Below are 114,365 nucleotides of genomic sequence, written 5' to 3'. Positions count from 1 at the left end.
GGCCCCGGCTGGGCGCACGCTGTAGACGCAGCATTCAGCGCAACCGTGCCAGCCTGCGCTCCCCGTCACGGAAAGAGCTTCCCGCCGCCATGCGAGTGTCGCCGCTCCTTCTCCTGCTTTTCACGCTGCCGGTGATCGCGGCCCATGCCGGGCCCGATTCGAAGGCCGGTCCGGCGTCCGATCCCAAGGCCGAAATCGCGCGCGGCCCCGTCCAGCCGCAGGCACCCAATGCCGTGCACACGCTGCGCCAGATTCCCGAAGCGTGTGCGCGACTGGAAGGCATGTTCACCGGACAGGCCGACGACCCGTACACGTTCACCGTCGTGCGGATCTCGCCGCAGTGCCAGCCGCGTGCGCGTTTCGTCGACGCGGCGAAGGCGAAGCCGGCGCAGAACGGATGGCTGCTCAACGACGTGATCCGCGTGCCGAACGCCGCGTGCCCGTCGCAGCAGGCCGTCGTGCACGTGTGGCGCAAGCCGGTCGACAAGACCGCCAAGCTCGACGGCCAGGGCCAGCAGCGCATCTATCTGGAAGAGCAATCGCAGAAGGCGAAGGCCGGGCAGCTGGACGCCATCCCAATGTTCGCCGCGCAGATGACGGTGGAGGGCGCGGGCTGCACGCGCTGAGCCGCGAGGCGTGGTGAAACGAAAAGGGGCCCATGCGGGCCCCTTTCCTTTTCGCTCCAGGCGATCGGTTACTTCGCCAGCTTGAGCTTGTCCGACATCGACAGGAACGTCGCTTCGTCAGACGGGGACAGGTTCGGCCGACCAGCGACGATGCCCATGCCCAGCGAGCCGAGCACGTAGTAGGTCTCGCCGGCTTCGACCTCCATCGTCAGCACATCCTTCGTCTCGCCGTGCACGTTGTACTCGTGCTTGCCCGGCTCGACGTTGGCGACGAAATACTTGCCGCTACGCAGCTTGCCCAGCTCGGTATCGCCTTCGCGCACCTTGAAGCCGATGGCGCCCCCGACGAACTTGGATTCGCGGAAGAAGACGATCTGCGCCTTGTCCGCAGGTGCCGCATTGATGAGCGTGTTGGTGGAGGCGGCGGAAGCGCTCGCCGCAGCCGAGGTTGCCGAGGCGGCGTCGCCCTCGTTCGCGATGGCGAAGGCCGGAGCCAGCAGCAGCGAGAGAACAGCGGTGCGGGACAGCATGGAACGCATTGAATCTACTCCTTGATGGTGGACGCGTCGTGCGCGACTGTCGTGCGTGGGGTTTCCTGTGCCGGTGCGGCCGCTTGCGCGGGCGTCGGCGGCGTGGGTACGGCACGCGCGGGATCCAGGTCCTGCGCGAGCTTTGCGAATGCATGCGTGCCGGCGGGGATCTCGATTTCCCGGCCGTGCATGAACATCGCGAATGGGCCGGCCACGAACGAGGTGGCCAGTGCGGCACCTGTCTTGTCCTGGCCGCGCGCGGCGAGCTTCATCGCGCGCAAGGCCAGTGGGCCGTCGGGCAGTTCGAGGAAACGTGCGGCAAGCAGCAACTCGCCCGGCTTTCCTCCGCCGCGCGAGGTCTGGGCATGAACCACCTCGCCGATGCCTGGCGTTCCGGCCGGAAGGATCACCGTGCCATCGAGCGACAGCGCGGTGGCCAGTCGTAACTTGAAGCGGTCACCGATCTTGTGGCGATCGGAGCTGACGAACTCGGCGAGCTCCAGCTCGATCTGCTGCCCCGCGCATAACGCCTGGCAGGTCGGCGGCGTGGCCGTTGCCACCTGCGGGGGTGCATGGTCGGTATCTACCGGCGTCGTCGGTTCGTGCGTCTGCGCGAAAGCGCTGCCGGCGGCCATCGCGGCCACCAGCGTCAGTTGCCATCTCATCCTTGTCCCCTGTTCCGAAGTACCGCGCAGGGGAAGCTAACTGAACGGCGCTATTCCGCCAAGGGCGGCAGCTTCTTCTCGACAAGCGTCTGCTTCAGCGTCACGTACTTGGGCAGTCCATCGCGCCCGTACGGCGGTGGGGCTTCGCCTCGGATCAACGGTTCCAGGTAGCGCCGCGCCGCGGGCGTGATGCCGTAGCCGTCCTCGCGGATGAACTCCGGCGGCATCATTTTTTCGTGGTTGGCGATGTTCGACAGCGGTGCGGCTTCGATCTTCCAGCGATACGGGACATCGGACGTACGCACGATCACCGGCATCACCGAGTTCATGCCCTTGAGCGCGAACTCGACCGCCTTGCGGCCCACCGCCTGCGCCTGCGCGAGGTCGGTCTTCGACGCGAGATGGCGCGCCGAGCGCTGCAGGTAATCGGGCAGCGCCCAATGCACCTTGTAGCCCAGCGCGTCCTTCACTCGCCCGGCGAGGAACGACGCCACGCCGCCGAGCTGCGTATGCCCGAACGAATCCTTGCCGCCGCCGGCATCGGCGACGAACTTGCCGTCCGCGGTCTGGATGCCTTCGCTCGCGACGACGACGCAGTAGCCGACGCGCTCGACGGTGGCCTTCACCTTGGCGAAGAAATCGGCTTCGTCGAAGGGGCGCTCGGGGAAGAGGATCAGGTGCGGCGCGGCGTCCTCGCCTTGCCCGGCGAGGCCGGCGGCGGCGGCGATCCAGCCGGCGTGGCGACCCATCGCCTCGTAGACGAACACCTTCGTCGAGGTATCGGCCATCGCGGCCACGTCCAGCGCGCATTCGCGCACCGACACCGCGGTGAACTTGGCGACCGAACCGAAGCCCGGGCAGCAGTCGGTCACGGCCAGGTCGTTGTCGACCGTCTTCGGCACGCCGACGCAGGTCAGCGGATAGTCGTACTGCGCCGCAAGCTGCGAGACCTTCAGCGCGGTATCGGCCGAATCGTTGCCGCCGTTGTAGAGGAACCAGCGCACGTCGTGGGCGCGGAAGACCTCCAGCAGGCGCTCGTAGCGGGCGCGGTCCTGGTCGAGCGATTTCAGCTTCACGCGGCACGAGCCGAACGCGCCGCCGGGCGTGTGCGCGAGCGCGCCGATCACGCCCGCGGGCTCCTTCGAGGTGTCGATCAGTTCTTCCCGGAGCACGCCGAGGATGCCGTTGCGGCCGGCGAGCACGCGCACCTTGTGCGCGCGGGCGGTCTGAATCACGGCCGATGCGGTGGCATTGATGACGGCGGTGACACCGCCCGACTGCGCGTAAAGCAGGGTTCCGGAGGGCATGTGCGGTTCCAGTCCGTGAGCGGATCGGGTGAGGGGGGCAGGGCAGGATGCGGTAAAGTGACCGCGAATTTGCCCGCCGGGGCAGGCTGCTGCGAGTGTAGCGCCGGTCGGCGGGCGGCGAACCGGACCCCATCCGGCATGCGTCGGGCCCCAGCGGCCGCCCCATTTTTCCGTTCTAGGAGTGATGTTGATGCGATTGGTACTTCTGGGCGCGCCCGGCTCCGGCAAGGGCACGCAGGCCGCGCGACTCAAGGACCATCTGCAGGTCCCGCACATTTCCACCGGCGACCTGCTTCGCGCCGAAGTGGCCGCGGGCAGCAAGCTGGGGCTGGAGGCGAAGGAAATCATGGCGTCAGGCAACCTCGTCAGCGACGAGATCCTGCTGGGCATGCTGGAAGACCGTTTCTCGCGCGACGACACGAAGGGCGGCTTCATCCTCGACGGCTACCCGCGCAACCTCGCGCAGGCCGCCGCGCTGGACCAGCTGCTGCAGCGCATCGGCCAGCCGATGGATTACGCGGTGCAGCTCGAGGTCCCGACCGACATGCTCGTCGAGCGCATCGCCGGCCGCGCCAAGGCCGAAGGCCGCGCGGACGACAGCCCGGAATCGGTGCGCACGCGTCTGCAGATCTACAACGACCAGACCGCCCCGGTGGTGGACTTCTACCGCCAGCACGGCCAGCTGACCGTGGTGAACGGCGTGGGACCGCTGGACGACGTGTTCACGCGCATCGTCGAAGCGTTGTCGCCGGCTAAAGAGGTGGGGTGAAGCAGGCCGCTTGCGCGGCATTGCCGCGCGGCGTGCTGAACGCCCGGCCACGGAGGGTCCGGCAGGGCGCCCCGAAGCCGATCGCGTCCCGCCATGGATGGCCGCAGCCCTCCGTCTGAGGCACATTGCGCTTCGTGCAGCGATCGTTGAAGGATTCGCAATCTTGAAGATCCATATCCTGGGAATCGCCGGCACGTTCATGGGCGGCGTCGCCGCACTCGCGCGCGAACTCGGCCACGAGGTGGAAGGCAGCGACCACGCGGTGTATCCGCCGATGTCCACGCAGCTGGAACACCTCGGCATCGCGCTGAAGCAGGGCTACACGCCCGAACACATCAGCGCCGACTGCGAACAGATCGTCGTGGGCAATGCGCTGTCGCGCGGCAATGCGGCGGTGGAGCAGGTGCTCGACGACGGCTGGCGCTACACCTCCGGTGCGCAGTGGCTCAGCGAGAACCTGCTGCCGGGCCGCGACACGCTCGCCGTCGCCGGCACGCACGGCAAGACCACCACGACCACGATCCTCACCTACCTGCTGCAGGCGGCCGGGCGCGAACCGGGCTTCCTGATCGGTGGCGTCGCCGAGGATTTCGGCGTCTCCGCGCGCGTGGGGCAGGGCCGCGAGTTCGTGGTCGAAGCCGACGAATACGACACCGCGTTCTTCGACAAGCGAAGCAAGTTCGTCCATTACCGCCCGCTGGTCGCGATCCTCAACAACCTGGAATACGACCACGCCGACATCTTCCCGGACGTGGCCGCGATCCAGCGCCAGTTCCACCACCTGGTGCGCACCGTGCCGCGCCGTGGCCGTTTGATCGTCAACGGCGAAGACGCGCACCTCGCGCAGGTGCTGGCAATGGGTTGCTGGACGCCGGTCGAAACGTTCGGCCTGGACGCGAGCCAGATTCCCGCCGACGGCGAGGGCAGCCACGGCGACCGCGCCGACGATCGCACCGCCGCACGTGCAGCCTTCGATTGGACCGCGCGCCTGATCGAACCCGACGGCAGCCGTTTCGCCGTCGTGCATCGCGGCGCCGAACTGGGCGAGGTGACCTGGCCCCTGCTCGGCCGCCACAACGTGATGAACGCGCTGGCCGCGCTCGCCGCGGCGAATGCGGTCGGCGTCGACGTCGCCGGCGTGCTCGGATCGCTCGCGGAATTCCGCAGCGTAAAGCGCCGCCTGGAGGTCATCGGCGAGGCGCAGGGCATCACCATCTACGACGACTTCGCGCATCACCCGACCGCGATCGCCACCACGCTCGCGGGCCTGCGCGCGAAAGTCGGCGACGCGCGGATCGTCGTCGCGATGGAACCGCGCAGCAATTCGATGCGGCTGGGTGCGCATTCCGACGCACTCGCGCCGTCGCTCGACCTCGCCGACACGGTGGTGTTCCTGCATCGACCGGAACTCGCGTGGGACGCCGGCAAGGTCGTCTCGGCGCTGCGCAACGAGGGCGTCGCCGTGCCGGACGCCGACGCGCTGATCGCGGCGTTGCGCGAACGCGCGCGCGCTGGCGACCACGTCGTGTTCATGTCCAACGGCGGCTTCGACGGCGCGCCGCGCCGGTTCCTCGCCGCGCTTCGGGATGCGGCCGCGCGCTGACGCGCGACGCGCGGCCTTCGCATCGTCGGCACCCGTCCGGCACTAGACTGCCCGCGATGTCCGACGACGCCACGCTGCAACCGCTGGGGCTGTTTCCGCTGCATACCGTGCTGCTGCCCGGCGCGGCGCTCGGGCTGCGCGTGTTCGAGCCGCGCTATCTCGACCTGGTCCGCGAATGCAGCCGCAACGGCCGCGGCTTCGGCGTCTGCCTGATCATCAACGGCGAGGAAACCGGCGAGCCAGCGAGCGCGGCCGCGTACGGCACCGAGGCGGTGATCGAGGATTTCGGCCGCGGCGACGACGGCCTGCTCACGCTGCAGGTGCGTGGCACGCGCCGTTTCCATGCGCGGCGCGTGCGTGTGCGCGACAACGGCCTGCAGGTGGCCGAGGTGAGCTGGTGCGATCCCGATCCGGACGATCCGCTGCGGCCCGAACACGGGTTGCTGGGCACGCTGCTGGAGCAGATCGTGGAGAAGATCGGCGGCGAGCACGCCAAGGCGCCGCACTCGCGCTTCGACGATGCCGCGTGGGTCGGCTGGCGGCTGGCCGAACTGTTACCGCTGGAGAACGCGCAGCGCCAGGCGCTGCTGCAGACCGACGACCCGCACGCGCGGCTGGATCGCCTGCTCGCGCTACTTCCCTGACGCGCCGGCCTCCGGCAACGCGGTGCGCACGCGCAGCACCGGCGTGCCGCCGTGCGGATGCGGGCCTTCGGCGACGTCCAGATCCCCGAGCGCCTCGCGCACCATCGCGTGAGCGCGCCCGTCGTCGCTGACCGGCAACCACAGCGTGGCCACCGCCAGCGGCTTGTTCAGGCGCAGCGTCTGGCTCGTGCCGATCCACAGCGGCGTGCCGTCGTCCAGCCGGACCGGCGCGCGCCACAGGCGCAGCACGAATTCCTCGTCCTCGCTGGCACCCGGATGCACCATCAGCAGCGTTTCGGCCTGCGCATCCAGCGTGGCCGGGAGCACGGGCTGGGCGCTGGCTTCGGCGTCGTCGTCGAGCAGGCCCAGTGTCGCGATCCAGTCGGCCTGCGGCTGCACGTGCCAGCCGTGCGCTTCGAGCCGCTGTTGGAGCGGGGCCAGCGGTCCGGCGACCTGCAGGTCCAGCGGCCAGCGGCGACGCTGGTCGCGCTCGTTGCGCTGGGCGGGGAGTTCGCTCCAGCCGTTGCGCCACCAGTCCTCGGCATTCATCACCGACGTCGGCGTCGCCGCGGCGAAGCGCGCCAGCAGCGTGTCGGCCGTGCGCGGCGCGTGCCACAGCGCGGCGATGGCGAAGGTGCCGTAGAACAGCCATGCCAGCGGACGCATCCAGAACGAGCGCTGCACGTGCCGGCGATACGCGATGCCCAGCGCCAGCAGCCACAGCACGCCGAACAGCGTGCCGCCGACCAGGTCGCTGGGCCAGTGCGCGCCCAGGTACAGGCGGGCGAAGGCGACGATGGTGGTGATGACGCCGGCGAGCAGGTACGGCCACACGCGCGTGCGGCCGGGCAGTTCGCGCGCGATCAGCACCGCGAAGAAGCCGAACACGATGGTGGACATCGTCACGGCGACCGACGGGAAGCCGAAGCCCGCCGGCGCGGTCGGCGGACGCGGCATGTCGATCGCCGCTTCCAGCAGCGACGTGAACACCAGGCCGAACACGATCGCCGCCGCGAAATGCGCTGCGGCCATCCAGCGCTTGCGCCATAGCAGGTAGGCGAGCGCAACGAGCACCGCCGGGCCCAGCACGGAGGCGTCGCCGATGCACGCCAGCGCCGCCATCAGGCGATCGGCGAGCGGGTTGCGCAGGCTCCACATGAAATCGTGGATCGTGTGGTCCAGCGCGAGCGGCCCGCCACTGGCCAGCAGCGATGCGACGAGCGTGAACCACGCCCAGCTGATCGCCAGCAGGCACACGGCGAGCATCAGCAGCGACGGGGATTCGGGCCGGTTCGGGTCGATCAGCGCCGCCGCATACGGCCCCAGACGCGGGTGCTGGCGCGTCCAGCGCAGGGCGCGCGCGAGCAGCGTGTCGGCGTGATCGGCGAACCATCGCCACGTGTAGAGCACGACGGCCCACACCAGCGCGATGGCGACCACCAGCGCGCCGAGCACCAGCGCGAGGCGGTCCGCGACGGCGGCGACGGCGTCGTACGAGCGGCCCAGCACCCACCCCGGCGCGAGGAACAGCGCGGACCACGCGATGCAGGCGACCAGGCTCGGCAGGGCGTAGCGGCGCAGCGGCATATGCAGCATGCCGGCGATGGCCGGCACGAACGGGCGCACCGCGCCGACGAAGCGCGCGATGAAAATGCTCTTCACGCCATGGCGCCGGAACATCGCCTCGCCGCGGTCGAGCCACTGCGGGTAGCGCGAGAACGGCCATCGCGAACGCAGCTGTGGCCCCCATCGGTGGCCGACCCAGTAACTGAGCGCGTCGCCGATGAAGGCGCCGAGCGTCGCGCACACCAGGGCATAGGGCCCGCTGATGTGTCCCAGGCCGACCAGCGCGCCGACCGCGAACAGCAGCGGCAACGCCGGCACGACGATACCCAGCAGGACCACGGCATCGCAGAACGCGATGAGGAAGATGGCGGCGCCGGCGGCGACGGGGTGTTCCGCGATCCATGCGGTCGCGCTTTCGATCCAGGCCGGTTCCATCGGGCGATTATAGGCAGCGCGTCCATGACGGCGCGATGGCGTCGGTCATGGTGACCATCGGCGCGGCGCCCGATGTTCCCGTGCCGCCGGCAAATCACGATTCCGTACACTGGCGCGATGCCGCCATCCTCCGAAGCCGCCATCGAAGTCCAGGCGCTGAAAGCCGACAGCTTCGGCCGCATCGCACTGATGCGCGACGGGCGCGGCCTGTTCGTGCGCCGCGACCTGCGCCACGTGCCGCTGTGGCTGCGAATGCCGGCGTGGTGGCTCGCGCGACGCGAGGCGCTCGCGCTCCAGCAGGTCGATGGTCTCCCGGACATGCCGCAGCTGCTGCGCTGGGACGGGCGACGCCTCGACCGCAGCTACATGGCAGGCGCGGCGATGTACCAGCGCCCGCCGCACGGGGATCTGGCCTATTTCCGACGTGCACGGCGGCTGCTGCAGCAGCTGCATCGCCGGGGGCTCGCGCACAACGACCTGGCGAAGGAAGCCAACTGGCTCGTGCTCGAGGACGGCCGGCCCGGGATCATCGACTTCCAGCTCGCCACGCGCGGCAGCCCGCGTTCGCGGTGGATGCGATTGCTCGCGCGCGAGGACCTTCGCCACCTGCTCAAGCACAAGCGCACCTACTGCCCGCAGGCGCTGACGCCGGTGGAGCGTCGCGTGCTCAAGCGGCACTCGTGGCTGCGCGAGGCCTGGTTCGCCACGGGAAAACCGGTCTACCGCTTCGTAACGCGGCGATTGCTGAAATGGGAAGACAACGAAGGCCAGGGGCCCAAGCCCTGACGGTGGCCGGCCATAATCGCCGCCACTGGCGCGCCGCGACGGCGCGCCCCCTGTAGGAGACGCGCCATGCGCACCCTGTCCGGAAAGACGCTCTTCATCACCGGCGCCTCGCGCGGCATCGGCCGCGCCATCGCGCTGCGCGCCGCGCGCGACGGCGCCAACGTCGCGATCGTCGCCAAGTCGGCGGTGCCCAATCCCAAGCTGCCCGGCACGATCCACACCGTGGCGGAGGAAGTGATCGCCGCCGGCGGCAAGGCGCTGGCGATCAGGTGCGACATCCGCGAGGAAGACGAGGTGCGCTCGGCGGTGGCGGCGACGGTCGACGCGTTCGGCGGCATCGACATCCTGGTCAACAACGCCAGCGCGATCTGGCTGCGCGGCACGCTCGACACGCCGATGAAGCGCTACGACCTGATGCAGGAGGTCAACGCGCGCGGCACGTTCCTGTGTTCGCAGGCCTGCCTTCCGCACCTGCTGAAGGCCGCCGATCCGCACATCCTGTCGCTCGCGCCGCCGCTGAACCTCGACCCGAAGTGGTGGGCACCGCACACCGCCTACACGCTGGCGAAGATGGGCATGAGCTTCGTGACGCTCGGGCTGGCGGCCGAATTCGGTCCGCAGGGCGTCGCCGTCAATGCGCTGTGGCCGCGCACGGTCATCGCGACCGACGCCATCAACATGATTCCCGGCGTGCGCCCGGAGCTGTGCCGCACGCCGGAGATCGTCGCCGACGCGGCGCACATCGTGCTCTCGCGGCCGTCGGACGATTATTTCGGCCACTTCCTGATCGACGATGACGTGCTGTTCGCCGCCGGCATCACCGATTTCAGCGGCTACGCGGTCGATCCGCACGCGCACCACCTGTTGCCGGACCTGTTCCTTACCGAATCGCAGCTAGCGCGCCAGCCGCGCTGAGGTTCAACCGGTCGACGACGGCAACGCCGTGCCGCAATGACGGCAGAAGTGCGCGGCCGGGTCGTGGCCTTCCAGCCCGCAGGACGTGCACCCGCGGCGGTCGAGATGGCCGGTATCGCCGCTGGCCTCGCGCAGGCTGGTGGCGAGTTCCGCCGTGTAGATGCCGGTGGGCACGGCGATGATGCTGTAGCCGATCAGGATCAGCAGCGAGGTGATGAAACGCCCGAGCGTGGTCTGCGGCGCGATGTCGCCGAAGCCCACGGTCGCCATCGTCACCACCGCCCAGTACATGCTGGTGGGGATGCTCGCGAAACCGTGCTCGGGGCCTTCGACCACGTACATCAGCGCGCCGAAGATCACGGTGATGGTGAGCACCGCGCACACGAACACGAAGATCTTGCGCCGGCTGCGCCACAACGCGCCGACCAGCACGCCGCCTTCCTCGACGTAGTGCGTGAGCTTGAGGATGCGGAACAGCCGCAGCATGCGCAGGATCCGCAGCGCGAGAAGGCTCTGGCTTCCGGGCAGCAGCACGGACAGGTACGTCGGCAGGATCGAGGCGAGATCGACCAGTCCCCACAGGCTGATCGCATAACGCCACGGATGGCGCAGCACCGCCAGGCGCAGCACGTACTCGGCCGTGAACAGCAGCGTGAAACCCCACTCCAGCCCGTGCAGCACGTCGGCGTGGCGCGCGTGGATGCGCGCGACGCTGTCGAGCATGATCACGACGACGCTGACCAGGATCGCCGCGATCAGCACCAGGTCGAAGTTGCGCGAGCGCCGCGTGTCGTGCCGGAACACGATGTCGAACCAGCGGCGGCGCCAGCCGGTCTCGGTCGCCGGCTGGAGCTGCGGATCCATCAGCAGGGGCATGGACGTCCTCCTGCGCCCGATTGTGCGAAGGCGCTCGTGCAGGCCGCGCCAACCCCGCGAGGACGGTCCGGATCGGCGACAATGTCGTATTCCGCCCTCATTCGATCGCCATGACCGCCTCGTCGTCCGACCTGTTCTCGCTGTCCGAACGCTATTACCTGCCGGTCTACCGGCCGCGCCGGATCGTGCTCGACCATGGGCGCGGCGCACGCGTGTGGGATCGCGACGGTCGCGAATACGTCGACTTCGGTGCAGGCATCGCTGTGAACGCGCTCGGCCATGCGCATCCGCCGCTCGTCGCCGCGCTCACCGAACAGGCCGGCAAGCTCTGGCACACCAGCAACGTGTTCGTCAGCGAGCCGCCGCTGCGCCTGGCGGAGGAGCTCGTCACCGCCTCGCGTTTCGCGCAGCGGGTGTTCTTCTGCAATTCCGGCGCCGAAGCCAACGAAGCGGCGATCAAGCTCGCGCGCAAGTGGTCTGCATCCCAGGGGCGCGCGCCGGCGCAGCGGGGCATCCTTACCTTCCGCGGCAGCTTCCACGGGCGCACGCTCGCGGCCGTCACTGCCGGTGCGCAGCCAAAGTACCACGAGGGTTTCGAGCCGCTGCCGCCGGGCTTCGTCTACAGCGATTTCAACGACCTCGCCGCAGCCGAAGCCGCGATGGCCTCCGGCAACGTCTGCGCCGTGCTGGTCGAGCCGGTGCAGGGCGAGGGCGGCGTGACGCCGGCAACGGCGGAGTTCCTGCTGGGCCTGCGCGCGCTGTGCGATCGCTTCGGCGCATTGCTGATGCTCGATGAAATCCAGTGCGGCATGGGACGCACGGGGCATCTGTTCGCGTGCCACGCGTACGGCGTGACGCCCGACGTGGTGACGCTCGCGAAGGCACTGGGCAGCGGTTTCCCGATCGGCGCGATGCTGGTGGGCGAGAAAGCCGCCGAAACCATGCAGTTCGGCGCGCATGGCACGACCTTCGGCGGCAACCCGCTCGCCGCGGCCGTCGCGCGTGCGGCGCTGGCGGAATTGTCGTCGCCGCAACTGCTCGCGAACGTCACGCGCCAGTCGCTCGCCATCCGCGATGCGCTTGCGCAGATCGATGCGGAACTGGGCCTGTTTTCCGAAATCCGCGGCGCCGGCCTGATGCTCGGCGCGCAGCTGCGCGAGGCGCATGCCGGCAAGGCGGGCGCGATCCTCGACATCGCCTGCGATCACGGCCTGCTGCTGCTGCAGGCCGGACCGGACGTGTTGCGCTTCGTGCCGGCGTTGAACATCGACGACGCGGACATCGCCGACGGCCTGCAGCGCCTGCGCGTGGCGCTGCGTGCGTTCGTTGCGAACGCGGGCTGATCGGGACGTCGGCGCCTCAAGCAAAAATCCCCGCTTTCGCGGGGATTTTTGTATACGTCAGGCGATTTCCGCGAACGAGGCGCGTGCCGCTTCGACGGTGTGCGCGATTTCGGCCTCACCATGCGCGCTCGACAGGAAACCCGCCTCGAACGCCGACGGCGCAAGGTAGACGCCGCGACCCAGCATGGCGTGGAAGAAGCGGTTGAAGCGCGCGGTGTCGGACGCCTTCGCGTCTTCGAACGTTTCCACCGGACCCTCGCGGAAATACAGGCCGAACATGCCCGGTGCCCGCGTGGTGGTGAACGCGATGCCCGCATCGCGCGCCGCCGCTTCAAGGCCGTCGCACAGCACGTGCGTGCGACGCTCCAGCTCGGTGTGGAAGCCAGGCACCTGGATCAGGTCCAGCGTCGCCAGGCCCGCGGCCATCGCGACCGGATTGCCGCTGAGCGTGCCGGCCTGGTAGATCGGGCCGCTCGGCGCGACCTGTTCCATGAGGTCGCGACGGCCGCCGTACGCGCCCACCGGCATGCCGCCGCCGATGATCTTGCCGAAGGTCGACAGGTCCGGCGTGATGCCGTAGCGCGCCTGCGCGCCGCCGAGCGCGACGCGGAAACCGGTCATCACTTCGTCGAAGATCAGCAGCGCGCCGTGCTTCGTGCACAGCTCCCGCAGGTGCTGCAGGTAGCCGTCGCGCGGCAGGATGCAGTTCGCGTTGCCGACGATCGGCTCGATGATGAGGCCGGCGATCTCGCTGCCGACTTCATCGAACAGTTTGGTGGCCGCGTCGAAATCGTTGTACGCAATCGTCGAGGTCAGGTCGGCCAGTGCGCTGGGGACGCCGGGCGAATTGGGCAGGCCGAGCGTCATCACGCCGCTGCCGGCCTTCACCAGGAAGCTGTCGCCGTGGCCGTGGTAGCAGCCTTCGAACTTGACGATGCGGCTGCGGCCGGTGGCGCCGCGTGCGACGCGAATCGCCGACAGCGTGGCTTCGGTGCCGGAGTTCACCATGCGCACCATTTCGCAGCTCGGCACGATCTGCGCGATGCGCTCGGCCATCGTCACTTCCAGCGGATTGGGCACGCCGAAGCTGAGGCCATTGACCATGGTGTCGGTTACCGCAGCGAGCACCTGCGGGTGCGCGTGGCCGGCGATCATCGGGCCCCACGAGCCGACGTAGTCGACGTAACGGTTGCCGTCCACGTCGATGAGGTAGGCGCCTTCCGCGCGCTGCGCGAAGAACGGTTCGCCGCCGACCGACTTGAATGCGCGCACCGGCGAATTCACGCCGCCGGGGATGAGTTCGCGGGCGCGGGAAAACAGGGCGTGCGAGCGTTCTTGGTTCATGGCGTACGGGTGTCCTTCGTAAGGGAGGAATGCGCGGGGCGCGCATCGAAGCAGTCGAGGTAGGCGCGCACCGCGGCGGCCGGATCGGCCGCGTCGAACACGCCGGAAATCACGGCGAGCAGGTCGGCGCCCGCATCGACCAGGGGGCGCGCATTGTCCGGCGTGATGCCGCCGATCGCGACGCGCGGCACGCCCAACGCGGCGCTGTCGCGCAGCAGGTCGAGCGTCGCGCGCCGGGCATTGGGCTTGGTCGGCGAGGGAAAGAACGCGCCGAACGCGATGTAGCTGGCCCCGGCGGCAGCGGCCTGTCGCGCGAGGTCGAGGTCGTCGTAACAGGAGGCGCCGATGATCGCGGTCGCGCCCAGCGCCTCACGCGCCGCGGCGAGCTCGCCGTCGTCCTCTCCCAGATGCGCGCCGTCGGCGCCGATCGCCGCCGCGAGGCGCCAGTCGTCGTTGACGATCAGCGCAACGCCGTAGCGGCGGCACAGCGGAAGCAGCTCGCGCGCCTGCGCCTCGCGGAGGGAAGCATCGGCGGCCTTGTTGCGGTACTGGAGCCACGTCGTGCCGGCCGCCAGGACGGTTTCGACGCGCGCCATCAGGCGGCGCGTGTCGGAATCGTCGGGCGTGATGGCGTAGAGGCCGCGCGGCGGCCGGGGCGGATTCATGCGGGAAGCTTCCGTGTACGCGGACGCGGTGGGACAATGCGCGTTCCGCAAAGCACGCATTATCCGCCCATGTCCGAGACCGCCGCGACCACCACGTTCCGCACCTGGATGTGCGTCGTCTGCGGCTTCATCTATGACGAGGCGCAGGGGCTGCCGGAAGAGGGCATCGCCCCCGGAACCCGCTGGGAGGACGTGCCGGACACCTGGACGTGCCCGGATTGCGGCGTCACCAAGGACGATTTCGAGATGATGCCGCTCTGAAGCGCGGCATCGGCCGGCTCAGGGTTTCGTCAGGCCCGGGCTGAAGGTCAGTTCGGCCCCGTCCTGCAGTTTCAGCCGCGCCGCCTGGCCGGCGTTCAGTTCGAGCACGTAACGGGCCGGCGCATTGCTGGGATACGGCGGGCAGCGGTCGCCGAGCGAGCAGGGCGGCACGTCGCGCTGCTGCGACACCAGCTTCCGGCCTGAATCGAAGTAGAGGATGTCCAGCGGGATCTTCGTGTTCTTCATCCAGTAGGCGATCGGCTCCTCCCGGTCGTGGATGAAGAGCATCCCGCGATCGGCCGCCAGTTCGTCGCGGAACATCAGGCCCCGCTCGCGTTCGGCCTCGTCGTCGGCCACTTCCACCGCATAACGCTTGCCGCCGAGCTCCACCCACGCGTCGGCGCCGGTGGCGCAGCCCGACAGCGCGAGGCCACAACAGACGAACAACAGACGGAAGGCGGTCATACGAGGCTCCGGGACAACGTGAACAAGGGAAGAGGGAACATCCGGCAGGCCCCAACGCGAGTCAACAGAAAAAGTTCGAGCGACCCCCTTCACAAAGCCGCCACGCATGTGCACAATGCGCGCCCCGCCGAGGTGAATCACTGACGCGGGGCGCGGTTGAAGCGGCGGATTTCGAAGGGCGGTTGACGAACTTCGAAGGTGCTGTAAGATGCGCGGCCCGCTACCCGGGACGGCCTTGAAAGAGGCACTGAACGGCAGGCGGGGGCAGCGAAAAAGATCTCGACACGGTGTTGACGGAATCGAAATTCGCTGTATAGTAGTCGGCTCCCTCGGGCGCTTCGGTGCGACGGGGTGAGGCAAGAAAAGGGAAAGGCGCTGAGGCCGGCCCCGGGATCTTTGACAGTGTGCGCAGGTGACTTGTGCGGGCGTCTGGCGAGTGGATGGTTGTCCATAAGCAGACGTTCGTAACAGAGCAACAAGTCAATTCAAATGCATGCAAATGCAAGCGAGTAATTTGGTGCCTGGAACGGGCTCTGCACTCAAGATATTGAACCTTCGGGTTCTGCAATTTTAAGTGAAGAGTTTGATCCTGGCTCAGAGTGAACGCTGGCGGCAGGCCTAACACATGCAAGTCGAACGGCAGCACAGAGGAGCTTGCTCCTTGGGTGGCGAGTGGCGGACGGGTGAGGAATGCATCGGAATCTGCCTATTTGTGGGGGATAACGTAGGGAAACTTACGCTAATACCGCATACGTCCTACGGGAGAAAGTGGGGGACCTTCGGGCCTCACGCAGATAGATGAGCCGATGCCGGATTAGCTAGTTGGCGGGGTAAAGGCCCACCAAGGCGACGATCCGTAGCTGGTCTGAGAGGATGATCAGCCACACTGGAACTGAGACACGGTCCAGACTCCTACGGGAGGCAGCAGTGGGGAATATTGGACAATGGGCGCAAGCCTGATCCAGCCATGCCGCGTGTGTGAAGAAGGCCTTCGGGTTGTAAAGCACTTTTGTCCGGAAAGAAAAGCGCTCGATTAATACTCGGGTGTTATGACGGTACCGGAAGAATAAGCACCGGCTAACTTCGTGCCAGCAGCCGCGGTAATACGAAGGGTGCAAGCGTTACTCGGAATTACTGGGCGTAAAGCGTGCGTAGGTGGTTTGTTAAGTCTGATGTGAAAGCCCTGGGCTCAACCTGGGAACTGCATTGGATACTGGCTTACTAGAGTGCGGTAGAGGGGTGTGGAATTCCCGGTGTAGCAGTGAAATGCGTAGATATCGGGAGGAACATCTGTGGCGAAGGCGACACCCTGGACCAGCACTGACACTGAGGCACGAAAGCGTGGGGAGCAAACAGGATTAGATACCCTGGTAGTCCACGCCCTAAACGATGCGAACTGGATGTTGGGGGCAACTTGGCCCTCAGTATCGAAGCTAACGCGTTAAGTTCGCCGCCTGGGAAGTACGGTCGCAAGACTGAAACTCAAAGGAATTGACGGGGGCCCGCACAAGCGGTGGAGTATGTGGTTTAATTCGATGCAACGCGAAGAACCTTACCTGGCCTTGACATGCACGGAACTTTCCAGAGATGGATTGGTGCCTTCGGGAACCGTGACACAGGTGCTGCATGGCTGTCGTCAGCTCGTGTCGTGAGATGTTGGGTTAAGTCCCGCAACGAGCGCAACCCTTGTCCTTAGTTGCCAGCACGTAATGGTGGGAACTCTAAGGAGACCGCCGGTGACAAACCGGAGGAAGGTGGGGATGACGTCAAGTCATCATGGCCCTTACGGCCAGGGCTACACACGTACTACAATGGTAGGGACAGAGGGCTGCAAACCCGCGAGGGCAAGCCAATCCCAGAAACCCTATCTCAGTCCGGATTGGAGTCTGCAACTCGACTCCATGAAGTCGGAATCGCTAGTAATCGCAGATCAGCATTGCTGCGGTGAATACGTTCCCGGGCCTTGTACACACCGCCCGTCACACCATGGGAGTTTGTTGCACCAGAAGCAGGTAGCTTAACCTTCGGGAGGGCGCTTGCCACGGTGTGGCCGATGACTGGGGTGAAGTCGTAACAAGGTAGCCGTATCGGAAGGTGCGGCTGGATCACCTCCTTTAGAGACTAAAGACAGCTAATTGCTGGCCGGACGTCCGCACAAGTGACCTGCATCTAGTTCCGGAAACTCCCAAGGGGGAGTTTCGCGGGAGCGTCCCGTTCACTCGATTGAACATGGGGCTTTAGCTCAGCTGGGAGAGCACCTGCTTTGCAAGCAGGGGGTCGTCGGTTCGATCCCGACAAGCTCCACCAAGCTATGACGCGAATCCTTCGCAACAGCCCGCACATCCCTGTGCGGACCGTTCAAGGAAACACGCACGACTTTTGGGTCTGTAGCTCAGGTGGTTAGAGCGCACCCCTGATAAGGGTGAGGCCGGTGGTTCGAGTCCTCCCAGACCCACCACTCCCGAACGAAACTAGATTGCGCACACATCAAGAATTGAAGCGGTACGGCGTTGAGGCCGGATCGTGTTCTTTGAAAACTGGGAAAGTAGCGAGCGTTTTGAGACGAATGTCCATGACGTGTCGTGAGGCTAAGGCGGGTGCCGAAAGGCACCTTATAATTGAGTCGTTGAATTCGCGTTTGGGCTTTGTACCCCCGAACACAGACGACCCTGAGGCGACTTGGGGTTATATGGTCAAGCGAATAAGCGCACACGGTGGATGCCTTGGCGGTCAGAGGCGATGAAGGACGTGGCAGCCTGCGAAAAGTGCGGGGGAGCTGGCAACAAGCATTGATCCCGCAATGTCCGAATGGGGAAACCCACTGCGCAAGCAGTATCCTGCAGTGAATACATAGCTGCTGGAGGCAAACCCGGAGAACTGAAATATCTAAGTACCCGGAGGAAAAGAAATCAACCGAGATTCCCTAAGTAGTGACGAGCGAACGGGGACCAGCCCTTAAGTTGATTGAGTTCTAGCAAAACAACCTGGAAAGGTTGGCCATAGACGGTGACAGCCCGGTATGCGAAAGAGCTCTTTCGATGAAATCGAGTAAGGCGGGGCACGAGAAACCCTGTCTGAACATGGGGGGACCATCCTCCAAGGCTAAATACTCCTGACCGACCGATAGTGAACCAGTACCGTGAGGGAAAGGCGAAAAGAACCCCGGAGAGGGGAGTGAAATAGACCCTGAAACCGTGTGCGTACAAGCAGTCGGAGCCCGCAAGGGTGACGGCGTACCTTTTGTATAATGGGTCAGCGACTTACTGTTCGTGGCGAGCTTAACCGTATAGGGGAGGCGAAGGGAAACCGAGTCTGATAAGGGCGCATAGTCGCGGGCAGTAGACCCGAAACCGGGTGATCTAGTCATGCCCAGGGTGAAGGTTGAGTAACATCAACTGGAGGCCCGAACCCACTCCCGTTGCAAAGGTAGGGGATGAGGTGTGATTAGGAGTGAAAAGCTAATCGAACCCGGAGATAGCTGGTTCTCCTCGAAAGCTATTTAGGTAGCGCCTCATGTGAATCTTCCTGGGGGTAGAGCACTGTTATGGCTAGGGGGTCATTGCGACTTACCAAACCATGGCAAACTCCGAATACCAGGACAGACTGCATGGGAGACACACGGCGGGTGCTAACGTCCGTCGTGAAAAGGGAAACAACCCAGACCCACAGCTAAGGTCCCAAATTTCGTGCTAAGTGGAAAACGATGTGGAAAGGCACAGACAGCCAGGAGGTTGGCTTAGAAGCAGCCACCCTTTAAAGAAAGCGTAATAGCTCACTGGTCGAGTCGGTCTGCGCGGAAGATTTAACGGGGCTAAGCACGGAACCGAAGCTTGGGGTGCATACTTTGTATGCGCGGTAGAGGAGCGTTCCGTAAGCCGATGAAGGTGGATTGAGAAGTCCGCTGGAGGTATCGGAAGTGCGAATGCTGACATGAGTAACGATAATGCGGGTGAAAAGCCCGCACGCCGAAAGCCCAAGGTTTCCTTGCGCAACGTTAATCGACGCAGGGTGAGTCGGCCCCTAAGGCGAGGCAGAAATGCGTAGTCGATGGGAAGCTGGTTAATATTCCAGCACCTCGCGTAAGTGCGATGGAGGGACGGAGAAGGTTAGGCAGGCCGGGCGTTGGTTGTCCCGGTGAGAGAGTTGAGGCGGTCCCCTTAGGCAAATCCGGGGGGCAACGTTGAGACTAAGGACGAGTCCTTTAGGACTAAGCTGCCGATATCACGCTTCCAGGAAAAGCTCCTAAGCTTCAGCTTACGCAGACCGTACCGTAAACCGACACAGGTGGGCAGGATGAGAATTCTCAGGCGCTTGAGAGAACTCGGGTGAAGGAACTAGGCAAAATAGCACCGTAACTTCGGGAGAAGGTGCGCCCTTTTTGGTTCATAGCCGAGAAGGGCCGCAGTGACCAGGCCGCTGCGACTGTTTATCAAAAACACAGCACTCTGCAAACACGAAAGTGGACGTATAGGGTGTGACGCCTGCCCGGTGCCGGAAGGTTAATTGATGGGGTCAGCCGCAAGGCGAAGCTCTTGATCGAAGCCCCGGTAAACGGCGGCCGTAACTATAACGGTCCTAAGGTAGCGAAATTCCTTGTCGGGTAAGTTCCGACCTGCACGAATGGCGTAACGACAGCGGCGCTGTCTCCACCCGAGACTCAGTGAAATTGAAATCGCTGTGAAGATGCAGCGTTCCCGCGGCAAGACGGAAAGACCCCGTGAACCTTTACTATAGCTTTACACTGAACGTTGAGTTCGTCTGTGTAGGATAGGTGGGAGGCTATGAAGCGCAGGCGCTAGCTTGCGTGGAGCCATCCTTGAAATACCACCCTGATGTGCTTGACGTTCTAACCTAGGTCCGTAATCCGGATCGGGGACCGTGTATGGTGGGTAGTTTGACTGGGGCGGTCTCCTCCCAAAGTGTAACGGAGGAGCACGAAGGTACGCTCAGCGCGGTCGGACATCGCGCACTGTGTGCAAAGGCATAAGCGTGCTTGACTGCAAGATCGACGGATCAAGCAGGTACGAAAGTAGGTCTTAGTGATCCGGTGGTTCTGTATGGAAGGGCCATCGCTCAACGGATAAAAGGTACTCCGGGGATAACAGGCTGATACCGCCCAAGAGTTCATATCGACGGCGGTGTTTGGCACCTCGATGTCGGCTCATCACATCCTGGGGCTGTAGTCGGTCCCAAGGGTATGGCTGTTCGCCATTTAAAGTGGTACGCGAGCTGGGTTCAGAACGTCGTGAGACAGTTCGGTCCCTATCTGTCGTGGGCGTTGGAGATTTGAGAGGGGCTGCTCCTAGTACGAGAGGACCGGAGTGGACGAACCTCTGGTGTTCCGGTTGTCACGCCAGTGGCACTGCCGGGTAGCTATGTTCGGAAGCGATAACCGCTGAAAGCATCTAAGCGGGAAGCGCGCCTCAAGATGAGATCTCCCGGGAGCTTGACTCCCCTGAAGGAACCATCAAGACCAGGTGGTTGATAGGCTGGGTGTGTAAGTGCAGCAATGCATTGAGCTAACCAGTACTAATGATCCGTGTGGCTTGACCATATAACCTCAAGTGGCCTTGGACTTACGACAACGTCGTGACGTTCGGCTCACTCGCTACTTATCCCAACCTATCCGCGAAGGACGCCCTGCGTCCCGAGCAACCCAACGAGAGCGTGTGCGCGATCCAGTTCACCGGAACCCGCGACCCTCCACCCTCTCCCTGGTGACAATAGCTGTGTGGTCCCACCCGATCCCATTCCGAACTCGGAAGTGAAACGCACATGCGCCGATGGTAGTGTGGCTTAAGCCATGCAAGAGTAGGTCATCGCCAGGGGCTTTACCCAGAAGGCCGGTCCGACAGGACCGGCCTTCTTCTTTTGTGCGTTTGAAAATGCATCAACGCGCGTGTCGGGAAATGTGTCCGCAGACGGTGCATCTGCTCGTCCCCGCTACCAGCCGCCGCTCGGTTCACGCCTAACCACTATGCGTGGCAAATGAAAACGCCGACCCAGCGGCCGGCGTTCGGTTGCGTGCCCGAAGCGCGCGCGTGCGATCAGATACTGGCCCGGTGCCTGTGCCGCATAGAAACAACAATGCCGGCCCGCCAGGCCGGCATTTGTTTACGAGGCAAAAGGCTCCGCCGGACGCGCGGAACTCGCACCGCATCCCACCCGCTTTTCCTACGATTTAGAACAACGACCCCGTAGTCCCCGGCGCCTCCGGCTCGACGACCGGATTACGTGCCCAGCCGCCCACGCCGAACGGCTTCGTTGCAGCCCGAACCCGCTCCGGCTGCTCCCGTGCCTTCCGGTGCGCCTCCTCGGCCATTACCTTGAACTGGCGTTCGCGTTCGAGCCAAAGCTCCTCCGCGCTATCCGCAGGCTTGGTGCGTGCTCCCACGTCTTCTTCCAAACCGACCTCGGGAATGGTCGCGAAGGGAATGCGCATCGGCGCGGCATCCTGCTCCAGGGCTTCCTGCATCGCGCCGAAGTAGAGCGCGTTGTTGCCGTAACGGCGATTGATCGAGTCCAGCGTCGCGCTGATGGCCTTGGCGCGTCCGCGCGATTCCATCAGCTCCTGCGTGATGCTGCCCATCGGTTCCAACTGCGTGAGCGTTACGGCGACCGACAATGGCGGATGCCGTTTCACGTTCCAGCGCCGTCGAAGGATCGCGGTCTCCAGAGACGCGAGCTCGTCGCCTAGAAGCCTCAACAGCGTCGGCGTGTCATCCAGCGGCGCAAACGTCAGGTCGCGTTCGAATCGCTTGTCCATTCCGACGAAGCGCATGCGAATCGACAGCCCGCCCGCCAGATAGCGTTCGTGCCGCAGCCGCATCGCCGCCTTGGCGAGCAGTTTGAACAGCACGGCACGCGCGCCCTCGAAGGTGCGCAGTTCCGGGCCGAGCACATGCGAGTGCCCGAGCGATGCGCGACGCTCGGTGCGTCCGGGCAGTTCATGGCCGCGCAGCTGCAACCAGTAGCGCTCGCCCTCGATGCTGCCCCACGCAGCGCGCAACTGCGCGCGCGATGCAGCGCACAGCTGTTCCGATGTGTGGATGCCTGCACGCAGCAGTCGTTGCTCGACCGCCGGCCCGACCCCGCAGAAATCCCGCAGTTCCAGCGCATGCAGCGCATTCGGCAAGTCCGAGTCCTCCAGCACCGTCAGCCCGTCGGGCTTGCGCATGTCCGAGGCCGTCTTGGCCAGGAAGCGATTCGGCGCGATGCCGATCGAACACCGGATCGCCGGGCTGAAACCCTCATCGATCAGACGCTGCTTGATGCGGGACGCGATCGCTTCGGCATGGACGCGTTCACGTTCGCGGCCGATCAACCAGCACGGCACCTCGTCGATCGATTCCGCCTTGCCGAGCGGGATACACTCTTCGATCGCAGCCATCAGCCGGTGATGCATCGCGATGTAGCGGGCGGGGCGCGCCTCGCGCAGCACGATGTCAGGACACCGCTCCAGCGCTTCCCAGACCGGCGTGCCGGTCTTCACGCCGAACGCCTTGGCTTCGTAGCTCGCGGCGATGGCGCAGGTGGTGGCCGACATGACCGGCACGACCGCGACCGGCCGGCCGAGCAACGCCGGTTCGTCGTACTGCTCGACGGACGCGAAGTACGAGTTGAAGTCGACGAAGAGGCAGCGCAGGGTCATGGCGGGCCGGCGGGTGCACCGGAAAGAAGTCTCGCGCGGCGAAGTCGCCGGCCGATGTGCGACCCGATTGTCGATGGTGCCGGTCTCAAGCCGTGAGACCGGCCAACGGTGCTTGAGATCGTCCCGATCTCAGAGCACGAGCGGCGGCTCGCCGCCGACGATCACCACGTCCGCCGGGCGACGGGCGAACAGGCCCACGCTCACCACGCCCGGGATCTGGTTGATCGCCTGTTCCAGACCGACCGGGTCGACGATGGACAGCCCGTGGATGTCGAGGATCACGTTGCCGTTGTCGGTGATCACGCCGGCGCCGTCTGCGGTCTGGCGCCACACCGGTTGGGCGCGCGTCATGGCCTGGATCTCGCGCGCGACGAGGCTGCGCGCCATCGGGATCACTTCGACCGGCAGCGGGAACCTGCCCAGCACGTCGACGCGCTTGCTCGGGTCGACGATGCACACGAACTTCTGGCTGGCCTCGGCGATGATCTTCTCGCGTGTGAGCGCCGCGCCGCCGCCCTTGATGAGGCGCTTGTGCGGATCGCACTCGTCCGCGCCGTCGACGTACAGGGACAGCGGGCCGGTCGCGTTCAGATCCAGCACCTCGATGCCATGCTGCCGCAGGCGCGCGGTGCTCTGGTCGGAGCTCGACACGGCGCCCTTGATGCGGTCCTTCACGCGCGCGAGCGCATCGATGAAAAAGGCGACGGTCGAGCCGGTGCCGACGCCGACGATCATGCCGTCTTCGACGTACTCGATGGCTTTCTCGCCAGCCAGGCGCTTGGATTCGCTCATAGGGGATGCACGGGGTGTGGAGATTCGCGGAGCGCGACGGGATCACTCGAGCGACAACAGGTACTTCCACTGCGCCGCCGATACCGGCAGCACCGACAGGCGATTGCCGCGGCGAATCAGTGCGAAGTCCTCGCCGAGCTTGTCGGCATGCTGTTTGAGTTCGTCCAGCGTGATGGTGCGCTTGAGCTTGCGATCGAATGCGACATCGACGAGGAACCAGCGCGGTTCCTCGCGCGAGCTCTTCGGGTCGTAGTAGTCGGACTTCGGATTGAACTGCGTCTCGTCCGGGTATGCCTTGCTCGCCACCGTCGCCGTGCCGACGATGCCGGGCACGTCGGTGTTGGAGTGGTAGAACAGCACGCCGTCGCCGACCTGCATGCCGTCGCGCATGAAATTGCGCGCCTGATAGTTGCGTACGCCGTTCCACGGCTCGGTGCGCACGCGTTCGAGGTCGTCGATGGAGAAGGTGTCCGGTTCGGACTTCATCAGCCAGTAGCGGCGACGGGCGCTCATTCGGGGCTCCTGCAGTCGAGCGTGGACGATTGCGTGCACACCGCATCCAGCGCGACGTCCCAATCCGCGCGGTCGAGTGCGTCGACGCGCTGCTCGTCGAATGCGGCACCGACCAGCCACGGGGGCGCGGGGCGCTGGTGGCGGAATGCGAAACTGCGATCGTACCAGCCGCCTCCCATGCCGAGCCGGTGGCCGCGACCGTCGAAGCCCACCACCGGCGCCACCACGAGGTCCATCTGCTCGGCGTCGAGCATCGAGGTTTCGGCGATGTCGGGCTCGGGAATGCCATGCCGGTTGCTGACCAGCGCGTCGCCCGGACGCCAGGGCGCGAAGCGCAGGCGACCATCGTCGTTCAGCACGGGAAGGCAGTAGACGCAGTCGCGCGGAAGCCGCAGTTGCCACACATGCAGCGCGATCTCGCCGTCCATTGCCCAGTAGCCGGCGACGTATCCCGATGTCGGCGCGAAAGGAAGCGCCAGCAGCCGTTCGGAAAGACGCTCGGCAGCGGCGATGCGCTCGCCGGCGGCCAGTTCACGGCGGCGGTTGCGGAGTTCGCGGCGCAGCGCCGTGCGGTCGACCGTCATGCAGCGCAGGATCCTTGGAGGCGGCGGCGCGAGGGCGGCCGGTGGACGGAATCAACGAGGGTACAAAATCCGGGCGCGAGACCGCGCGCCGGAGCATAAAAATTCGGGCGCGAATCCGCGCCCGAATCGGGGTGCGGCATTTCTGCCGCGACCGTGAGATGGAAGTCCTCCGCCAATGGCGATGCTTGCGAAACGACCTTGAACCCGGGGTTCAAGTGGGGACGCTTGGATGCCTTCGGGCTTCCCGCTACGAGGCGGACCTGCACTCCGGGCGTCCGCCGCGCCCCCGTGGTCGTCATTAAGGGACAAGGCGAATGTTTGCGCACGCTGTCGCGCACAGCAGAGGACGAGGCGAAAGTATAGCGCGGCGACCCTTGCCTGCGTGCCCGCTCGTCGGTGCCGGCACGGGAACGATTCAGTGCACGAACACGCCGGATTCAGGGTGCCGATGGCGCGCCGACGCGATACCGCAATTCAGCGCGCCGGAACGTCGAACAGATCGTCGAGTCGGCGATGCAGCGTGTTGAGCGTGCGCTCGAGTTCGCGGTCGCGCGTGGCCAGTTCGTCGCGCATCTGCTGCAGGTCGTGTGCGAGGTTCAGCGCTGCGAGCACCGCGACGCGATCAAGCGCCGCCATGCGGTTGGTGCCGCGGATCTCGCGCATCTTCCCGTCCAGCAGCTTCGCGGCAGCCTGCAGGCTGTCGCGCTCGCCGGGCTCGCACCCGACGGTGTATTCGCGATCGAGCAGGCGGATGCTGACGACTTCGCTGGTCATTGCGATCTCACGTGTGCTGTTCCAGCGATTTCAGCCGCGCGATCATCGCCTCGACCCGCGTGCGCGCCTGTTCGTTCTTGGCGAGCAGGGCGGAGCGCTCGCCCATCAGCTGTTCCTGTTGCTGGCGCAGGCTGCGGTTCTCCTCGGCGAGGCGACGCGCGCGTTCGGCCAACTGCTCGACACGGTCGGCCAGCGACTGCATTTGTGCGAGGAGATGGGCCTGTTCCATGCCGGGCACGATAGCAGGGCGGGGTGACGGGTCAAGGGCGCGACCGGGCGGGGCGCCGCGCCCGTTCACGACGGCCGTCAGACCGTGCCGACCGTCCCACTGGCGACCGGCACCGAATGCGGCGTCCAGCCCCGGATGAAGGACAGGCAGGCCGCCGCTTCCAGCGGTCGCGCGAGCCAGTAGCCCTGGATCTCGTCGCACCCGCGGCCGCGCAGGAACTGCATCTGCGCCTCGGTCTCCACGCCTTCGGCGATGACCGTGAGACCCAGCGAATGCGCCATCGCGATGACCGTGGTGGTGATGGCCTCGTCATCCGCGTCGCGGGTGAGGTCGCCGATGAATTCCTTGTCGATCTTCAGCGTGTGGATCGGCAGGCGCTTGAGGTAGGCCAGCGACGAATACCCCGTGCCGAAATCGTCGATCGCCAGGCCCACGCCCAGCGAGCGCAACGCGTCCAGCGTCGCCGACGTCTGGCCGGCGTTGGCCATGATCACGCTCTCGGTCAGCTCCAGCTGCAGCATCTCCGGCGGCACGCCGCTTTCCACCAGCGCGCGCGCGACCTGCTTGGGCAGGTTGCCGCGCAACAGCTGCAGCGACGAGACGTTCACCGCCATCGTCAGCTGGTCCAGGCCCTTCATGCGCCAGCCCTTGAGCACGCTGCAGGCCTCGCGCAGCGCCCATTCGCCGATGTCGAGGATGAGTCCGCTTTCCTCGGCCAGCGGGATGAACTGCGCCGGCGAGATCGCGCCGAGTTCCGGGCTGGTCCAGCGCAGCAGCGCTTCCACGCCGGTGATGCGCGAATGGTCCAGCGAAAGCTTGGGCTGGAAAACCAGCCGCAGTTCGTTGCGGTCGAGCACGCCGCGCAGCGCGGCGGAGATCGTCGCGCGGCCGCGGATTTCCACGTCCATCGCCTCGGTGTAGCGCATGAACGTGCGCCGGCCCGCGGCCTTGGCCTGGTACATCGCGGTGTCGGCGTGCTTGAGCAGGTCCGTCGGCACGAGCGCGTGGTCGGGGTACAGGCTGATGCCGATGGAGGGCGAGATCACCACGTCGTGGCGCTGGTCGATGTCCAGCGGCGCTTCGAACGAAGCGAGCACGTCGCGCGCGACTTGCTCGGCGTGCTCGTTGCTTTCGAGGTTTTCCAGCAGGACCGTGAACTCATCGCCGCCCAGGCGAGCGACGGTATGCGTCGGCCCGACCGCGTGCTGCAGGCGATGCGCGGCCGCGCGCAGGATGCGGTCGCCGGCGGCATGGCCGAGCGAATCGTTGATGTCCTTGAAGCGGTCCAGGTCGAGGAACAGCATCGCGATTCGCGTGTTTCCGCGTCGCGCCTTCACGATCGCGCGCGACAGGCGCTCGGACAGCAGCGCGCGGTTGGGCAGGCTGGTGAGCGTGTCGTAGTTGGCGAGGTAGCGCAGTTCCTGCTCGGCGCGCTTCTGGTCGGTGATGTCGCCCAGCACGGCGACGTAATGCCCGTGCTGGCCGCCGGCGTCGAGCACTTCGCTGCCCTGGAACCAGCACAGGAATTCGTCGCCGTTCTTGCGCTGCTGCCAGATCTCGCCCGACCACCGGCCGTTGCGCCGCAACTCGCCGCGCACGTGCTGGTAGAACGCCGGATCGTGCTGGTCGCTGTCGAGCAGCCGTGTCGGGCGACCGATCACTTCCGCGTCGGAGTACCCGGTCATGCGGGTGAAGGCCGGATTGACCGAAACGAAGCGGAATTCGCGATCGAACACCGCCACCGCTTCCATCATGCTGTTGAGCACCTGGCCGGCGATGCGGCGGTCGCGCTCGGCGCTGCGGTTGGCGGTGATGTCGCGCGCCGTGCCGGCTACGCGCAGTGCACGGCCGGTGCCGTCGCGTTCGACCACGCGGCCGCGTGCGCGCATCCAGACCCACTTGCCGTCGGTCTCACGCACGCGGTGTTCGGACACGTACAGCGGCGTTTCGCCGCGCAGATGGCGACGAAGTTGCGCGATGGCCCGCGGCAGGTCGTCCGGATGGATCTGCAGGTTCGCATCGACCAGCGTCTGCACGCCGAGATCGGTCGTCAGCCCCGCCTGGTCGTCGGCACGCGTGCGACGCAGCACGCGGCGCTCCAGGTCGTAGTCCCAGAACTGCTCGCCCGACGCCCACAGCGCGAGCTTCAGGCGTTCGTCGCGTTCGCGGATCTGCGCGAAGTAGCCGCGTTCGCGACGGCGATCCTGCATTCGGCGCCAGGTCAGTCCACCGACCAGCGCAAGGAACGCCAACACGCCGGCCGCGATCACCAGCGGGTGGCGCCACAGCGGCGGCGCGACGTGCACGGGGATCTCCAGCGTCGCATCGTTCCACGCGCCGTGCCGGTTGGTCGCCTGCACGAGGAACGTGTAGTGGCCCGACGGCAGGCGCGAATAGGTGACGTCCTGCGCGGTGCCGTTGTCGATCCAGTCGTGGTCGAAGCCGTCCATGCGATAGCGGTAGCGCGTGGCGGCCGTCGGCGCGAAATCCAGCGCGCCGATGCGCAGGCGCAGCAGGCCGTCGCCTTCGTCCAGGTCGAGTTTCGGCGCCTGCCACAGCGAGCGCGGGTCGGCCTTGGCCTGGTTGCCCACCCACGCGCCCAGCAGCCGCAGCGGCGCGGTGTACGCCGATTCGCGCATGCGCGTCGGGTCGAACAGGTTCAGGCCTCGCACGCCGCCGAACGCGATGCGTCCGTCGCCCAGCTGCGCGACCGATCCGCCGTGGAATTCCAGATCCTGCAGGCCATCGGCGAGGCCGTAGCTGCGCGTGCGCTCGTCGCGGATGTCGTAGCTGATGATTCCGGCCTGCGTGCTCAGCCACAGCCGGCCGGCCGGTGCTTCGGCGATCGCGAACACCACCGGCACCAGGTCGCTGCTGAGCGTGCCGGTGAGCGGATGCGCGAAGTGCACGCTGCCGTCCTGCGCTTCGACGATGCGGCTCAGGCCGGCATGCGTGCCGACCCAGAGCGAGCCATCGCTGGCCAGGTGCAAGGCGCGCACGCGATTGCCCGGCAGGCTGCGTGCATCGCGGTTGGAGTGGCGGAAGTGACGCAGCCGACCGGTCGCCGGATCGAGCACGTCGAGGCCGTCGCCGGTGCCGAACCACACGTGGCCGTGCTTGTCTTCGACCATCGCGTGCACGACGGGATAGCTCAGCCCGCTCGGATCGTTCTCGCGATAGGCGAAATGGGTGAGCTGGCCGCTGTCGGGGCGATAGCGATACGCGCCGAATCCGTGGCTGCCGATCCACAGCGAGCCGTCGCGTCCCAGCATCAGCGTGCGCAGCGGCGTACGCCCGAGCTCCGGTACCGGCAGCGGTCGCGCGGTGCGACGCTGCGGATCCAGGCGGTACAGCCCGGCATCGGTGGCGACCCACAGATCGTCCGGGCTCGCCTTCGCGAAACCGGTGACGTGCGGCGCGCGGCCCTGGTCGGCGAGCAGCGGGCTCAGGTCTTCGAAACGATCGTCCTGCAGCGAATAGCGGAACAGCCGCGCGTTGTCGGTGCCCACCCACAGCGCGCCGTCCTGCCCCTGCACGATGGAGCGGATGCTGTCGGCGGAGGCCGGGCTGTCGGGGCGACGCGGGTTCTCCATGTTGAACACGTAGCGGAACCGTGTGCCGCGCGGATCGGTCACCGCGACGCCGCGGAACTGCCCGCCGATCCACAGCATCCCGCCGCGGTCGATCATCAGCGCGTTGATCGAATCGTCCGGCAGGCTCGCGTCGATGCCGGGCTCTTCGCGTACTTCCTCGACGTGGCCGGTGGCGGGATCCAGCCTGCGCAGGCCGTAGCCGTAGACCGAGAACCACAGCTGGCGGTCCGGCGCCTGCGCAATCGCGCGCACGATCGGCGCGGCGTCGTCGGGCATCGGCTGCTGCGGCCAGGCGCGCACGAGTTCGCGACCGTTGCTGTGCAGGCGGAACAGGCCGTCGCGGCGTCCCAGCCACAACTGGCCGGCGGTGTCCTGGAACAGCGTGGCGACGGCCTCGGCCGGGCCGATGCGCTCGGGCAGGCTGCCATCGAGCCGGTACAGCCCCTGCGGGCCGCCCCACCATGCCACGCCGTCCCGTGCGGCGAGCAGGCTCTGCCGTCCCGCGGTGCCGACGACCTGCGTCTCCAGCGGGACGACGGTCTGGCGCTTGCCGGTGGCGGGATCCAGGCGCTCCAGCCCGGCACCCGTGCCCACCCACACCTGTCCGCGCTGCGGCAGGATCGCCAGCACCTGGCGATGCGGGTGCGCGGTGCCCGACGCCATGAAGCGGCGGATCTGGCCGTCGGCGAGGTCCAGCCGGCTGAGGTATTCCGAATACGTGCCGACCCACAGTGCCTGATCCCCGTCCATCGCCAGCGCCGTGATGTGGCTGTCCGGCAGGCTCGCGGCGTCGCGCGGGTTGTGGCGGTAGGGCAGGTAGCGCTGGCCGTCGTAACGGTGCAGGCCGCCCTGCGTGGCGACCCAGACGTAGCCTTGCGTGTCCTGCGCGAACGCGGTGACGGTGTTCTGGACCAGGCCGCGTTCGCTGCCGGGGCGGTCGAAATAGAAGTCGCGCGTGGCGGCGCCGGCCGTCCCGGCCAGGGCCGCAGCGAGCACGAACGCCGCGCCGGCAAGCCGGGCGGCTGGCAAGAAGGACTGGCGGAACACGAACACCCCCGGCAACGACTCCAGCGTTGCTGGGTGCAGTGTAGGCAGGCGTTCGCGCCGGCAACAACCATCAGGTTGGTACACTGCCCGCCATTCCCCTGATTCCACGCACCGCGCGCCCGATCGTGTCCGAAATCGAACTGCCTTCCGTGTCCGCGATCGACGCCGAGAGCCGCCAGCTGGCGCTCGCTGCCTCGCCCTTCGAACTGCATGGCGGCCTGTGCGGCTGGCTGGCCGGCGGCGGCCCCTCGGTGCGCGAGTGGCCGGCGAAGGTGCTGGCCGACGACGCGCTTCCCGCGCCTGCCGCGGGCGGCGCGCTGGACGAACTGCGCCTGGCCAGCGCCGCGCAGCTGGCCGACCGCAGCTTCGATTTCGCGCTGCTGCTGCCCGACGCCGACGCCTCGCTCGCCGAGCGCAGCGGCGCGCTGTTCGAATGGTGCCGCGGCTTCCTCGGTGGTTTCGGACTGGCGACGGGCTCGCGTCCGAAGCTGTCGGACGAAGGCGCCGAGGCGCTGGGCGACCTGGCCAAACTCGCCGCGGCGCAGCCGCAAAGCGACGGCGACGAGGAAGACGAGGAAGCGCTGGTCGAAATCGAGGAGTTCGTGCGCGTGGCCGTACTGCTGCTGCACGGCGACTGCGTGCTGGCGGCGCAGCATCGGCAGAAGTTGAACTGACGTGATTCGTGATTCGGGATCGGGTATTCGCTAAAGCGCGCTCCTTCCGAATCACCCATCACACTTCACCAATCACGGCTCCATGCACAAACCCCTCCGCATCCCCGACAAGGCGTACGCGAAGCGGCGCAGGCAACTCATGCGCATGGCCGGCGACAACGCGATCGCGATCCTGCCCGCCGCGCCCGAACGGATCCGTAGCCGCGACACGCACTACCCATATCGCCAGGACTCCGACCTGCTGTACCTCACCGGATTCCCCGAGCCCGAAGCGGTGCTCGTGCTGGTGCCGGGCCGCAAGCACGGCGAGGTGATCCTGTTCTGCCGCGAGCGCGATCCCGAGCGCGAAGGCTGGGACGGTCCGCGCTTCGGTCCGGAAGGCGCGGTCGAGGCGTTCGGCCTGGACGACGCGTATCCGATCACCGACCTCGACGACATCCTGCCCGGCCTGCTCGAAGGCCGTTCGCGCGTGTACTACCACTTCGGGCGCGACCAGGAGTTCGACCTCAAGCTCATCGGCTGGTTGAACCGCGTGCGCGCGATGGTGCGGCAGGGCGCGCAGCCCCCGCACGAGTTCCTCGAACTCGGCCACCTGCTCGACGAGCTGCGCCTGTTCAAGGATCGCGACGAGGTGCGCCTGATGCAGCGCGCCGCGGACATCAGCGTGCTCGCGCACGAAACCGCGATGCTCGCCGCGCGCCCCGGCATCCACGAGTACCAGCTGCAGGCGGAAGTCGAACGCGTGTTCCGTTCGCACGATGCGGATCCGGCGTACAGCAGCATCGTCGGCGCCGGCGCCAATGCGTGCGTGCTGCATTACCGCGCGAACGCCGCGCAGGCGAAAGACGGCGACCTGGTGCTCATCGACGCCGGCGCCGAATACCGTGGCTACGCGGCGGACATCACGCGCACGTTTCCGGTCAACGGCCGCTTCACGAAGGAACAGCGCGCGCTGCACGACCTGGTCGGGCAGGCGCAGGCCGCCGCGCTCGCGCAGGCGCGTCCGGGTATTGCGTACGAAACCGGCCACGTCGCGGCGGTGGAAACGTTGACCGAAGGCTTGCTGCGGCTCGGCCTGCTCAAGGGCAAGCTGGAGAAGAACCTCGCCGACGGCAGCTACCGCCGCTTCTATCGCCACAAGACCGGGCACTGGCTCGGCCTGGACGTGCATGACGTCGGCGAATACCGGTTCGACGGCGAATCGCGGCTGCTCGAACCCGGCATGGTGTTCACCATCGAACCGGGCGTCTACGTCTCGCCCGACGACACGACGGTAGATGCGAAGTGGCGCGGTATCGGCATCCGCACCGAGGACGACGTGCTGGTCACGAGCGGCGAACCGCAGGTGCTCACCGATGCGCTCGCTCGCAGTGCCGACGAGATCGAGACGCTGATGGCGTCGCGCGGTTGAGGTAAGCGCTCCAGTTGGGCCCGCGCGCCTACTTCGCCAGGCCGTGCCCGCCCACCGGCGCGGTCTGGATGTAATCGCCGAAACCGGCGATCAGCGGCTTCGCTTTCGCGATCGCCGCCTGCACCGTCGGCAGTGACAGCGACGCCTTGTGGCTCGCCTCGCTGTCCCAGACTTCCGTAATCCAGATCGCGTTTTCGTCGCTGGTGTCGCGCGCGACGATGTAGCTCAGGCAGCCGGGCATGTTGTGGATGCCGTCGAGCAGGATGGCGATCAGCGCATCGCGTTGCCCGGGCGCGGCCATCATCCGGCCGATGAGTCCATGCATGGCGGCGTTCTCCGTCAAAGTGGATTGCGACCGGGACGTGCCGGGCAGCGCGACGGCGATCGCGCTGATTACGGCCGTGGTGAGGAAAAGGCGGCGGTCGTACGGCATGGCGTCGTCCCTGGCGATGGGCCGGTGACGATCCTAACCATGCGCGTGTCGCGCCGATGCAAACGCCGTCCCCGCGTTTGCAGCCTTCGTAGCCCGGGTACGCGAAGCGCACCCGGGGCGGCCCCGAATTCCAAACGTTACCGCCGCCCCTCCCGGGTGCGGCCTTCGGCCTTACCCGGGCTACAAGGGCGAGGGATCAGCCCGCTTCGGCGAACCCATCGCGCGTCAGATTCACCGGCGCGTCGTCCGTGCACACGACGTCGTCCTCGATGCGGATGCCGCCGTACGGCTTGAACGCGTCCACGCGCGCCCAGTCGACGCTGTCGGCGTGGCCGTTCTTCTTCACCTCGTCCAGCAGCATGTCGATGAAGTACAGGCCCGGTTCGATCGTCACCGCCATGCCCGGCTCGAGCACGCGCGTGAGGCGCAGGTGCGGATGGCCGTCGGGCTTGGCGATCGTGCCGCCCTCGTCGCTCGCGGCGAAGCCGGCGACGTCGTGCACCTGCAGGCCGATGCCGTGGCCGATGCCGTGCGGGAAGAACGCGCTGCTCACGCCGGTGGCGACGGCGGCTTCGGGCGAGACGTTGATGACCCCGAAATCCTTCAGCACGCCGGCCAGCGCGAGGTGCGCATCCAGGTGGATCTGCTTGTAGTCCACGCCGGCGCGCACCTGGTCGCACATCGTCAGCTGTGCGGCATCGACGGCGTCGATCATCGCCTGGAACTCGCTGCCCGCGTCGTACGCATAGGTGCGCGTGATGTCGCAGGCGTAGCCGTCGTGCGCGGCACCGGCGTCAATCAGGAAACTGCGCGGCGACTGCGGCGCGACGGTGTCGCGATCGGTGTAATGCAGCACCGCGCCGTGTTCGTTGATCGCGATGATGTTGCTGTACGGCAGGTCGTTCGCGTCCTGCGCGGCGGCCTGGCAGTAGACCAGGTGGATGCCGAACTCGCTCGCGCCCGCACGGAACGCACGCTCGGCCGCGCGATGCGCACGCACGCCGCGCTTGGTGGCCTGCCGCATCATCTCGACTTCGTACGGCGTCTTGAATGCGCGGTGGTACTCCAGGTAGTTCACGACCGGCGCCGGATTGTTCGGCGCGAAGTGGCCGACCGTGCTCTGCGGTTCGCCCAGGATCGCGCACCGCGCCGGATTCGCCGGCAGGTGCTGCAGCGCTTCCTCGGGCTTGCGGATGATGACGATGTCGAAATGCTCGACCCAGTAGCCGCTCGGCGCCGACGGCACGACGTGCCAGTAGTCGAACGGCTGCAGGAAGATCAGCTTGGGCTTCTGGCCCGGCGTGGCGACCAGCCAGCTGCCCGGCGCGCGCGTGAGCGGCAGCCAGGCCTTGAACTGCGGGTTCACCGCGTAGGGGTAATCGCGGTCGTCGAACACCTGGTAGTGCGAGGTGCCGCTGGGGATGACGAGGTGTTCGAAACCGCCCCGGGCGAGGGCCTGTTCGGTGCGGCGGTGCAGTTCGGCGATGTGGCTGGGATACAGCGCGGCGACTTGGCTCATTGCGGAGGCATTCGGAGGCGGGAAACCGTCCTATTGTGCCGCATGCCGGCCGCGTCGCCCGATTCAGCGACAGGGAACAGGGGCGCGAAACGAAACAGGGGAAACGGCAAAGTCGCCGGCTTTCCCCGTTTGTCTCGTCCGCGTTTGTCCGTCCTCGTTGTCGTTCCCGGCGTTACATCGCCCGCCCGTTCCCCGACTCCAGCCAATGCCGCAACTGTTGCAGCTCGCTTTCCAGCATGGTGATGAAGCGGAAGCCCGACCAGGTCTGCCCCGGCGTGCTGGTGCTGTCCTGCCAGAGCAGGTGCGCGCCGACTTCGATCGGCGATGACTGGTGCGGCGCGCCGCGCAGGTTGAAGCGCAGCTGGTACAGGCCGTCGTCGACCAGCGGCGCGTTGGCGATGAGCAGCATCCCGGTTTCGGACAGATTGCTGAGCTGGCCGATCACCGTGTCGGTCATGGTGTCGACCACCTGCACCGGCTCCTGGATCGCGCGGCGGCGGGCGCGGCGGAACTCTTCCATCATGCGTGCATCCTTCAGGCGTGCGCTTCGGAGTGGTTGTTGTGCCCGACCAGCTGGCCGAGCGCGCCCATGACCGCGCTCCATGCGCGATCGACCAGACGGCTCTTTTCCTCGGTGACCACGCGCGCGCGGCCGGACGCGACCTGACGCGCGAGGCTGTCCAGCGACTGCTCGCTCACGCGCTGGCCGCGCTGGTTCACGAACAGGGCGTTGTCGGTCACCGGGCTGAACCACGACAGGCGGCGGCGGACGACCTCGCCCGAATCGCCGACGTCGAACTCGAACCACGTGCCGAACGGAAGCGTGCGCAAGTGGCGCCAGCATTCCTGTTCCTTCGGCGAACGCTCGGCCGGCCTGGGCGCGGGCGCCTCGTCGGTGCCCAGCCGCGTGCGCGCCTTGAGCTTGAGCGCCAGTTCCGTGCGCGATGCCGCATCGTCGTTGGCGGCCGTGCCGGTGACGAGCTGGCGCGAGATCGCGCCGGCATCCTCGACGTGATAACCCACCTGCGTGAGCGCGGCCTCGATGTCCTCGCCCAATGCGTTCGACACCTGGCCGCGTTGTCCCGCCGCATTGGCCGCGACGATCTCGCGCGTGGCCTCGAGCTGGCGCTGCCATTCCTCCGAATCCTCGCCGCTGCGCAGCAAGGTCAGGGTCAGCACGTCGGTCCACGCCTGGCTGAGCAGCGTCTGCACGAAACGCGGCAGCTTGTGTTCGCTGACGATGTCGTCGATCGCCTCGCTCGCCTGGCGCTTGGCCAGCACGAGTTTCTCCTTGCCGCGCGCGGCCTCCACATGGCGGCGCTCGGCGACCTCGGCCTTGCGCGCCATCGAGCGCAGGTGTTCCTGCAATTGTCGGTTCGCGTTCTCGAACACGCCGTTGTCGCCGTCGTAGTTCTCCACGACGTGGTCGACCGCGCGACGCAGCTGGTCGTTGAGCTGCGGGTCGCTTTCGTCCTTCGGCACCCAGTGCGCGCCGGCTTCGGCGACGGCGTTGAGCAGCTGGCGCGCGGGGTGTTCGTTGCGGACGAAGAAGCCGCGGTCCTGCAGCGCGAGCCGCACCAGCGGCACCTGCAGGCGGTTGAGCAGCGTGCCGACGGCGGCATCGGAGCGCAGTTCGCGGCCGATCTCGCTGTAGAACAGGTCCAGCAGTTCGAACGTGTCGGCGTCGTCGCGCGAGAGGAACGTCGCCTCGCCACGCTGTTGGCGCGCCTGAGCGAGCAGCGTCTGCCGGACGTCGGTGAGGTTGCGCGGCGGCGCCTGGTGCAGCGGCACGTCCTGCAGCGTGGACAGCGCGTTGACCAGTTCCTCGCGGGTGAGCGTCGGCCGCGGCGCGCCGGCGTCGCTACCGCTGCCCGGACGCAACCGGCCCATCACGTCGCGTCGCGCGGCGAGCAACTGTTGCAACAGGTTGAAGGTTTCGCTTTCCAGCGCCGGACCGCCTGCGTTGCTGCCGTCGAGCTGGCCCGGCCACGCCGTCATCGGGCGCTGGCGTCGTGGCGTGCTGTCGGCGGCCTCGTTGGGTTCGACTACGCGCCGCTGGCCTTCCTGCCGCTGCGGCGAACGCGGACGGATCGGCACGAACGACAGGCTCGGCAGCACGTTCTCGCGCGCGAGCAGGGCGTTCATGGTTTCCACCAGCTGCGCGTAGCCGGTCATGACCTGGTGGTCGAAGACCTTGTAGAGGTGCATGCGCGCCTCGGGGCTGATCTGCAGCGCGTGCGCGGCGTCGGACAGGATCTTGCCCAGTGCGTACGGCCCGACCGGCAGGCGTTCGGCATCGAAGGCCGGCTGGCCGGCGAGCACGCCGAAGCGTTGGCCGAGCAGCAGCAGCGGAAGCCCGGCGCGCGACTCCTGCCGCGCGGCGATCGTGCGCAGCAGCAGCGATTCGTCGACTTCGCCGTGTTCGACCAGTTTGAGGTCGCGGAATGCCGGCGCGGCGCCGTCGCGTTCGACCGGTGCGCCGACCGGGTCGCGGATCGTCGTCAGCTCGCTTTCGACCAGCGCCAGATACCGCGGCACGAGGTCGGCGCGATTGAGGCGCGTGGTGCGCAGGGTTTCCAGGTGGCTGGCCTGCTGCGCGGGGTTGCGCGCGAGGTCGGCATGCTTGAACAGCTGCTGCTCGAATTCGCCGAGCATCGCTTCGAGCTGGCGCGACATTTCGTCGGACACCAGCGCGTACAGATGTTCGAGCACGCGGCGCACGCGCGGCGGCAACGCCGCCGACGCCAGGGTAGGGCGAGGGATCGAACTGCCTAGGGGTTCGAACGTGGCGGACATGGGATCACCGTCTCAGATCGGACGATCATGCATCGACCCATCCGTGCCCCGCCAGCCTTGTCGCCCAGCGTGGTCCCTCAGGGGGCGCACTCGAGGTAACGGATCGCGACCTAAACAGCGGCCAGCACGCCCTGCGCGCGTGCATTGTCCCGAGACAGGAGGCCGATGCGGCGGCGCTCAGTCGACCGTGTAGCCGGCCACTTCGTGCGGCACCGCCACACGGTTTTCGTCGTCCTCGCCGAGGAACAACTCGATGACGTCGTTGGTGAAACGGCGCCCGAGTTCGGTCGGACGGACGCGGTCGCCCTCGATGGCCAGCCATCCCTGCGCCTGCGCCTGACCCAGCGCGTCACCGATCGCCGCGCGCGGCAGGCCGGTCCGTGCTTCGAACGCGTCCAGCGAGAAGCCGTCGACCAGGCGCAGTGCATTGAGCATGTATTCGAACGGACGGCGCGCCGGCGCGATGCGGTCGTCGCCGCCGATCGCCTCGGCATGGCCCGCCGCGGCGAGATAGCGCGTGGGATGCTTGATCTTCCAGCGGCGCAGGATGTCCTGCTCCGCGCCGAGGGTGATCTTGCCGTGCGCGCCCGCGCCGATGCCGAGGTAGTCGCCGTATTGCCAGTAATTGACGTTGTGCAGGCACTGGCGGCCCGGGCGCGCGTAGGCGCTCACCTCGTACTGGGCGTAGCCGGCGGCGGCAAGCATCGCCTGGCAGTGCTCCTGCATGTCCCAGCTGGCATCGTCGTCCGGAATGTCGCGCGGCGGCCGCGCCGCGAACACCGTATTGGGCTCGAGCGTGAGCTGGTAATGGCTCATGTGCGTGGGCTGCAGCGCGAAGGCGCGCTCCAGGTCGCGTTCGGCCATCGCCAGCGTCTGGCCGGGCAGGGCGTACATCAGGTCGAGGTTGAAATTGTCGAAGCCGGCGTCCTGCGCGAGCTTTACCGCCGCCTCGGCCTCGCCGCTGTCGTGGATGCGGCCCAGCCGCCTGAGGGTTTCGTCGTCGAAGCTCTGGATGCCGAAGCTCAGCCGGTTCACGCCGGCGGCGCGGTAGAGCTCGAAGCGGCCGTGCTCGGCGGTGCCGGGGTTCGTCTCCAGCGTGATCTCGCAGCCGGGCGCGAAACGCAGCCGGCTGCTCGCGGCCTGCAGGAAGCGGTCGATGAACTCAGGCGGAAACAGGCTCGGCGTGCCGCCGCCGAAGAACACCGAGTGGATCGTGCGACCCCACACCAGCGGCAGGTCGAAGTCGAGGTCGGCCAGCAACGCGTCCACGTATGCGTCGAACGGCAGCGCCCCGCGCCCTTCGTGCGAATTGAAGTCGCAGTACGGGCACTTGCGTACGCACCAGGGGAGGTGGACGTAGAGGGACAGGGGCGGGGTGGTGAGCATCTGGGTGATTCTGGTCTTGGCGGGCTTAGGCCGTCGTCATGTCTCGAAGGGCCGTCATCCCGGCGCAGGCCGGGACCCAGGCTGATGGCGAGTCCGGTAAAGACGGCTTCAGAGCGACAACCGCCGCTTCAACTCCGCCAGCGCCAGCCCGCGGTGGCTGATGCGGTTCTTCAGGTCCTTGTCCAGCTCCGCCGCCGACAGTCCCTGTTGAATGTCGAGGAACACCGGGTCGTAACCGAAGCCGCCGTCGCCGCGACGTTCGTGCAGCACGCGGCCGCGCCACATGCCTTCGGCGATGATCGGCTGCGGATCGTCCGCGTGGCGCAGCAGCACGATCACCGCATGGAAATGCGCCGTGCGCTGCGCGTCGGGCACGTCGCGCAGTTCGTGCAGCAGCTTGTCGATGTTCGCGCCCGCGTTGCCGTGTTCGCCGGCATAACGCGCCGAATACAGCCCCGGCGCGCCGCCGAGCGCATCCACGCACAGGCCCGAATCGTCGCCCAGCGCGGGCAGCCCGGTTTCGCGCGACGCCTTGCGCGCCTTCAGCAGCGCGTTCTCGACGAAGGTCAGGCCGGTTTCGTCCGCGTCGGCCACGCCCAGCTCGCCTTGCGTGACGATCTCGATGCCCGTGTCGCCGAGCAGTTCGCGGATCTCGCGCAACTTGCCCTGGTTGCTGCTGGCGATGACCCAGCGCTCGCGCGCGCTCATGCCGTCGGCTCCAGCAGGTCCCAGCGATTGCCGTGCAGGTCCTCGAACACCGCGACGATGCCGTACGGCTCGTGGCGCGGCGCTTCGAGGAAGCGCACGCCGTGCGCGAGCATCGAAGCGTGATCGCGCGCGAAATCGTCCGTGTGCAGGAAGAAGCCCACGCGCCCCCCGGTTTGCCGGCCGATCGCCGCGCGCTGTTCGTCGTCGACCGCGCGTGCAAGCAGGATCGCCGTCTGTGCGCCACGCGGCGCGACGAGCACCCACCGCTTGCCACCGCCCATGTCGGTGTCTTCGCGCAGCTCGAAACCGAGCTTGCGCACGTAAAAGTCGATGGCTTCGTCGTAGTCGGCGACGACCAGCGCGAAACAGGCGATGTGTCGCTGCATGGCGAGCGTCAGAGGCCGAGCGCTTCGCGCTGCTTCGCGATGAGCTCGGCGATGCCGACTTCGGCCAGCGAGGTCAGCGCATCGAGCTCCTCGCGACGGAACGCGTGGCCTTCGGCCGTGCCCTGCAGTTCGATGAAGCCGCCGCCGTCGTTCATCACGACGTTCATGTCGGTGTCGCAGGCGCTGTCTTCGGCGTAATCCAGGTCGAGTACCGGCACGCCGCGATAGATGCCGACCGACACGGCCGCGACCGCGCCGAAGATCGGATCGCGCGCGATCTCGCGTCGCTTGAGCAGCCATTGCACGGCATCGACCAGCGCGACGTAGGCGCCGGTGATGGCCGCCGTGCGCGTGCCGCCGTCGGCCTGCAGGACGTCGCAATCGAGCGTGATGGTGCGCTCGCCCAACACCTTGCGGTCGACGCAGGCGCGCAGCGAGCGGCCGATGAGGCGCTGGATCTCCAGCGTGCGCCCGCCCTGCTTGCCGCGCGCGGCCTCGCGGTCGGAACGCGAATGCGTGGCGCGCGGGAGCATGCCGTACTCGGCCGTGACCCAGCCTTCACCCTTGCCTCGCAGGAACGGCGGCGCCTTGTTCTCGACGCTTGCGGTGCACAGCACGCGGGTTTCGCCGAAGCTCACCAGCACCGAACCCTCGGCGTGGCGGGTGTAGCCGCGTTCGATGCGGACTTCGCGCATCTGCGCGGGTGCGCGGCCGCTGGGGCGCGCGACGGCGGCCTGGAGGCCGGCGGAAGGGGCGACGGGCGTGCCGGACATGGCCTGAATACCTTGGTTTGTACCGTTCGGAGGCGCGCGAGTTTACCATTCGCTCCCGGTCGGCCCTGCCCGACGACGCTGGATTTGTCGATGATCCGCAGCATGACCGCCTTCGCCAGCGGCGAACGCGCCACTCCCTGGGGCACGCTGGGTTGCGAGCTGCGCTCGGTGAACCACCGCTTCCTCGAACTGGGCGTGCGCCTCCCGGACGAACTGCGCGCGCTGGAACCGGCGCTGCGCGAACGCGTCGCCGGCCGCGTGGCGCGCGGCAAGATCGACCTCACCCTGCGCCTGCGCTCGGCGGAAGGCGAGGGCGCGCTGCAGCTCAACGCCGCGCGCCTGCGCGAATTGAGCGAGCTGGCGATGGACCTCGACGCGCGCTTCCCGCGTCTTCGCACCGAGCTGACCGAACTGTTGCAGTTCCCCGGCGTGTTGCAGGCGCAGGCCGCCGATCCGGCCGAACTGCAGGCGCAGGCGCTGTCGTTGCTGGACGAGGTGCTCGACGAATTCGTGCGCGCCCGCGAACGCGAAGGCGGCAAGCTCGCCGCGGTGATCTCCGAACGCGTCGACGGCATCGCCGCGCTCGCCGCGCAGGTGCGCGCGATGATGCCGCAGATCCGCGCCGGCCAGCGCACCAAGCTGGAGACGCGCCTGGCCGATCTCGCCCAGCCGCTCGACAACGGCCGGCTGGAGCAGGAACTGGTGATGTGGCTGCAGAAACTCGACGTGGACGAGGAACTCGACCGCCTGGATTCGCACGTCGCCGAAGCGCGCCGCGTGCTGAAACTGAAGGAAGCCGTCGGCCGTCGCCTCGATTTCCTGCTGCAGGAATTCAACCGCGAAGCGAACACACTCGGTTCCAAGTCGGTGGACGCGCGCAGCTCCGCGGCCGCCGTCGAGCTGAAGGTGCTCATCGACCAGGTGCGCGAGCAGATACAGAACATCGAGTAGCCGGGAATGGGGAATCGAGAATGGGAAATCGTCCGAAGCGAAACCCCGTCGAGCCCCTTCCCGCTTTTCTCCCGATTCCCCATTACCGATTGCCGATTCCCGACCCAATGCGCGGAACCCTCTTCATCGTCGCGGCTCCCTCGGGCGCCGGAAAATCCAGCATCGTCAACGCCGTGCTGGCGCGCGATCCGAACATCTGCCTGTCGATCTCGTTCACCTCGCGCAAGCCGCGTCCGGGCGAGCGGCACGCGGAGCACTACCACTTCGTCAGCAAGGAAGAGTTCGAACGCATGGTCGCCGCCGGCGATTTCTTCGAACACGCCCTCGTGCACGGCGACTGGAAGGGCTCGGCGCGGCAGTCGGTGGAGCCGCAACTGGCGTCCGGCAAGGACGTGCTGCTCGAAATCGACTGGCAGGGCGCGCGCCAGGTGCGCGAGAAGGTGCCCGACGCGGTGAGCGTGTTCATCCTGCCGCCCTCGCGCCAGGCGCTGGAGCAGCGCATGCGCAACCGTGGCCAGGACACCGAGGAGGTCATCGCCCAGCGCCTGGCCGCCGCGCGCGAGGAGATGTCGCACTACGGCGAATTCGACTTCGTGATCGTCAACGAGGACTTCGAGACCGCGGTGGGCGAGATGTGCTCGATCTTCATCGCCAGCCGGGTCCGCAAGGACCAGCAGGTGGCCCGCCATTCGCGGCTGATCACGGCCCTGCTGGCGGACGATCCGGGCGCCTGAGTGGGGTTTTTGGACGGTCGAGCGCCCCGCGCGACGCTTCGGCTGTCCATAACCCACTGATTCATATAGGCAGGCTTGCCTGTGGACAACTCTATCGCTAGACTTCGCGGTCCCATCTAGTCGCATGACGGCCCGCCGGCCGCCAGGAGCCCCATGGCCCGCATCACCGTTGAAGATTGCCTGGAAGTGGTCAACAACCGCTTCGAACTCGTCATGATGGCCGCCAAGCGCGCGCGCCAGCTGGCCAATGGCGTGGATCCGCAGCTGGACAACAGCGAAGCCAACGACAAGCCGACCGTGCTGGCGCTGCGTGAGATCGCCGCGCGCCGCATCGACCCGGACTACATCGACGCCGTCGAGAAGGCCGAGCGCGAGCGCAAGGAGCGCGAGGCGCTGGAGTGGGCCGCCGCCGAAGTGGTCGCCGACGACGACCTGTCCAAGGGCGACGACTGATCCATCCGCCGCGGCCGGTTCACCGGCACGCTGCACGAACGGCCCCGCCATCGCGGGGCCGTTTTCGTTTGGGGCGCGCGCTGGCCGTCAGGCTCGATCGGGCGATGTGAAGGCGCGCGGTGCGCGACGCAGGTTCCACTTCCCGCAGGGCACCGCGCTCGCGGGCGCCAGCGGGGCGGGGGATGTACGCGCATGGGGCCGTTCCTACCCTTCATGCAGCGATAAACCGACCCTATTCAGCGCATTGATCCTCTCGCATTGCGCACTGGAAGCACGGCGCTTAGATTTCCTACATGACCCCCGCACAACCCGCGCCGACCGTTTCGCTCACGGTTCCGCCGTTCCACGACGACGCCGACGTTCCCGATTACGTCCGCGAACTGGAACAGGCGGCCGACTACCTGCCCGACGACCAGCGCGCCCAGCTGCGCCGGGCGTGGGCGGTCGGCGCCGCCGCGCACGTGGGCCAGACGCGCAAGTCGGGCGAGCCGTACATCACGCATCCGGTCGCGGTAGCCAAGGTGCTGGCCGACCAGGGCCTGGATGTCGAGACGCTGATCGCCGCGATCCTGCACGACACCATCGAGGACACGCCGCTCACCTACGACGGCCTGGTGAGCGAATTCGGCGAAACCGTGGCCGAGCTGGTCGACGGCGTCACCAAGCTGGACAAGATCCAGTTCCGCGATCGGCAGGAGGCGGCGGCCGAGAGCTTCCGCAAGATGCTGCTGGCGATGTCGCGCGACCTGCGCGTGATCCTGATCAAGCTCGCCGACCGCCTGCACAACATGCGCACGCTCGGCGCGCAGAGCATGGAAGCGCGGCACCGCATCGCGCGCGAAACGCTGGAGATCTACGCGCCCATCGCCCAGCGCCTGGGCATGAACCTGATCAAGGCCGAGCTGCAGGACCTGGGCTTCCGCGCGCTGCATCCGTGGCGCCATGCGGTGATCGAAAAACGCCTGCGCACGCAGCCGGTGGTGCGCCGCGAATCGCTGGTGCAGATCGAGGCGCAACTCGCGCAGCGCCTGGCGAAGGAGAAACTCGCGCACCGCCTCGTGAGCCGCGTGAAGTCGCCGTGGAGCATCTACACCAAGATGCGCGCCGAGCACAAAACCTTCGCGCAGGTGATGGACGTATTCGGCTTCCGCATCGTCGTCCGCTCGGTGCCGGATTGTTATCACGCGCTCGGCGTCGTGCATGCGGCGTACAAGCCGCTGGATTCGCGTTTCCGCGACTTCATCGCGATCCCCAAGGCCAACGGTTACCAGTCGCTGCACACGGTGTTGTTCGGCCCGTACGGCTCGCCGATCGAAGTGCAGATCCGCACCGAGGAAATGGACCTGATCGCCGAGCGTGGCATCGCGGCGCACTGGTCGTACAAGCACGGCGGCGATGGCCCCAACAGCGCGCAGACGCGCGCGCACAGCTGGATCGCCAATCTCGTCGAATCGCAGCGCGCCACCGGTTCGTCGCTGGAATTCCTCGAGAACGTGAAGGTAGACCTCTTCCCCGACGAGGTGTACCTGTTCACGCCCAAGGGCGACATCATGGCGCTGCCGCGCAACTCGACCGCGCTGGATTTCGCCTACGCGGTGCATACCGACGTGGGCAACCGCGCGGTCGCGGCGCGCGTCGACGGGCGGCTGGTGCCGCTGCGCACCAAGCTGGCGAGCGGCCAGCGCGTGGAGATCGTCACCGCCAAGTCCTCCACGCCCAAGCCGCAATGGCTGGAGTTCGTCGTCTCCGGCAAGGCGCGCACGTCGATCCGGCAACAGCTCAAGCAGCTCGAACACGAAGACGCGGTGCAGCTGGGCCATCGCATGCTCGATCGCGCGCTGGAGGCGCTCGGCATTTCGCTCGACCGCGTGCCGGCCGTGCGCATGGACGCGTACCTCAACGAATTCCGCTATCCGCGCCTCGAGGCGCTGCTGGCCGACATCGCGCTGGGCAACCGCATGCCGCAGCAGGTCGCGATGGTCCTCGCGCGCGAAGCGCCGGGCAAGCCGCTGCGCACGACGGGCGGCGACATGCTGCCGATGTCGCAGGACAAGATCCTGATCACCGGCGCCGAACGCGGCGTGATCAGTTTCGCCAACTGCTGCCTGCCGATTCCCGGCGACGAGATCATGGGCTACCACACGGCCGGCAAGGGCATCGTGGTGCATCGGCTGGATTGCCCGAACATCGCCGACTACCGCAAGTCGCCCGACCGCTGGGTGCCCATCGGCTGGGACCGTCAGGTGGCCGGCGATTTCTCCGCGGCGCTGCGCATCGAAGTGGACAACCGCCCCGGTTCGCTCGCGCAGGTCGCAGCGGCGATCGCCGAAGCCGAATCGAACATCGATCGCGTCGAATACCTCGAGCGCGACGCGAACATCGCGGTGATGCGTTTCGCCATCGAGGTGAGCGATCGCCGGCACCTCGCCGACGTCATGCGTCGCGTGCGACGGCTCGCGGTGGTGCTGGGCGTGCAGCGGATGTGAGGGCTTCGGTCTCTTCGACAGGCGCATCGCGTCGCTTCTGCGCTAACCTCGCGCTTTCGCCATCAGGAACCCGTCCATGTCCCGCCAGATCATCCAGACCGACAAGGCGCCGGCCGCGATCGGCCCCTATTCGCAGGCCGTGCGCGCCGGCGACACCGTGTACCTCTCCGGCCAGATTCCGCTGGATCCCGGCACCGGCCTGCTGGTGGAAGGCGACATCACCGCGCAGGCGCGCCGTTCGTTCGAGAACCTCAAGGCGGTGTGCGAAGCGGCCGGCGGCTCGCTCGGCGACATCGTGCGTCTGGGCCTGTACCTCACGGACCTGGACAACTTCGCCGCCGTGAATGCGGTGATGAGCGAGTTCTTCCAGGCGCCGTATCCGGCGCGCTCCACCGTCGAAGTCGCCGGCCTGCCGCGCGGCGCGCGTTTCGAAGTCGACGCGGTGATGGTGCTGGACTGATCGTCCGGGCCCGTTGATAGGACTTGCTCCATAACCCGGGTACGCGAAGCGCGCCCGGGTTTTGTCATTCCAGGGCTCGGTTGCGCGTCGCTTGCCCGGGCTGCAAACGCTCAAATTGCGTGGCGAAACATTCGCCACGCCCACACGCCTAGCGCCGCGAGTGCGATCGCCCAGATCGCGACGATCGCCACGGCCATCGCGCGACTGACGGGCCGTTCCGACGCCGCATCGGCCTTCGCCCGCGAGTCGGCGACCACCTCCTCCGGGACCAGGCGCAGCACCAGCCACACGCCGAGCGGCACGAGGATCACGTCGTCCAGGTAGCCCAGCACCGGGATGAAATCCGGGATCAGGTCGATCGGGCTCAGCGCGTACGCGGCGACGGCGAGCGCGAGCAGGCGCGGAAACAGCGGCGTACGCGGATCGCGCGCGGCGAACCACACGACCAGCGCCTGCCGTTTCAACGCACGGGCCCAGCTGCGCAGGCGCGACATGGCTGTGATCAGGTGCTGCTTCGCGCGTCGACCGGTTCGATCGTGAGCGCGTCCGGCTTCTCGCCCATGCGCATCTCGCGCGGCGCTACGCCCGTCCAGCGCTTGAACGCGCGTCGGAACTCGCGCGCATCCTTGAATCCCACGGCCGCACCGACGTGCGCGATGCTTACGCGCGCGTCGGCGAGCAACGCGAGCGCCGACTCGCTGCGCACGCGATCGTGCAGTTCGCTGAAGCTGGTGTGCGCGGCGTGCAGCTGGCGACGCAACGTGCGTTCGGTGAGGTGCAGTTCGGCCGCGATCTCGACCTCGCGCGGGTTGTCGGCCACGCGCTGGCGCAGCAGGCGTTCGACAACGGCCACGATCTCGCTGCGTGGTTGGCCGGCAGGCATCTGCTCCTCGCACAGCGTGATGATCTGCTGCGCGCTGGCGGTGTTGTTCGCCGGCATCGCCGCCTGCAGCCAGCGCGGGTCGATCACCACGCGATTGCGCGGCGCGTCGAAGCGCACCTCGCACGCGAACAGGTGCACGTAATCGGAAGCGTAGGACGGCGCCGGATAGGTGAGTTCCAGCACGCGCGGGCGGAATTCGGCGCCGAGCAGGCCGCGGCACAGCATCAGCGAACTGGCGAACAGTTCCTCGCACAGGAACGGTTCCAGTTCCGGCTCGGTCGACAACATGCGCGCGACGACACTCATCGCGCCGTCGTCGTGCTCGTCCAGTTGCAGTTCCATCATCGCGCCGGTGATCGGCGCGTAGCGGATGCCGAGTTGCAGAGCCTGTTCGAACTTCGGCGCCGTCAGCATCGCCAGTCCGAGCAGGCCGAAATGCCCGATGCCCTGGCGCTGTCCGAGCACGAGTCCCGGGCCGTGCACTGGCAGGCTGCGCATTGCGCGACGCACGATCTGGCACGCCTGGCGGTAGGACAGGTACACCGGCGCTTCGCCGTCGAACGCGGCCGGGCCGAGCCGCAGGCCGGAGAACCAGCCCTCGCAAGCCACGCCATGCTCGCGCGCCATCGCGACCAGGCTGGCAACGATGCCGCTCTTGATCGTGGCGGTGTTCAATCGGGGATCGTCGCGGTGCTGGCTCGGCATACGCTGGCGTAGCTTGTCCGGTTTTCCCCCCTGAGTATGCCGGCTTTGCCCTCCACCGGGATCGCCGGATCGTCACAGACTTCCCGGAAGGGGCCGGGGAGGGCCACGCCACAGGGTTGGCGTGGCTGTTTTCGCGGCGGGGCATTCGCGGCGCACTGCGCTGCAGCAAGGGACGGAGTCGGATGAAGCGCATCGTGCTCGGCGTGGCGATCACCATGGGACTGGCGGCATTGGCCGCCTGCCAGCAGCAACCGCAACCCGCCGCGCCGGCGGCCAGCACGGACTTCCAGAAAGTGCTGATCGAGCGCCTGCTCGACGCCAAGCCCGGCGACGTCATCGAGATTCCCGCCGGCCGCCACGCCTTCGACCGCAGCCTGACGCTGCGCGTGAACGGCGTGACCATCCGCGGCGCGGGCATGGACAAGACCATCCTCAGCTTCAAGGACCAGAAGGCCGGCGCCGAAGGCCTGCTGGTCAACGCGGGCGATTTCACCCTGGAAAACCTCGCCATCGAGGACGCGAAGGGCGACGGGCTGAAGATCAACGAAGGCGCCAACATCACCATCCGCGGCGTGCGCGTGGAATGGACGGGCGGCCCGAAGACCAGCAACGGCGCATACGGCATCTATCCGGTGCAGACGACCAACGTGCTCATCGAGGATTCGGTCGCGATCGGCGCGTCGGACGCGGGCATCTACGTCGGCCAGTCGAAGAACGTCGTCGTGCGCCGCAACCGCGCCGAGCGCAACGTCGCCGGCATCGAGATCGAGAACACCATCGGCGCCGACGTCTACGAGAACACCGCCACGCAGAACACCGGCGGCATCCTCGTGTTCAACATGCCGAACCTGCCGCAGCCGGGCCACACCACGCGCGTCTACCGGAACAAGGTGTTCGAGAACAACACCGACAACTTCGCCGCGAAGGGCGCGGCGGTGGCGAGCGTGCCGGCGGGCTCGGGCATCGTCATCAACTCCAACGACCAGGTGGAGATCTTCGACAACGACATCGCCGACAACCAGACCGCGAACGTCATCGTGTCGAGCTATTTCTCCACCGGCTACATGACCGACAAGGGCGTGGCGAAGACCTTCGATCCGTACCCGGAGGAAATCGCCATCCACGGCAATCGCTTCAAGGGCGGCGGCGACAGGCCGGACGGGTTCGACCTCAAGGCGCTGAAGGTCGCGATGTTCGGCCTCAACGGACGCCTGCCGGACGTGCTGTGGGACGGCTACGTCAATGCGCAGCGCGCCGGCGGCCCGCAGGTGTGCATCGACAACGGCCAGGCGCAGACGCTCAACGCCGATGGCCCGAACAAGTACAAGAACCCGAGCGTGGTCACCGACAAGGTGCGCTGCACGCTGCCGCCGCTTCCGGTGGTGACGCTGCCCAGCGAAGCCGCGGCGACGACCGCGAAGGCAGCCCCGTCGGCATGAAGCGGTTCGTGATCTGCGCGGCCATCGTGGCGGCCGCGATGTCCTTCATCGGTTGCCAGCGCAGCCAAGCGCCGGTGCTGTTCCATCCGCAAGGCCAGCCGCAGACGCTGGGCGAATGGCATGTGCTGTCCTCCGACGGAACGCGCCTGACGCTCAACCAGGGCGTCGAGCCGTATGCGCTGAACACGGCGCTGTTCAGCGATTACGCGCACAAGCTGCGCACGATCTGGATGCCGCCCGGCACGAAGGCGAAGTACGACGCGAACGACGCGTTCGATTTCCCGGTCGGCACCATCATCAGCAAGACGTTCTACTACCCGCGCGCCGAAGGCGGCGCCGTGCTGCGCGTGGCCGAGCAGAAGGGCGAATCGGCGAACGGGCTGGATCTGTCTAAAGTGCGTCTCATCGAAACGCGGCTGCTCGTGCGTCGCCAGACCGGCTGGACCGCGCTGCCGTACGTGTGGAACGAGGCGCAGACCGAAGCCACGCTCGCGCGCGCCGGCGACACCGTGCCGCTCACGATGCACAAGCCCGACGGCAGCGCGAAGACCGATTTCGCCTACCAGGTGCCCGACGAGAACCAGTGCGCCGGTTGCCATTCCACCAACAACACCACGCGCGAGCTGCATCCCATCGGCCCGAAGGCGCGCCATCTCAATCGCGACGATCCGTGGCACCCGGGCGAAAACCAGCTGGCGCACATGGTGTCGCTGGGACGTCTGGAAGGGCTGCCGGGCGCGGGCGTTGCGCACAACGCGCGACTGGACGATGCGAGCGCGTCGGTCGAAAGCCGCGCGCGTGCGTACCTCGACGTGAACTGCGGCCACTGCCACAGCCAGGTCGGTCCGGCCGATACGTCGGGCCTGTGGCTCGACGCGGGCACCGACGACACGCGCCGCCTGGGCCTGTGCAAGCCGCCGGTCGCCGCGGGGCAGGGCACGGGCGACCACCTGTTCGACATCGTGCCGGGCAAGCCGGACGACTCCATCCTGGTCTACCGCATGAGCAGTCTCGATCCCGGCGCGATGATGCCCGAGGTCGGACGCGCCACCGTGCACGAGGAAGGCGTCGCCGTGGTTCGCCAGTGGATCGCCGACTGGCTGGGCAACTGCACCAGCGATGGTGCGCACGTCGCGATGCGGTAAGGTTCGTCCGTCGCGCGGGAAGGGGCCGCACGACGCGGCGCTGAACGTGTTTTCCAAGCAAGCCGCCACAAAAACAAGAAAGCCATTGGGAGGGGAGTTCCGATGTCGCCACGCAAGAGCAGGCTCGCGGTCGGTCTAGGCCGCGCGCTCTTTGGATGTATCGCCGTCGCGGCCTCGCCGCTGGCATTCGCGCAAGCCGCGTCCACCACGACGGACGCCACGCAGCTGGACACGATCACCGTCACCGCGCAGAGCCGCGAGCAGGAACTGCTCGACGTGCCGATCGCGTTGCAGGTGGTCACCGAACAACTGATCGACGACGTCGCCGCGGAGGATCTCGGCGACATCGACAGTTTCGTGCCGGGCCTGCGCGTCAACAGCCTCCAGCCGACGCAGCCGAGCTTCCAGCTGCGCGGCATCGAGACCGACGACTTCGGCATCGGTACCGATCCCGCGGTCGGCGTGTACGTCGACGGTGTGTACGCCGGACGCGGCGGCGGCGTGCTGCTGCCGTTCACCGACGTGCAGCGCATCGAAGTGCTGAAGGGCCCGCAGGGCACGCTCTTCGGCCGCAACACGGCGGCCGGTGCCATCTCGATCATCACGCACCGCCCCGACACCGACGGCAACCACGCGCGCGGCAAGCTGCGCCTGGGCAACGACAACAAGACCTACTTCGAAGGCATGGCGAACATCGCCGTGAGCGACACGTCGGCGTTCCGCTTCAACGGCATCTTCAACCATTCCGATGGCTGGGTACGCGACGCGGTCACTGGCGAGGACCTCGCGCCGGAAGACAACTGGGCCACGCGCGCCGCGTTCCAGACGCGCTTCGGCGACAACACGCGCGCCTGGATTTCGTGGGACCACGAAAGCCTAGACCAGCGCGGCCAGGCGACCACCGGCGTCGTGCCGATCCCCGCATTGCCCGCGCTGCCGACCGCGCCGGCGGACCCCGACTCGTTCCTCGATCCGGAACGCCAGCCGTACGCGACCGATGCGCCCGACGCGGAAACCCGCACGTTCGATGGCGTCACGCTGATCGTCGACCACAACTTCGGCGGGTTCAGCATGACCTCGACGAGCGCGTGGCACGACTACGATTCGCTCAACCGCGTCGAGGAAGACGGCACGAATCTGAGCTACCTGTACGTCGATTCGACCAACACCGAGAGCAACACGAACTTCTACCAGGAGTTCAAGTTCAACGGCTCGACCGATCGCATCGACTGGGTCGCCGGCCTGAGCTATTTCCAGGAAGACGCCGACCAGACCAGCGAGGTCAACGCGCTCACCGATTCGGTCGACACCATCGCCAACAACCTCGGCCTCGCGCCGGGCGGCCTGTACGGTCCGTTGACGCAGGCAGCCAATGCGTTCGGCATCCCGGTCGACCTCACCGGCCTGCCGTGGAACGAGAAGTTCGTGAACTCGCTCGACACCAAGGCGTACGCGGCGTTCGGCGACGTGATCTGGCACGTCAACGACAAGACCAACGTCACCGTGGGTTTGCGCTACACGCGCGACGAGAAGGACTTCACCTGGTTCAACGACCTGCGCAGCGCGCCGGAACTGGACGCGCAACTCGCGCTGCTCGACCGCATCGGCTTCCTCGATGCCGCGGGCATTCCGCTGGAAATGCTGGTGTTCGACATCGCCTTCATCGATCCGCCGGCGCTGGCGAACAAGGGCGTGCTCAACCGCGCGAAGAAGTCCTGGGACGACTGGAGCCCGCGCTTCGTCGTGGACTACCACTTCAACGACAACCTGATGGGCTTCGCCTCGCTCGCCAAGGGCTACAAGGCCGGCGGTTTCAACGCGCTGCAGATCGGCAGCGAGTTCGAGAACGAGGACGTCTGGAACTTCGAGACCGGCATCAAGCATGCGCTGCCGGACTACCGGCTGGCGTACAACGTGTCGGCGTTCTACTACGTCTACGACAACCGCCAGGCCGTCACGCTGGACATGACGACGGACATCCCGCGCTTCCTCGTCAACACCTCCGACCAGGAGGCGTACGGCGTCGACTTCGACCTGCGCTGGCAGGCCACCGACGGACTGGGCTTCGACTTCAACGCCGAATACCTGGATTCGACCTTCAAGACCTACGTGAATCCGCAGGGCCTGGACCTGGGCGGCCAGCCGACGGGCGCGCCGGAATGGTCCTTCGCTGCCGGCGCGAACTACGTGTGGCGTCTGGCCGACGCCGGCGACGTGCGCGCGTCGGCGCGTTACTCGTACGTGGGCAAGTGCCGCACCAACGACGAATCGGTGTCGGTGCTCGGTTGCGGTCGGTTCGGCCAGGCCGAGGCGGGCGAGGCGCAGGAACTGCTCGATGCACGCATCGGCTGGACGTCGGCGAGCGGACACTGGGGCGTCGCGGTGTACGGCAACAACCTGCTCGACAACCAGTACGTGAACTCGTTCGGCACCTACGGCATGACCGTGCTGGGCACCGTCGGCGCGCGCATGACGCAACCGCGCACGTACGGCGTGGAGCTGACGGCGAACTTCTGATTCGTCTTGAACCCCTCTCCCGACCGCGGGAGAGGGGTTGGCGCTGACGGTGTCACGACCGCGTCGGCATCTTCCGACAGCGGACCGCCGGCTTTCCCTCTTTCTCCCGCGGCGCCTTTCGCGGCATCCTTTCCGGATGCCGATTCGCAAGGGCGGGGCGTCCGTCGATCTCCAGCAGCAGCCGATCAGCGCCCTGAAGGGCGTCGGGCCGCGCGTGGCCGAGAAGCTCGCCGCGCGCGGGCTCGCCACGCTGCAGGACCTGTGGCTGCAGCTGCCGCGCCAGTACGAGGACCGCACCGCGCTGACGCCGATCCGGCTGCTGCAGCCCGGCGTGGCCGCGCAGGTCGAAGGGCGCGTGGAGGCGGTCGAGCGCGGTTTCCGCTATCGGCCGATGCTGCGCGTGGCCGTCGGCGACGACTCGCACGGCACGCTGGTGCTGCGCTTCTTTCATTTCCGCGCCGCGCAGGTGGCGCAGTTCCAGGTCGGCGCGCGCGTGCGCTGCTACGGCACGCCGCGACCCGGGCAGCACGGGCTCGAGATCGTGCACCCGAGCTACCGCATGATCGACGAGGCCGGCGACGACGCGCTCGGCACCAGCCTGGACCCGGTGTATCCGGCCATCGAGGGCCTCGGCCCGGTGTCGCTGCGCCGCCTCATCGGGCAGGCACTCGATCGCCTGCCGCCGGAAGACGCGCTCGAACTGCTGCCTCGCGAACTGCGCGACGGCTCGAACCTGCCTTCGCTGCGCGAGGCGCTGCTCACGGTGCATCGTCCGCCGCAGGACGCCGATGTCGCCGCGCTGCTTGCCGGCCGCCATCCGGCGCAGCGCCGTCTCGCGATCGAGGAACTGCTCGCGCACCACCTCAGCCTGCGCCGCCAGCGCATCGCGCAACAGGCGCACGCCGCGCCGGTGCTGCACAAGACCGCGCTGGCCGACACGTTGCGCAAGCGCCTGCCGTTCGCGCTGACCGGCGCGCAACAGCGCGTGTTCGAGCAGATCCGCGCCGACCTCGCGAAGTCGCATCCGATGCTCCGCCTCGTGCAGGGCGACGTCGGCAGCGGCAAGACGGTCGTCGCCGCGCTCGCCGCCATGTGCGCGGTGGAAGCCGGCCAGCAGGCCGCGCTGATGGCGCCGACGGAACTGCTCGCCGAGCAGCACCTCAACAACCTGCGCGGATGGCTCGAACCGCTGGGCGTTCGCGTCGCGTGGCTCGCCGGCAAGGTCACCGGCAAGGCGCGCGCGAAGGTGCTGGAAGAGGTCGCATCCGGGCAAGCGCAGGTGGTCGTCGGCACGCACGCGCTGATGCAGGAAGGCGTGGCCTTCCACGATCTCGCGCTGGCCATCGTCGACGAACAGCATCGCTTCGGCGTGCACCAGCGCCTGGCGCTGCGGGACAAGGGCAGCGGCGGCAGCGGCAACGGCGATGCCATCGTCCCGCACCAGCTGGTGATGACGGCCACCCCGATCCCGCGCACGCTCGCGATGGCCGCGTACGCGGACCTCGACGTGTCCGCGATCGACGAACTTCCGCCCGGTCGAACCCCGGTGCAGACCGTGGCGCTTAGCGCGGAACGCCGGCCGGAACTGGTCGAACGCATCCGCAAGGCCTGCGCCGAAGGCCGGCAGGCGTACTGGGTGTGCACGCTGATCGACGACAGCGACGAGGTCGTCGCGCAGGCCGCGCAATCCACGTACGAAGACCTGTGCAAACGCCTGCCCGAAGTCCGTGTCGGTCTGGTCCACGGCCGCATGAAGGCCGCCGAGAAGCAGGCGACGATGCGCGCGTTCAAGGACGGCGAGATCGGCCTGCTGGTGGCGACGACGGTCATCGAAGTCGGCGTCGACGTGCCCAACGCGTCGCTGATGATCATCGAGAACGCCGAGCGGCTCGGCCTCGCCCAGCTGCACCAGTTGCGCGGGCGCGTGGGACGCGGCAGCGCGGCGTCGAGCTGCGTGCTGCTCTACCAGGCGCCGCTGTCGCAGATGGCCCGCCAGCGCCTGGAAACCATGCGCGAGACCAACGACGGCTTCGTCATCGCGGAAAAGGACCTGGAACTGCGCGGCCCCGGCGAACTGCTCGGCACCCGCCAGACGGGCCTGGCGCAGTTCCGCGTCGCCGACCTCGCGCGCGATGCCGACCTGCTGCCGCAGGTGCACGACATGGGCGAGCGGCTCCTGCGCGAATCCCCCGAACTGGCCGAGCGCATCGTCGCGCGCTGGGTCGGCGGCGCCGTGCGGTTCGCGGCCGCATGAGGCCCGAATTCCGCGGAAACCCGAAGCGTGAAGGCCGATCCTGCAGCCGCCCGCCCGAGCGGGCATCATGAACCCCCGTCGCAGCCGTTGAACCCGCCGATCGTGATTTCCGCTCCAACCGAACATCCCGTCGGCCGGCACGGCTCCCAGCCGTTCATAGCGGCCGATGTCGGCGGCACCCACGCGCGGCTGGGCCTGGTCCACGTGCGTCCCGGCGGCAAGGTGGACGTGCTGGCGTACCACCGCTACGCGTGTGCCGAATTCCCCTCCCTCGCCGCGATCATCGACGACTTCGCCAAGACGCACGGCGCCGATCGCACGCATGTCGTGGTCGCCATCGCGGGCCGGCTCGAAGGCGACACGCTGATCAACGCGAACCTGCCGTGGCCGGTCTCGCTGGAGCGCACGCGCCGCGAGGCCGGCGTCGCGTATTTCGCGCTGCTCAACGATTTCGAAGCCGTGGCCTGCGCGATGCCCTACATCGACGTGGCCGCGATGACCCGCGTCTGCGGCCCGCTGCAGGCCGGCGACGGGCCGGCGCTGGTGCTCGGACCGGGCACCGGGTTCGGCGCCTCGCTGTGTCTGCCGCGCACGCTGCAGCAGGGCGTGCCGCTGCGCGTGCTGGCGAGCGAAGCGGGCCACGCCGCGCTCGCTGTCGGCACGCCGCGCGAAATCGCGCTGCTCGGCCGCCTGCTCCAGCGCTGGCCGCACGTGGACAACGAGCGCGTTCTCTCCGGGCCTGGCCTGGTGAACACCTACACCGCGCTGTGCGAACTCGATGGCGTCGCCCCCAGGCTCGACTCGCCCGAGTCCATCGCCGCCGCCGCACAGGCCGGCAGCGACGTACAGGCGCTGGAATCGCTGCGCCTGTTCTGCAGCCTGCTGGGCAGCCTGGCCGGCGACCTCGCGGTGACGTTCGGCGCCGACGCGGTGTATCTGGCCGGCGGCATCCCGGCGCAGATCCGTCCCTTCCTGCTCGAGAGCGATTTCGCGGCCCGTTTCCGCAACAAGGGCGTGCTCGGCGAAGTGCTGGCCCGCGTGCCGGTGTGGCTGGTCGATCACGGCCAGCTCGGCCTCGTCGGCGCCGCGGCCTGGTATTACGAGCGCCATTCCGGTTTCTGATCCGGTACGGCCCGACCCCACTTTCCGGGAATTCCTGATGGGCAATCGCCGACAATTCCTGCAGGCCTCGCTGCTCGCGGCAGGTGCCGCCGTTCTTCCGCGCGGCGAAGGCGCACCGGTCGCCAGCGGCGCGCGCATCGTATCGACGTGGGATTTCGGCGTTGGCGCCAACGCCGCCGCGTGGCCGGTGCTCGCGCGCGGCGGCAGCGCGCTGGATGCCGTGGAAGCCGGCGCGCGCTGGGCAGAGGCGGACCTGTGCAATCCGACGGTCGGCCGCTGCGGCAATCCCGATCGCGACGGCGTGCTGACCCTCGACGCCAGCATCATGGACGGCGACGGACGTTGCGGCTCGGTCGCGGCGCTGGAAGACATCGCGCATCCGGTTTCGGTCGCGCGCGCGGTGATGGAAAAGACACCGCACGTCATGCTGGTCGGCGCCGGTGCACAGCAGTTCGCCATCGCGCAGGGTTTCGAGAAGACGCCGCTGCTCACCGACACGGCGCGCGAAGCGTGGCGCCAATGGCTGAAGACGTCGAAGTACGCGCCGCAGATCAACGCCGAACGCCAGTCGCGACCCGGCGACAAGACCAACCACGACACGCTCGGCATCCTCGCGCGCGACGCGAAGGGAAACCTCGCCGGCGCGTGCACGACCAGCGGCATGGCGTGGAAACTGCACGGCCGCGTCGGCGACAGCCCGATCATCGGGGCCGGCCTGTACGTCGATAACGAAGTCGGCGCGGCGACGGCGTCGGGCGTGGGCGAGGAAATGATCCGCAATGCAGCCAGCTTCCTCGTCGTCGAACTGATGCGCCAGGGGCGCTCGCCGGCGGATGCGTGCCGCGAGGCGATCGATCGCGTCGTGCGCAAGCGCCCGGAGGCCAGCAAGACGCTGCAGGTGTGCTTCCTCGCGATGAACAAGGCCGGCGACGTCGGCGCGTTCGCACTGCACAAGGGCTTCGTCTACGCGGTGCAGGACGCATCGCCGGGGCCGCACGATCGCCTGCACGACGCGGCGTCGGTGTACCGGACCGAACAGAAGTGAGCGCGCGCCCCGAACGCGTGCGGTTGGAGATCGCCGCGAATTCGCTCGCCTCGGCGCTGGCAGCGCAGGAAGGTGGCGCGGACCGTGTCGAGCTGTGCGAGAACCTCGGCGAGGGCGGTTGCACGCCGTCGTACGGCACGCTCGCGATGGCGCGCGAACGCCTGCGTATCCCGCTGTACGTGCTGATCCGCCCGCGCGCCGGCGATTTCCTGTACGACACGCTGGAACGCGACACGATGCTGCGCGACATCGAAATGTGCGTGCGCCTGGGCTGCGACGGCGTGGTCGTCGGCGCGCTCGATGCGCACGGCGATGTGGACGCCGTGCTGTGTCGCGATCTGCTCGCTGCGGCCGGCTCGCTGGGCGTGACGTTCCATCGCGCCATCGACGTGGCGCGCGATCCGTTCGCCGCATTGGACGCGGCGATCGCGCTGGGCTGCGAACGCGTGCTGACCTCCGGCGCGCACGCCGCTGCCCCGGAAGGATCGCGGACGATCGCTTCGTTCGTGGAGCGCGCAGCCGGACGGATCGGCGTGATGGCGGGTGCGGGTGTCACGCCCGGCAATGTCCGCGATCTCGTCCAGCAGGCGGGTGTTCGCGAGGTGCATGCGTCGGCCAAACAGGCCGTCGACTCCCCGATGCACCTGACGCGTCGCCTTCCCGGGCTGGACGCGCCGTGGTCGCGGACCGACGCCGGGATCGTGCGGGCCCTGCGCGATGCGCTGGCATCGTGAAAGGCGCGCGACACGCGGGCCGGTGATAATCGGCGAATGGACAAGATTCCCCTTCTGATCGACACCGACCCGGGCGTGGACGACGCGCTCGCCCTGCTGATGGCCTTCAACGATCCGCGGCACGAGGTCGTCGGTCTCACCATCGCCGCCGGCAACGTCGGCCTCAAACACACCGTCGCCAACGCGCTCAAGCTGTGCGAAATCGCCGGCATCGACGCGCCGGTGTTCGCCGGTTGCCCAGGCCCGCTGCTGCATCCCGCGCCGGACGCCGGCTACGTGCACGGCGAGGACGGCTTCGGCGATGTCGGCTACGACGCCGCGCGCCGCACCGCCGAACGCGAACACGCCGCGCAGGCCATCCTTCGCCTGTCGCACGAGCATGCCGGCCGGCTGCTGCTGGTCGCGCTCGGCCCGCTGACCAACGTCGCGCTCGCGCTCAAGCTCGACCCGACGCTGCCCGAGCGCGTGGCACGCATCGTCGTGATGGGCGGCGCGGTAACCGGCCACGGCAACATCACGCCGGCCGCGGAATTCAACGTCTACTTCGATCCCGAAGCTGCGCACATCGTGTTCGAGGCGTTCCCGCGGATCGACCTCGCCGACTGGGAAGGCACCATCGCGCACGGCCTGCTGCACGACCGCGTGGTCGAGTGGCTCGCGGCGGATTCGCCGCGTGCGCGTTTCTACGAGCGCATTTCGAAGAAGACGCGCGAGTGGTCGGCCGATCGCCGCGGCGAGTACTGGCATTCGGCCGACGCGCTGGCGATGGCCTACGCGCTGGAGCCGGACGGCGCGGCGGAACTGGTCGAGCGCCCGGTCGTCGTCGAACTGGGCCAGGGCCACGCGCGCGGCATGACCGTGGTCGACTGGAACCGCCAGACGGGGCTGGCGGACCGCTTCCGGATCCTGATGCGCTACGACCAGGGCAGGTTCGAGGGGCTGATCCGAGCGGCGCTGGCGGCCGGCTGATGTCGCATCGTCGGGCGGCTTGCGCAAAGGGGAAGGTGGCCGCTATACTGCCGCGCTTTCCCCGAATGATTTGGTGAGTGCCATGAAGGCCGGCATCCATCCCGACTACCGCGACGTCGTTTTCCAGGACGTCACGACCGACTACCAGTTCCTGACGCGTTCGACCCTTGGCAGCAAGGAGACGATCAAGTGGGAAGACGGTAACGAGTACCCGCTGATCAAGGTCGATATCAGCTCGGCTTCGCATCCGTTCTATACGGGCAAGCACAAGATCGTCGACACCAGCGGTCGCGTCGACAAGTTCCGCAAGCGTTACGGCGCGCAGAAGTAATCCGCGGTCCGCGCCTCGACGGCGCGACCCACGGGACTTCGCACGACGACTCGCCGGCCTCGCGGTTGCCCGCGGCGTCCCGGATTGCGACGTAGCTTTGCGATGAGATTTACCGACGGCTGCCGGAAGGCGGCCGTCGGTTTTTTCGTGTCCGCGGGAAACGCTCGCGCCTGTTGCCCTGCTGCGCCCGGTTCGAGCGGCGCCGCATGCGGCCTGTGCGGCAGCGGCCATACCGGCCTATCGGGCGCTGATGCGTAGGAGCACGGACTACGCCACGTGATCCGCAGCAATCGCGCACCGGGAGGGTCCGACACGGGCGCGCCAGGTCGCTCGCTGCTCGCGACGCATTCCTGTCTTTTTTCGCCATCTGGCCGCTTTCTGCGCCCATTCCCGCGCAACGGGCGCGAACCCGCCAGAACGGCGTCCCGACCGGGTTGCCACCAAAGTCCGAGTCAGCGCTCCAAGGGCGTTGTGCGATAATTCACGGATCGCGGCGCCGATCTGTGCCGTGACCCCCGTCCCCGCTCCGTGCCGCGCCTCCCGGCGGCATGCAGACTTGAGGAGTGTTTCGTGTCCGATTCCAAGAAATCCGGTTTCGATCAGGTCTCCCTGACCGCCGGCGACAAGACCGTGACCCTGCCGGTCCATCACCCCGTCCTCGGCCAGCCGTGCATCGACATCGGCAAGCTGCCCAAGGAAACCGGTGCCTTCACCTACGACAACGGCTTCACGGCGACCGCCAGCTGCAAGTCGGCCGTGACCTACATCGACGGCGATGCCGGCGTGCTGCTGTACCGCGGCTACCCGATCGAACAGCTCGCCGAGAAGTCGAGCTTCCTCGAAGTCGCGTACCTGCTGATGAACGGCGAACTGCCGAGCAAGGGCGAGTTCGATTCGTTCGAACACGAGGTCACGCATCACACGATGATGCACGAGGCCTTCCGCACCTTCCTGTACGGCTTCCGCCACGACGCGCATCCGATGGCGATGCTGGTCGGCATGCTCGGTTCGATGGCGAGCTTCTACCACAACGATCTCGACCTGGAAGATCCGGAACAGCGCCGCCTGGCCGCGATCCGCCTGATCGCGAAGGTGCCGACGATCGCCGCCGCCTGCCATCGTTATTCGATCGGCTGGCCGATGCGCTATCCGAAGAACAACCTCGAGTACACCACGCGCTTCCTGCACATGATGAAGGAAGTGCCGAGCGAGCCGCTGGAGCTCAACCCGGTCGCCGCCAAGGCGCTGGACCTGCTCTTCATCCTGCATGCCGATCACGAGCAGAACGCGTCGACCTCGACCGTGCGCCTGGTCGGTTCCACCGGCGCTAACCCGTATGCGTGCGTTGCCGCCGGCGTCGCCGCGCTGTGGGGCCCGGCGCACGGCGGTGCGAACGAAGCGGTGCTGAAGATGCTGGAAGAGATCGGCCGTCCGGAGAACGTCGGTTCCGCCGTCGCGAAGGCGAAGGACAAGGAATCGGGCTTCCGCCTGATGGGCTTCGGCCACCGCGTCTACAAGAACTTCGACCCGCGCGCCAAGATCATCCGCGAGATGACCCACAAGGTGCTCGGCGAGCTCGGCATCAACGATCCGCTGCTCGAAGTGGCGATGAAGCTGGAAGAGGCCGCGCTGAAGGACGAGTACTTCGTGCAGCGCAAGCTCTACCCGAACGTCGATTTCTACTCCGGCATCATCTACAAGGCGCTCGGCATCCCGGTGGAGATGTTCACCGTGATGTTCGCCATCGCGCGCACCGCCGGCTGGGTCTCGCACTGGCTGGAGCAGCAGAACGATCCGGAAAACAAGATCGGCCGCCCGCGCCAGATCTACATCGGTTCGCCGCAGCGCGATTACACCGACCTCGGCAAGCGCTGAGGTCCGGTGGTTGGCGTCCGCGCCAACGTAGCCACGAAGCCGCGGCCCAGCCGCGGCTTCGTCGTTTTCAAATGGGTCATCTACGCGCTGCTCGCCGGCGACGTCGTCCTCTACTCGCTGTACGGCCGCCTGACGGAACTGATCGACACCGCGGCGTGGCTCGTTCTGTTGATGCTGTTCGAGTGGGAAACCGGCGGCTGGCCGCTTCGCGCGCGCTGGATTCCGGTGCTCCACGGCGTCCGCATGCTGGCGAGCATCGCCGTCGTTGTCGCGGTGGTCGGCTACGCACTCGAATGCGTGTGGCTGGACTTCTTCAACGAAGTGACCTGGCTGGGCGTGATCGCATTGCTGGAGCTGGAAGTGCGCCTTCCGCCTGACGCCCTGCGTTTGCATCGCATGCGACGCGCGACCGCCGCCGTGCTGTACCTCGCGCTCGTGGGTTTCCTGCTGACGTGGGCGGTGATGGGCTTCGGCGAGGACAACCCACAAGCCGCGTGGCTGGACACGTGGGATGCGCTGCTGTGGCTGGTCGCGTTCGTGGTGATCGAGCTCAACGTGTTCGGCGTGCGCGATGCCGGCATGCCGTCGCGTCGCGCGCGACAGCCCGAAGCGTCGGGATAGCGGCGATCAGCCGCCCGTGTAACCGGCGATCTCTTCTTCGGTGAGCAGCTGCCGGAGTTGCGCCACGCTCGCGCGCTTCATGGGCTTCTCGTCGACGCTCGACAACGGCGCCTGGCGCAGGCCGTCGAGCGGAAGCACGGTCAGATCGAACGCGATGTCTTCGGCGGTGAACACCCAGACCGGCACGTCGGCGATGCGTTCGCGATCCAGCCGCACGCGACGGCTGCGCGATTCGGCGGGAATGCCGTGTTGCTCGAGGAAGCGCGGCGGCGCGTCGGGATCGTCGCTGAAAAGATGCAGCGCGACGGGGCTGCGCGTGTCGGCGGTGCCGTCGAGCACGGAGCCGACGAGGCGCGGCTGGAATTCGTCGAAGAACTCCATCGCGCGCAGCGCGGCTTCGCGCCGCTGACGCAGCGCAGGCACGTTCTCGCGCTGGAACAGGCGCTGGTATTCGCGCAACGCGTCTTCGATCTCGCGATTCCGAGGCAGCGATGCGTCGTCGAAGATGCCCAGCCGTTCGGCCGCCTTGAGCTTGGCCTGGTGGTAGTCGCGAATGCCGCCCTCGGCCATCAGTCGCGCGGCTTCGGTCGCAAGGCGGTGCCGCCGTTCGCGTGTGCGCGTGAGCGCGTGCTGATGGGCGTGCTGTCGAGCGTGGGGCATGAGGACCTCCGCAGCGGGCACCACGACGGCGGAATTCGCCGCGGCCGACAGCGCCGGCAGGGCGAAGCTAGCATGTTTCCTGGCGCTCGCACGTTACCGTCCGTGGCGTGTCGGTCCCGTGGACGCGATCGTCCGAGCATGAACGCAGGCCGTCCCGCAAAAGAAAAACGCCGGGACGAGCCCGGCGTTCTCATGCGCGTCATGACGGCAACGGTCAGAAGATGTCGAACGCTTCTTCCGCGGGTGCGGTTTCCTGCGGGCCGTAGTCGACGTAGCTCTGCATGCGGTCGAGGTCTTCGGCCTTGACCCATTCGATGATGCCGCCTTCGCCGCCCGGTATCAGTGCGCCGTTGCCGGCGACCGACACCTTCACCATGCCTTCCGGCGGCTCGTTCAAGGCGAGCGGCTGGTCCTTCAGCGCCACGCGCATGTAGTCGATCCAGATCGGCAGCGCGGCCTTGCCGCCGTACTCGCGGTAACCAAGCGACTTGTAGTTGTCGCGGCCGACCCAGACGGTGGTGACGTACGGGCCGCCCACGCCGGAGAACCACGCGTCGCGGTGATCGTTCGTCGAGCCGGTCTTGCCGCCGACGTCGTCGCGTTCGAGCACTTTCGCCGGCGTGCCCGTGCCGCGCTTCACCACGTCGCGCAGCATCGAGACGATCTGGTACGCGATGCGGCCATCGATGGCGCGCGGCGCGAGCACCATGTTGCTGGTGTCGATGGCCGGCTTCTTCGGTTCGTCCTTCGGCGCGTCGGGCGTCGCGGCGGGCGCGGCCGACCCGGCCGGGCCGAGGTTGAAGCCGTCGACGACGGTGGTGTTCTGCACGGCACGGCCTACCGTGCCGGGCACGCCGCATTCGGGGCAGGCCACGGCCGGCTTTTCCTTGAACACCACCGCGCCTTCGCGATCCTTCACTTCGTCGATGAACCACGGCGTGATGCGGAAGCCGCCGTTGGCGAACACGGCGAAACCGCGCGCCACCGACAGCGGCGTCAGCGACGCGGTGCCCAGCGACATCGACAGGTTCGGCGGCAGTTCCGCCTCCTCGAAGCCGAAGTGGCTGATGTACTTGCGCGCGTAATCCACGCCGATGGCGTCCAGCAGGCGCACCGACACCAGGTTGCGCGATTGCACCATCGCTTCGCGCAGGCGCATCGGGCCGGCGAAGTTGCCGCTGTCGTTCTGCGGGCGCCAGATGTGGCCGCGGCGATCCTTGAACACCACCGGCGCGTCGAGCACGACCGATGCCGGATTGAAGCCGCGTTCGAACGAGGCCGCATACACGAACGGCTTGAAGCTCGAACCCGGCTGGCGACGCGCCTGCGTGGCGCGGTTGAACTTGGCACCGGCGAAGCTGTAGCCGCCCGAGAGCGCGCGCAGCGCGCCGTTGGCCGGTTCCAGCGAGACCAGCGCGGCCTGCGCCTGCGGCACCTGGTCCAGGCGATAACGCGCCGGCGGCGGGACATCGCCCGGCTTCACTTCGGCGGTCGATTCGATGCGGCTGACGCGGACGAGGTCGCCGCGCTTGACCAGGCTTGCCGGCGCGCGATCGCCCCAGCCCTGGCCGCTGCCGAGTTCGACCTGCGTGCCGTCGCCGAGCACCAGCTGCACCTGGCTCCCGCTCACGCCGGTGACGATGGCCGGCTGCAGCGCGGCCTGCGGTGCGATGTTGCGAAGGCGCGCGCGCACCGCGGCGATGTCCTCGTTCGGCGCGAGGTCGAAATGCTGCTCCACGCCATGCCAGCCGTGGCGACGGTCGTACACGGCCAGGCCATCGCGCACGGCCTTGTCCGCCGAGGCCTGCAGCACCGGGTCGATGGTGGTGGTGACGTGGTAGCCCTTGGTCAGTGCCTCGTTGCCGAAGCGCGCGACCATTTCCTGGCGGACCATCTCGGCGACGTACGGCGCGTACACCTCGACCGGGCGCTCGTGCGGCGTGGCGTGCATCGGCACGGCCTTCGCCTGCGCGGCTTCGGCCGGGCTCACGAACTTCAGCTCCGCCATGCGATCGAGGATGTAGTCGCGACGCACCTTCGCGCGCTCGGGATTGGTCAGCGGATTGCCGCTGGACGGGAACTTCGGGATGCCGGCCAGCGAGGCCATTTCATCGAGCGAGAGTTCGTTGAGCTTCTTGCCGTAATAGAACTCCGCCGCGGCCGCCACGCCGTAGGCGCGGTTGCCGAAGAAGCTCTTGTTCAAGTACAGCTCGAAGATCTCGTCCTTGCTCAGCTCGCGCTCCATGCGCATGGCCGTGAGCATCTCGGCCAGCTTGCGCGTGTAGCTGTATTCGTTGCTGAGGAAGAACTGGCGCGCGACCTGCTGGGTAATCGTCGAACCGCCCGGTACGCGCTTTGCATCGGTGGTGGCGATGAGCCACACCGCGCGCGCGACGCCCTTGAAGTCGACGCCGTGGTGCTTGTAGAAGCGGGCGTCCTCGATGGCGAGGAAGGCCTGCTTCTGCCGCTCCGGCACGTCCTGGATGGACACCGGGTAGCGACGCGTCTCGCCGAACAGCGCCATCAGGCGTCCGTCCCTGGCGTAGACGTACATCGGCTCCTGCATTTCGACCGCGCGCAGGGTTTCGACGTCCGGCAGCTTGGGGGCCACGAGGTAGTACAAGGTGCCCAGCGCAATGGCGCCGAGCAGGGCCAGGCCGGCGAGCGCGAACAGCGCCCAGCGCAGCAGGCGGCGTAGACGGGGCATCAAGCAGATTCCGATTGCGGGTGTAGTGGGCGTGGAGTATAGAGGAGCGGGGAAGGGGGTTTTTTGAGCGCAGGCACACCGGCGAAACGCACGGCCCGCAAGGCCGGGCGGGCGCGGCGACCCAGGGGTGGGTCGACCCGGCCGGAGAGCGCCACGAGAGGTTGGAAAGTGACGCAGTAAGGCAATTCGGAAGGAAAAGGTTGCCAGCCTGTGCAAACTTGGTTATTTAAAGCGGGGTCACACAAGGCGCACGTAAGCGCCTGTGACAAGGGGAAAATATCGTGGGGATCGTCACAAAAAGCCAGCCGGCGGTCGTCGGCGTGGACATCAGTTCGACTGCCGTAAAGCTTTTGCAGCTCTCGCGGGCCGGCAATCGCTATCGCGTCGAGCATTACGCAGTCGAACCGCTGCCGCCGAACGCCGTCGTCGAGAAGAGCATCGTCGAGGTCGAGGCCGTGGGCGAAGCGATCCGTCGCGCCGTCGCGCGCTCGGGCACTCGCGCCAAGCACGCCGCGGCCGCGGTCGCCGGTTCGTCGGTCATCACCAAGGTCATCCCGATGCCGGGCGACCTGGACGAGGACGAGCTCGAGTCGCAGGTCGAACTGGAGGCGGTCAACTACGTCCCGTACCCGATCGAAGAGGTCAACCACGATTTCGAAGTGCTGGGCCCGATGCCCGGCAGCCCGGACATGCTGCAGGTGCTGCTCGCCGCGTCGCGTTCGGAAAACGTCGAAGTGCGCGCCTCGGCGCTGGAGATCGGCGGCCTCACCCCGAAGGTGATGGACGTTGAAGCCTTCGCGCTGGAGAACGCCTTCGCGCTGGTCGCCGACCAGCTGGGCGGTCCGCGCGACGGCCTGATCGCGCTGGTCGATTCGGGCGCGACGATGACCACGCTCAACGTGCTGCGCAACGGCCGCAGCCTGTATGCACGCGAGCAGGTCTTCGGCGGCAAGCAGCTCACCGACGAGGTGATGCGCCGCTACGGCCTGAGCTACGAGGAAGCCGGCCTGGCCAAGCGCCAGGGCGGGCTGCCGGAGAGCTACGAAGCCGAAGTGCTCGAACCTTTCAAGGAGGCGATGGTCCAGCAGATCAGCCGCCTGCTGCAGTTCTTCTACGCGGGCAGCGAGTTCAACCGCGTCGACCAGATCGTGCTCGCCGGTGGCTGCGCGTCCATCGCCGGCATTGCCGAGATGGTCGAGGAACAGCTCGGCGTGCCGACCACCATCGCCAACCCGCTCGCCCACATGACGCTCGGGCCGCGCGTGCAGGCGCATGCGCTGGCCCAGGACGCCCCGGCCCTGATGATCGCCTGCGGCCTGGCCCTGAGGAGTTTCGACTGATGGCACGCATCAACCTCCTCCCGTGGCGCGAAGAGCGCCGCAAGCAGCGGCAGAAGGAAACCGGCCTGATGCTCGGTGCGGCCGCCATCGGCGCGCTGCTGCTGTCGTTCGTCATCGTCAGCTACTACAACGGCCAGATCGACGGCCAGAACGAGCGCAACACGTTCGTGCAGGGCCAGATCGACGAGGTCAAGAAGAAGAACGAGGAAATCAAGGTCCTCGAAGAAAAGAAGGCCAAGCTGCTCGCCCGCAAGGAAGTGATCGAGAAGCTGCAGGCCAACCGCTCGCAGATGGTGCACCTGTTCGATTCGCTGGTGCGCACGATCCCGGACGGCGCGGTGCTGACCTCGATCAAGCAGGACAGCGAAACGCTCACGCTGGAAGGCCGCGCGCAGTCCAACGCCCGCGTCAGTACCTACATGCGCAACCTCGAAGGCTCGGGCTGGATGACCAATCCGGACCTGTCGATCATCGAGGCGAAGGGCGGCGACAAGGGCCTGCCGTACGAGTTCAAGCTGCAGGTCAAGCTCGCCAACCCGAACGCGCCGAAGGACGAGGACGGCGATGGCGTGCCGGACGCGCCGGCCGCGCAGATTGCCCAGTCGGGTGACGCCGCCGCCACCGCGGGCGCCGCGCCGGCAACTGCCGCGCCGGCAACGACCACGCCGGCCGCGCCGGCGGGTGCCGCCGCGCAGCCTGCCGCCGCGCCGGCCGCTCCGACCGCAACGCCTGCCACTGCGCCCTCGGCGCCGAACGCCACGCCGGCCCAGGGAGCGGCGTCATGAGCAAGAAGAAACCCATCAAGCTCAACGAGCTGGACTTCAACAACATCGGCGGCTGGCCGCAGCAGGCCAAGATCGGTCTTTGCGGCGTGATCGTCGTGGTGATCGTCGGCCTGGCCTGGTACCTGTTCGTCAGCGACAAGCGCAGCGAGCTGGAAAGCCTGGAAGCCAAGGAAACCACGCTGCGCGCCGAGTTCGAGACCGAACAGGGCAAGGCCGCGAACCTGGAGCCGCTCAAGCAGCAGCTCGCGCAGATGGAACAGCAGCTCCAGCAGATGCTGCGTCAGCTGCCCAGCAAGACCGAAATGCCCGACCTGATCGTCGACATCTCGCAGACCGCACTGGCCACCGGCATCACCAACGAGCTCTTCCAGCCCGGTCCGGAAGAACCCAAGGAGTTCTACGCCGAGAAGCCGATCTCGCTGCGCATGGTGGGCAGTTACCACCAGTTCGGCGGATTCGTCAGCGGCGTCGCCTCGCTGCCGCGCGTGGTCATCATGACCATGCACGACATCTCGCTGAAGCCGCGCGGCAAGGAAGGCGTGATCACGCCCAACAGCCCGCTGGAACTGGCCGGCACGGTGAAGACCTACCGCTACCTGGACGAAGAGGAAGTCCAGAAGCAGGAAGCCGCCGCTGCGGAAGCCGCAGGCGGCAAGAAGGAGGGGACCTGAGATGCGCGCACACCTGATTGAAGGCGCCGCACCGCTGCGTGCCCTGACGGCGATCGCGCTGGTACTCGGACTGGCCGCGTGTTCGCGCGGCGTCACGAGCACACCGGGCGATGCGCCCAACCTCGAAAAATGGATCGCCGAAGTGAAGGCGCGTCCGGCGCCGCCGCTGGATCCGCTGCCGGTGATGCAGCAGTTCGAGACGTTCGAATACAACGCATACGCACTGCGCGATCCGTTCAGCACGGCCTTCACCGACGAGGGCGGCGGCAACGGTCCGCGTCCTGATGCGGGCCGTCGCAAGCAGACGCTGGAACAGTTTCCGCTCGACAGCCTCGACATGGTCGGCACGCTCGGCAAGGGGAACGGCGTGGTCGCGCTGGTGATGGCACCGGACAAGGTGACCTACCGCGTGACGCCGGGGAACTACATGGGGCAAAGCGACGGTCGCGTGACCGGCGTGTTCGAAGACCGCATCGAGCTGGTGGAACTGGTGCCGGATGGCGCGGGTGGATGGTTGGAGCGTCCGGCCACGGTCGCGCTTGAAGATCAATGATTCTTGGGGGAATGCACGATGACCGTTTCTAAACCGGCCCGATTTGTACCGGGTAGCTTCAGCGCGCTCGCTGATCGTCGCCCCCTGCTGCGCAGCGGGTCCATCGGCCTGCTGATCGGCGCGATCGCCGCCGTCAGCGCCGTCCACGCCGCCACGCCGGCGCCGGTCGCACCGACGACCGTCGCGCCGCCGGCCAGCCTGGATCCGGCCAAGCAGCTGCCGGGTACCGTCGAGGTGTCCAACATCGACTTCAAGCGCGGCAGCGACGGCTCCGGTCGCCTGGTCGTGAAGTTCAGTGGCGATGGCGCCGCGCCGGACCTGCGAAACCAGGGCCAGAGCGTGGTGGTCAACGTCGGCAACGCCAAGCTGCCCGACGCGCTGCGCAAGCCGCTCAACGTGGTGGACTTCGCCACGCCGGTGCAGCGCATCGACGCACGCACCAGCGGTGCCGGCACGCAGCTCGTGCTCGACATGAGCGGCAACTTCGACTCGATGGCCTATCAGACCGGCCGCGAGTACATCGTCGAAATCGTGCCGCGCACCGGCGCTGCCACCGGCCGCGCGGTCGGCCAGGCGACGACGGGCAAGGCGCCGGCCACCGGCGCGCGCAGCTACAGCGGCCGCCCGGTCACGTTCAACTTCCAGGACGTGCCGGTGCGCACCGTGCTGCAGCTGATCGCCGAGGAGTCGGGCCTGAACGTGGTCGCCGCCGACACGGTGTCGGGCAACGTCACGCTGCGCCTGACCAACGTGCCGTGGGACCAGGCGCTGGACATCGTGTTGCAGGCCAAGGGCCTGGACAAGCGCCGCAGCGGCAACGTCGTGTGGGTCGCCCCGCAGGCCGAGATCGCCAAGTACGAGCAGGACAAGGAAGACGCGCGCATCGCGCTGGACAACCGCGTCGACCTGACCACCGAGTACGTGCAGATCAACTACCACAACGCCGCGCAGATCTTCAAAGCGCTGACCGAGGCCAAGGGCATCGGCGGTAATGCCGGCGGTGGCGGGCAGGGCCAGGGCAACACCGACAGCGGCTTCCTGTCGCCACGCGGCCGCCTGGTCGCCGACGAGCGCACCAACACGCTCATGATCAGCGACATCCCGAAGAAGGTCGCGGAGATGAAGCAGCTGATCCACGTGATCGACCGCCCGGTCGACCAGGTGCTGATCGAAGGCCGCGTCGTCATCGCACAGGACACCTTCGCCCGCGAGCTGGGTGCGCGCTTCGGCATCGCCGGCACGAAGGACGGCAAGTACTTCTTCAACGACACCATCGAGAACAACGACGCAACGCGCGGCTCGTTCGCCGAGGCCAGCCAGTCGGGGGAGCTGCCGACGCTGTTCAAGGGCCCGATGAGCAACCTGGGCGTGCTGAACCCCGCCGGCTCGGTGGCGCTGCAGATCCTCAACGCCGGCTACGCGCTCGACATCGAACTGTCGGCCATGCAGGAAGAGGGCCGCGGCGAAGTGATCTCCAACCCGCGCCTGGTGACCAGCAACCAGCGTGAGGCGGTGATCCGCCAGGGCCAGGAAGTGGGCTACGTGACGATCTCGCCGACGCAGGGCGGCACGACCATCCCGATCCCGAACGTGCAGTTCAAGGACGTGCTGCTGGAACTGAAGGTCACCCCGACCATCACCCACGACGGCCGCGTGTTCCTCAACATGAACGTCAAGAAGGACGAAGTCGAAGGGTACGTCGACACGTCGATCGGCCAGGTGCCGACCATCGCCAAGCGCGAGGTCAACACCGCGGTGCTGGTCGAGGACGGCCAGACCGTCGTCATCGGCGGCGTGTACGAGTTCCGCGACCGCAGCGACATCTCGAAGGTGCCGTTCCTGGGCGACATCCCGTTCCTGGGCAACCTCTTCAAGAAGAAGGGTCGCAGCAAGGACAAGGCCGAGCTGCTGATCATGGTCACCCCGAAGGTAATGAAGGTAGACCAGCGCGGGTGAGCGCCCGCGCTTGCGCGCCATGGCGCGCGCGGGCGCGAACGACCGGCCAGGATGGCCGGGCCGGGCGATCCGAAGTCCGTAACGCATCGCCATGGATGGCGGCGGTCACGATGCAGAATCCGGTGCCACGCGGCACTGCCGCGTGGCCTGCCGAACGACCGGCCATGGATGGTCGGGCCGGGCGATCCGAAGCCCGTAACGCATCGCCATGGATGGCAGCTTAGGAAATTAAAGAATCGGGATACGCGCCATGGCGCGCGCGGGCGCGAACGCCCGGCCAGGATGGCCGGGCCGGGCGATCCGAAGCCCGTAACGCATCGCCATGGACGGCGGCGATAGCGATCCAGAATCCGGTGCTACGCGGCACTGCCGCGTGGCCTGCCGAACGACCGGCCATGGATGGTCGGGCAGGGCGATCCGAAGCCCGAAGCGCATCGCCATGGATGGCAGCGTAGGAAACTAGCGAATTGGGATGCGCGCCATGGCGCGCGCGGGCGCGAACGACCGGCCAGGATGGTCGGGCCGGGCGATCCGAAGCCCGTAACGCATCGCCACACAGAAGGCAGCGCCGCGCCGACGATCGGGCCCGGCAGCTCGGCCCACACTCGCCGCACGAACGCAGAACAAGACCCAAAGGGCCCCACCGGGGCCCTTTCGCTTTGCATTGCTGAATGAATGACGCGATGCGTGAACTGCGCCGTCCGTCTTCGGTCAAACTGGCCCGGATTCCCGAACGAGACCGCCATGGACCGCCGCAGCGACGATCTTCCCCGCCTGCACGACGCCTTCCGCGCGCTGCGCGAGGCCCTATCGGCCGAGATCGTCGGCCAGGCGGCGTTGATCGACCGTCTGCTCATCGCGCTGCTGGCCGACGGCCACCTGCTGGTCGAAGGCGCGCCGGGCCTGGCGAAGACCAGCGCGATCCGCGCCCTGGCCGCGCGGCTGGAGGCCGATTTCGCCCGCGTCCAGTTCACCCCCGACCTGCTCCCGGCCGATCTCACCGGTACCGAGGTCTGGCGCCCGCAGGAGGGCCGTTTCGAATTCCAGCCCGGGCCGATCTTCCATCCCATCCTGCTCGCCGACGAGATCAACCGCGCTCCCGCCAAAGTGCAGTCCGCGCTGCTGGAAGCGATGGGCGAGCGCCAGGTCACCGTCGGCCGCGCGACCTACGCGCTGCCGGCGCTGTTCCTGGTGATGGCGACGCAGAACCCGATCGAGCAGGAAGGCACGTTCCCGCTGCCCGAAGCGCAGCTCGACCGCTTCCTGATGTACGTGCGCATCGGCTATCCGCAGGCGGCGGCGGAAACCGAAATCCTCCGCCTCGCGCGCGACCGCGCGCGCCACGCGACGCAGAGCGTGGCCGCTGCCATCGAACGGATGCCGCTGGACGATGTTTTCGCCGCGCGCAACGCCGTGCTCGACCTGCACCTCGCGCCGGCGGTGGAGCGTTACCTGATCGAACTGGTGCTCGCCTCGCGCGACGCCGCGCGTTACGACGCAACGCTCGCGCGCCGCATCGCGTGGGGTGCGAGCCCGCGCGGTTCCATCGCGCTGGAGCGTTGCGCGCGTGCGCATGCGTGGCTCGCCGGGCGCGATTTCGTGACGCCCGACGACGTGCGTGCGGTCGCCCCGGACGTCCTGCGCCATCGCATCCTGCCCAGCTACGAGGCCACGGCCGAAGGCTGGGACGGCGAGCGCCTCGTCGCCGAACTGCTGCAACGCGTGCCGCTGCCGTAAGCGCTTCGTCGTCGACGCGCGGCGCATCCTTCGCGACCACGACACGCCCTGATCCACCAAGCTCCCCACGCCGACGCCTGATCCGCACTCCTCGTTCCGAAACCGACCGTGCCCACGCCCACGCCCCCTCGCGATGAAACCACCGGCAACGGCGTCGTGCCGACGCTGCCGGAACTGGTCGCGTTGCGACAGGCCGTCGCCGGTCGACGCCCCGCACAGCGCGGGCGCTTCGGGGTGAGCGGGCATGCGCTGTCGCCGTTGCGTGGCCGCGGCATGGAGTACGCCGAATCGCGCGAATACGTGGCCGGCGACGACGCGCGCCACATCGACTGGCGACTCACCGCGCGCACCGGTCGCGCGCACACCAAGCTGTTCCAGGCCGAGCGCGAACGCCTGAGCCTGATCGTGGCCGACACCTCGCCGTCGCTGTATTTCGGTACGCGCGTGCGTTTCAAGTCGGTGCAGGCGGCGCGCGCCGGGGCGGTCGCCGCGTGGTCGGCCGTGCGCGATGGCGATCGCATCGCCGCGTTGCGCGGCAGCCAGCGCGAAGCCCCGATCGCGCCCGCGTCCGGCCCGCGCGGCGCGCTGCGCGTGCTAGATGCGCTCACGCGCTGGTACGCGCAGCCGCCGGAAGACGATGCCGGCCTTGGCGTCGCGCTCGACCACGCGCAGCGCCTGCTGCGTCCGGGCTCACGCCTGGTCGTGCTCGCCGATCCGGCGAGCGTCGCCGCCTTGCCGGCGCAGCGATGGCCCGCGCTGTCGCACCATCACGAAGTCATCGTGCTGCTGCTGACCGATCCGCTGGAGATCGCACCGCCGAAGGCGTCGCTGCCCTTCCTCGGGAACGGCGGCGAGCGCGACGTGCACCGCATCGACGTCGACCTCTCGGTCGCCGCGCAGCGGCAGGCGTGGCGCAATGAATTCGGGCGTCCGCTCGACGCCGCGCTGGCGCAGCTGCCTGCACGCGGCGTGCGCGTGCAGGCGTTGTCCACGGACGCGGAGAGCGCGTCGTGGCTGCCGCTGCTCGGCCGCAACCGGCCGCTGGTGGCGTGATGGCGGCGCCTGCTTCGCTCGTGTTGCGCGACATCCATGCCACGACGGCCCCGTCGTGGTGGCCGCCCGCGCCGGGCTGGTGGATCCTCGCCGGCGTCCTCGTCGCGGCCATCGTGCTGGTCGCCTGGTGGCGTGCGCGGGTGCGTCGTCGACGCGCCGCGGTCGTCGCGTTGTTCGATCGCGAAGTCGATGCCGCATCGACGCCGCCGCAGCAGGTCGCGGCGATGTCCGAACTGCTGCGTCGCGCGGCGCGCCGGCACGATGCGAACGCCGACACGTTGCAGGGCGAGCAGTGGCTGCGCCATCTCGACGCCGCCACGGCGACGAACAAGCGCAAGGCGCCCACACGCACAGACTTCTCCGAAGGTCCCGGCCGGTTGCTGCTGGACGGCGGCTTCCGCCGCGAGGTCGATCCCGCCGATGTCGCCGCACTTCGCGCGCTGGCACGCGAGCGTTTCCTGCGCTGGATGGGCGCCGGCCGGTGATCGACGCGCTGCTCGCTACGTTCCTGTCGCTGCACGAGCATTTCGCGTGGCCGTGGATGCTGCTCGCGCTTCCGCTGCCGTTCTTCGCGCGCTGGCTGTTGCCGCCAGCGCGACACGCGTCGTCCGCGGCCTTGCGTGCGCCGTTCGGCGAACGGCTCGACCGCGTCGCGCATGCCGGCGGCCGCACGGCGTTCGGCGCGCGCGGGGGCGCCCTCGTGTGGCTGGCGTGGATCGCGTTGTGCATCGCGGCGGCGCGTCCGCAGCAACTTGGCGACGCAGTGCAGCCGCCGCAGGTGGGGCGCGACCTGATGCTCGCGCTCGATCTGTCCGGCAGCATGCGCGAGCCCGACATGGACCTCGGCGGCCGCACCGTCGACCGCCTCACCGCCGCGAAAGCCGTGCTGGCCGACTTCCTCGACCGCCGCCACGGCGATCGCGTGGGCCTGATCGTCTTCGGCCGCCGCGCGTATGCGCTCACGCCGTTGACGCTCGACCTCGCGTCCGTGCGCCAGCAGCTGGAAGACAGCGTGATCGGCCTGGCCGGCCAGGAAACCGCGATCGGCGACACCATCGCGCTGGCGACCAAGCGCCTGCGCGGCCAGCCGGCGGAGCAACGCGTGCTCGTGCTGCTCACCGACGGCGTGAACACCGCGGGCCTGCTCGAACCGAAAAAGGCGGCCGAGATCGCGAAGGCCGAAGGCGTGCGCATCCACACCATCGCCTTCGGCGGCGAGGGCACGATGTCGCTGTTCGGCCTACCCGTGCCGATGCCGGGCGCCGGCGACGAGATCGACGAAGCGACCTTGCGCGAGATCGCGCGCAGCACGGGCGGCCGTTTCTTCCGTGCGCGCGATACCTCGCAGCTGGCCGGCATCTACGCCGAGATCGATCGTCTCGAACCGATCGAACGCCCCGGCCAGGCCGTGCGCCCGCGCATCGAGCGCTATCCGTGGCCGCTCGGCGCCGCCTTCGCGTGCGCGCTGCTCGCGTTCGCATGGCCGCGACGGAGGCACGCATGAACCCGTTCGCCGACCTCTCGCTCGCCTCGCTGCACCTGCTGCGCCCGCAGTGGTTGTGGGCGTTGCTCGCGTTGCCGTTGCTGTTCGGGTTGTGGCGCGTGCGGCGACGTCGCGCCAGCGTGTGGCGCGAGAACGTCGATGCGCATCTGCTGCCGCACCTGCTCGTCGAACGCGGGGGCGCGCGCGTGCGATGGGGCGCATGGCTCGCTTCGCTTGCCTACGTGCTGGCCGTGATCGCATTGGCGGGGCCGAGTTGGCGCCAGAGCCCGCAGCCGCTGTGGCAGAGCCGCACGCCGCTGGTGGTCGCGGTCGATCTGTCCGGCGCCGCGCTCGCGGCCGATCTTCCGCCCTCGCGCCTGGCGCAGTCGCGCGCGAAGCTGTCCACGCTGCTGCGCGAGCGCCAGGGCGGGCAGGTCGCGCTCGTCGCCTTCGCCGATGACGCGTTCACCGTCGCGCCGCTCACCGAGGACGCGGCGAACGTGGCGCTGTTCCTCGATGCGCTGTCGCCCGACGTGATGCCCGTCGATGGGCAACGCGCCGATCGCGCGATCGGGGGGGCGGTGCAGTTGTTGAAGCAATCCGGTTTCGATCGCGGGCGCATCCTGCTGATGACCGACCACGCCGGCGACGGCGCGAACGAGGCCGCATCCGCTGCAGCGAAGCAGGGCTTTCGCGTCGACGTGCTCGGCGTGGGCGCCGAAGCCGGTGCGCCGTATCGCCGCGGCGACGGCACGTTCGCGAACGCGCGCCTCGACGAGTCCTCGTTGCGTGGCCTCGCGTCAGCAGGCAACGGCCGCTATGCGCGCATCGCCGTCGACGATAGCGACCTGCGCGCGCTGGGCGTGCTCGATCCGACCGACACCGACGACGCCACGCGCGTGGACGGACAGCGCGGGCACGCGTGGCAGGACGAAGGCTACTGGCTGCTGCCGCCGCTGATGCTGCTGGCGTTGTTCGCATTCCGGCGTCGTACGGCGCTGGCGATGATCGCGATGTGCGTGCTGTGGACGCCGGTGAAGGCCGCCGACCTGTGGCGTCGCGCCGACCAGATCGAACACGCGCACGTCGCGCAGGGCAACGAGGCGTTCCGTCGCGGCGATTTCAACTCGGCGGCGCAGGCGTACCAGTCCGCCGACAGCGCCGATGCGCACTACAACCGCGGCAACGCGCTGGCGAAGGCGGGACAGTATCCGCAGGCGATCGCCGCGTACGACGAAGCGCTCAAGCGCCAGCCCGGCATGCCCGACGCGATCGCCAACAAGCGCGCGGTGCAGGCGGCGATGCAACGCAAGCCGCCGCAGGGCGGTGGGGGCGGGCAGTCGAAAGATCAGTCAAAGCAGGATCAGAAGCCCGACCAGAAGCCGCAGCCGGGGCAGGGGCAACCCAGGCCGCAGCCGCAGCAGGACAAGTCGCAGGCGCCGCAACCGACGCAAGACCCGCAACAGGACCAGCAGCCGCAATCCGAGCCGCAATCGGCCGACGCGCAGAAGCAGCGCGAGGCCGACGCTGCGCAGCGGCAGCGCATGCAGCAGGCGCTCCAGCAGCAGGGGCAGGCGAAACCGCAGCAGCCCGAGCCGTCGCGCAACGAAACCCCGCAGCAGCGCGAGCAGCGGCTGGCGAACGAGGCGTGGCTGCGTCGCGTGCCGGACGATCCGGGCGGCCTGCTGCGCGAGAAATTCCGCATCGAGCACGAGCGCCGCAGCCATGGCGGCGAGGGCAACGAATGAACGTCGCGAACCTGCTTCCGTCACGGACGCTTCCGTCCCGCCTGTTCGCGCGCGTGACGCTGTTGTTGCTGCTCGCGCTCGCCAGCCTCGAGGCGGCCGCGCAGGTGCGCGCGTGGCTCGATCGCGACCGCATCGGCATGGGCGAAACGGTCACGCTCAACATCGAAAGCACCGCGGCCACCACCTCGACCGAACCCGATTACGCGCCGCTGCTCACCGACTTCTTCGTCAGCGGGCGCACGAGCCGGCGCGAGTTCGTGATGGGCACCGGTGGCAGCACCGTGCGCACGCTGTACGCCGTCGCGCTGCGACCGCGCCGCGATGGTTTGGTCACCGTGCCCGCGCTCAACGTCGGCAGCCTGAGGACGCAGCCGATCGCGCTCACCGTCGCGCCCGCCGCGACGACGGCGCCGACACGCACCGAAGACGTGTTCATCGAAAGCGAAGCGGACGATCCCGACCCCTACGTGCAGCAATCCGTCGGCTGGGTCGTGCGGCTGTATTCGGCGACGCCGCTGATCTCCGGGCAGCTCGACCAGGACGCGCCCGACGGCGCATCGCTCCAGCGCGTCGGCGACGATGCGCAGTACCAGCGCGACATCGGCGGTCGTCGTTACCACGTGGTCGAACGCCGCTTCCTGCTGGTGCCCGAACGCAGCGGCGTGCTGACCGTGCCACCGGCGCGCTTCGAAGGTCGCGGCGCGGGCGGCTTCTTCGACGACCTGCTGGGCGGCGGACGCGGAGGCGCGCTCGAAGCGCAGGGCACGCCGCGCAAGCTCGACGTGCAACCGGCGCCGGCGAACGCGCCGCAACCGTGGTTGCCGCTGCAGAACCTGACGCTGCGCTATCAGTCCACGCCGCAGGAACTGCGCGTCGGCAACGCGGCGACGGTGACGGTGGAAGCGCTGGCCGACGGCGCCACCGCCGCGCAGATGCCGGAACTCCAGCTGCCGCCGATCGACGGCGTGCAGGTGTTCGCCGAACCCGTGCAGGCCGACGAGCGTTTCGTCGACGGCCGACCGCGCGTGAAGCTCACGCGTCGCTTCTCGCTCGTACCGGCCCGCGAGGGCAAGGCGGACATGGCCGGGCTGCAACTGCGCTGGTGGGATGTGCGCGCGGGCCAGGCGGAGACGTCGAGCCTGCCGCCGCTGTCGTGGACGGTGTTGCCGGGCACGACGCCGGGCGCGCCGAATGCCCCCGCCGCACCCGCATCGGCGACGGGCACGGACATCGCGACCCCGACCGGCGACGCGCACACCGCGCCGCCCATGGCGCGTTTCACCGACCTTGGCGGTGCTAACAAGGCCTGGGTGCTCGCCGCCGTGCTGTTCGCGGCGCTCTGGCTGTTCACGCTGCTGTGGGGCCTGAACCGCGGCGAGGGCGCCAAGGCCGCGACGAAGTCGCAGGGCGATGCACCCTCTCCGCCGCAGGGCGGGGGGCATGTCGACCTGAAACGCCTGATCGACCGCGGCGACCTGGGCGACGTCGCCGACGCGCTCTGCGCGATGGCGCATCCGCCGGCGCGCGACCTCGACGAAGCCCGCGCCCGTCTCGCCGACGCCGACCAGCGCGACGCGGTCGACGAACTCCAGCGCGCCCGCTGGGGCGGCGGCAGCGCGGTCACGGCGCGCGAAGCCTTGCGCCGGGCGTTCGCGAAGGGCCCGACGTGGCGATCCGTACCCGCCCGGACGGTCTCGCCGCTGCCGCCGCTGTATCCCGGCGGCGGGCCGGCACCGGGAAGCTGACCCGCGCGCTGGTGTAATCTCGCCGGCTGATTTGCCCGAGAGAAGCGCCGAATGAGCCACGTCAGCCTGCCCGAAGCCCGAATGCCGGCGAAGGGGATGCCCCTCCACATCAAGGTGTTGCTGGGCTTCATCGCAGGCGCGGTGCTCGGCCTGTTCGCGCATTTCATCGCGCCGGGTTCGCCCTTCGTGCTCGGTGCGGTGAGCTACGTCGCGCAGCCGATCGGCCAGATCTTCCTGGCGCTGCTCTTCATGCTGGTGCTGCCGCTGATGTTCTCGGCGCTGGTGCTGGGCGTGGCGGAACTCGGCGACGTCGCAAGCCTCGGCCGACTGGGCTGGCGCACGCTGATCTACACCGCGGTGGTCACGCTGATCGCGGTGGCCATCGGCCTGCTGATGGTGAACCTCATCGGCCCGGGCCACGGGCTGGATCGCGGCATGCTCGACCAGGCCATGGCGCAGGGCGCGCAGAAGGCGGGCGAGATCGCCGCCACCGGCCAGCAGCTGGACTTCATGAAGATGCTGCTGGGCATCGTGCCGAAGAACGTGCTCGCCGCCGCGGTCGACGACAAGCAGAAGCTGGGCGTGATGTTCTTCGCGCTGATGCTCGGCATCGGCCTGGTGATGACGCCCAGCCCGCACACGCAGGCGTTCAAGAACGCGGTGCAGGGCCTGTTCGAGATCTGCATGCGCCTGATCGGCATGATCATCAAGCTCGCCCCCTACGCGGTGGCGTGCCTGATGTTCGCGCTGTGCGCGCAGTTCGGCTGGGAACTGCTGCTGGTGCTGGGCAAGTTCGCGCTGACGGTCGTGCTCGCCATCGCCGTGCACATGTTCATCGTGCTGCCGCTGTGGGTGAAGTTCGCCGGCGGCATGAGCCCGCGCGCGTTCTTCCGCGGCAGCCAGGAAGCGCTGCTGACCGCGTTCGCCACCGCGTCCTCGACCGGCACGCTGCCGGTGACGCTGCGCGTGGCCGAGCAGAACCTCAAGCTGCCGCGCAAGGTCGCGCGCTTCGTGCTCACGGTCGGCGCGTCGGCGAACCACCACGGCACGGCGCTGTTCGAAGGCATCACGGTGCTGTTCCTCGCGCAGGCGTTCGGCGTGGAACTGACGCTGATGCACCAGGTGATGGTGCTGGGCCTGTGCCTGCTGGGCGGCATCGGCACGGCGGGCGTGCCGGCCGGCTCGCTGCCGGTGATCGCGATGATCTGCGCCGTGCTCGGCATTCCGGCCGAAGGCGTGGGCATCATCCTCGGTGTGGACCGCTTCCTCGATATGTGCCGCACCGCGCTCAATGTCACGGGCGATCTGGCCACCGCCGTCGTCGTGGCGAACCGCAGCGGCGACGTGGCCGAAAGCGACGTCGTCCTGCCGGCCGAAGTCGCGCCGGAAGCGGCGAGCTGACGCACACCGCCGCCGGCGCCGTCCGGCGGCATCCGACGCATGCGTGCGCGATCCATGCATCGCGCATGCGCAATTGGGCTCCACGCGCGAAGTGCGGGATGAAGACGCCCTCCACGCGCGTTTCTGCATCATGCTGAACTCCCGCCGCTGCGTGGAGTCCCGGGATGACGCCCGAACACGAACGCGACACCGCCCCTCCCGAGAACACGCGCCATGACGGCAAGCCCGGCATGCCGCTCCACTGGAAGATGGCGATCGGCTTCGCCGCCGGCCTGGTGCTCGGGCTGATCGTGCACTCGACCGTGGGCGCCGACGCGCCCTGGGTGCAGTGGGTTACCCGCAACGTCACCACGCCCGCCGGCACGCTGTTCCTGCGGCTGATCTTCATGCTCGTCATCCCGCTGCTGTTCTCGGCGCTGGTGATGGGCGTGGCGGAAATGGGCGACGTGCGATCGCTCGGCCGCATCGGCTGGCGCACGCTGGCCTACACGATCGTCGTGTCCGGCATCGCGGTGATCCTCGGCCTGGTGCTGGTCAACTGGCTGCAGCCGGGCGCGGGCGTCGATCCGGCGCGCGCGCAGGCGTTGCTCAACGAAGGCGCCGAGCGCGCGAACGCCATCGTCGGCAGCGCGAGCGGGCAACCCAAGGGCCTGGACATGCTGGTGTCCATCGTCCCCGACAACGTGGTGAAGGCCGCGGCCGAAAACACCATCCTCGCGGTGATGTTCTTCGCGTTGATGCTCGGCATCGGCCTGGTGCTCACGCGCACGAGGGCGACGGAGACGCTGCAGCGCGGCATCGAAGGCCTGTTCGACGTGTCGATGACGCTGATCGGCCTGGTGATCCGGCTCGCGCCGTACGCGGTGTTCTGCTTCATGTTCAACCTCGCCGCGCTGTTCGGCTGGGAGCTGCTGCGCAGCCTCGGCGCGTACGTGAGTGTGGTCGTGCTGGCGCTCGCGCTGCACCAGTTCGTCGTGTATTCGCTGGTGCTGAAGTTCGCCGCCGGTTACTCGCCCATGCGCTTTTTCCGCGGCGTGCAGGAAGCGATGGTGATGGCGTTCTCCACCGCGTCGTCGAATGCGACGCTGCCGACGTCGCTGCGCGTGGCCGACGAGAAACTCGGCCTGCCCAATCGCGTGTCGCGCTTCGTGCTGACCGTCGGCGCCACCGCCAACCAGAACGGCACGGCATTGTTCGAAGGCGTCACCGTGCTGTTCCTCGCGCAGTTCTTCGGCGTGGAACTCACGCTCGCGCAGCAGTTCACGGTGATGTTCGTATGCATCCTCGGCGGCATCGGCACCGCGGGCGTGCCGGCGGGTTCGCTGCCGGTGGTGGCGCTGATCTGCGGCATGGTCGGCGTACCGCCGGAGGGCATCGGCCTGATCCTTGGCGTCGACCGCTTCCTCGACATGTGCCGCACCACGCTCAACGTCACCGGCGACCTGATGCTGGCGACGGTGGTGTCGAAGGGGGAGCCGGATGGGCCGGGGGCAGCGCCCTGAGGCTCCCTTCCCTGCGAATGCAAGGAGCGTGAAGTCGGTGCGGTAGCGTTGAAAGCAACCAGCAGCGCTTCACATCACTGCCAGTTCACCCGTACCGCTCCGTTACCCCTCACCCCAACCCCTCTCCCGTGGGGAGAGGGGCTCAAAGCGGGCGACATCCCCGCCCCGGGGTGTGACAATGGGCGTCCGCCGGCCGGGCAGCGCGCCCGGAGCCCCGCGCGGCCTCCTCCCGCAGCCGAAGACCGCCCGACGCCATGACGACGCCCAGCCGCCGCGACCTCGCCAACGCCATCCGATTCCTCGCCATCGACGCGGTGCAGGCCGCCAATTCCGGCCACCCGGGCATGCCGATGGGCATGGCGGACATCGCCGAAGTGCTGTGGAACGACTACCTGCGCCACAACCCGGCCAATCCGGACTGGTTCAACCGCGACCACTTCGTGCTCTCCAACGGCCACGGTTCGATGCTGCAGTACGCGCTGCTGCACCTGGCCGGTTACGACCTGCCGATCGAGGAGCTGAAGAACTTCCGCCAGCTGCATTCGAAGACCCCGGGCCATCCGGAAAACTTCATGACGCCCGGCATCGAGACCACGACCGGTCCGCTCGGCCAGGGCTTCGCCAACTCGGTCGGCATGGCGCTGGCCGAGAAGCTCCTCGCCCAGCGCTTCAACAAGCCGGGCCACACCGTCGTCGACAGCCGCACGTGGGTGTTCATGGGCGATGGCTGCCTGATGGAAGGCATCTCGCACGAAGCCGCCTCGCTCGCCGGCACCTGGGGCCTGCACAAGCTGGTGGCCTTCTGGGACGACAACCACATCTCCATCGACGGCAACACCGACGGCTGGTTCACCGACGACACGCCGAAGCGTTTCGAGGCCTACGGCTGGAACGTGATCCGCGGCGTCGACGGCCATGACGCCGAGAAGATCAAGGCCGCCATCGAGCAGGCGCTGACGTCCACCGACAAGCCGACGCTCATCTGCTGCCGCACGACGATCGGCTTCGGTTCGCCGAACAAGGCCGGCAAGGAGTCCTCGCACGGCGCCGCGCTGGGCAAGGACGAAGTGGCCGCCACGCGCGCCGCGCTCAACTGGAACCACGGCGAGTTCGAGATCCCGCAGGACATCTACGACGGCTGGCGCAAGCGCGACCACGCCGCCGAAGAAAAGGCCTGGAACAAGGTGTTCGACGAGTACGCGAAGCAGTTCCCCGAACTGGCCGCCGAACTGACGCGTCGCTCGCGCGGGCAGCTGCCCGACGGCTTCGTCAAGGCGGCCGACGACTACATCGCCAAGCTGCAGGCCGACGGCCCGACCATCGCCTCGCGCAAGGCGTCGCAGATGGCGATCGAAACCTTCGCGCCGATGCTGCCGGAACTGATCGGCGGCTCGGCCGACCTCGCGCATTCCAACCTCACCCTGTGGAAGGGCAGCAAGTCGGTCGCCACCGATGATCCGAACGCGAACTACGTCTATTACGGCGTGCGCGAGTTCGGCATGACCGCGATCAGCAACGGCCTGGGCCTGCACGAGTGCTTCATTCCCTTCGACGCGACCTTCCTGGTGTTCAGCGACTACGCGCGCAACGCCGTGCGCATGAGCGCGCTGATGGGCGCGCACGCGATCCACGTCTACACGCACGATTCCATCGGCCTGGGCGAGGACGGCCCGACGCACCAGCCGATCGAGCACATCGCATCCCTGCGCTATATCCCGCACAACGACGTGTGGCGCCCGTGCGACGCGGTGGAATCGGCGGCCTGCTGGAAGGCCGCGATCCTGCGCAACGACGGCCCGAGCTGCCTGATCTTCTCGCGCCAGAACCTCGCCCACCAGCAGCGCAGCGCGCAGCAGGTGGCGGACATCGAGCGCGGTGGCTACGTGCTGAAGGATTCGGTCGGCGCGCCGGAGCTCATCCTCATCGCGACCGGTTCGGAAGTCGGCCTGGCGATGGATGCGGCGAAGCAGCTGGGCGACAAGGTGCGCGTGGTGTCGATGCCGTCGACGACGGTGTTTGATCGCCAGGATCCGGCGTACCGCGAATCCGTCCTGCCGAAGGCATGCCGCAAGCGCGTGGCGATCGAAGCGGGCGTGACCGACTTCTGGCGCAAGTACGTGGGCCTGGACGGCGCGGTGATCGGCATCGACGAGTTCGGCGCCTCGGCCCCGGCGGAGCAGCTGTTCCCGTACTTCGGCTTCACCGTAGAGAAGGTGGTGGAGGCGGCGCGTTCGCTGTAAGGCGGCGCGCTGTCGCGAATTGCATCGGTGATTGATGGGCTTCTCGCGATATCTGCGATTCGCACTAGATACGTAGCGAGGGATGGTTCGAAAGAAGCGGCTTCGGCCGCTTTTTTCGTTTGCCGGCGATGGACGTTGCAACTACAACCGCAACAGGAAAATGGGTTCCAGCTTTCGCTGGAATGACGGTGATGTGGTTTGCCGGAGACAGAGTGCCCGCACGCTGCGGGCGTGGATCCCGGCCTTCGCCGGGATGACGATCTTCTGGAGCTACGATCTTCCCGGGAGGGCGATGCTGCTCTCGATGATGCTGCTCTTGTAGCCCGGGTAAGCGCAGCGCACCCGGGGCGAAGACGCGGTCGCGTCCCCGGCAGCGCTGCGCTTGGGCGGGCTACGACCGCAGGGCTTGAACGCGCATCGGACAGCCAAACGTTGTCGAACACACTCGACGCTTCTCAGCCGCCCGTTTCAGCCAACGCCAGCGACACCAGCTTCGCCTCCAGCCGCTCGCCAAAGCCGCGCGGCGCATCAAGGTCCATCCGCGCCAGCGCCTCGGTGTCCATCGCGCGCGTACGCAATGCCCGCCACACCGTGCGCAGCTTCGCGCCGCGCGTGGCGGTGCTCGCCTTCAGCCATGCCAGCGCCTTCACCAGGCGCTGCTCGACCGGCGTGAAATCGCTGCCCAGCGGATAGTCCGGCAGCGCGCCGCTCGTGTGGAACGAGCGCAGCGCCGCGGCCAACCGTTCCGGCGTGTTACGCGAAGCGGACGGGGGCAGCGTGAAATCCGCACGCAACTTGCCCTCGCGCTTGGCGACGTCGATCAGCCCCTGCTGGAAGCGCGCATCGGCGATGCCGGCCAACGCGATCACGCAATCCTCGTCGGAGCGCCCACGGATGTCGGCGATGCCGTATTCGCTGATGTACACATCGCGCAGGTGGCGCGGGATCGTCGTGTGCCCGTAGTTCCACACGACGTTCGACGTGACCCGTCCGCCCGATTCGCGCGCGGCGCGCAGCATCAGCACCGAGCGCGCATCCGGCAGCGCGTGCGCCATCGCCACGAAGTTGTATTGCCCGCCGACGCCGGACACCACGCGGCCATCCTCCAGCGCGTCGGAGGTCGCCGCCCCCAGCGCGGTCGCCATCATGCAGGTGTTGAAGAAGCGCGCGTCGCGGCGCTGCAGGCGTTCCAGTTCGATGTCGCCGACCAGGTCGTTCACCTCGCCAACACGGCGCATGCCGATGGCGCGACGCGTGTCGGGCGGCAGGTCGCGCAGCCATTCGTAGAACTCGGGCGAGCCGAGATAGAACGCGCCGTGCAGGAATTCGCCCTGCTGTTCGAGCAATGCCAGGTCGTGCGCGCTTGGGCCGCCGCGTTCGATGCGCTGCATCGCGGCGAGGTCGTCCACCACGCGGCGCTTGATGACGCCGACTTCCACCAGCCGGCGGAAACCCTCATTGATCATCTCGCTGCAGCCGTACAGGCCGCGCTCGAACGGCGCAAGCGTCGCATCGTCGGCATGCGGCGAGCCGAGCGCACGCAATACGTCGCGATAGGCATCGTTGTCGACGTGACGCAGCACGAGCGCGTGGCACAGCGCGTCGGCGAGCGCGCCGATGCCGATCTGCAACGTGCCGCCATCGACGACCAGCGTGCTCGCGTGGAAGCCGATCGCGTAATCGGCGTCGGTCACGGGCTGGCGCGGCAGGCCGAACAGCTTCGGATACGGCCCCGGCGGCGTCACGACCGCATCGAAGAACTCCGGCGCCACCGTCGCGCTGCCGCCGAGCCACGGCAGGCGCGGATCGACTTCGGCGATCAGCAGCGGACGCGGAAGGCCGCGTGCGACGACGGCGTCCACGGAGTCGGCGGTGAGGTCGGTGTTGCACGACAGCGACAGCCGCGTGCCGTCGGGCGAGCGCGCGACCTTCTGCACGATCGCGTTGAGCCCGCGGTCGGCGAGCGCGCGCGCGACGTGCGTGTAGTTCAGGCTCGCGTAGCGCCGCTGCACCGGCACGGAGTTCAGCAGCGCGCCGGATTGCAGGTAAAACTCCTCGATCTCGACGTGCGCGGGCAGCGCATTGCGCTTGAGCGCCTGCACGTAGGCGAGGCGCGGGAAGTCGGCGCCGAAGTGGCGCTCGACGAACGGCGTCACGAAGCGCGCTTCCAGCCCCTTTCCGCCGCCGGGCGGATCCAGCGACAGCGCGGTGTACAGGTGCAGCGGCCGCGAGGCATCGTTTTCGACGCGCGCATACAACGCGTTGAGCAGCCGATGCGGCTTGCCCAGCCCGAGCGGCGCGCCAACGTGCAGCGGGCCGCGGATGCGCGAGAGGAGGAATTCGGCGGCAGCGTCGACCGAATCGAAGGCGAGGGGAGCGGGGCGGGGTTCCATGGCGGAAGCCTAACGGGTGCGGCGGCGTTGTGTGATGGGAAGATCCGTCGAGCGACGCGTGGCGCGACCGTAAGGTGCGGCAGCTCAGCGTCCGCTGCGCCTTTCCGCGGGCAGGGCGAATCGGGCCAACTGCGATCCGGCGAGCATCGCGACCACGAAGACGATCGCGTCCGCGCCGCCATGCGCGAGGTTCGCCAGCGCCGGACCCGGGCAATACCCCGCGATTCCCCAGCCGATGCCGAACAGCGCGCTGCCGATCAGAAGCCGGCGATCGATGCGTGTGCCCGGTGGCGCGGGCAACGCGCCGCCATCGAGCGTGCATCCTCGCCGGCGCAGCCAGGCGAAGCCGGGCGTGGCGACGGCGAGCGCGGCGCCCATCACGAGTGCGAGCGAAGGATCCCAGTCGCCGGCGACGTCGAGGAAATTCAGCACCTTCCCGGGACTCGTCATGCCGGACACCGCCAGGCCCAGGCCGAAGATCGCGCCGGCGACGACCGCATGTGCGATGCGCTTCACGACAGACCGCCCGCGACATGCCGCACGACGTACGTCGTGACGAACGCCGCGCCCATGAAGACCAGCACCGCCCACAGCGAGCGTCGCGAGAACCGGGCGAGGCCGCAGATGCCATGGCCGCTCGTGCAGCCGTTGCCCAGCCGCGTGCCGAAACCCACGAGTGCGCCGGCGAGCACCAGCCACGTCCATGGGAAGCCGGCGCGTGGGATCGCGCCCGACCACGCGAACCAGGCGCCTGCGGCGACCACCATGGCAACCAGGAACGCCACCCGCCAGCCGCGTTCGCCGCGCTGGTCGATCGCGGTGTTGAGGATGCCGCTGATACCCGCGATGCGGCCGACGGTGGCAAGCAGATAGGTCGCGGCCAGTCCGATCAGCGCGCCGCCAACCAGTGCGGAGATGGGAGTGAAGGACGTCGACATGGGAAGACTCAGAAGCGATCGATCGGAAGCTTGAGGTAGCGCACGCCATTGGACTCCGGCGGCGGCAGCGCGCCGGCACGGATGTTGGTCTGCACCGCCGGCAGGATCAGCGCGGGCATCGCGAGCGTGGCATCGCGCGCGGTGCGTTGCGCGACGTAGTCGTCCTCGCTCGCGCCGTCGCGCACGTGGATGTTGTCGCGGCGCTGCGAGGCGAGGGTGGTCTCGCAGGCGACTTCGCGCCCGCCGGGGCCGTAGTCGTGGCAGACGAACACGCGCGTGTCGCCGGGCAGCGATTCGAACAGCCGGCGGATCGACCGGAACAGCGTGCGCGCATCGCCGCCGGGGAAATCGCAGCGTGCCGTGCCGCCGTCGGGCATGAACAACGAATCGCCGGTGAACAGCGCATCGCCGATGAGGTAGGCGCAACTGTCGCTGGTATGGCCCGGCACCGCGATCACGCGCGCGTCGAGCGCGCCGATGCGGAACGTGTCGCCGTCGGCGAAGAGGCGATCGAACTGCGAGCCGTCGGCACGGAAATCGTCTTCGACGTTGAACAGCGGCGCGAACGCCTTCTGCACGTCGCGGATGCCTTCGCCGATGGCGACCTGCGCGCCGGGCCATTGCGACCTGAACCACTGCGCCGCGCTCAGGTGATCGGCGTGCGCGTGCGTTTCCAGGATCCATTGCACGTCGAGTCCGCGCTCGCGAGCGGCATCGGCCACTTTCCGTGCGGCGTTCGTCGACGTGCGCGCGGCCTTCGCGTCGAAGTCGAGCACCGGGTCGATGATGGCAGCCGCGGTGCCCGACGGGTCGCGGACGAGGTACGTCCACGTATTGCTGTCGGCGTGGAAGAACGGCTGGACGTCGGGCTTCATCGCGGTCTCCGTGCGGAGCCGCACGCCCCGCCGCGCCAATCTAGCGGATCGGCGCGCGGCTTGTGATCGCGCGGCGTTAAATCAGCGCGACAACGCGGCGTTGAGCGTGACCGCCAGTTCCGCGCCGCCGCGACGCAGCTGCTCCTCGGCCAGCGGTCGCCAGGTCTGCACGTAGGCGTCGCCGATGGTCGCCTTGGACGGATAGAAACCCGGGCGCAGCACGATGCGGCACGAGGCTTCCGCCCACTGCGCCGACGGCGGCGACAGCGGTTGCGGCGGAAGGTCCACGGCGAGCGGGATCGCGCGCAGGCGTTGCAGCCATTGGGCTTCTTCCAGATCGGCTGCCTTGAGCATGCCGCTGTCCCACAGCGAATGCAGGTTGGTGCCGCGACCGTCGAACTGGAGCTGGAAATCGTTGCCGCCCTTGTCGCGGCCGAATCCCGCGTGCAGCGGCTGGTGGACGTCGCCGACGAAGTGCACGACGAACTTCAGCGCCTGCAGGCGCTCGGCCTTGCTGCGTGACGCGTCGGCGAGGATCGCGGTCTGCGCGCGGATCGCTTCGACCACGCAGTCGCCGCCCTTGCAATGCGTCGCGGCGTCGTAATGGCAACCGTCCTCGGCGATGTTGACGTAGTGCCAGCGACCGGTGCGCTTGCCGAGGTCGGGATCGTGCTCACGCAGTTCGTCCGCCCAGCTGGCGATGCCCGGGAGCGTCGGGTCGGCTTCGCCTTCCAGCAGCATCGCGATCCGTGCGCGTGCCTGCGGGGTGAGGTCGTCCCACGCGAGCGCGGCGACCAGGCGATGGCCGAGGCGACCCCACGCGTGCGCGGGCTGCGGCACGAGAGAAAAGGCGAGGAGGAGGACGAAAAGAAAACGGGCCATGCCGGCATTTTAGCCGGCACGGCCGCTCGCGAGGATTGCCGTCCGAGCGCATTCGCGCGTCGGGCAAGCGCCCTGCGCGCTGTCAGAACTTCATGACGTACGCCGCGCCGTAGACGATCGGGTCGATGTTCACCGTGCCCACGTCCACACCGTTGAGCGACACGTCGGTGTCGATGTCGATCCAGCGTGCGTCGATGCGGATCGCGCTGCGCTCGCCCAGTGCGAAGTCGATGCCGGCGTGCGCCGCCAGGCCCCAGGAATCGTCGAGCTTGAGCCTGGAACCGGCGAGCGCGCCGCGCGTGTCCTCGCTGAAGAACGTGGTGTAGTTCACGCCCGCACCGAGGAACGGCGAGACCTTGCCGGCGCTGTTGAAGTGGTACTGCAGCGACACGGTCGGCGGCAGTTGCTTCGTGCTGCCGACGTTGCCCAGCCCGGCGACGCTGACGTCGTGTTCGAACGGCCAGGCGGCGATGACTTCCACGCCCAGGTTGTCGCGGACGAAGTATTCGAAGGTGAGCGTCGGCTTCACGTCGGTATCGACGCGCACCGGCAGGGTGCCGTCGACCAGCCGGCCGTTGCTGGACTTGGGATCGACCGCGTGGACGCCGACGCCGAGCGTCCAGTCGCCCTTGGACTGGGCGAGAACGGGCGTGGCGGCGCCGGCCAGGGACAGCGCCAGCGCGCAGGCGAGTAGGGGCTTTTGCATGGAAGTGCCTCGTGTGGGAACGCTTCCAGTCTCCGCGGCAGATCAAACGCCCGCTTGATCATGATCAATTCAGTTCCGCCCGCGTGCGTGGAGCCGGCGCGCAGGGTCGTGCCTGTTAGAATGGGCGCTCGCGGTTTTCCCCTCGTCCGGGACGGTTCGTCCGGGCTTCTACCGACCACCCGCCGCGCGCATCGCGGCCGCAGGAGCTTGCAACTCATGACCATCAAGGTTGGCATCAACGGCTTTGGCCGCATCGGGCGCAACGTGCTGCGCTCGGCCGTGCAGAACTTCGCTGGCGAGATCGAGATCGTCGCCATCAACGATCTGCTGGAGCCGGAGTACCTGGCCTACATGCTGCGTTACGACTCGGTGCACGGCCGCTTCAAGGGCGACGTGTCGGTCGAGGGCAACACGCTGATCGTCAACGGCAAGAAGATCCGCCTGACGCAGGAGAAGGATCCGGCCGCGCTGAAGTGGGACGAGGTCGGCGCCGACGTCGTCATCGAATCCACCGGCCTGTTCCTGACCAAGGAAACCTGCCAGAAGCACCTGGATGCCGGCGCGAAGAAGGTCATCCAGTCGGCCCCGTCCAAGGACGACACGCCGATGTTCGTCTACGGCGTGAACCACACCAAGTACAACGGCGAGGCGATCATCTCCAACGCCTCGTGCACCACCAACTGCCTCGCGCCGCTGGCGAAGGTGCTCAACGACAAGTGGGGCATCAAGCGCGGCCTGATGACCACCGTGCACGCCGCCACCGCGACGCAGAAGACCGTCGATGGTCCGTCGAACAAGGACTGGCGCGGCGGCCGCGGCATCCTGGAAAACATCATTCCGTCGAGCACCGGCGCGGCCAAGGCCGTCGGCGTGGTGATCCCGGAGCTCAACAAGAAGCTCACCGGCATGTCGTTCCGCGTGCCGACCTCCGACGTCTCGGTCGTCGACCTGACCGTCGAGCTGGAGAACGCCGCCACGTACGCGGAGATCTGCGCCGAAATGAAGGCGCAGTCGGAAGGCGCGCTGAAGGGCATCCTCGGTTACACCGAGGAGAAGGTCGTCGCCACCGATTTCCGCGGCGACGCGCGCACCTCGATCTTCGACGCCGAAGCCGGCATCGCGCTCGACGGCACCTTCGTCAAGCTCGTCAGCTGGTACGACAACGAGTGGGGCTACTCGAACAAGTGCCTGGAAATGGTCAAGGTCGTCGCGAAGTAAGTCGCGATCGACGCAAACCCTGGCAGGGCCGGCTGAATGCCGGCCCTTGCCGTTTCAGGGCCCGCATCCGCAGCAACGCCCTTGTTTTCGGGCACCTCGGCCGCACTACACCCCCATGAACGACACGCGCGAACTGTCCAGCCCGCCGGCCGACGACGCATTGACCGAGCGGCACCTGGCCGAACTGGTCGACCGTTTCTACGAACGCGTGCGCGCCGATCCCGAACTCGGTCCCGTCTTCAACGCCGCCATCGACGACTGGCCCGAACACAAGCGCATGCTGACGCAGTTCTGGTCGTCGGTCGCGCTGGGCACCCGAAGTTATCGCGGCAACCCGATGGCCGCGCATCGCCCGCATCCGATCCGAGCCGAGCACTTCGATCGCTGGCTTTCGTTGTGGCGCGAGACCGCGCGCGACGTGCTGCCGCCCGATCAGGTCGAGCGCGTGTATGCGTATGCGGAAAAGATCGGCTACAGCCTGCGTTACGGCCTCGGGCTGATGGAACGCAAGGGCGCGCTGCCGCTGGGCCTGCCGACGGTCTGACGCAGGCATTCTCTTATCGCGGCGCAGTTGCAATGCGCCGTCGATTCGCCGAGGCTGCGATCCCGAAGGGGACGGAACGACAGGACCGCCGACGGCGGCGACCGGCCCGGGGACATCGCATGGAAGGGTTGCTGGTTCTGGTCGCGCTCGCGGTGCTTGCCGTGCCGGTGTTGCTGATCGTCGCGCTGGTGTCGCTCAGTGGCGTGAAGGTGCGCGTCGCCGATCTCGAGCGGCAGCTCGATGCGATGCGTCGCGCCAGCGCGGTGCGCGAAGCCGCGAGCGCTCCGCCGCGCGAAATGCCCCTCGTCGCACCCGTGCCGCCTCCGATGCCCGCGGCCGCACCGCCGCCGGTGGTCCGGGAGGCGCCGATTCCGACACCGAAACCCAAGCCGGGCGAATTGCCCGAAGCCTGGCGCGCCGAGCAGCCCGCTCCTGAAGCGCCACGCACACCGCCGCCGCGCGCCCGCGTCGCGCCTGCGCGTCCGGACGCCATCACGATGGGCCTGCGCATGGTGCAGCGCTGGTTCATGACGGGGAACGTGCCGGTCAAGATCGGCATCCTCGTGCTGTTCGCCGGCGTCGCGTCGCTGCTGAAATACGCCAGCGACCAGGGCTGGATGCGCATGCCGATCGAACTGCGCCTGGCCGGCATCGCCGCCGCATCGCTCGCGGCGCTCGTCTTCGCATGGCGCAAGCGCGAGCACAACCGCGTCTTCGCGCTCAGCCTGCAGGGCGGGGCGATCGGCATCCTGCTGCTCACGGTCTTCGCGGCCTTCAAGCTCTACGGCCTGCTGGACGCCGGGCCCGAGTTCGCACTGAGCGTGCTGCTGGTCGCCGGTGCCGGCGCGCTCGCGGTGCTGCAGGACGCGAAGGCACTGGCGGTGTTCGCGCTGCTGGCCGGTTTCCTCGCGCCGATCTGGCTGTCGACCGGCAGCGGCAACCATGTTGCGCTGTTCTCCTACTACGCCGTGCTCAACCTCGCGGTTGCGGGCGTGGCGTGGTGGAAGTCGTGGCGACTGCTCAACGTACTCGGCTTCGCCTTCACCTTTGGCATCGGCGCGCTGTGGGGCGTTTCCGCGTACCAGCCGGAGAAGTTCGCGACCACCGAGCCGTTCCTGCTGCTGTTCTTCGCGATCTACCTCGCGATACCGCTGCTGCATGCGCGCAGGCAGCCGGAGGGGCGGCGCGGTTTCGTCGAAGGGTGCCTGATGTTCGGCACGCCGCTGGTGGCGTTCTCGATGCAGGCGGGGCTGCTCGAGGGCGATCGACTGCCGCTCGCGTTCAACGCGCTCGGGTTGGCGGCGATCTACGCGCTGCTCGCCGCATGGCTGCGCCGCCGCGAAGGCTATGGCGCGCTCACGCCGGTCTACGCGCTGCTCGCGGTCGGCTTCGCGACGCTCGCCGTGCCGTTGGCGCTGTCCGCGCGCGCGACGGCGAGCGTCTTCGCCCTGGAAGGCGCGGGGCTGGTGTGGCTCGGCCTTCGCCAGCAGCGACGTTGGCCGCAGTTGGGCGGCATGTTGCTGCAGTTCCTGGCGGCGTATGCCTTCGGCGTTGGCGCAGCGGTTCCGGTCGACGACGCCATCGCCAATCCGGTGTTCATGAGCGCGCTGCTCATCGCGCTGGCGGGATTCGCCATCGCGTGGAGTTACCGGAACCGGTCCGACCACGACGTGTTCGCGACGGCCTTCTACCTGTGGGGCCTGGTGTGGTGGCTGGGCAATGCGGTGAACGAAGTCGAGCGTTTCGTGATGCCGACGTCGCGTGCCGACGTGCTGCTTGCGGTGATCGTCGTGACGGGCTGGCTCGCGGCGGAAGTGCAACGACGTCGTCCCGCGACCGCGCTCGCGTGGACCACGCTGGGCGCGCTGGTCGCGGCTGCGCCGATCGCGTGGGTGCAGACGCAGGTGCACGGGCATCCCTTCGCCGGCCACGGCGGATGGAGCTGGCTCGTCTATGCGGTGCTGGGCGTGCGATCGCTCGTGTGCCTGCGCGCCAGCGCGCATGCCATCGCCGCGCGCGCGCAGTTCGTCTGGCTGCTCGTGTGGCCGCTGGCGATCTCGCTGTTGCTGGAATGGCTGAGCCACCGCTTCGCGCTCGCGGGCGGCTGGCGCGTGCTGGGGCTCGCGCTGCCGTGGTGCGCGCTCGCCGCGATGAGCCTGTTCCGCTGGTCGTGGCTGTCGGCGCCGCTGGGCGAACGTTTCGATTCGAGTCGCACCGCGCTGCAGGCCACGTGCTTCGCGGTGCTGGCCTTCGGATGGCTGCTTGCGCTGTTCAGTGCCCATGGTGGCGCGCCGCTGCCGTGGATTCCGCTGCTCAATCCGCTCGAACTCGCACAGCTCGCCGTGCTCGTGCTGCTGGCGCGCTGGCTCGTCACCGACGATGCGCCCGACGCGTTGCGTCGCCTGCGGCCGATCACGCTGTCGCTTGCCGGCTTCGCGCTGGTGACCGCGTGCGTGCTACGCACCGTGAACCACTGGGGCGGCGTGGCGTGGACCGAGGCGTTGCTCCACACCAGCCTCGCGCAGACGAGCCTGAGCGTCACCTGGAGCGTGCTGGGCGTGATCGGCTGGGTGCTCGGCTCGCGCCGCGGCCAGCGCGGGCTGTGGCTTGCCGGCGCGGTGCTGATGGGCGTGGTGCTGGCGAAGCTGCTGCTGGTCGATCGCGGCAACCTCGGCAACGGCCTGGGCATCGCGTCGTTCATCGCCTACGGCCTGCTGTGCACGGTGGTGGGTTACATCGCGCCGGTGCCGCCGCGCCATCCTTCGAACGCGGACCACGCGGAGACCGAACCTGCATGAAGAAGTGGCTGCTGATCTTGATGGTGCCAATCGCGGCGACTGCCGCGGCCGCCGCGAGCGACTACGCACGCGAATGGCCGCTGCAGCCGGGCGCGCCCGACGCCGGCGCGTATCGCGTCGTGCTCGACGCCTCCGTGTATCGGCAACTGCAATCGCCCGCGCTGTCCGACCTGGACGTGCTGGACGCGCGGGGCCAGCCGGCGCCTGCCGCGTTGCTCGATCCCTCGCGGCCTGCCACGCGCGCGCCGGCCACCGTTGGACTGCCGTGGTTCCCGTTGCCGCCGACGTTCCGCGGCAACGACGTGGCGTCGATCAGCGAGATCGACACCGACGGCCGCCTGCGCCGCGTCGAGCTGCGCGGCGGCGGCGGTCCGGTCGCAGGCAACGGATTCCTGCTCGATGCCAGCGCTGTCGAAGCTCCCATCCACGCATTGCGCGTGCAGTGGGCGCAAGGGCAGGCGCCGTTCGACCTTGGCGTGCGCGTGAGCGCTTCCGACGACCTGCGCCAGTGGCGAACCGTCGCCGACGAGGCGCATCTGGTCGAACTCACTAACGCCGGCCAACGCGTCGTGCGTGATCGCATCGAACTGTCGCCGGCGAAGGCGCGCTACCTGCGCGTGATGCCGCTGGATCCGCAGGCGCGGCCGCTGCAGCTGTCGGCGATCACCGCCGAACTGCAGGCGCCGGAGGTCGCGCCCGCATGGCAATGGAACGTGCTGGCAGGCAAGCGCGTCGACGAGCCGGGTGGCGCGGTGCACTACGAATACGAACTCGACGGCCGCTTCCCCGTCGCGCGTGCGGACATCGCGTTGCCCGGCAACAGCACGGGCCAGTGGCGGATCCAGGCACGCGACGATGCGACGCGCCCGTGGCGCGACGTCGCGACACCGTGGGTGGCCTTTCGCCTGGCGCGGGACGGCGCGAGCGACGCGTCGCCACCGCAGCCGCTGGACGGTGTGCATCGCGAACGCTTCTGGCGACTGACGCCCCTCGGCGGCGCGCGGTCGAGCGACGTGCCGCAGCTGCGGCTCGGCTATCGGCCGGAAGCGCTGGTCTTCGTCGCCAGCGGGCAGGCGCCGTTCGTGCTGGTGGCGGGCAGCGCGCGCTCGTCACGTGCCGACGCGCCGATCGGGCCGCTCGTCGATGCCGTGCGTGCCCAGCGCGGCGCGTCGTGGGAACCCGCGGTCGCGACCCTCGGCGAATCGCGCGAGCGTGGCGGCGCATCGGCGCTCACGCCCGCGCCGGCTCCGCGCGACTGGAAAACCTGGTTGCTGTGGGCATTGCTGATCGCCGGTGCCGCGCTCGTCGGCGGCTTCGCGATCAGCCTGATGCGCAAGCCCGCGCAGTGAACCCGGCCATGCCGGCGCCCGCGCGCCGGCATCCCGCATACGGCGATTACTTGATCGTGTAACCGGCCAGGCGCCAGTTGCCGTCGTCGTCGAAGTGGAGCGAAACCAGCTCCTCGGCGACCTGGTTGTTCGAGAACCGCGTCTGGAAGCGCGCGCTGACGTACGCACCGGCCGGCACGCTGTCGCCGGAGGCGACCATCTGCTTGGAAATGCTGGTCCATTCGCGCGCGACCGGCGCGCCCAGCGCTTTGCGCTTGCCCGTGATCTCGTCGACGAACTGCTTTTCGGTGGACGCGCCGCGGGCGACAGGCGACGCGCCCTGCCACACCTGCGCGACCTTGCCGTTGTCGATCAGTTCGATCACCACCAGCGCGGCCTGCATCACGTTGTTGGGCGCGACCGCTCCGATGGAGGCGGCAGGCGAGGCTGCGGATTGCGTTGCGGGCGCCGCCTGCGGTTTGGGCTGCGGCGTTGCGGGACGGGTCTGTGCGGAAACGGTTGCAGCCGCGCAGAACAGCAGCGCGATGGCCAGGGGCGTACGTGCGTTCATGGTCGAACTCCGGTGTCGAAAGCGCGCGGAGTGTAAGTCTGTCGCGCCCGCCGTAAACCGGACGCGACAGGTGACCTTGTCGCCTTGCCATTCGTCGGAAAGCGCGGACGCGTGCCGCGCCGTTCGTCAGAACGCCGCGTCGAACGCGACTTCGCCTTCCACGCCGACCTGGTACGCCGACACGCGGCGTTCGAAGAAGTTCGTCACTTCCTGCACGTCCTGCAGGTCCATGAAGGCGAACGGGTTGCTTGCGTTGAAATGTTTCGAAAGCCCCAGCTGCGCCAGGCGCTGGTCCGCGCAGTACTGCAGGTACTGGCGCATGTCCTTCGGCGACAGGCCCGCGACGCCACCCGACAGCACGTCCTGCGCGAACTGCATCTCGCACTCGACGGCTTCCTCCAGCATCCGCACGACCTGCGCCTTCAGCTGGTCGTCGAACAGTTCCGGCTCCTCGCTGCGCGCGGTGCGGATCACTTCGAACGCGAACGCCATGTGGCAGCTTTCGTCGCGGAACACCCAGTTGGTGCCCGACGCCAACCCGTGCAGCAGGCCGCGCGAACGCAGGTAATACACGTACGCGAACGCCGCGAAGAAGAACAGGCCTTCGATGCAGCACGCGAAGCAGATCAGGTTCAGCAGGAACTGCCGGCGTTCTTCGACGGTTTCGATGCGCTTCAGATCCTGGATCGAATCGATCCACTTGAAGCAGAACTCCGCCTTCGCGCGGATCGACGGGATGTTCTCCACCGCCGCGAACGCCTTCGCCCGCGCCACCGGATCGGGCAGGTAGGTGTCCAGCAGCGTGAGGTAGAACTGCACGTGCAGCGCCTCCTCGTAGAGCTGGCGCGAGAGGTACATGCGCGCTTCGGGCGCGTTGATGTGCTGGTAGAGGTTGAGCACGAGGTTGTTGGCGACGATCGAATCGCCCGTGGCGAAGAATGCGACCAGGCGCTCGATGAGGTGGCGTTCGGCCGGCCCGAGCTTGTGCTTGAGGTCGTTGACGTCGAGCGAGAAATCGACTTCCTCCACCGTCCACGTGTTGCGGATGGCGTCGCGGTACATCTCGTAGAACTGCGGATAGCGCATGGGCCGCAGGGTGAGGTCGAAGCCGGGGTCGAGCAGGCGTGCGTCGGTGCGTTCGGACATGTCGGGATCTCGCTGGATCCTGTCTCCAGCCGCGGCCGCCCCGATGCCGCTCAGGGGAGGGAGGCAGGCCGTGCAGGCGGCCGTCGGCTGAAGAAAGGAAGTCGGTGGTGTTGGTTGTGGTGGAGGGCTGCCCTCACCCCAACCCCTCTCCCGCAGGCGGGAGAGGGGCTTTGATGTCTGTCACGCCTTGCAGGTGAAAACCCTTCTCCCGCTTGCGGGAGAAGGTGCCCGGCAGGGCGGATGAGGGCAGCAGGTCGCCCTCACCCCAACCCCTCTCCCGCGTGCGGGGGAGGGGTTCAGATCATTGGCAGGCTTCGCACGACTCGGGGTTTTCCAGCGAACACGCGACGGCATCCGCCGGCGCGACTTCGGGCTTCGGCGCCTGCGCCGTGGTCGAACCGACCGTCGCCTTCGCGATCTTCGTCGCCGGTCGCGAGCGCAGGTAGTACGTCGTCTTGAGCCCCTTCTTCCACGCGTACATGTACATCGATGACAGCTGGCCGATGTTCGGGCTTTCGATGAACAGATTCAGCGACTGGCTCTGGTCGATGAAGGCGCCGCGGTCGGCGGCCATGTCGATGAGCGAACGCATCGGCAGTTCCCACGAGGTGCGATAGACCGCGCGCAGCGATTCGGGAATCGCGTCGATGCCCTGGATCGAACCTTCCGACATCTTGATCCGGTCGCGCAGTTCCGGTGTCCACAGGCCGAGCGATTTCAGTTCCTCGACGAGGTAACGGTTCACCACGAGGAAATCGCCCGACAGCGTTTCGCGCTTGAACAGGTTCGACACCTGCGGTTCGATGCATTCGTAGCAGCCGGCGATCGATGCGATCGTCGCCGTCGGCGCGATGGCGACCAGCAGCGAATTGCGCAGGCCGTGTTCGCGGATGCGGGCGCGTAGCCCGTCCCAGCGTTCGCCGTCCTCGGGCGTCACGCCCCATGCGTCGAACTGCAACTCGCCCTGCGCCGCGCGCGTGTCGTCGAATCCCGGATGGCGGCCGCGTTCCATCGCCAGTTCGTTCGAGGCCGACAGCGCGTGGAAGTAGATCGCTTCGGCGATGCGCGCCGACAGCGCGCGCGCCGCATCGGAATCGAACGGCAGGCGCAGCTTGAAGAACACGTCCTGCAGGCCCATCACGCCCAGGCCCACCGGGCGCCATTTCAGGTTCGCGCGACGTGCGGTTTCGATCGGGTAGAAGTTCAGGTCGATCACGCGATCGAGCTGGCGCACCGCAAGGCGCACGGTTTCGGCGAGCTTGTCGAAGTCGAAACGCCCGGCATCGCCATGCAGCGGGCCGTCGGCGAACACCTCGACGTGGTGCGACAGGTTGATCGAACCCAGGTTGCACACCGCGGTTTCGTCCTGCGAGGTGACTTCGAGGATTTCGGTGCACAGGTTCGACAGGTGCACGACGTTGCCGTCGCGAAGCGTCTGGTTGCACGCGCGGTTGGACTTGTCCTTGAAGTTCATCCAGCCGTTGCCGGTCTGCGCGAGCGTGCGCATCATCCGCGCGTACAGGTCGCGCGCCTTCACCTGCCGCGTCGCCAGGCCGGCCGCTTCGGCGGCGCGATACGCGCGTTCGAAGGCCTCGCCCCACAGGTCGGTGAGCTGCGGCACCTTCGCCGGGTCGAACAGCGACCATTCGCCATCGCCCTCCACGCGGCGCATGAATTCGTCGGGAATCCAGTTCGCCAGGTTGAGGTTGTGCGTGCGGCGCGCCTCGTCGCCGGTGTTGTCGCGCAGTTCGAGGAATTCCTCGACGTCCGCGTGCCACGGTTCCAGGTACACGCACGCCGCGCCCTTGCGCTTGCCGCCCTGGTTCACCGCGGCCACCGAGGCATCGAGCGTTTTCAGCCACGGCACGATGCCGTTGGACAGGCCATTGGTCGAACGGATCAGCGAGCCGCGCGAACGGATGCGCGTGTACGACAGGCCGATGCCGCCGCTGAACTTGGACAGCTTCGCCACGTCCATGTAGCGCTTGTAGATGCTTTCCAGCGAATCCTCCGGCGAATCGAGCAGGAAGCAGCTCGACAGCTGCTCGTGCGTGGTGCCGGAGTTGAACAGCGTCGGCGAGGACGGGATGTAATCCAGCTGCGCCATGCGGCGGTACAGCGCAAGCGCTTCGCCCACGTCCTCGCTCAGCGCGCAGGCGATGCGCAGGAAGAACTGCTGCGGCGTTTCGATCACCGTGCGCGCGGTCGGGTGGCGCAGCAGGTAGCGGTCGTACAGCGTGCGCAGGCCGAAGTAGTCGAAGCGCTGGTTGTGCGCGTTGTCGATCGCGTCGTTGAGCTTGCGCGCGTGCGCCTGCACGAAGGCGAGCAGCCGGTCGTTGATCAGCCCGAGCTCGTGACCGCGCTGCACCGATTGCGAGAACGCGTGGATCTCGCTGCCGGCGACTTCCTTCTCGATCACGCTGGCGAGCAGGCGCGCGGCGAGGCGGCCGTACTCGGGCTCCTCGGCGGTGAGCAGCGCGGCGGTGCGGATCGACAGTTCGTCCAGTTCGCGCGTGCTGGCGCCGTCGTACAGGCCGGAGATGGTGCGCGTGGCCACGCGCATCGGATCGATCGCGAACAGGCCTTCGCTCGCGCGCGTCACGGCGCGCACGATCTTGTTGAGGTCCACCGGCTCGCGACGGCCGCTGCGCTTGGTCACCGTCATGGTGAGGTTGGCGGCGGGCGGCGTCAGCGCGAAGCCCGGATCGAGGTCGCTCGCGCGGTCATCGGGCGTGCGCGCGGACTCGCGGGCCGGCGTGGCGGCAGCGGTTTGCGTAACGGTGTTCATCGGCGACTCCAGTGCGTGGGCGCACGTCTGGCCGTCCTTTCCCTCGAAGGACGACGCGGGCGCGGGAGTCGCAGCGTGAATGCGGGGTGTCGCGCAGCCCGAGACGGCGGGCGGGCGACGGCGCGAACCGTCGCGTGCAGCGACACCGACCGTCTTCCCTCCGAAGACTCCGTGGCCGGTCACCGCGCGGTGTGCAACGCGCGGCTGTCGGCAGGTCTTCGGACTTAGGACACGAAGCGGCGCGCTGCGCCGTCATCACCTACCGGTGGCCGCTTCCCAGGCGTGTCGCCCAGTGCCATGGCCACCTTCGTTTCCCATACCGCTGCGGGGCAGTGCTGGATTTCCACCAGCTTCCCGTTTTAAGCCGGCCTGCGAAGGCCGGCACCGACGGCCACAACATAGTGGGGGTGCGCGGATCCGTCAACGCTAAATCTTGTGGATAACCGCAGAATCGACACCGCGCGCGATTTGCCGGCACCGCCAGCGGCAGGGGACAATGCACGACTTCGCGGCCGCGTTCGCTCCGGCCGCCGCATCGTTCCACCACTCCCATCCCACCCTTCCACCGAAGGGCAGCAGAGGAAGCACCGATGTCCATCGTCCGCATGTCCGACCTCGACCTCCAAGGCAAGCGCGTGTTGATCCGCGAAGACCTGAACGTGCCCATCGAGGCCGGCCGCATCACGTCCGAACAGCGCATCACCGCGGCGCTGCCGACGATGAAGCTGGCGCTGGAGAAGGGCGCCGCCGTGATGGTGACCTCGCACCTGGGCCGCCCGAAGGAAGGCACGTGGACGCAGGAGGATTCGCTCGCCCCGGTAGCCAGGCGCCTGTCCGAGCTGCTCGGCATCGACGTGCCGCTGGTGAAGGACTGGGTCGATGGCGTGGACGTGAAGCCCGGCCAGCTCGTGCTGCTGGAGAACTGCCGCATGAACGTCGGCGAGGGCAAGGACGATGAAGCCCTGTCGAAGAAGTACGCCGCGCTGTGCGATGTGTACGTCATGGACGCGTTCGGCACGGCGCATCGCGCGCAGGCGTCCACGCACGGCGCCATCCGCTTCGCGAAGATCGCCGCCGGCGGCCCGCTGCTGATGGCCGAGCTGGACGCGCTCGCCAAGGCGCTCGATAACCCGGCGCGCCCGCTGCTGGCGATCGTTGCCGGCTCGAAGGTGTCGACCAAGCTCGAACTGCTGTCCTCGCTGGTGTCGAAGGTCGACCAGCTGATCGTCGGCGGCGGCATCGCCAACACGTTCATCGCGGCGATGGGCCACGGCGTGGGCAAGTCGCTGGTGGAAATGGACCTCGTCGACACGGCGAAGAAGATCATGAGCGATGCGAAGGCGCGCGGCGCCGACATCCCGGTGCCGGTCGACGTGGTTGTCGCGCCGAAGTTTGCCGCCGATGCACCGGCGACCGTGAAGGCTGTCGATGCGGTGGGCGAGGACGACATGATCCTCGACATCGGCCCGCAGACGGCGGCGCGTTACGCCGAACTGATCAGGAACGCCGGCACCGTGGTGTGGAACGGCCCGGTCGGCGTGTTCGAGTTCGATGCCTTCGGCCAAGGCACGCAAACGCTTGCGCGTGCGATCGCCGCGTCGAATGCGTTCTCGATCGCCGGCGGCGGCGACACGCTCGCGGCGGTGGACAAGTACGGCATCGAGGACGACGTGTCGTACATCTCCACCGGTGGCGGCGCGTTCCTGGAATTCCTGGAAGGCAAGGAGCTGCCGGCGGTGACGGCGCTGAAGGCGCGCGCCTCGTAACAGCTCAGAGTCCGTCGTCACCCCGGCGAAGGCCGGGGCCCAGGCCCTCACCGCTGAAATCCTGATGGCCTGGGTCCCGGCGTTCGCCGGGATGACGGCCTTGATTGAATACGTTCGGTGACACATGACCACGCTCTTCTTCGACATGGACGGCACGCTCATCGATTCGGCCGTCGGCATCACGCGTTGCGTCGAGCACGCGATGGTGCAGATGGGGCTGCCGGTTCCGCCGCACGAGGAACTGCGCCGCTGGATCGGCCCCGCGCTGCGCACCAGCTTCGGCCCGCTGCTCAACGACGATGCGAAGGTCGAACAGGCCGTGCTGCATTACCGCGACCGCTTCGAGACGCACGGCTGGGCCGAGCACGAGGTCTACGCCGGCATCGGCGAGACGATCGAAGCGCTGCACGCGGCCGGCCATCGCCTGGCCGTGGTCACCGCGAAGAACGAGCCGCACGCGCGCAAGATCGTCGACCACCTGCCGTTCGGGCACCGTTTCGACGATGTCGTCGGCGCCACGCTCGACGGCCGCATCAGCCACAAGGACCAGCTCATCGCCGAGGCGCTGCGCCGGTTCGAACTGGATGCGGACGCGTGCTGGATGATCGGCGACCGCCGCATGGACATCGAGGGCGCGCGCCACCACGGCATGCGCAACATCGGCGTGCTGTGGGGCTTCGGCGGCGAGGCCGAACTGCGCGAGGCCGGCGCGCTTCACCTGGCGTCCACACCGGACGAACTGCCGGCGCTGCTCGCGGCCTGACGCGCGCATCCCGCGCAACATCGGGCCCGCGACCGCGCCTACGCGGTCTCGCGGGCGTCGGTGGTCTGCTTTCGGGCGGGTTTTTTCAGACCACTTCGCCGCGTGCGATGCGGTATGGCGAAGGTGCGGAAGCGGTCGATCCGAAACTGCAGGCAGCTGTGCTAGCGTCGCTGGGTTCTCTGGACCCGCACTCGATGACGACCATCAAACGCCGCACCAAGATCCTCGCCACCCTCGGCCCGGCCACCGATCCGCCGGGCGTCCTCGACGCACTGCTGTCCGCCGGCGTCGACGTAGTCCGCCTCAATTTCTCGCATGGCGATCCGTCCTCGCAGATCGCCCGCGCGCAGGCCGTGCGCGACGCCGCGCAGCGCGTCGGCGTGGAAGTCGGCATCCTCGCCGACCTGCCCGGCCCGAAGATCCGCATCGAGCGCTTTGCCGAAGGCCGCGTGCTGCTCAAGACCGGCGACCGTTTCGACCTGGTCGCCAGCAGCGACGCCCCACCCGGCAACCTGCGCGAAGTCGGCGTGAGCTACCTCGGCCTGCCGGGCGACGTGCGTCCCGGCGACGTGCTGCTGCTCGACGACGGCCTGCTGCAGTTACGCGTGGGCGCCGTGGAAGGCGAGCGCATCGTCACCACCGTGCTCAACGACGGCGTGCTGTCGGACCGAAAGGGCCTGAACAAGCAGGGCGGCGGCCTGTCGCTGGGCGCGCTGACCGAGCGCGACAAGGAGCTGATCGCCGTCGCCGCCGAACTCGGCGCCGACTTCATCGCCGTGTCGTTCTGCCGCAACGCGCAGGACATGAACGATGCGCGCGAGATCGCACGCAGCCACGGCAGCGACGCCGCGCTGGTGTCGAAGATCGAACGCGCCGAAGCGATCGAGAACCTGACGGAAATCGTCGATGCCAGCGACGTGGTGATGGTCGCGCGCGGCGACCTGGGCGTGGAAATCGGCGATGCCGAGCTGCCCGGCCTGCAGAAGAAGATCATCCGCGAGGCGCTGGAGCGCAACAAGGTCGTCATCACGGCCACGCAGATGCTGCAGTCGATGGTCGACAGCCCGATCCCGACGCGCGCCGAAGTGCTCGACGTCGCCAACGCGGTGATCGACGGCACCGACGCGGTGATGCTGTCGCAGGAATCGGCCGCCGGCCGCTATCCGATCAAGGCGGTCGAGGCGATGGCGCGCATCTGCCTCGGCGCCGAACGCCAGTTCAACCACGACACCGATTTCGAAGCGGCGCCGCGCAACCTCGAACGCGCCGACCAGGCCATCGCCATGGCGGCGATGTTCCTGTCCGAACACATCGGCGTGCGCGCGATCATCGCGATGACCGAATCCGGCGGCACCGCGCGCTTCCTGTCGCGTTTCCGCTCGCAGGTGCCGATCTACGCGCTCACGCGCCATGCCGGTGCACGTCGTCGCATGGGTCTGATGCGCGATGTCACTCCGCATGACTTCGACAGCCGCGGCCTGACCTCGCGCGACGCCGCGCGCAAGGCGGTCAAGGAGCTGTTCGAGCGAAACCACCTCAGCGTCGGCGAGCGCGTGATGTTCACCAGCGGCGACCACATGGAGCAACTGGGCGCGACCAACACGCTGCGCCTGCTGCAGGTGGGCGAGGGCGGTTCGGCCGAAGGCCTGGGCGAGCTCTGATTCGGCCGCGTCGACGGTGTCGCACTGACACCGTTCGACAATGCCCGCGTGGCGCCCGTATGGCGTCACGCTGTCCGCACCCTCGATGCCACAGCGTTTCCCACGATGAATCCGTCGTGGGGGCGCGGTCATGGTCGGCAAGGCGGCAAGAGGGTTCTGGCTGTGCGCGCTGCTCGTCGCGCTGGCCGCATGCACGAGCGTCGGCACGCATACGCGCGAACGCCTCGCAATCGACTACGGTCCGCCGATGCCGTTGCGCGTGTGCGTGCTGCACACGCCGGATGTCGCGCCGCGGCGCATCGACGCGCTCATCGCCGCCGTCAACGAGGAATTCGCGTCCTACGGCATAACGGTCGTCGTGCCGTGGGTGCGCCCGTGGCAGCGCGCCGGGTTCACGCACGAGCGCCTGTTCGAGGACGTCGCGCAACGCCGGCTCGAAGTGCCGTGCGATCGCCTGGTCGCCTTCGTCGACCGCAATGCCGGCGATGCGCTGTGGGGGCTGCTGATGCCGGAAGTGCTCGGCATGGTGGACGAGGCGACGCACACGCGCGGTTACGTGGTCGCCACGCGCGCCTCGCTCAACCAGCTGTTCGTGCCGCCTTCGAAGGCGACGGTGCACGAGTTCTACCACCTGCTCGGTTGTCCGCACGCGGGTTCGATGGACGCCTGCTATCGCGCCATCGCCGCGCTGAAGCGCGCGCACGACGCAAGCGCGGACTTCGTGCCCGGCATCGATGCAGCGGGCGGGTTCGTGACCACGCGCGAGGACGCCAACCAGACCCTGCGCGATGCCCTCGCCGGACGCCCGGGCATGTAAACGCATACATCCCAAGTGGTATTGGATTCCGGGGTGTCCGGTCTGCAAGTGGTTGATTTTTCTTTGCGTTGACCGGCTCTTTGCACGCGTACCCGGCTATAATGTCGGGCTTCCCACCGCTTCCGCAGGACGACCATGAGCATCGAACAGCTTGCCGAAACCGCCCAGGCCATGATGGCACCGGGCAAGGGGATCATCGCCATCGACGAGTCCGGCGCCACCTGCGCCAAGCGTTTCGCCGGTGTCGGCATCGAGAACACCGAAGAGAACCGCCGTCGCTACCGCGAGCTGCTGCTCACCACGCCGAAGCTGAACGAGTACATCTCCGGCGCCATCCTGTTCGACGAAACCATCCGCCAGTCCACCAGCGACGGCGTGCCGTTCGCCAAGTACATGACCGACCACGGCATGATCCCGGGCATCAAGGTCGACAAGGGCACGCACAACCTCGCCGGCTTCCCGGGCGAAGTGGTGACCGAAGGCCTCGACGGCCTGCGCGCGCGCCTGGAGGAGTACTACAAGCTCGGCGCCCGCTTCGCCAAGTGGCGCGCGGTCATCAACATCGGCGACGACATCCCGTCGGGCACCTGCATCGACGCGAACGCCCATGCGCTGGCCCGCTACGCCGCGCTGTGCCAGGAGCAGGGCCTGGTGCCGATGGTCGAGCCGGAAGTGATCATGGACGGCAGCCACGACATCGAGACCTGCTACGAGGTCACCGAAGTCGCGCTGCGTTCGCTGTTCGCCTCGCTCTACGAGCACAGCGTCATGCTGGAAGGCACCATCCTCAAGGCTTCGATGGTCGTGCCGGGCAACACCTGCGCCGACCAGGCGTCGTTCGAGGAAGTCGCCGCCGCCACGCTGCAGTGCCTGAAGTCCACCGTGCCGGCGACGCTGCCGGGCATCGTGTTCCTGTCCGGCGGCCAGTCGGACGAAGCCGCCACCGCGCACCTCAACGCGATGAACCAGATGGGCCCGAACCCGTGGCCGCTGTCGTTCTCGTACGGCCGCGCCATGCAGGCCGCCGCGCTGAAGCTGTGGTCGCAGGACCTGGTGAACAACTTCGCCCGCGCGCAGCAGACCGTGTACGAGCGCGCCCGCGACAACGGCCTGGCCGCGCTGGGCCAGTGGAAGCAGGCCGCGTAAGCGCCGGCGCCATCGTCATGCAGTACGGGAAAGCCGGCCTCGCGCCGGCTTTTCTTTTTTGTGCACTGCAGCCGCGCGGTACAGTCGGGTTCGCGTCCACGTTCCCTATACGCGGCGTCCACGCCGCCCAGACGAGGATGCAGGCGGGCGGGGAATGGACGGCAATGGGTTGATCCGGATCAAGTTTCCGATCCGGCCTCGCCAGCAGACTCGACGTCAAGGACGCCGCGACCGGGTGTCCTTCGCGAAAGCGACAGACCGGAGCCGGCCATGGACCAGCCAGATGACAACGTCATCAAGCGAAGAGAACGCACGGCCTTCCTGCTGCTGACCGCAGTGGTGTTTCCGCTGCTCACCGTGATGATCGTGGCCAGCTACGGCTTCATCGTCTGGTTCTGGCAGATGTTCGTTTCCGGACCGCCGACGGGGCACTGACGTGGCGCGCGGTCCGGATCCCTCGCGACGCGCGTTGCTGTTCGGCCGCCGGGCCGCGGTGGCCCCTTTGCGCCCACCGTGGGCGCTGCACGAGAACGACTTCCTCGACGCCTGCACCGCGTGCGGCGCGTGCGTCGATCGCTGCCCGGAACGCGTGCTCGCGCGCGATGCGGGCGGGCGCCCGGTGTTCGATCCACGCCTGGGCGAATGCACCTTCTGCGGCGAGTGCGAACACGCCTGCACGCCGCGCGCGCTGGATCGCGCGTCGTCCGACGAACCCTGGACGCTGAAGGCGCTCGTCGCCGACAGCTGCCTGCCGCGCCGCGGCGTGGTGTGTTCGAGCTGCCGGGATGTCTGCCCCGAACGCGCCATCGCCTTTCCGCTCACGGCGCGCGTGCCGCTGCCCACCATCGACCCCGCGCGCTGCACCGGGTGCGGCGCGTGCGTGGGCGTGTGCCCGACGCAGGCCATCGCGTTGTCGGCATGCGCCGCGCACCCGGAACGCACGGAGACCGCATGACCCCCGACGACACCGCCATCGAACCCGCAGCGCCCGGCGACATCCACATCGCCAGCCTGGTCCTGCAGCACCGCATCGAGGCCGCGGAGGCGATCGACGCGCACATCGCCGCGCACGAGGACCTCGAACTCGCGCTGCGCCACGGCACGCGCAGCGTCGTGCTGTGCGAATGCGCCGACCAGTACGCGGTGCTCGACCGCATCGATGCGCTGCGCGCGCTGCCCGGCGTGCTCAACGTCGCGCTCGTCTACCACCATGCCGAACCGCGCGAGGCGCTCGACGCGCCGGTGCGGACGGCCAACGAGATCCAGGCTTCCGGAGTCGCCCCATGACCACGCGCCGCGAATTCATCCGCAACACCGCCGTCGCCACCGCCGCGGCCGCCGCCGGCATGCCGCTGCCGGGCGACACCACCAACATGCTCACCGAGGGCGATCTCACCGCGCTGAAGTGGGACAAGGCGCCGTGCCGTTTCTGCGGCACCGGCTGCGGCGTCAACGTCGCGGTGAAGGAAGGCCGCGTCGTCGCCACGCACGGCGACGTGCACGCCGAGGTCAATCGCGGCATCAACTGCGTCAAGGGTTACTTCCTGTCGAAGGTGATGTACGGCGCCGACCGCCTCAAACTCCCGCTGCTGCGCAAGAAGAACGGCGTCTACGCGAAGGACGGTGAGTTCACCGAAGTCGGCTGGGACGAGGCCTTCGACGTGATGGCCGCGCAGTTCAAGCGCGTGCTGAAGGAAAAGGGCGGCGACGGCATCGGCATGTTCGGTTCGGGCCAGTGGACGATCTGGGAGGGCTACGCCGCCAACAAGCTGATGAAGGCGGGCTTTCGCAGCAACCACATCGATCCCAACGCGCGCCATTGCATGGCCTCGGCGGCGTTCGGCTTCATGCGCACCTTCGGCATGGACGAACCGATGGGCGTCTACGACGACATCGAGGCGGCCGACGCATTCGTGCTGTGGGGCTCGAACATGGCCGAGATGCATCCGATCCTGTGGACGCGCGTGACCGACCGACGCCTGACGCATCCGCACGTGAAGGTCGCGGTGATGTCGACCTTCGAGCACCGCAGCTTCGAGCTGGCGGACATCCCGATCGTCTTCAAGCCGCAGACCGACCTGGTCATCCTCAACTACATCGCCAACCACATCATCAGCACCGGGCGGGTCAACAAGGATTTCGTCAGTCGCCACACCAGCTTCAAGCGCGGCAACGACGACATCGGCTACGGCCTGCGTCCGGACAATCCGCTGGAGATGAAGGCGAAGAACGCCAACGACGCCGGCGGCGGCGAGCCGATCGACTTCGAGCAGTTCGCCGCGTTCGTGAAGCCGTACACGCTCGACAAGGCGGTGGAGATGACCGGCGTGGAGCGCGGCTGGCTGGAGAAGCTCGCCGAGCTGTACGCCGATCCGAAGGTCAAGGTCATGTCGTTCTGGACCATGGGCTTCAACCAGCACACGCGCGGCGTGTGGGCCAACAACCTGATCTACAACATCCACCTGCTGACCGGAAAGATATCCACGCCCGGCAACAGTCCGTTCTCGCTGACCGGGCAGCCGTCGGCGTGCGGCACCGCGCGCGAAGTGGGCACCTTCAGCCATCGCCTGCCGGCCGACCTGATGGTGGCCAATCCCGAGCATCGCAAGCATGCCGAGGAAATCTGGAAGCTGCCGCACGGGCTGATCAATCCCAAGCCCGGCTACCACGCCGTGCAGCAGAACCGCATGCTCAAGGACGGCAAGCTCAACGCGTACTGGGTGCAGGTCAACAACAACATGCAGGCGGCGGCGAACCTCTACGAGGAAACGCTGCCGGGCTATCGCAATCCGAAGAACTTCATCGTCGTGTCCGATGCGTACCCGACCGTCACGGGGCAGGCGGCGGACCTGATCCTGCCCACCGCGATGTGGGTGGAAAAGGAAGGCGCATACGGCAACGCCGAACGCCGCACGCAGTTCTGGCACCAGCTGGTCAACGCGCCGGCGCAGGCGCGCTCGGACCTGTGGCAGCTGATGGAATTCTCCAAGCGCTTCACCACCGACGAATGCTGGCCGGCGGACATCCTCGCCGCCAATCCGTACTACAAGGGCAAGACGCTGTTCGACGTGCTGTTCAAAAACGGCAACGTCGACCGCTATCCGCTGTCGGACATCCAGGAAGGCTACGCGAACGACGAGTCCACGCACTTCGGCTTCTACGTGCAGAAGGGCCTGTTCGAGGAATACGCGACCTTCGGGCGCGGCCACGGCCACGACCTGGCGCCGTTCGACACCTACCACCAGGTGCGCGGCCTGCGCTGGCCGGTGGTCAACGGCAAGGAAACGCTGTGGCGTTACCGCGAAGGTTCCGACCCCTTCGTCACGCCCGGCGCGGGCTTCGAGTTCTACGGCAACAAGGACGGCCGCGCGGTGATCTGGGCGCTGCCGTACGAGCCGCCGGCCGAGTCGCCCGACGAGGAATTCGACCTGTGGCTGGTCACCGGCCGCGTGCTGGAACACTGGCATTCGGGTTCGATGACGATGCGCATCCCGGAACTGTTCCGTGCGTTCCCGACGGCGATGGTGTTCATGAATCCCGACGATGCGCGCAAGCGCGGCCTCAAGCGCGGCGACGACGTGCGCGTGGTGTCGCGGCGCGGCGAAATGCGCACGCGCGTGGAGACGCGCGGTCGCAACCGCATGCCCGAGGGCGTGGTGTTCGTGCCGTGGTTCGACGCGGGCCAGCTGATCAACAAGGTGACGCTGGACGCGACCGATCCGATTTCCAAGCAGACCGACTACAAGAAGTGCGCGGTCAAGATCCTGGGCGCATAGGAGGCGGCCATGAACAACGCATTCGCGCGAAATCGTCCGTTGTGGATCGCCGCCTCGCTCACCGTCGGGCTGCTGGTCCTGGTGTTCATCGCCGGCTGGCTGTTCGGCCGCGGCAGCGAGAAGAAGCACGAGGCGCAGCGCGAAGTCGCCGCGGCCCACAAGGCGCCCGTCACGCATCCGGATTCGGCGCTGGGCCGCACCGACCGTCGCCAGATCGATGCGCTGCGTCGTGGCATTCCCATCGACCAGGAAGCCGCGCCGCAGCCGCTGTGGCGCGTGCAGAACATGGACGTCAAGCGCGAGCGCGCCTACCCGATGCAGCCGCCGACGATTCCGCACGCCATCGACGGCTACCAGGTCGACAAGAACAGCAACCGCTGCATGCTCTGCCACGCGCGCGCGAACGCCGAGAAATTCCAGGCGCCGCCGGTGAGCGTCACGCACTACATGGATCGCGACGACCAGTTCCTCGCCACGATTTCCTCGCGTCGCTACTTCTGCAACCAGTGCCACGTCGTGCAGACCGATGCGCCGGTGCTGGTGAACAACACCTTCCAGACCATCGACGCGGTGCTCGCCGCGGCCGAGGCCGGCACGGCGACCGCCGAAGCGGCGCAGAGGACGCCATGATGCGCCGCCTGTGGGAACGCGCGTGGTCGTGGCTGCGACCGTACTGGCTGACGCTGCGGCGCCCGAGCGTGCATTACAGCCTGGGCTTCCTGGTGGCGGCGGGATTCCTTGCGGGCATCGTGTTCTGGGGCGGTTTCAACACCGCGCTGGAAGCGACCAACACCGAGGAGTTCTGCACCAGCTGCCATGAGATGCGCGACAACGTGTTCCAGGAGCTGAAGCCGACGATCCACTACAGCAACCGCTCCGGCGTGCGCGCGACGTGCCCGGACTGCCACGTCCCGCACAAGTGGACCGACAAGATCGCGCGCAAGATGCAGGCGTCGAAGGAAGTGTGGGGAAAGATTTTTGGCACGGTGAACACGCGCGAGAAGTTCCTCGACCACCGCCTCGAACTGGCGATGCACGAATGGGCGCGCCTGAAGGCGAACGATTCGCTGGAATGTCGCAACTGCCACAACTACGAGTCGATGGACCTCACGCGCCAGAGCGCGCGCGCCGCGCAGATCCACCAGCGCTGGCTGGTCACGCGCGAGAAGACGTGCATCGATTGCCACAAGGGCATCGCGCATCACCTGCCGGACATGGCGGGGATACCGCAAGGGTGAGCCCGCGCGCTTGCGAAGCACAGCTTCGCGCGCGGGCTCACGACCGGCCATGGATGGCCGGGCCGGGCGTTCCGAAGGCTATACGTTGCGCCATGGATGGCAGTTGCCTACCCAGCCGAAGCCGGTGCAAAGCGGCACTGCCGCGTGGCCTGCCGAACGACCGGCCATGGATGCCCGGGCAGGGCGTTCCGAAGGCTATACGTTGCGCCATGGATGGCAGCTGCCTACCCAGCCGAAGCCGGTGTAAAGCGGCACTGCCGCGTGGCCTGCCGAACGACCGGCCATGGATGGCCGGGCCGGGCGATCCGGAGGCTATACGTTGCGCCATGGATGGCAGCTGCCTACTCATCCGAGCGCCTCCCGATACAACGCCGCCATCTCCGCCCCGAAACACGCGAACACCACCCGCACCGGCGCGTCGTGCGCGCCCAGCCACGTGCGTACTTCGCGCACCGCGATCGGCACCGCGCGCTCCGGCGGATAGCCGTAGATGCCGCAGCTGATCGCCGGAAACGCCATCGAGGCCACGCGTTGCTCCATCGCCAGCCGCAGCGATTCGCGATAGCACGACGCCAGCAACGCGGCCTCGTCGTGACCGCCGCCGCGCCACACCGGACCGACCGTGTGGATCACGTGGCGTGCGCGCAGGCGATGCCCGCCGGTGATGCGCGCCTCGCCCGTCGGGCAGCGCACGCCGGGGCGCACCTGCGGCAACGCGCGGCACTCGTCGAGCAGGCCCGGCCCCGCCGCGCGATGGATCGCCCCGTCCACGCCGCCGCCGCCGAGCAACGACTCGTTCGCCGCGTTGACCAGGGCGTCGACGTCGAGCGTGGTGATGTCGGTCTGGAGGGCTTCGATGGGCATGGTGGTCGCTTAGCCGCATGCGTTCTCAGCGCGTCACCCCCGCAGGGGATACATCATCCGGGACGTCGACTTCGCTGGAAGAAAGGGCGTGACATCGGCGGTGCCGCATCGCGCGCCCCGACCCTCACCCCAACCCCTCTCCCGCAGGGAGAGGGGCTCAACGCTCGGGGAATCGACGGCGCCGCCTTACGGCAACCCCGCCAGCCACTCGTCGTCCGAGCCCTCGTTCACGCCTTCGAACAGGAACGTCGACAGGTACCGCTCGCCCGTGTCGGGCAGCATGGTGAGGATCACGGAGCCTTCCTCCGCGTTGCGCGCGACTTCCAGCGCGGCGGCGGCCGTCGCGCCGGCGGAGATGCCGACGAAGATGCCTTCCTCCTGCGCAAGGCGACGCGCCGTGTCGCGCGCGAGCACGTCGTCGATGGGCAGGATCGCGTCGGCGACGTCGCGATTGAGCACCTCGGGCACGAAGTCCGGCGTCCAGCCCTGGATCTTGTGCGGCTGCCATTCCTTGCCGGCCAGCAGCGACGCGCCCGCCGGCTCGCAGGTGGTCACACGCACCTCGGGCCGGGCGATCTTGAGCACCTCGCCCACGCCGGTAAGCGTGCCGCCCGTGCCCCAGCCGGTGACGAAGTGGTCGAGCCGCTGGCCGGCGAAATCGCGCAGGATTTCCGCCGCGGTCGTCTGCCGGTGGTACGCCGGATTGGCCGGGTTGGTGAACTGGCGCGCGAGGAACCAGCCGTGCTTTTCGGCCAGTTCGGCGGCGCGACGCACCATGCCGCTGCCGCGCTCGGCGGCGGGCGTGAGGATCAGCTTGGCGCCGTAGGCGCGCATGAGCTTGCGGCGTTCCATCGAGAACGAATCGCTCATCACCGCCACGAACTTGTAGCCGCGCGCGGCGCACACCATCGCCAGCGCGACGCCGGTGTTGCCCGAGGTCGCCTCGATCACCGTGTCGCCCGGCTTGAGCTGGCCGCGCGCTTCGGCGTCCAGGATGATCGCCAGCGCGAGGCGGTCCTTCACCGAGCCGCCGGGATTGAAGGCTTCCACCTTCGCGTACAGCGTCACGTGTTCCGGGGCGAGGCGGTGCAGGCGGACCACCGGGGTGCGGCCGATGGTGTCGAGGATGCTGTCGTGGATCATGGGGAACTCCTGGTCACGGGGCTTGAGCGCAAGGGGGCCTGAAGCGGGACGCGGGATGCCGGCCGGAGCGGCCATTGCGACGCGGAACACGACCGGTCGCGGCCGTCCACGAGACCGTCATCGGAGAGTGCCACAGTCGGGTGTCAGATCCCGTTCGCTGCCGTGGGGTGGCGTGGCCGCCGGTCGGAGGCCGCCTTGCGCGTTCTGGCGCCTGCGCCCGTTTGCGCAATGAGTTGTCAACCAATGGGCTACGCAGCCGTTGATCCTCGACGGCTAGAATCCTCCGGCTCTACGCGCCACACCCGTCAGTCCTTCCAGGCAGCCGCATGCGACCTTGTTCCAGATTCAGTTTTCGCGCCCTTCGTGCCGGCCTCGTGCTGGCCCTCGTCGGCGCGACCGTCGCATGCGGCAGCAACGGGGCCGAACAACGCAAGGACGGCGGCGGCGATCGTCCCATCCCGGTGACGACGCAGCAGGTCCGCATGCAGCCGTTCAGCGACACGCTGCTCGCGCTGGGCAACGTGAAGGCGCGCGAATCCATCACCGTCACCGCCAAGGTCAGCGAGACGGTGCAGCAGGTGCATTTCGAAAGCGGCGACGTGGTGGCCGCCGGCGCGCCGCTGGTCACGCTCACCGGGCGCCAGCAGCAGGCCGCGTTCGAACAGGCGCAGGCCACGGCGAACGAAGCCGACAAGCTCTACGAGCGCCAGAACGAACTCGCCGGCCAGCAGCTGATCTCGCGCTCGCAGCTCGACACGCAGCGTGCGATCCGCGACGCCGCGCGCGCCCGTGTCGCGCAGATGCGCGCCGACATCGGCGATCGCGTGATCCGCGCGCCGTTCGGCGGCGTGCTCGGCATCCGTCAGGTGAGCCCGGGCGCGCTGGTGACGCCGGGTACGGCGATCGCCACCCTCGACGACACCGCGCGCGTCTACGTCGATTTCCCGGTGCCGGAGGCGATGATCGCCACGCTCGGCGTCGGCCAGCAGGTCAGCGGCACGAGCACCGCGTATCCGGGCCGCAGGTTCGAAGGCCAGGTCAGCACGGTCGATGCGCGCGTGGACGAAGCCACGCGTTCGGTCGTGGTGCGCGGCGATTTCGCCAACCCCGACCGCGCGCTGCGCCCCGGCATGCTGCTGCAGGTGCGCCTGTCGCGACCGGAACGCCAGGCGCTGCTCGTGCCGGAAATCTCCATCGTGCAGGTCGGCACCGATTCGTTCGTGTACCGCGTGAAGCCCGATTCGTCGGTCGAACGCGTCGATGTGAAGATCGGCGCGCGCCGCGACGGCCTGGCCGAAGTCGCGCAGGGCCTGAACGTCGGCGACCGCATCGTCGTGGACGGCACCGGCAAGCTGCGCGTCGGCGCGCGCATCGTCGATGCGGCGGGCGACAAGGCGCCGGCCGGCGAAGTCGGCGCGGCCACCAAGAACAGCACGGCCAAGGCCGGCTGATCCGGGGCGAACGCCATGAACCTGTCCGACCTGTCGATCCGCCGTCCCGTCTTCGCCACGGTGATGAGCCTGCTCATCATCGTGCTCGGCGTGATGGCGTTCTCGCGCCTCACGTTGCGCGAACTGCCGGCCATCGACCCGCCCATCGTCTCGGTGCAGGTGAACTACCCCGGCGCCTCGGCGGCGGTGGTGGAAACGCGCATCACGCAGATCCTGGAAGACGCGCTCGCCGGCATCGAAGGCATCGAGTCCATCGAATCGCGCAGCGTCAACGGCCGCGCGTCGATCAGCATCGAGTTCACGCTCAACCGCGAGATCGAAGCGGCCGCCAACGACGTGCGCGACGCGGTGAGCCGCGTGCTCGACCGCATGCCGGACGAAGCCGATCCGCCGGAAGTGGAGAAGGTCGAATCCGACGCCGACCCGATCCTGTGGCTGAACATGAGCTCCACGCGCATGGACACGCTGCAGCTGTCGGACTACGCCGAGCGCTACGTCGTCGATCGCCTGTCCTCCGTCGACGGCGTCGCGCAGGTGCGCATCGGCGGGCAGCAGCGCTACGCGATGCGCATCTGGCTGGATCGCGACGCGCTCGCCGCGCGCGGCATCACCGTCAACGAAGTGGAGAACGCGCTGGAAGCCGAGAACGTCGAGCTTCCCGCCGGCCGCATCGAATCCAACGCGCGCGACTTCACCCTGCGCGTGGCGCGCAGCTACCAGAAGCCGGAAGACTTCGCGCAGATCCCGCTGGGCAAGGGCACCGACGGCTACGTCGTGCGCCTGGGCGATGTCTCGCGCATCGAGCTGGCCTCGGCCGAACGCCGCGCGTACTACCGCAGCAACGGCGAGCCGAACATTGGCCTGGGCATCGTCAAGACGTCCACCGCGAACAGCCTCGACGTCGCGCGCGCCGTGCGCGAGGAAGCCGAGAAGGTGCAGAAGACGCTGCCGGAAGGCACGAAGATCTTCGTCGCCTTCGACACCACGATCTTCATCGAGTCGGCCGTCGAGCGCGTGTACCACACGCTGATCGAGGCGATCGTGCTGGTGCTGGTGGTGATCTGGCTGTTCCTCGGCAGCTTCCGCGCCGCGCTGATCCCGGCAGTCACCGTGCCGGTATGCCTGATCGCCGCGTTCATCCCGCTCTACCTGTTCGGGTTCTCGATCAACCTGCTGACG

General features: G+C 68.0%; 97 protein-coding genes, 2 tRNA genes, 3 rRNA genes, 1 other RNA gene and 1 riboswitch (1 of these 104 running past the window's edge). Of the genes, 64 read left to right on the top strand and 39 right to left on the bottom strand.

The features are described 5' to 3' along the window. Positions 1-89 precede the first annotated feature (89 nt). Positions 90-626: a hypothetical protein gene (locus LA521A_RS16220; protein ID WP_425494535.1), complete on the top strand. Its 537-nt coding sequence runs from the start codon at positions 90-92 to the stop codon at positions 624-626. A gap of 68 nt (positions 627-694) precedes the next feature. On the opposite strand, the gene LA521A_RS16215 is transcribed toward LA521A_RS16220, so the two are convergent. The 3 genes from LA521A_RS16215 to LA521A_RS16205 all read right to left on the bottom strand — a co-directional run bounded on the left by LA521A_RS16215 (position 695) and on the right by LA521A_RS16205 (position 3,128). Next, a complete protein-coding gene (locus tag LA521A_RS16215; RefSeq protein ID WP_281779877.1) occupies positions 695-1,165 on the bottom strand; it encodes a DUF2846 domain-containing protein in 471 nt (156 codons plus the stop codon). Positions 1,166-1,170: 5 nt separating this feature from the next. Further along, positions 1,171-1,791, bottom strand: coding sequence for a hypothetical protein (locus tag LA521A_RS16210; protein ID WP_281779876.1), 621 nt, complete (start codon positions 1,789-1,791; stop codon positions 1,171-1,173). An 80-nt stretch (positions 1,792-1,871) separates the two neighbouring features. Continuing rightward, entirely contained in the window at positions 1,872-3,128 is a 1,257-nt protein-coding gene (locus LA521A_RS16205) for a 6-phosphofructokinase (protein ID WP_281779875.1), read from the bottom strand. Positions 3,129-3,318: 190 nt separating this feature from the next. Here LA521A_RS16205 and LA521A_RS16200 point away from each other — a divergent pair, with 190 nt between their 5' ends. The 3 genes from LA521A_RS16200 (at position 3,319) to LA521A_RS16190 (ending at position 6,144) form a co-directional block, all read left to right on the top strand. Beyond that, positions 3,319-3,897: an adenylate kinase gene (locus tag LA521A_RS16200; protein WP_281779874.1), complete on the top strand. Its 579-nt coding sequence runs from the start codon at positions 3,319-3,321 to the stop codon at positions 3,895-3,897. A 97-nt stretch (positions 3,898-3,994) separates the two neighbouring features. After that, positions 3,995-5,500, top strand: coding sequence for a Mur ligase family protein (locus LA521A_RS16195; RefSeq protein WP_425494534.1), 1,506 nt, complete (start codon positions 3,995-3,997; stop codon positions 5,498-5,500). Between the two features lie 56 nt (positions 5,501-5,556). Beyond that, positions 5,557-6,144 (top strand): LON peptidase substrate-binding domain-containing protein, encoded by a 588-nt coding sequence (locus tag LA521A_RS16190; RefSeq protein ID WP_281779873.1) that lies wholly within the window; start codon positions 5,557-5,559, stop codon positions 6,142-6,144. Here LA521A_RS16190 and LA521A_RS16185 read toward each other — a convergent pair. After that, the gene (locus LA521A_RS16185; protein ID WP_281779872.1) at positions 6,133-8,145 is read right to left on the bottom strand and encodes a bifunctional DedA family/phosphatase PAP2 family protein; all 2,013 of its coding nucleotides are present in this window, start codon (positions 8,143-8,145) and stop codon (positions 6,133-6,135) included. The genes LA521A_RS16190 and LA521A_RS16185 overlap by 12 nt on opposite strands. Positions 8,146-8,262: 117 nt before the next feature. Between LA521A_RS16185 and LA521A_RS16180 the strand changes: the two genes are divergently transcribed. Both LA521A_RS16180 and LA521A_RS16175 read left to right on the top strand, forming a co-directional pair. Next, entirely contained in the window at positions 8,263-8,931 is a 669-nt protein-coding gene (locus LA521A_RS16180; RefSeq protein WP_281779871.1) for a protein kinase family protein, read from the top strand. 66 nt (positions 8,932-8,997) lie between these two features. Further along, the gene (locus LA521A_RS16175) at positions 8,998-9,846 is read left to right on the top strand and encodes an SDR family oxidoreductase (RefSeq protein ID WP_281779870.1); all 849 of its coding nucleotides are present in this window, start codon (positions 8,998-9,000) and stop codon (positions 9,844-9,846) included. Positions 9,847-9,849: 3 nt separating this feature from the next. On the opposite strand, the gene LA521A_RS16170 is transcribed toward LA521A_RS16175, so the two are convergent. Then, positions 9,850-10,722, bottom strand: a complete 873-nt coding sequence (locus LA521A_RS16170) for an ion transporter (protein WP_281779869.1) — start codon at positions 10,720-10,722, stop codon at positions 9,850-9,852. Between the two features lie 110 nt (positions 10,723-10,832). Here LA521A_RS16170 and LA521A_RS16165 point away from each other — a divergent pair, with 110 nt between their 5' ends. Further along, positions 10,833-12,065, top strand: coding sequence for an acetylornithine/succinyldiaminopimelate transaminase (locus LA521A_RS16165; protein ID WP_281779868.1), 1,233 nt, complete (start codon positions 10,833-10,835; stop codon positions 12,063-12,065). A gap of 57 nt (positions 12,066-12,122) precedes the next feature. On the opposite strand, the gene hemL is transcribed toward LA521A_RS16165, so the two are convergent. Continuing rightward, a complete protein-coding gene (gene hemL / locus LA521A_RS16160; protein WP_281779867.1) occupies positions 12,123-13,409 on the bottom strand; it encodes a glutamate-1-semialdehyde 2,1-aminomutase in 1,287 nt (428 codons plus the stop codon). Continuing rightward, positions 13,406-14,074: a thiamine phosphate synthase gene (gene thiE / locus LA521A_RS16155; protein ID WP_281779866.1), complete on the bottom strand. Its 669-nt coding sequence runs from the start codon at positions 14,072-14,074 to the stop codon at positions 13,406-13,408. Before thiE ends, hemL begins: the two co-directional genes overlap by 4 nt. 69 nt (positions 14,075-14,143) lie before the next feature. Between thiE and LA521A_RS16150 the strand changes: the two genes are divergently transcribed. Next, a complete protein-coding gene (locus LA521A_RS16150) occupies positions 14,144-14,335 on the top strand; it encodes a rubredoxin (RefSeq protein WP_425494533.1) in 192 nt (63 codons plus the stop codon). Positions 14,336-14,353: 18 nt separating this feature from the next. Here LA521A_RS16150 and LA521A_RS16145 read toward each other — a convergent pair whose 3' ends face one another. Then, positions 14,354-14,800, bottom strand: a complete 447-nt coding sequence (locus tag LA521A_RS16145) for a DUF192 domain-containing protein (protein WP_281779864.1) — start codon at positions 14,798-14,800, stop codon at positions 14,354-14,356. Positions 14,801-15,371: 571 nt separating this feature from the next. Here LA521A_RS16145 and LA521A_RS16140 point away from each other — a divergent pair. The 5 genes from LA521A_RS16140 to rrf all read left to right on the top strand — a co-directional run bounded on the left by LA521A_RS16140 (position 15,372) and on the right by rrf (position 20,628). Then, positions 15,372-16,916: ribosomal RNA gene (locus tag LA521A_RS16140) — 16S ribosomal RNA — on the top strand. 115 nt (positions 16,917-17,031) lie between these two features. Further along, a tRNA-Ala gene (locus LA521A_RS16135) sits at positions 17,032-17,107 on the top strand. A gap of 74 nt (positions 17,108-17,181) precedes the next feature. After that, positions 17,182-17,258 (top strand) — tRNA-Ile (locus tag LA521A_RS16130). 233 nt (positions 17,259-17,491) lie between these two features. Then, positions 17,492-20,354: ribosomal RNA gene (locus tag LA521A_RS16125) — 23S ribosomal RNA — on the top strand. A gap of 159 nt (positions 20,355-20,513) precedes the next feature. Further along, positions 20,514-20,628: ribosomal RNA gene (gene rrf / locus LA521A_RS16120) — 5S ribosomal RNA — on the top strand. The 16S, 23S and 5S rRNA genes sit together here with 2 tRNA genes alongside, the layout of an rRNA operon. A gap of 353 nt (positions 20,629-20,981) precedes the next feature. On the opposite strand, the gene LA521A_RS16115 is transcribed toward rrf, so the two are convergent. From LA521A_RS16115 to LA521A_RS16080, 8 genes are all read right to left on the bottom strand, one after another. Continuing rightward, the gene (locus LA521A_RS16115) at positions 20,982-22,451 is read right to left on the bottom strand and encodes a DNA polymerase Y family protein (RefSeq protein ID WP_281779863.1); all 1,470 of its coding nucleotides are present in this window, start codon (positions 22,449-22,451) and stop codon (positions 20,982-20,984) included. A 129-nt stretch (positions 22,452-22,580) separates the two neighbouring features. After that, entirely contained in the window at positions 22,581-23,243 is a 663-nt protein-coding gene (gene rpiA, locus LA521A_RS16110; RefSeq protein ID WP_281779862.1) for a ribose-5-phosphate isomerase RpiA, read from the bottom strand. Positions 23,244-23,285: 42 nt separating this feature from the next. Next, positions 23,286-23,756: an EVE domain-containing protein gene (locus tag LA521A_RS16105; protein WP_281779861.1), complete on the bottom strand. Its 471-nt coding sequence runs from the start codon at positions 23,754-23,756 to the stop codon at positions 23,286-23,288. Next, positions 23,753-24,340 (bottom strand): 5-formyltetrahydrofolate cyclo-ligase, encoded by a 588-nt coding sequence (locus tag LA521A_RS16100; protein WP_281779860.1) that lies wholly within the window; start codon positions 24,338-24,340, stop codon positions 23,753-23,755. Before LA521A_RS16100 ends, LA521A_RS16105 begins: the two co-directional genes overlap by 4 nt. A 162-nt stretch (positions 24,341-24,502) precedes the next feature. Next, a non-coding RNA gene (gene ssrS / locus LA521A_RS16095) (6S RNA) lies at positions 24,503-24,689 on the bottom strand. 125 nt (positions 24,690-24,814) lie between these two features. Continuing rightward, positions 24,815-25,114, bottom strand: a complete 300-nt coding sequence (locus LA521A_RS16090) for a cell division protein ZapA (protein ID WP_115844112.1) — start codon at positions 25,112-25,114, stop codon at positions 24,815-24,817. 7 nt (positions 25,115-25,121) lie between these two features. Then, positions 25,122-25,343, bottom strand: coding sequence for a TIGR02449 family protein (locus tag LA521A_RS16085; RefSeq protein ID WP_206861792.1), 222 nt, complete (start codon positions 25,341-25,343; stop codon positions 25,122-25,124). A 77-nt stretch (positions 25,344-25,420) separates the two neighbouring features. Then, positions 25,421-29,932: an EAL domain-containing protein gene (locus LA521A_RS16080; RefSeq protein ID WP_281779859.1), complete on the bottom strand. Its 4,512-nt coding sequence runs from the start codon at positions 29,930-29,932 to the stop codon at positions 25,421-25,423. Positions 29,933-30,117: 185 nt separating this feature from the next. On the opposite strand from LA521A_RS16080, the gene LA521A_RS16075 reads away from it, so the two are divergent. Next, entirely contained in the window at positions 30,118-30,657 is a 540-nt protein-coding gene (locus LA521A_RS16075) for a UPF0149 family protein (protein ID WP_281782125.1), read from the top strand. Positions 30,658-30,739: 82 nt separating this feature from the next. Next, on the top strand, positions 30,740-32,068 hold the full coding sequence (locus LA521A_RS16070) for an aminopeptidase P N-terminal domain-containing protein (protein ID WP_281779858.1): 1,329 nt from the start codon (positions 30,740-30,742) through the stop codon (positions 32,066-32,068). Between the two features lie 28 nt (positions 32,069-32,096). Here LA521A_RS16070 and LA521A_RS16065 read toward each other — a convergent pair whose 3' ends face one another. Then, positions 32,097-32,393, bottom strand: coding sequence for a putative quinol monooxygenase (locus tag LA521A_RS16065; RefSeq protein WP_281779857.1), 297 nt, complete (start codon positions 32,391-32,393; stop codon positions 32,097-32,099). Between LA521A_RS16065 and LA521A_RS16060 the strand changes: the two genes are divergently transcribed. Continuing rightward, the gene (locus LA521A_RS16060) at positions 32,392-32,529 is read left to right on the top strand and encodes a hypothetical protein (RefSeq protein WP_281779856.1); all 138 of its coding nucleotides are present in this window, start codon (positions 32,392-32,394) and stop codon (positions 32,527-32,529) included. The genes LA521A_RS16065 and LA521A_RS16060 overlap by 2 nt on opposite strands. A gap of 168 nt (positions 32,530-32,697) precedes the next feature. On the opposite strand, the gene pepQ is transcribed toward LA521A_RS16060, so the two are convergent. The 7 genes from pepQ to rph form a co-directional block, all read right to left on the bottom strand. Further along, positions 32,698-34,020: a Xaa-Pro dipeptidase gene (pepQ, locus tag LA521A_RS16055; protein WP_281779855.1), complete on the bottom strand. Its 1,323-nt coding sequence runs from the start codon at positions 34,018-34,020 to the stop codon at positions 32,698-32,700. A 172-nt stretch (positions 34,021-34,192) separates the two neighbouring features. Beyond that, positions 34,193-34,543 (bottom strand): PilZ domain-containing protein, encoded by a 351-nt coding sequence (locus LA521A_RS16050; RefSeq protein WP_281779854.1) that lies wholly within the window; start codon positions 34,541-34,543, stop codon positions 34,193-34,195. 11 nt (positions 34,544-34,554) lie between these two features. Further along, positions 34,555-36,816, bottom strand: coding sequence for a DUF1631 domain-containing protein (locus tag LA521A_RS16045; RefSeq protein WP_281779853.1), 2,262 nt, complete (start codon positions 36,814-36,816; stop codon positions 34,555-34,557). 177 nt (positions 36,817-36,993) lie between these two features. Then, complete coding sequence (gene hemW / locus LA521A_RS16040; RefSeq protein WP_281779852.1) at positions 36,994-38,202, bottom strand: radical SAM family heme chaperone HemW; 1,209 nt, start codon at positions 38,200-38,202, stop codon at positions 36,994-36,996. A gap of 108 nt (positions 38,203-38,310) precedes the next feature. After that, entirely contained in the window at positions 38,311-38,910 is a 600-nt protein-coding gene (gene rdgB / locus LA521A_RS16035) for an RdgB/HAM1 family non-canonical purine NTP pyrophosphatase (protein ID WP_281779851.1), read from the bottom strand. Beyond that, positions 38,907-39,296: a VOC family protein gene (locus LA521A_RS16030; protein ID WP_281779850.1), complete on the bottom strand. Its 390-nt coding sequence runs from the start codon at positions 39,294-39,296 to the stop codon at positions 38,907-38,909. The genes rdgB and LA521A_RS16030 overlap by 4 nt, the downstream gene beginning before the upstream one ends. Before the next feature lie 8 nt (positions 39,297-39,304). Beyond that, positions 39,305-40,069 carry a ribonuclease PH gene (gene rph / locus LA521A_RS16025; protein WP_281779849.1) on the bottom strand — a complete coding sequence of 255 codons (765 nt, stop codon included), beginning with the start codon at positions 40,067-40,069 and terminating at the stop codon, positions 39,305-39,307. 90 nt (positions 40,070-40,159) lie between these two features. Here rph and LA521A_RS16020 point away from each other — a divergent pair, with 90 nt between their 5' ends. The 5 genes from LA521A_RS16020 (at position 40,160) to LA521A_RS16000 (ending at position 45,153) form a co-directional block, all read left to right on the top strand. Beyond that, entirely contained in the window at positions 40,160-41,020 is an 861-nt protein-coding gene (locus tag LA521A_RS16020) for a YicC/YloC family endoribonuclease (RefSeq protein WP_281779848.1), read from the top strand. A gap of 107 nt (positions 41,021-41,127) precedes the next feature. Beyond that, entirely contained in the window at positions 41,128-41,754 is a 627-nt protein-coding gene (gene gmk, locus LA521A_RS16015; protein ID WP_281779847.1) for a guanylate kinase, read from the top strand. A 153-nt stretch (positions 41,755-41,907) separates the two neighbouring features. Then, entirely contained in the window at positions 41,908-42,207 is a 300-nt protein-coding gene (gene rpoZ, locus LA521A_RS16010) for a DNA-directed RNA polymerase subunit omega (RefSeq protein WP_281779846.1), read from the top strand. A gap of 293 nt (positions 42,208-42,500) precedes the next feature. Next, on the top strand, positions 42,501-44,693 hold the full coding sequence (locus LA521A_RS16005) for a RelA/SpoT family protein (RefSeq protein WP_281779845.1): 2,193 nt from the start codon (positions 42,501-42,503) through the stop codon (positions 44,691-44,693). 76 nt (positions 44,694-44,769) lie between these two features. After that, the gene (locus LA521A_RS16000) at positions 44,770-45,153 is read left to right on the top strand and encodes a RidA family protein (RefSeq protein ID WP_281779844.1); all 384 of its coding nucleotides are present in this window, start codon (positions 44,770-44,772) and stop codon (positions 45,151-45,153) included. A 110-nt stretch (positions 45,154-45,263) separates the two neighbouring features. Here LA521A_RS16000 and LA521A_RS15995 read toward each other — a convergent pair whose 3' ends face one another. Both LA521A_RS15995 and LA521A_RS15990 read right to left on the bottom strand, forming a co-directional pair. Then, positions 45,264-45,647: a YkvA family protein gene (locus tag LA521A_RS15995; protein ID WP_281779843.1), complete on the bottom strand. Its 384-nt coding sequence runs from the start codon at positions 45,645-45,647 to the stop codon at positions 45,264-45,266. Between the two features lie 8 nt (positions 45,648-45,655). Next, the gene (locus LA521A_RS15990) at positions 45,656-46,711 is read right to left on the bottom strand and encodes an AraC family transcriptional regulator (protein ID WP_281779842.1); all 1,056 of its coding nucleotides are present in this window, start codon (positions 46,709-46,711) and stop codon (positions 45,656-45,658) included. A gap of 212 nt (positions 46,712-46,923) precedes the next feature. Here LA521A_RS15990 and LA521A_RS15985 point away from each other — a divergent pair, with 212 nt between their 5' ends. The 11 genes from LA521A_RS15985 (at position 46,924) to LA521A_RS15935 (ending at position 60,793) form a co-directional block, all read left to right on the top strand. Continuing rightward, positions 46,924-48,180, top strand: coding sequence for a parallel beta-helix domain-containing protein (locus LA521A_RS15985; protein WP_281779841.1), 1,257 nt, complete (start codon positions 46,924-46,926; stop codon positions 48,178-48,180). Then, positions 48,177-49,325: an SO2930 family diheme c-type cytochrome gene (locus tag LA521A_RS15980; protein WP_281779840.1), complete on the top strand. Its 1,149-nt coding sequence runs from the start codon at positions 48,177-48,179 to the stop codon at positions 49,323-49,325. Before LA521A_RS15985 ends, LA521A_RS15980 begins: the two co-directional genes overlap by 4 nt. Before the next feature lie 102 nt (positions 49,326-49,427). Further along, complete coding sequence (locus tag LA521A_RS15975) at positions 49,428-51,842, top strand: TonB-dependent receptor (protein WP_281779839.1); 2,415 nt, start codon at positions 49,428-49,430, stop codon at positions 51,840-51,842. 136 nt (positions 51,843-51,978) lie between these two features. Next, positions 51,979-54,096, top strand: a complete 2,118-nt coding sequence (gene recG, locus LA521A_RS15970; protein ID WP_281779838.1) for an ATP-dependent DNA helicase RecG — start codon at positions 51,979-51,981, stop codon at positions 54,094-54,096. Positions 54,097-54,183: 87 nt separating this feature from the next. After that, the gene (locus LA521A_RS15965; RefSeq protein WP_281779837.1) at positions 54,184-55,218 is read left to right on the top strand and encodes a glucokinase; all 1,035 of its coding nucleotides are present in this window, start codon (positions 54,184-54,186) and stop codon (positions 55,216-55,218) included. 37 nt (positions 55,219-55,255) lie between these two features. Beyond that, positions 55,256-56,263 carry a glycosylasparaginase gene (locus LA521A_RS15960; RefSeq protein ID WP_281779836.1) on the top strand — a complete coding sequence of 336 codons (1,008 nt, stop codon included), beginning with the start codon at positions 55,256-55,258 and terminating at the stop codon, positions 56,261-56,263. After that, the gene (locus tag LA521A_RS15955; RefSeq protein WP_281779835.1) at positions 56,260-56,997 is read left to right on the top strand and encodes a copper homeostasis protein CutC; all 738 of its coding nucleotides are present in this window, start codon (positions 56,260-56,262) and stop codon (positions 56,995-56,997) included. The genes LA521A_RS15960 and LA521A_RS15955 overlap by 4 nt, the downstream gene beginning before the upstream one ends. A 36-nt stretch (positions 56,998-57,033) precedes the next feature. Next, entirely contained in the window at positions 57,034-57,966 is a 933-nt protein-coding gene (locus tag LA521A_RS15950) for a nucleoside hydrolase (RefSeq protein WP_281779834.1), read from the top strand. Positions 57,967-58,048: 82 nt separating this feature from the next. Continuing rightward, positions 58,049-58,297, top strand: coding sequence for a type B 50S ribosomal protein L31 (locus LA521A_RS15945; protein WP_281782124.1), 249 nt, complete (start codon positions 58,049-58,051; stop codon positions 58,295-58,297). Between the two features lie 570 nt (positions 58,298-58,867). Beyond that, entirely contained in the window at positions 58,868-60,172 is a 1,305-nt protein-coding gene (locus tag LA521A_RS15940; protein ID WP_281779833.1) for a citrate synthase, read from the top strand. Between the two features lie 6 nt (positions 60,173-60,178). Continuing rightward, positions 60,179-60,793, top strand: coding sequence for a hypothetical protein (locus LA521A_RS15935; protein WP_281779832.1), 615 nt, complete (start codon positions 60,179-60,181; stop codon positions 60,791-60,793). Positions 60,794-60,799: 6 nt separating this feature from the next. Here LA521A_RS15935 and LA521A_RS15930 read toward each other — a convergent pair whose 3' ends face one another. Further along, positions 60,800-61,453: a hypothetical protein gene (locus LA521A_RS15930; protein WP_281779831.1), complete on the bottom strand. Its 654-nt coding sequence runs from the start codon at positions 61,451-61,453 to the stop codon at positions 60,800-60,802. Positions 61,454-61,667: 214 nt separating this feature from the next. Beyond that, positions 61,668-64,160, bottom strand: coding sequence for a penicillin-binding protein 1A (locus tag LA521A_RS15925; protein WP_281779830.1), 2,493 nt, complete (start codon positions 64,158-64,160; stop codon positions 61,668-61,670). 281 nt (positions 64,161-64,441) lie between these two features. On the opposite strand from LA521A_RS15925, the gene LA521A_RS15920 reads away from it, so the two are divergent. The 15 genes from LA521A_RS15920 (at position 64,442) to LA521A_RS15850 (ending at position 82,696) form a co-directional block, all read left to right on the top strand. Beyond that, positions 64,442-65,500, top strand: a complete 1,059-nt coding sequence (locus tag LA521A_RS15920; RefSeq protein WP_281779829.1) for a pilus assembly protein PilM — start codon at positions 64,442-64,444, stop codon at positions 65,498-65,500. Beyond that, positions 65,500-66,285, top strand: coding sequence for a PilN domain-containing protein (locus LA521A_RS15915; protein ID WP_281779828.1), 786 nt, complete (start codon positions 65,500-65,502; stop codon positions 66,283-66,285). Before LA521A_RS15920 ends, LA521A_RS15915 begins: the two co-directional genes overlap by 1 nt. Next, the gene (locus LA521A_RS15910) at positions 66,282-66,956 is read left to right on the top strand and encodes a type IV pilus inner membrane component PilO (protein WP_281779827.1); all 675 of its coding nucleotides are present in this window, start codon (positions 66,282-66,284) and stop codon (positions 66,954-66,956) included. The genes LA521A_RS15915 and LA521A_RS15910 overlap by 4 nt, the downstream gene beginning before the upstream one ends. Before the next feature lies 1 nt (position 66,957). Beyond that, positions 66,958-67,509: a pilus assembly protein PilP gene (locus LA521A_RS15905; protein WP_281779826.1), complete on the top strand. Its 552-nt coding sequence runs from the start codon at positions 66,958-66,960 to the stop codon at positions 67,507-67,509. Between the two features lie 18 nt (positions 67,510-67,527). After that, positions 67,528-69,465, top strand: a complete 1,938-nt coding sequence (locus LA521A_RS15900; RefSeq protein ID WP_281779825.1) for a type IV pilus secretin PilQ — start codon at positions 67,528-67,530, stop codon at positions 69,463-69,465. A gap of 744 nt (positions 69,466-70,209) precedes the next feature. Beyond that, complete coding sequence (locus LA521A_RS15895) at positions 70,210-71,202, top strand: AAA family ATPase (protein WP_281779824.1); 993 nt, start codon at positions 70,210-70,212, stop codon at positions 71,200-71,202. A 108-nt stretch (positions 71,203-71,310) separates the two neighbouring features. Then, positions 71,311-72,255 (top strand): DUF58 domain-containing protein, encoded by a 945-nt coding sequence (locus LA521A_RS15890; protein ID WP_281779823.1) that lies wholly within the window; start codon positions 71,311-71,313, stop codon positions 72,253-72,255. Continuing rightward, complete coding sequence (locus LA521A_RS15885) at positions 72,255-72,740, top strand: DUF4381 domain-containing protein (protein WP_281779822.1); 486 nt, start codon at positions 72,255-72,257, stop codon at positions 72,738-72,740. The genes LA521A_RS15890 and LA521A_RS15885 overlap by 1 nt, the downstream gene beginning before the upstream one ends. Before the next feature lie 56 nt (positions 72,741-72,796). Further along, a complete protein-coding gene (locus LA521A_RS15880) occupies positions 72,797-73,759 on the top strand; it encodes a vWA domain-containing protein (protein ID WP_281782123.1) in 963 nt (320 codons plus the stop codon). After that, entirely contained in the window at positions 73,756-75,486 is a 1,731-nt protein-coding gene (locus tag LA521A_RS15875; protein WP_281779821.1) for a VWA domain-containing protein, read from the top strand. The genes LA521A_RS15880 and LA521A_RS15875 overlap by 4 nt, the downstream gene beginning before the upstream one ends. Further along, positions 75,483-77,231, top strand: a complete 1,749-nt coding sequence (locus LA521A_RS15870; RefSeq protein ID WP_281779820.1) for a BatD family protein — start codon at positions 75,483-75,485, stop codon at positions 77,229-77,231. The genes LA521A_RS15875 and LA521A_RS15870 overlap by 4 nt, the downstream gene beginning before the upstream one ends. Before the next feature lie 51 nt (positions 77,232-77,282). Beyond that, complete coding sequence (locus tag LA521A_RS15865; RefSeq protein WP_281779819.1) at positions 77,283-78,632, top strand: dicarboxylate/amino acid:cation symporter; 1,350 nt, start codon at positions 77,283-77,285, stop codon at positions 78,630-78,632. A gap of 164 nt (positions 78,633-78,796) precedes the next feature. After that, positions 78,797-80,134 (top strand): dicarboxylate/amino acid:cation symporter, encoded by a 1,338-nt coding sequence (locus LA521A_RS15860; RefSeq protein ID WP_281779818.1) that lies wholly within the window; start codon positions 78,797-78,799, stop codon positions 80,132-80,134. Positions 80,135-80,388: 254 nt separating this feature from the next. After that, entirely contained in the window at positions 80,389-82,374 is a 1,986-nt protein-coding gene (gene tkt, locus LA521A_RS15855) for a transketolase (protein ID WP_281779817.1), read from the top strand. An 82-nt stretch (positions 82,375-82,456) separates the two neighbouring features. Continuing rightward, entirely contained in the window at positions 82,457-82,696 is a 240-nt protein-coding gene (locus tag LA521A_RS15850; RefSeq protein WP_281779816.1) for a hypothetical protein, read from the top strand. A 133-nt stretch (positions 82,697-82,829) separates the two neighbouring features. Here LA521A_RS15850 and LA521A_RS15845 read toward each other — a convergent pair whose 3' ends face one another. The 6 genes from LA521A_RS15845 to LA521A_RS15820 all read right to left on the bottom strand — a co-directional run bounded on the left by LA521A_RS15845 (position 82,830) and on the right by LA521A_RS15820 (position 88,168). Beyond that, positions 82,830-84,767, bottom strand: a complete 1,938-nt coding sequence (locus tag LA521A_RS15845; protein ID WP_281779815.1) for an acetyl-CoA hydrolase/transferase C-terminal domain-containing protein — start codon at positions 84,765-84,767, stop codon at positions 82,830-82,832. Positions 84,768-84,851: 84 nt separating this feature from the next. Then, a complete protein-coding gene (locus LA521A_RS15840) occupies positions 84,852-85,283 on the bottom strand; it encodes a DUF6691 family protein (protein WP_281779814.1) in 432 nt (143 codons plus the stop codon). After that, positions 85,280-85,705, bottom strand: coding sequence for a YeeE/YedE family protein (locus LA521A_RS15835; RefSeq protein ID WP_281779813.1), 426 nt, complete (start codon positions 85,703-85,705; stop codon positions 85,280-85,282). Before LA521A_RS15835 ends, LA521A_RS15840 begins: the two co-directional genes overlap by 4 nt. 8 nt (positions 85,706-85,713) lie before the next feature. Then, a complete protein-coding gene (locus LA521A_RS15830; RefSeq protein ID WP_281779812.1) occupies positions 85,714-86,580 on the bottom strand; it encodes an MBL fold metallo-hydrolase in 867 nt (288 codons plus the stop codon). 81 nt (positions 86,581-86,661) lie between these two features. Then, positions 86,662-87,462, bottom strand: a complete 801-nt coding sequence (locus tag LA521A_RS15825) for a S1/P1 nuclease (protein ID WP_281779811.1) — start codon at positions 87,460-87,462, stop codon at positions 86,662-86,664. Between the two features lie 82 nt (positions 87,463-87,544). Next, positions 87,545-88,168 carry an OmpW/AlkL family protein gene (locus LA521A_RS15820; protein ID WP_281779810.1) on the bottom strand — a complete coding sequence of 208 codons (624 nt, stop codon included), beginning with the start codon at positions 88,166-88,168 and terminating at the stop codon, positions 87,545-87,547. Between the two features lie 216 nt (positions 88,169-88,384). Here LA521A_RS15820 and gap point away from each other — a divergent pair, with 216 nt between their 5' ends. From gap to LA521A_RS15800, 4 genes are all read left to right on the top strand, one after another. Further along, positions 88,385-89,386: a type I glyceraldehyde-3-phosphate dehydrogenase gene (gene gap, locus LA521A_RS15815; protein WP_281779809.1), complete on the top strand. Its 1,002-nt coding sequence runs from the start codon at positions 88,385-88,387 to the stop codon at positions 89,384-89,386. A 115-nt stretch (positions 89,387-89,501) separates the two neighbouring features. Beyond that, a complete protein-coding gene (locus tag LA521A_RS15810) occupies positions 89,502-89,930 on the top strand; it encodes a group III truncated hemoglobin (RefSeq protein WP_281779808.1) in 429 nt (142 codons plus the stop codon). A gap of 119 nt (positions 89,931-90,049) precedes the next feature. Then, complete coding sequence (locus LA521A_RS15805; protein WP_281779807.1) at positions 90,050-92,728, top strand: DUF2339 domain-containing protein; 2,679 nt, start codon at positions 90,050-90,052, stop codon at positions 92,726-92,728. Continuing rightward, positions 92,725-94,077, top strand: coding sequence for a DUF3999 domain-containing protein (locus LA521A_RS15800; protein ID WP_281779806.1), 1,353 nt, complete (start codon positions 92,725-92,727; stop codon positions 94,075-94,077). The genes LA521A_RS15805 and LA521A_RS15800 overlap by 4 nt, the downstream gene beginning before the upstream one ends. 46 nt (positions 94,078-94,123) lie before the next feature. Here LA521A_RS15800 and LA521A_RS15795 read toward each other — a convergent pair whose 3' ends face one another. The 3 genes from LA521A_RS15795 to LA521A_RS15785 form a co-directional block, all read right to left on the bottom strand. Continuing rightward, positions 94,124-94,627, bottom strand: a complete 504-nt coding sequence (locus LA521A_RS15795) for a DUF4019 domain-containing protein (protein WP_281779805.1) — start codon at positions 94,625-94,627, stop codon at positions 94,124-94,126. Positions 94,628-94,753: 126 nt separating this feature from the next. Next, complete coding sequence (locus LA521A_RS15790) at positions 94,754-95,773, bottom strand: ribonucleotide-diphosphate reductase subunit beta (protein ID WP_281779804.1); 1,020 nt, start codon at positions 95,771-95,773, stop codon at positions 94,754-94,756. 301 nt (positions 95,774-96,074) lie between these two features. Continuing rightward, positions 96,075-98,438, bottom strand: coding sequence for a ribonucleoside-diphosphate reductase subunit alpha (locus LA521A_RS15785; protein WP_281782122.1), 2,364 nt, complete (start codon positions 98,436-98,438; stop codon positions 96,075-96,077). A 315-nt stretch (positions 98,439-98,753) separates the two neighbouring features. After that, a riboswitch (cobalamin riboswitch) is annotated at positions 98,754-98,965 on the bottom strand. Between the two features lie 186 nt (positions 98,966-99,151). On the opposite strand from LA521A_RS15785, the gene LA521A_RS15780 reads away from it, so the two are divergent. The 11 genes from LA521A_RS15780 to LA521A_RS15730 all read left to right on the top strand — a co-directional run bounded on the left by LA521A_RS15780 (position 99,152) and on the right by LA521A_RS15730 (position 109,728). Beyond that, on the top strand, positions 99,152-100,327 hold the full coding sequence (locus tag LA521A_RS15780; RefSeq protein ID WP_281779803.1) for a phosphoglycerate kinase: 1,176 nt from the start codon (positions 99,152-99,154) through the stop codon (positions 100,325-100,327). Between the two features lie 124 nt (positions 100,328-100,451). Continuing rightward, entirely contained in the window at positions 100,452-101,090 is a 639-nt protein-coding gene (locus tag LA521A_RS15775) for an HAD hydrolase-like protein (protein WP_281779802.1), read from the top strand. 194 nt (positions 101,091-101,284) lie between these two features. After that, on the top strand, positions 101,285-102,751 hold the full coding sequence (gene pyk, locus LA521A_RS15770) for a pyruvate kinase (RefSeq protein WP_281779801.1): 1,467 nt from the start codon (positions 101,285-101,287) through the stop codon (positions 102,749-102,751). 130 nt (positions 102,752-102,881) lie between these two features. Next, a complete protein-coding gene (locus LA521A_RS15765; protein ID WP_281779800.1) occupies positions 102,882-103,568 on the top strand; it encodes a hypothetical protein in 687 nt (228 codons plus the stop codon). A 135-nt stretch (positions 103,569-103,703) separates the two neighbouring features. Continuing rightward, complete coding sequence (locus LA521A_RS15760; RefSeq protein ID WP_281779799.1) at positions 103,704-104,714, top strand: class I fructose-bisphosphate aldolase; 1,011 nt, start codon at positions 103,704-103,706, stop codon at positions 104,712-104,714. 270 nt (positions 104,715-104,984) lie between these two features. Then, positions 104,985-105,149 carry a periplasmic nitrate reductase, NapE protein gene (locus tag LA521A_RS15755; RefSeq protein ID WP_281779798.1) on the top strand — a complete coding sequence of 55 codons (165 nt, stop codon included), beginning with the start codon at positions 104,985-104,987 and terminating at the stop codon, positions 105,147-105,149. Position 105,150: 1 nt separating this feature from the next. Next, complete coding sequence (locus tag LA521A_RS15750; RefSeq protein WP_281779797.1) at positions 105,151-105,669, top strand: ferredoxin-type protein NapF; 519 nt, start codon at positions 105,151-105,153, stop codon at positions 105,667-105,669. After that, complete coding sequence (locus LA521A_RS15745) at positions 105,666-106,001, top strand: chaperone NapD (RefSeq protein WP_281779796.1); 336 nt, start codon at positions 105,666-105,668, stop codon at positions 105,999-106,001. Before LA521A_RS15750 ends, LA521A_RS15745 begins: the two co-directional genes overlap by 4 nt. Then, positions 105,998-108,490, top strand: coding sequence for a periplasmic nitrate reductase subunit alpha (gene napA / locus LA521A_RS15740; RefSeq protein WP_281779795.1), 2,493 nt, complete (start codon positions 105,998-106,000; stop codon positions 108,488-108,490). Before LA521A_RS15745 ends, napA begins: the two co-directional genes overlap by 4 nt. 9 nt (positions 108,491-108,499) lie before the next feature. After that, positions 108,500-109,120, top strand: coding sequence for a nitrate reductase cytochrome c-type subunit (locus LA521A_RS15735; RefSeq protein WP_281779794.1), 621 nt, complete (start codon positions 108,500-108,502; stop codon positions 109,118-109,120). Beyond that, a complete protein-coding gene (locus tag LA521A_RS15730; protein ID WP_281779793.1) occupies positions 109,117-109,728 on the top strand; it encodes a cytochrome c3 family protein in 612 nt (203 codons plus the stop codon). Before LA521A_RS15735 ends, LA521A_RS15730 begins: the two co-directional genes overlap by 4 nt. Before the next feature lie 345 nt (positions 109,729-110,073). Here the strand turns inward: LA521A_RS15730 and LA521A_RS15725 are convergent, their stop codons facing one another. Beyond that, positions 110,074-110,592 (bottom strand): O-acetyl-ADP-ribose deacetylase, encoded by a 519-nt coding sequence (locus tag LA521A_RS15725; RefSeq protein WP_281779792.1) that lies wholly within the window; start codon positions 110,590-110,592, stop codon positions 110,074-110,076. Positions 110,593-110,778: 186 nt separating this feature from the next. Further along, positions 110,779-111,735 carry a cysteine synthase A gene (cysK, locus tag LA521A_RS15720; RefSeq protein WP_281779791.1) on the bottom strand — a complete coding sequence of 319 codons (957 nt, stop codon included), beginning with the start codon at positions 111,733-111,735 and terminating at the stop codon, positions 110,779-110,781. 326 nt (positions 111,736-112,061) lie between these two features. On the opposite strand from cysK, the gene LA521A_RS15715 reads away from it, so the two are divergent. Both LA521A_RS15715 and LA521A_RS15710 read left to right on the top strand, forming a co-directional pair. Next, entirely contained in the window at positions 112,062-113,186 is a 1,125-nt protein-coding gene (locus LA521A_RS15715; RefSeq protein WP_425494532.1) for an efflux RND transporter periplasmic adaptor subunit, read from the top strand. A 15-nt stretch (positions 113,187-113,201) separates the two neighbouring features. Next, positions 113,202-114,365, top strand: the 5' portion of a protein-coding gene (locus LA521A_RS15710; RefSeq protein ID WP_281779789.1) for an efflux RND transporter permease subunit. Its footprint extends 1,977 nt past the window's final position; the window shows 1,164 of its 3,141 coding nt (coding positions 1-1,164); its start codon is at positions 113,202-113,204; its stop codon lies beyond the right edge, outside the window.

It is taken from the genome of Lysobacter auxotrophicus, from assembly GCF_027924565.1.
GTDB lineage: Bacteria > Pseudomonadota > Gammaproteobacteria > Xanthomonadales > Xanthomonadaceae > Lysobacter_J > Lysobacter_J auxotrophicus.
This window is presented reverse-complemented; position numbering and strand designations above follow the sequence as displayed.

Bases quoted from the DNA above. Each gene is read 5' to 3' on its own strand.
- LA521A_RS15835 (WP_281779813.1), bottom strand. From the start codon at position 85,705: ATGTCGACGTCCTTCACTCCCATCTCCGCACTGGTTGGCGGCGCGCTG.
- LA521A_RS16175 (WP_281779870.1), top strand. From the start codon at position 8,998: ATGCGCACCCTGTCCGGAAAGACGCTCTTCATCACCGGCGCCTCGCGC.
- LA521A_RS15760 (WP_281779799.1), top strand. From the start codon at position 103,704: ATGAGCATCGAACAGCTTGCCGAAACCGCCCAGGCCATGATGGCACCG.
- LA521A_RS15845 (WP_281779815.1), bottom strand. From the start codon at position 84,767: ATGGAACCCCGCCCCGCTCCCCTCGCCTTCGATTCGGTCGACGCTGCC.
- LA521A_RS16020 (WP_281779848.1), top strand. From the start codon at position 40,160: ATGATCCGCAGCATGACCGCCTTCGCCAGCGGCGAACGCGCCACTCCC.
- LA521A_RS15765 (WP_281779800.1), top strand. From the start codon at position 102,882: ATGGTCGGCAAGGCGGCAAGAGGGTTCTGGCTGTGCGCGCTGCTCGTC.
- LA521A_RS15980 (WP_281779840.1), top strand. From the start codon at position 48,177: ATGAAGCGGTTCGTGATCTGCGCGGCCATCGTGGCGGCCGCGATGTCC.
- napA (WP_281779795.1), top strand. From the start codon at position 105,998: ATGACCACGCGCCGCGAATTCATCCGCAACACCGCCGTCGCCACCGCC.
- LA521A_RS15985 (WP_281779841.1), top strand. From the start codon at position 46,924: ATGAAGCGCATCGTGCTCGGCGTGGCGATCACCATGGGACTGGCGGCA.
- LA521A_RS16180 (WP_281779871.1), top strand. From the start codon at position 8,263: ATGCCGCCATCCTCCGAAGCCGCCATCGAAGTCCAGGCGCTGAAAGCC.
- LA521A_RS15960 (WP_281779836.1), top strand. From the start codon at position 55,256: ATGGGCAATCGCCGACAATTCCTGCAGGCCTCGCTGCTCGCGGCAGGT.
- LA521A_RS16085 (WP_206861792.1), bottom strand. From the start codon at position 25,343: ATGGAACAGGCCCATCTCCTCGCACAAATGCAGTCGCTGGCCGACCGT.
- LA521A_RS15825 (WP_281779811.1), bottom strand. From the start codon at position 87,462: ATGGCCCGTTTTCTTTTCGTCCTCCTCCTCGCCTTTTCTCTCGTGCCG.
- LA521A_RS15910 (WP_281779827.1), top strand. From the start codon at position 66,282: ATGAGCAAGAAGAAACCCATCAAGCTCAACGAGCTGGACTTCAACAAC.
- LA521A_RS16105 (WP_281779861.1), bottom strand. From the start codon at position 23,756: ATGAGCGCCCGTCGCCGCTACTGGCTGATGAAGTCCGAACCGGACACC.
- LA521A_RS16195 (WP_425494534.1), top strand. From the start codon at position 3,995: ATGGCCGCAGCCCTCCGTCTGAGGCACATTGCGCTTCGTGCAGCGATC.
- LA521A_RS15755 (WP_281779798.1), top strand. From the start codon at position 104,985: ATGGACCAGCCAGATGACAACGTCATCAAGCGAAGAGAACGCACGGCC.
- LA521A_RS15795 (WP_281779805.1), bottom strand. From the start codon at position 94,627: ATGAACGCACGTACGCCCCTGGCCATCGCGCTGCTGTTCTGCGCGGCT.
- pyk (WP_281779801.1), top strand. From the start codon at position 101,285: ATGACGACCATCAAACGCCGCACCAAGATCCTCGCCACCCTCGGCCCG.
- LA521A_RS16150 (WP_425494533.1), top strand. From the start codon at position 14,144: ATGTCCGAGACCGCCGCGACCACCACGTTCCGCACCTGGATGTGCGTC.
- LA521A_RS15925 (WP_281779830.1), bottom strand. From the start codon at position 64,160: ATGCCCCGTCTACGCCGCCTGCTGCGCTGGGCGCTGTTCGCGCTCGCC.
- LA521A_RS15870 (WP_281779820.1), top strand. From the start codon at position 75,483: ATGAACGTCGCGAACCTGCTTCCGTCACGGACGCTTCCGTCCCGCCTG.
- LA521A_RS15735 (WP_281779794.1), top strand. From the start codon at position 108,500: ATGAACAACGCATTCGCGCGAAATCGTCCGTTGTGGATCGCCGCCTCG.
- LA521A_RS15820 (WP_281779810.1), bottom strand. From the start codon at position 88,168: ATGCAAAAGCCCCTACTCGCCTGCGCGCTGGCGCTGTCCCTGGCCGGC.
- LA521A_RS16170 (WP_281779869.1), bottom strand. From the start codon at position 10,722: ATGCCCCTGCTGATGGATCCGCAGCTCCAGCCGGCGACCGAGACCGGC.
- hemL (WP_281779867.1), bottom strand. From the start codon at position 13,409: ATGAACCAAGAACGCTCGCACGCCCTGTTTTCCCGCGCCCGCGAACTC.
- hemW (WP_281779852.1), bottom strand. From the start codon at position 38,202: ATGCTCACCACCCCGCCCCTGTCCCTCTACGTCCACCTCCCCTGGTGC.
- LA521A_RS16145 (WP_281779864.1), bottom strand. From the start codon at position 14,800: ATGACCGCCTTCCGTCTGTTGTTCGTCTGTTGTGGCCTCGCGCTGTCG.
- thiE (WP_281779866.1), bottom strand. From the start codon at position 14,074: ATGAATCCGCCCCGGCCGCCGCGCGGCCTCTACGCCATCACGCCCGAC.
- LA521A_RS15915 (WP_281779828.1), top strand. From the start codon at position 65,500: ATGGCACGCATCAACCTCCTCCCGTGGCGCGAAGAGCGCCGCAAGCAG.
- LA521A_RS16165 (WP_281779868.1), top strand. From the start codon at position 10,833: ATGACCGCCTCGTCGTCCGACCTGTTCTCGCTGTCCGAACGCTATTAC.
- LA521A_RS16100 (WP_281779860.1), bottom strand. From the start codon at position 24,340: ATGACGGTCGACCGCACGGCGCTGCGCCGCGAACTCCGCAACCGCCGC.
- LA521A_RS15830 (WP_281779812.1), bottom strand. From the start codon at position 86,580: ATGAAGCCCGACGTCCAGCCGTTCTTCCACGCCGACAGCAATACGTGG.
- LA521A_RS15905 (WP_281779826.1), top strand. From the start codon at position 66,958: ATGCGCGCACACCTGATTGAAGGCGCCGCACCGCTGCGTGCCCTGACG.
- LA521A_RS16210 (WP_281779876.1), bottom strand. From the start codon at position 1,791: ATGGCCGCCGGCAGCGCTTTCGCGCAGACGCACGAACCGACGACGCCG.
- LA521A_RS16060 (WP_281779856.1), top strand. From the start codon at position 32,392: ATGGCGGCGTTCTCCGTCAAAGTGGATTGCGACCGGGACGTGCCGGGC.
- LA521A_RS15785 (WP_281782122.1), bottom strand. From the start codon at position 98,438: ATGACGGTGACCAAGCGCAGCGGCCGTCGCGAGCCGGTGGACCTCAAC.
- LA521A_RS15895 (WP_281779824.1), top strand. From the start codon at position 70,210: ATGGACCGCCGCAGCGACGATCTTCCCCGCCTGCACGACGCCTTCCGC.
- LA521A_RS15875 (WP_281779821.1), top strand. From the start codon at position 73,756: ATGAACCCGTTCGCCGACCTCTCGCTCGCCTCGCTGCACCTGCTGCGC.
- LA521A_RS16205 (WP_281779875.1), bottom strand. From the start codon at position 3,128: ATGCCCTCCGGAACCCTGCTTTACGCGCAGTCGGGCGGTGTCACCGCC.
- pepQ (WP_281779855.1), bottom strand. From the start codon at position 34,020: ATGAGCCAAGTCGCCGCGCTGTATCCCAGCCACATCGCCGAACTGCAC.
- LA521A_RS15725 (WP_281779792.1), bottom strand. From the start codon at position 110,592: ATGCCCATCGAAGCCCTCCAGACCGACATCACCACGCTCGACGTCGAC.
- LA521A_RS16065 (WP_281779857.1), bottom strand. From the start codon at position 32,393: ATGCATGGACTCATCGGCCGGATGATGGCCGCGCCCGGGCAACGCGAT.
- LA521A_RS16190 (WP_281779873.1), top strand. From the start codon at position 5,557: ATGTCCGACGACGCCACGCTGCAACCGCTGGGGCTGTTTCCGCTGCAT.
- LA521A_RS15715 (WP_425494532.1), top strand. From the start codon at position 112,062: ATGCGACCTTGTTCCAGATTCAGTTTTCGCGCCCTTCGTGCCGGCCTC.
- rph (WP_281779849.1), bottom strand. From the start codon at position 40,069: ATGTCCGGCACGCCCGTCGCCCCTTCCGCCGGCCTCCAGGCCGCCGTC.
- LA521A_RS15730 (WP_281779793.1), top strand. From the start codon at position 109,117: ATGATGCGCCGCCTGTGGGAACGCGCGTGGTCGTGGCTGCGACCGTAC.
- LA521A_RS15885 (WP_281779822.1), top strand. From the start codon at position 72,255: ATGGCGGCGCCTGCTTCGCTCGTGTTGCGCGACATCCATGCCACGACG.
- LA521A_RS15880 (WP_281782123.1), top strand. From the start codon at position 72,797: ATGCTGCTCGCGCTTCCGCTGCCGTTCTTCGCGCGCTGGCTGTTGCCG.
- LA521A_RS16045 (WP_281779853.1), bottom strand. From the start codon at position 36,816: ATGTCCGCCACGTTCGAACCCCTAGGCAGTTCGATCCCTCGCCCTACC.
- LA521A_RS16050 (WP_281779854.1), bottom strand. From the start codon at position 34,543: ATGATGGAAGAGTTCCGCCGCGCCCGCCGCCGCGCGATCCAGGAGCCG.
- rpiA (WP_281779862.1), bottom strand. From the start codon at position 23,243: ATGAGCGAATCCAAGCGCCTGGCTGGCGAGAAAGCCATCGAGTACGTC.
- LA521A_RS15945 (WP_281782124.1), top strand. From the start codon at position 58,049: ATGAAGGCCGGCATCCATCCCGACTACCGCGACGTCGTTTTCCAGGAC.
- LA521A_RS15805 (WP_281779807.1), top strand. From the start codon at position 90,050: ATGGAAGGGTTGCTGGTTCTGGTCGCGCTCGCGGTGCTTGCCGTGCCG.
- LA521A_RS15745 (WP_281779796.1), top strand. From the start codon at position 105,666: ATGACCCCCGACGACACCGCCATCGAACCCGCAGCGCCCGGCGACATC.
- tkt (WP_281779817.1), top strand. From the start codon at position 80,389: ATGACGACGCCCAGCCGCCGCGACCTCGCCAACGCCATCCGATTCCTC.
- LA521A_RS15975 (WP_281779839.1), top strand. From the start codon at position 49,428: ATGTCGCCACGCAAGAGCAGGCTCGCGGTCGGTCTAGGCCGCGCGCTC.
- LA521A_RS16030 (WP_281779850.1), bottom strand. From the start codon at position 39,296: ATGCAGCGACACATCGCCTGTTTCGCGCTGGTCGTCGCCGACTACGAC.
- LA521A_RS15775 (WP_281779802.1), top strand. From the start codon at position 100,452: ATGACCACGCTCTTCTTCGACATGGACGGCACGCTCATCGATTCGGCC.
- LA521A_RS16005 (WP_281779845.1), top strand. From the start codon at position 42,501: ATGACCCCCGCACAACCCGCGCCGACCGTTTCGCTCACGGTTCCGCCG.
- LA521A_RS16070 (WP_281779858.1), top strand. From the start codon at position 30,740: ATGCACAAACCCCTCCGCATCCCCGACAAGGCGTACGCGAAGCGGCGC.
- gmk (WP_281779847.1), top strand. From the start codon at position 41,128: ATGCGCGGAACCCTCTTCATCGTCGCGGCTCCCTCGGGCGCCGGAAAA.
- cysK (WP_281779791.1), bottom strand. From the start codon at position 111,735: ATGATCCACGACAGCATCCTCGACACCATCGGCCGCACCCCGGTGGTC.
- LA521A_RS16000 (WP_281779844.1), top strand. From the start codon at position 44,770: ATGTCCCGCCAGATCATCCAGACCGACAAGGCGCCGGCCGCGATCGGC.
- LA521A_RS15900 (WP_281779825.1), top strand. From the start codon at position 67,528: ATGACCGTTTCTAAACCGGCCCGATTTGTACCGGGTAGCTTCAGCGCG.
- LA521A_RS15950 (WP_281779834.1), top strand. From the start codon at position 57,034: ATGGACAAGATTCCCCTTCTGATCGACACCGACCCGGGCGTGGACGAC.
- LA521A_RS15850 (WP_281779816.1), top strand. From the start codon at position 82,457: ATGGTTCGAAAGAAGCGGCTTCGGCCGCTTTTTTCGTTTGCCGGCGAT.
- LA521A_RS15865 (WP_281779819.1), top strand. From the start codon at position 77,283: ATGAGCCACGTCAGCCTGCCCGAAGCCCGAATGCCGGCGAAGGGGATG.
- LA521A_RS15790 (WP_281779804.1), bottom strand. From the start codon at position 95,773: ATGTCCGAACGCACCGACGCACGCCTGCTCGACCCCGGCTTCGACCTC.
- rpoZ (WP_281779846.1), top strand. From the start codon at position 41,908: ATGGCCCGCATCACCGTTGAAGATTGCCTGGAAGTGGTCAACAACCGC.
- LA521A_RS16220 (WP_425494535.1), top strand. From the start codon at position 90: ATGCGAGTGTCGCCGCTCCTTCTCCTGCTTTTCACGCTGCCGGTGATC.
- LA521A_RS15780 (WP_281779803.1), top strand. From the start codon at position 99,152: ATGTCCATCGTCCGCATGTCCGACCTCGACCTCCAAGGCAAGCGCGTG.
- LA521A_RS16090 (WP_115844112.1), bottom strand. From the start codon at position 25,114: ATGACCAGCGAAGTCGTCAGCATCCGCCTGCTCGATCGCGAATACACC.
- LA521A_RS15860 (WP_281779818.1), top strand. From the start codon at position 78,797: ATGACGCCCGAACACGAACGCGACACCGCCCCTCCCGAGAACACGCGC.
- LA521A_RS16185 (WP_281779872.1), bottom strand. From the start codon at position 8,145: ATGGAACCGGCCTGGATCGAAAGCGCGACCGCATGGATCGCGGAACAC.
- gap (WP_281779809.1), top strand. From the start codon at position 88,385: ATGACCATCAAGGTTGGCATCAACGGCTTTGGCCGCATCGGGCGCAAC.
- LA521A_RS15995 (WP_281779843.1), bottom strand. From the start codon at position 45,647: ATGTCGCGCCTGCGCAGCTGGGCCCGTGCGTTGAAACGGCAGGCGCTG.
- LA521A_RS15800 (WP_281779806.1), top strand. From the start codon at position 92,725: ATGAAGAAGTGGCTGCTGATCTTGATGGTGCCAATCGCGGCGACTGCC.
- LA521A_RS16115 (WP_281779863.1), bottom strand. From the start codon at position 22,451: ATGACCCTGCGCTGCCTCTTCGTCGACTTCAACTCGTACTTCGCGTCC.
- LA521A_RS16200 (WP_281779874.1), top strand. From the start codon at position 3,319: ATGCGATTGGTACTTCTGGGCGCGCCCGGCTCCGGCAAGGGCACGCAG.
- recG (WP_281779838.1), top strand. From the start codon at position 51,979: ATGCCGATTCGCAAGGGCGGGGCGTCCGTCGATCTCCAGCAGCAGCCG.
- LA521A_RS16215 (WP_281779877.1), bottom strand. From the start codon at position 1,165: ATGCGTTCCATGCTGTCCCGCACCGCTGTTCTCTCGCTGCTGCTGGCT.
- LA521A_RS15930 (WP_281779831.1), bottom strand. From the start codon at position 61,453: ATGCCCCACGCTCGACAGCACGCCCATCAGCACGCGCTCACGCGCACA.
- rdgB (WP_281779851.1), bottom strand. From the start codon at position 38,910: ATGAGCGCGCGCGAGCGCTGGGTCATCGCCAGCAGCAACCAGGGCAAG.
- LA521A_RS15810 (WP_281779808.1), top strand. From the start codon at position 89,502: ATGAACGACACGCGCGAACTGTCCAGCCCGCCGGCCGACGACGCATTG.